Genomic DNA, 111,973 nt, shown 5'->3' with positions numbered 1-111,973 from the left:
CCTTGCCGTCGATGATCGGCGCCTGGCCCGCCCGCAGCCGCTGGATGAAGGTGTTGATGACGCTGGTGTAGTACGCCTCGATCTTCTGGCCCGGACCGTAGACGTTGAAGAAGCGCAGCGCGATCCAGGACAGGCCCTTGCTGCGCTGGTAAAAGCCGAGCAGGTCCTCGCCGGCCCGCTTCGAGATGCAGTACGGGGTGAGCGGGTTCAGCTCGTCGTCCTCGTGCATCGGCAGCTTCTTCGGGTCGCCGTAGACCGAGGCCGAGGAGGCGAAGACCAGCCGCTCGACGCCGTGGTCGGCGGCGGCCGCGAACACGTTGTTGTTGCCGACCATGTTGATGTCGATCGACTCGTACGGGTCGGCCTGGCTCTTGTTGATGGAGACCGTGGCGAAGTGGATGACGTGGGTGCAGCCCTTCATGGCGTTGTGCACCGCGCCGCCGTACCGGACGTCCTGCTCGACCAGTTCGACCTTGCCGGTCTGGATCAGCTCGTTGACCCGGGCCCGGTCACCGCGCTGCATGTTGTCGAGGATCCGGACCTCGTAGCCCTTCTCCAGCAGCAGCGGAATGACGTGCAGGCCGATGAACCCGGCACCACCGGTGATGAGGACCTTCTTGGTCATTGGAACAGTTCCCTTCTGAGGCTGGTTCAGCGTCCGGCGGCGACGGCGGTGACGACTTCACGCACGGTGGCGGCGACCCGGTCGACCTGCTCGTCGGTCAGGTTGGCGTGCATCGGGACGGCGAGATGCCGGGCGAAGACGTCGGCGGAGACCGGGCAGGGCTGGGCCGGCTCGCCGTAGAGCGGCTGCACGTGCGAGGAGTACGTGCCGAAGTTGCACTGCACGCCCCGCTCCCGCAGCCCCATCGCCACCGCCCCGCGGTCGACCTTCGGGTCCAGCGTCAGGATGTACGCCTGCCACGGGTGCTCGCGGTCGGGCAGTTCGGCCGGCACGGTGACCAGGTCCAGGTCCTTGAGCAGTTCGGCGTAACGGGCGGCGATCCGACGCTTCGTGGCGATCAGGTCGGGCAGCCGGTCGAGCTGGGCGAGCATGATCGCGGCGGCCACGTCGGAGAGCCGGTAGTTGTAGCCCAGTTCGTCGAAGGTCGGGATCGGCAGGTCCGTGGCGGCGGCCCGGGTCAGCGCGCCCTCGATGCCGTACGTGTGGAGCTTGCGGGCGTGCGCGATGAGGTCCTCCCGGTCGGAGGTGAGCGCGCCGCCCTCACCGGCGGTGATGCCCTTACGACCGTGGAAGCTGAATGCGGCGATGTCGGCGAGGCTGCCGGCCGGCCGGCCCTTGTAGGTGGCGCCGGCGGAGCAGGCGGCGTCCTCGACCAGGAACAGCCCGTGCTTGTCGGCGATGGCCCGCAACTCGTCGTAGTCGGCCGGCTGGCCGGCCACATCCACGGCGATGATGCCGACGGTCCGCGGAGTGATCGCCGCCTCCACGGCCGCGGGGTCGACGGTCCAGATGTCCGGACGCACGTCGGCGAAGACCGGCCTGGCGCCGGTCCACATCACCGCGTGGCCGGTGGCCGGGAAGGTGTAGTCGCCGACAATGACCTCGTCCCCCGGCTTGACTCCGAGGGTGAGCAGCGCCAGGTGCAGTGCCGACCCGCAGTTGTTGGTGGCGAGGGCGTGCCCGGTGCCGACGGCGACGGCGAAGCGCTCCTCGAAGCGGCGGCAGGTCGGCCCGGCGCCGGCGAGCCAGCCGGACTTGAAGACCTCCGCGATGGCGGCGAGCTCCGCATCACCGACCGTGGGTTGACCGAGCGCGATGATCTCAGACATAAGACTCCCCGAGTGGTGGACCCGGTGCAGTGTAGGCCACCCCCCGGGGGTCGACCGCAGTCCGGCCGTGCGGGTCCCGTGGTTACCATCGGTCACGGCGTCGGCCTGGGGAGAGATGATGACAAGGTTCGTGGTCGTGGGTGGCGGCATCGTCGGGCTCGCGGTGGCGCACCGGCTGATGACCGATCGTCCCGGCGACTCCCTCACCGTGCTGGAGAAGGAGTCCGGCTGGGCCGCGCACCAGACCGGGCACAACTCCGGGGTGATCCACGCGGGCGTCTACTACAAGCCGGGCAGCCTGAAGGCCACGCTCTGCAAGGCCGGCAGCGCGTCGATGAAAGAGTTCTGCGCCGAGCACGACCTGAGCTACGACGTCTGCGGCAAGCTCATCGTCGCGACCGACGAGGCCGAGCTGCCCCGGCTGCACGCCCTGCACCAGCGGTCGCTCGCCAACGGGCTGCCGGTGAAGCTGATCGGCGCCGACGAGGCCCGCGAGCACGAGCCGCACGTGGCGGCCGTGGCGGCGCTGCACGTCGCCTCGACCGGCATCGTCGACTACGGCGCGGTTTGCCGCAAGCTCGCCGAGCTGCTCGCCGCGGGCGGGGCGGACCTGCGGACCGGCACCGAGGTGACGGGGGTCGCCAACCGCGGCGGTGAGGTGGTGGTCACCACCGGCCGGGGTGAGGTGATCGCGGACGTGCTGATCAACTGCGCCGGCCTGCACGCGGACCGGATCGCCCGCATGTCCGGGGTGTCCACGCCTGCGCGTATCGTGCCGTTCCGGGGTGAATACTACGAACTCGCCCCGCAGCGTCGGGACCTCGTGCGGGGGCTGATCTACCCGGTGCCGGACCCGCAGTTCCCCTTCCTCGGGGTGCACCTGACCCGCATGATCGACGGCAGCGTGCACGCCGGCCCGAACGCCGTGCTCGCCACCGCCCGCGAGGGTTACTCGTGGGGCCGGATCAACCTGCGGGACGTGTGGGACGAGCTGAGCTACCGCGGCCTCTGGGCGCTGGGCCGCCGGCACTACCGGTACGGCCTGACCGAGGTGGCCCGCTCGCTGTCGAAGAAGAAGTTCGCCGCCAGCCTCGCCCGGCTGGTGCCGGAGCTCAGCCCGGCCGACATCGTGCCGGCCGGCGCGGGCGTGCGGGCACAGGCGATCCTGCCCGACGGCGGCCTGGTCGACGACTTCCTGATCGTCGAGGGCGACCGGCAGGTGCACGTGCTCAACGCCCCCTCCCCCGCGGCGACCAGCTCGCTGGAGATTGCCCGGCACATCGTCTCCCGGCTCCCGGTCGGCCAGGTGGGCTGACCACCGCGATCGTGAGGACGGCCGACGGTCAGACCGGACCGGGCACCGGCACGTCGCGCTGCCGAGGCACCGCCGGGGCCGCGGCCAGGCCGGTGGCCACCGCCTCCACCAGCGCGTCGAGGTAGGCGTCGGTGGGGGCCGACCGGGCGATGGCGAGCCGCCAGTAGAGCGGCCCGACGATCAGGTCGACGGCCGCGGCCAGGTCCACCCCGGCCGGCAGCTCGCCGCGGCGTACCGCCCGCTCGACCAGCCGGCCGCCGATCTCTTGCTGCTTGCTGCGCAGCACCTGCTGCAGGGCCTCGTCCAGGGTCGGGTTACGGGCGGCTTCGGCGAGCAGGTCGGGAATGATCTGTGAGGCGAGCGGGTGGCGCAGGGCGGCCGCCACCACCTGGAACAGCAGCCCCAGGTCACCGCGGAGGCTGCCGGTGTCCAGCGACGGCAGCTTGCTGCCGGCGGCCGCGACGACCGTCTCCAGCACCAGCTCCAGCTTCGAGCTCCAGCGCCGGTAGACGGCGGTCTTGCTCACGCCGGCCCGGCGGGCGATCGCCTCGATGGAGAGCCGGCCGTAGCCGACGGCGGCCAACTCCTGCATGAGGGCCTTGCGGATGGCCCTGGTGATCTCTCCGCGCAGCACGGCCGCACCAGCCGGCGCACGCCCCTTCCCGGTGGTCACGTGAGACTCTTCGCAGCTGTCACGGGAAGCAGAGTACCGTAACGACGATACGGTTGCGTCCCGACGTGTTTTGGACTACCGTCCACCCCGCGACGAGCCCCCTCCGGCAGCTGCGGGCACACCGCCAGCTGATCGTCACCCCCGTCCTGTTGGTTCGAAAGATCGGAGCGCCCAGCTCATGGCCAACACCGCCCTGGCCGGCCCCGACGCGGGCCTGACCCAGGCGCAGCTGGCCGCTCGACACGGCCTACGGGTCGCCGGTGAGCGCCCGTCGCTGGTCGAGTACAGCCGCCGACTCTGGGCCTACCGGCACTTCATCGCCGCGTACGCGAACGCCAAGCTCGTCGCCTCCTACAGCAACGCGAAGCTGGGGCAGGTCTGGCAGGTGCTGACCCCGCTGACCAACGCCGCGGTCTACTACCTGATCTTCGGCCTGGTGCTTGAGCAGAATCGCACCCCGAACTTCATCGCGTACCTCACCACCGGCCTGTTCATCTTCAACTTCACGCAGAGCGCGATCCTGGCCGGCACGCGGTCGATCAGCGGCAACCTCGGGCTGGTCCGGGCGCTGCACTTCCCCCGGGCCAGCCTGCCGCTGGCCGCCACGCTCACCCAGTTCCAGCAGTTGCTGGCCTCGATGATCGTGCTGATCGGCATCGTGCTGGTCACCGGCGAGCCGCTCACCCTCAAGTGGCTGATGCTGCCGCCGGCGCTGGTGCTCCAGGCGGTGTTCAACGCCGGCGTGGTGATGCTGGTCGCCCGGCTGGGTGCCAAGGCCAGCGACCTGAAGCAGGTCATGCCGTTCATCATGCGCACCTGGATGTACAGCTCCGGCGTGCTCTACAGTGCGCGGCTGTTCACCCGGCTGCCGGAGTGGGCCGCCACGGTGATCACGTTCAACCCGATGCTGGTCTACATCGAGCTGGCCCGGTACGCCCTACTCAAGCAGGCACCGATGCTCAACGAGTCGATCACCCAGCTCTGGCTGGTCGCGGCCGGCTGGGCCGTGGTCGCCGGCATCGGTGGCTTCATCTACTTCTGGCGCGGCGAACAGGAGTACGGCCGTGGTTGAGCACTTCCCCGGTTCCGACGAGGCCACCGTGGCGCTGCCCACGCTGCAACCGCGGATCCCCACCGTCGTGGTGGACGAGGCCCACATCGTCTATCGGGTGCACAAGGGCGCCACCGGCGGCACCACCCCGGTCGCCGCGTTGCGCCGGCTCGTCAAGCGCAGCTCCGCCCCCAACGTGCAGGAGGTGCACGCGGTCAAGGGGGTGAGCTTCACCGCGTACCGGGGCGAGGCGATCGGGCTGATCGGCACCAACGGCTCCGGCAAGTCCACCCTGCTGCGGGCGATCGCCGGCCTGCTCCCGGTCGACCGGGGGGCGATCTACACCCAGGGGCAGCCCTCCCTGCTCGGCGTCAACGCCGCGCTGCTCAACGACCTCCCCGGAGAGCGGAACGTCGTCCTCGGCTGCCTGGCCATGGGCATGTTGCCGGCCGACGTCGCCCGGGAGACCCCCGGGATCATCGAGTTCTCCGGCATCAACCAGCGCGGCGACTTCGCCTCACTGCCGATGCGCACCTACTCGTCTGGCATGGCCGCCCGGCTGCGCTTCGCCATCGCCGCCGCGAAGAAGCACGACGTGCTCCTCATCGACGAGGCGCTCGCCACCGGCGACAAGGCGTTCCGCAAGCGCAGCGAGCGGCGGGTCCGGGAGCTGCGCGAGAGCGCCGGCACGGTCTTCCTGGTCAGCCACCAGCTCTCCTCGATCCGGGACACCTGCGAGCGAACGATCTGGCTGGAATCGGGCGAGCTGCGTATGGACGGCCCCACCGACGAGGTTTTGCAGGCCTACGAGGACTTTTCGAACGGCAGGTAACGTCGGGATATCACCCGGTGACGAAGCGTACGCGGTCAGCGGTGTGAGTCGCCCGAATCAACACGTTAGGGTTCATCCGGTCGCCTGGCGGCCATCCCCCATCGTCGAGAGTGAGGATCGGCAATGACGCAGGACCACACCACCAGCCCGGACGCCGCGTTGCCGGCGGCGACACCGTGGCGGCCCTCGCGGACGGTGGCGGTGGTGCTGGCCGGCGGCACCGGGACCCGGCTCGGGCTGGGCATCCCCAAGCAGCTGCTCAAGATCGCCGGTAAGCCGATCATCGAACACACCCTGGCCGTCTTCGAGGCCGCCCCCGAGATCGACGAGATCATCGTGCTGATGGCCGCCGGTCACGTGGCCGAGGCGCAGCAGATCGTCGACAAGGCCGGCTTCCGCAAGGTCAGCAAGGTCGTCGAGGGCGGCGACACCCGCAACGCCACCACCCGCATCGCCCTCGACGCGATCGGCGGAGACGACGTCAACGTCCTCTTCCACGACGCGGTCCGCCCGCTGGTCAGCGCCCGGATCGTCCGCGAGTGCGTGAACGCGCTGTGGACGTACTCGGCCGTCGACGTGGCGATCCCGTCGGCCGACACGATCGTCCAGGTCGACGAGAACGACTGCATCACCGACATCCCGGTCCGCGCCACGCTGCGCCGGGGCCAGACCCCGCAGGCGTTCCGGTCCGGCACCATCCGGGAGGCGTACGAGCGGGCCGAGAGCGACCCCGACTTCGCCGCCACCGACGACTGCGGCGTGGTGCTGCGCTACCTGCCCGGCACGCCGATCAAGGTGATCGACGGCTCGGACGAGAACATCAAGGTCACCCACCCGGTCGACGTACACCTGGCCGACAAGCTCTTCCAGCTCGCCTCCGCCCAGGCGCCCCGGGTGGACGACGACCGCAGCTACGCCGAGGATCTCACCGGCCGGACCATCGTCGTCTTCGGCGGCAGCTACGGCATCGGCCACGAGCTGACCGAGCTGGCCCGCGGCTACGGCGCCCAGGTGTTCCCGTTCAGCCGATCCACCACCGGCACCCACGTCGAGCGGGCCGAGGACGTGGCCACCGCGCTGAAGACCGCCTTCGAGGCGACCGGCCGGATCGACCACGTGGTGGTCACCGCCGGCATCCTGGAGCGGGGCGCCCTCGCCGAGATGGACGAGGAGACGATGGACCGTCTCCTGCACGTCAACTTCGTCGGCCCGGTCACCATCGCGCGGCAGTCGCTGCCGTACCTGCGGCAGACCAAGGGCCAGCTGCTGCTCTACACCTCCAGCTCGTACACCCGGGGCCGGGCCCGGTACGCGCTCTACTCGGCCACCAAGGCCGCGCTGGTCAACCTGACCCAGGCGCTCGCCGACGAGTGGGCCGAGCTCAGCGTGCGGGTCAACTGCGTCAACCCGGAGCGCACCGCGACCCCGATGCGCACCAAGGCGTTCGGCGAGGAGCCGGAGCACACCCTGCTGTCCGCCGAGGCGGTCGCCCGGGCCTCCCTGGACGTGCTGATCTCGGAGCTGACCGGCCAGGTGATCGACGTACGCCGGGCGCCCGGCGAGCCGGTGGCGGCGGTGCCGACCCAGCCCGCCGCGGCCGACGACGAGCTCTCCAGCGGCGTCGACGCCGGCTGACGGCAGGACGGAAGCGAACCGGCGCCATGCCTGCTGATCTGGTCCGGAAACTGCTCGCCCGGGTGCTGACCACCGGGCTGGCGGTGCTGGCCGTCCTCGTGGTGGCGCTCACCGGGGCGACCGGCTGGGGGTTGGCGATCGCGGTCGCCGCCCTGGCCGCCGCCGGCTGGGAACGACGCCGGGTCCGGCCGAGCGCCGACGGCGTCGCCGATTCGGTGCTCATCGCCGCCGGGATCCTGGTCGGCTACGCTCGCCGGCTCGACGCCGGCTTCGACCCGGCCCTGGCCGCCGCCGGCCTGGTGCTGCTCAGCCTAGTCCTGCTGGCGGGGCCGCTGCGCGACGCCGGCGCCCTGGAGATCCGCGCGGCCAACCTTCCGGTCCGGTCCTGGACCCCGCTGGTCGCCGCCCGGCTCGGCGACGCGCTGCTGGTACTGCTCGCCCTGGTGGCGGTGGCCGCCGGCCTGGTCCTGCCCGCCTGGGTGGCGCTGGCCGCCGCCCTACTGGTCGGCGCGGCCTGCGGCGCGGTCGCGCTCGACCTGGCCCGGCGCCGGCTCCGGCCGAACACCGGGGGCGGTCCGGTGGGCCGGGCGCTGCGCCGGCACCAGCCCGAGTTCGTGCTCTACTTCTCCGCCCCGCCCGGCTCGGAATACCAGGTCACCATGTGGCTGCCGTACCTGGAGCGGATCGGCCGGCCGTTCCTGGTCCTGCTGCGGGAGCCGGAGTTCCTGCCCACCATCGCCGCCGCGACCCGCGCGCCGGTGGTCTTCTGCCCGACGCTCAAGGCCCTGGACGAGGCCCTGGTGCCGAGCCTGCGCGCGGCCTTCTACGTCAACCACGGCGCGAAGAACAGCCACTGCATCCGCTTCTCGCAGCTCACTCACGTGCAGTTGCACCATGGCGACAGCGACAAGGCGCCCAGCGCCAACCCGGTCTCGGCGATCTTCGACCGGATCTTCGTGGCCGGCCAGGCCGCGATCGACCGGTACGCCCGGGCCGGCGTGGAGATCTCCGCCGAGAAGTTCGTCGTGGTCGGCCGGCCCCAGGTGGAGGCGATCGAGGTACGCCGGGAGCCGACTCCCGGCCGGACGCAGCCGACCGTGCTCTACACGCCCACCTGGACGGGGCACCACGCCGACGCGAACTACTGCTCGCTGCCGGTGGCCGAGACGGTGATCCGCCGGTTGCTGGACCGGGGCGCCACGGTGATCCTGCGGGCCCACCCGTACACCGCGCAGAACCCGGCCTCGGCCCGGCACCTGGCCCGGCTGACCGAACTGCTGGCGGCGGACCGGGCGAGGACCGGCCGGGCCCACCTGTGGGGGGCGGCGGCCGGCCGCGACCTGACCCTGACCGAATGCGTCAACCGCGCCGACGCGTTGATCTCGGACGTCTCCGGGGTCATCTCCGACTGGCTCTACTCCGGCAAGCCGTACGCGGTCACCGACATGGGCACCGACGGCGAGCACTTCGTCGCGCGGTTCCCCCTCGCCGGCTCCGGCTACGTGCTGCGCCGGGACATGTCCAACGTGGACGACGTGCTGGCCGGGCTGCTTGACACCGACCCGAAGGCGGCGGCCCGCTGGGCCACCCGCACCCGCTACCTGGGTGACTTCCCCACCGAGGCGTACGCCGAGGCGTTCCTCGACGCCGCCCGCCGCGAACTCGACCCCGGCTGGACTCCGCCGGGGCCAGGGCGCGCCGACACCGTCGCCCGCGCCGGCGCGCCGCTGCACCCCACCGCCTGACGCCTACGGGAACCTCTGGCCGAGCGGACATTCCATCGGTCATTATGGATTTCTTGGCACCTCTCGATGCCATCAGTCCAGAGGAGGTTTCCCGTGCCCAGTCGCCCGACCCGACCGGCTCGTTGGTGGGCCCGCATCCTGGCCCTGCCGCTCCTCGTCACCATCCTGGCCTCTGGTGGCACCGCCGCTCACGCGACGAAGAATGCCGAGACACCGACCCTACTCAGCGCCGATCCGACCGCCAGCTGCATCGTGCGGGCCTCGTTGGACGGGGCGATCGTGTGGGTGACGGTCGGCACCATCAACCCACCGACGATCGACGGCTGGACACTGAGCTGGGCCATGCCGAACTCGCAACCGATCGTGGCGCTCTGGAACGCCACGCTGATCAGTCACACCAACGGCACCGTCGTCGTCCAGGATGCCGGCTGGAACTCAGTTATCGCACCGGGAGCCCAGCCGCTCATCGGGTACATCGCCAACGGCATCGTGCCGCCCAGCCGGTTCGCGCTGAACCGCATGCCCTGCCTGACCTAGGAGGCACGACGGACGGTTGAGCGGCCACCGATCACGCCGTCGCTGTCTACGGATCCCGGTCAGAGATACGGGTCGAGGAGGGCGAGGACGGCCTCCGGATCCTCGACGTGCGCGTTGTGGCCCAGCCCCGGCAGCGTGACCACCGGGACACCCAGCTCCTTGAGCTGCGCGTCGCTCACCATCGGGTCCTGCTCGCCCCGGGCCAACAGCACCGGCACGTCGGTCGCGGCAAGCAGGGCCGGCAGTCCCGGCTCCCCCACCGCGAACGCGGCCGGATCCATGGCCAGCCGCCAGCGGCCGTCCTCGCGGCGCAGCCCGGCGTCCACCACCGGGTCGTCGGGGACGAAGAGCCCGGCCAGCCCGGCGACCCGCAGGTAGCGGCGGGCCGCCTCGTCCCGGCTGGCGAACCAGGTCACCGGCCGCTCGGCCAGCTCACGGGCCTTGCCCAGCTCGGCCGGCGTCCAGCCGACCTTGATGCCCAGCCCGATCACCGCGTCGACCGGCAGCCGCCGCGACCGCGCGGCCAACGCCAGTGCCACCACCCCGCCGAGCGAGTGCCCGAGCAGCACCAACCGGTCCCGGGGGCCGAGTCGCTCAGCCAACGGGCCGAGCCCCGCCACCACCCGCTCCGCGAGGGCCTCGAAGGAGTACGCCGGCAGCGGCGGCGACCAGCCGTGGCCGGCCAGGTCGGGAGCGAGCCAGCGGCCCGCCCAGCGGCGCTCCAGCAGCGGCGCCCAGGGCAGCCACACCTCGCCGGTGGCGCCCAGGCCGTGCAGCAGCAGCAGCTGGCGAGTACCCGTCTCATCGGCCATACGGCGCAGTGTGCCACCGGACCGGCGCGACACGCGAGACACCCGCGTACGGAGTCGGGCACCGGCTCGCAGGAGCCGGTGCCCGACGGGGGGAGGGTGGGATCAGGCCGAGTAGCCGCGGGTGGCGGCCCAGTTCGCCAGGTTGATGGTGGTGATCCAGTACGACGGCACCGACGGGTTCGCCGAGTCGGCGATCAGCGCGGTCCGGCCGTCGTCCTTGTAGCCGACCACGGCGATGTAGTGGCCGCCGGGGAACGAGTGCCAGCCGCCGCTGGTGTCGGTGGCGGAGCCGGCGATGTTGACCACGACGCCCCGGCCGTCGCCGATCGCGTTGACCAGGTCGGCCTGGAGCTGGTCCATCTGCGCCGGGGTCGCGGCCTGGCCGGAGATCATGTGCGTCTGGTACGGGCTGCCCTTGACCATCTGGTTCAAGCCCCGGGTGGTGTCCTCGGCGGAGTCCGTGCCGTTCACGCCGGCGTGCAGCGGGACGGCCATCGCGTCCTGGGTGGTCTCGATGCCGGTCGCGCTCAGGGCGTTACGCACCGCGGCCGGGCCGCAGTTCCAGTAGGCGGTCTGCGCCTGGTAGTCGTAGTCGAGCACCTTGGTCGACGGCGGCTTCGGCTGCTCCGCGGGGGTCACATCCGGGTCCGCCTTGGCGGTGCTGGGCTTCGCCGACGGCGACGCGCTCGGCGAGTCGGACGGCGCGGCGGACGGAGAGTCGGACGGCGCGGCCGACGGCGACGGACTCGGCGAGTCGGACGGGGAGGGGGCAGCAGCGGCGGCTTGCACCTCGCCGTTGGCGGCGACCTCGACGGGCTGGGGGGCCAGCTCGGCGACGGCGGCCGTGCGCTCCTGGCGGACGGGCGCCTCGTCGCCGGTGGTCAGCGCGGCAGCGGTCCCGCCGGCCAGCACGAGGGCCGCTGCGGAGCCGGCAACGATCTGGTACGAGCGCTCGGTCGCGAGGCGTCGCAGTTGACGCTTCAGCCGCAGTTCAAGGTTCAGACGGTGCTTCACGTGTTCCTCCACGGGGTCCTGAGCGGGCACACGCCGGCCCGACGTGCGGAGGAACTCACGCACGTTTCTGGGCGGGATGCCGCGGGAAGGGGACGAGCCCGGTGGACCGGGCTACGGGGGCGGTTACCGGAATCCGACTCGCCGGTCAGGCGAGCAAGGGCACCGCGACGCCGTGGAGGATTGGGGAGGAACGGGGGGTGGTGCGCACGAGGCTGGCACTCCTTCCGTAACCGCCTACCGGGTTAGCTGACGGATTCGGGCGGGAAGTACGCCCTACCGCGGGCCGTAGCTCGCGGATTCACCCCGGTGTTGCTCTGGGTCCCCGGTTCGTGAGATCACGATTGAGCGGGTCGGCACGGCGTCGCCATCTGCGATCGGGAACCGCACCGGACGCGCCGACACTACCGGCGGGTCTGCCATCTGCCAAGCGCTCCCACCTGCTTAAACATCGGAATCGGCGGTGCCGACCGGAACAGCGAGCGACTGACGCTACTCAATGGGACGAGCAGTTATCGCGGAACCGTCGGGCGTGAATCGGACATCGGGTGGACGATCGGCCCGGAATCGCGGGATCGATCACCCGAGCCGACCCGGATGACCGTTTCTCCGCTCGGGTGAGCTGGCTCACCGGATTTGGGTAACGATTCAGCCGACCCGCGCCGGACGGAAGCGGGCGGCGCGGACGCCGGCCGGTACAGCCGCGCGAGCCGGGGCCACCGGCCCGGTGCCGCGCACCGGGACCGGGCCGGGGCGCAGCGCCGCGGCGGCGGCGTACGCCTCGGCGGCCAGGGTCCGGGCTGCGTCGACGGCCACCTCGGCGTCGCGCCACGCCCGCTGCTCCCGCTCGGCGGCGGCTCGCCAGCCGGCCCGCCGGCCGTCGCGTACTGCCCGGGCCAGGACGATCTCCTGCTCGGCCGGGTGCCGCCGCGGGTCCCACCCGTTGCGGCCGGCGAGGACGTCGGCGAGTTGCCGAGCGGTCAGATCGCCCCGCCAGTGCGCCGCCATCGCCGCGCGGTGCAGCCACCGCTCCCGGGCCGCGTACTCGGCCGGCGTGCGCGGGGTACGCGGCTCGGGCAGCACGGCGGTGCCGGCGAGGCGTCGGGCGGTCGCCTCGGCCCCGTCGTACGCCCGCCAGGCCCGCTCGGCCGCCGCCTGGACGGTCAGCCACTGCTCGCGACGCCGGCGGGCGCTCTGCGCGGCCCCGGCGGCGGCCACCGCCACCTCGTCGGCGTACCGGCGCAGGTCGGCGCGGCGGGCCGCCTCCTCGGCGGCCGGATCGGGGCCGGGATCCATCGGGCGTTCCGGCCGGGTGACCAGCACGGCCAGCACGGCCAGGGCGAGCACGAGCAGGATCGACCAGATGGCGACGGCTGCGGGGACACCGGTGAGGAAGTGGTAGAGAACGGTCTTCTGCATGGTCGGCACCTCACGGGAACGACGTGGCAAGAGGTCCGCACGAGCGCCCGGGGCGGGGCGCGACCGGGGGTGGGCGCCGCCGGGGCCGCCGTCGGGCAGGTGCGGGTGAGGGTTCGGTCGGTACGGCGAACACGGGCCGTGGCCCGCGAGGTCGTCGACGGGCCGGGCGGGCCCGGGAACCGTCAGCGGGCCGGCGGGGCCCGGGAGCCGACGGCCGCCGGGAGCAGCCCGGTCAGGACGGGCTGCCGGTCCACCGGGGCGACCTCGACCCCGCGCCGTGCCGCCGGGTCGGGCACGCCGACCGGGATGCCCACCGCGCCGAAGCCGGGCCCCTGCTGTCCAGCGCGCGCGTCGGAGCCGACCACGGCGCCGGACGCGGCCGGGCCGGCCGCCTCGGCGGCCGAATCGGACCAGCGGATCAGGACCCGGCGGGCGGAACCGGGCTCGGGGCTGCCGGGGCGCGCCGCCCGCAGGGTCGGCGGGTCGACGGCGAGGGTGTTGGCGGCCGCCTGAGCCGCCACGGCCGGGCCGAGGGGCACCGCGGCGGCGCCGAGGGAACAGGAGACGACCACGGCCAGGCTGGCCAGCATGCGGGCCGTCCAGCGCGCCACCCACCACATGGGACAGGTGAGCACGATCGGAAGCACGGGCCCCAAATTACCGCCGAAACGACCGGAACGCACCTTCGCCGGGCGTGTCGCACCGGCCGGCCCGGGGGGTGCCGAACCGGACAAACGGCGGGTGCGCGGGGCGCGGAGCGCGACGGGCCGGCCGCCCGATGAGCGGATTTCCATCGAGTTCACCCGATGGCCTAAAATCGCGGTTCCTGCATGGAACGGGGATCGCACGCTGGCCGGGCCGGTCCGGTTCCCGCCGGGCACGCGGTGCCCGGGATGGAAGGTGGACAGCTCCGGATGCATCAGCGGATTTTTCTGCGCGGCCGCAAGGGCCCGTTCGACGTCATCACCCCGGAGGATACCTTCGAACGGAACTGGATCGGCGACAACAACGGAAACCTGGTCTTCAGTCACGCCGCGTACAAGCTGCTGGCCACCTCGACGGCGGAGATCACCCCGTCGCGGTGGTTCCGGCCCGACCCGCGCACCGCGGCCGAGATCAACGAGAAGTACGACGTTTTCGTGGTCCCGCTGGCCAACGCGTTCCGGCGCAGCTACGCGCACCGGCTGGAGTCGATGACCCGGCTGATCGAGCGGTTGAAGATCCCGGTGGTGGTGCTCGGGGTCGGGGTGCAGACCAACGTCGACGGCGACCGGGAGTACCTGCGCCCGATCGACAAGCCGGTGAGCGCGTTCTGTCGGGCGGTGCTCGACCGCTCGCACAGCATCGGCGTACGCGGCGAGGTCACCGAGGACTACCTGCGCACCCTGGGGTTCTCCGCGGTGGAGCAGATCGGCTGTCCGTCGATGTTCCTGCACGGTGACAGCTTCCGGATCGACAAGCCGAAGGCGTCGCTGGGCACCGACGACCGGATCGCGCTCACCATCTCGCCGTACGTCTCCTCGATGGCCAAGATCGTCAGCCACCACCACCAGCGCTACCCGAACCTGCGCTACCTGCCGCAGGACCTGAAGACCCTCGGCACGCTGCTCTACGGCGACGCCGCCGAGCAGCGGGGCAAGCAGAGCGGCATTCCGGTGCACACCTCGCACCCGCTCTTCGTCGAGGACAAGGTGCGGATGTTCGTCGATCCGTGGACCTGGATGTCGTACCTTTCCGGGTTCGACTTCGCCTTCGGCACCCGGATCCACGGCACCATCACGGCGCTGCTCGCCGGCATTCCCGGCTACCTCTTCGCGCACGACTCGCGCACCCTGGAGCTGGCCCGCTACTTCGGCATCCCGTACCGGATCATGCGCGACGTCCCAGCGGACGTCGACGCCGCCGACCTCTACGCGGAGGCCGACTACACGAGCTTCAACGAGGGCCACAAAGCCCGCTTCACGCGGATCATCGACTTCCTCGCCCGACACGATCTCGGCAACGTCTTCGCCGACGGGGACAGCGCCGCCCGCTTCGACCAGCGGGTCCGCGAGACCACCTACCCGCCCGCGGTGCGGCCGGCCACCGCCACCGCCACCGAGGACCTGCTGACCCGGATCCAGTTGCTGCGGGACCAGAACAAGACGATGCAGGAAACCATCGACTCGCTGCAGGCCCAGCAGTTGCGCGAGCGGGTACGGCAGGCCGTCCGGGGACCGGTCCGCCGGATGCTGCGGCGCTGATCCTCGTACGCCTGTTCGATCGCCGGGTAGGATCGGCGACGTGCCCGACCTCGCGTACCAGCCCTCGATGCTCGACTTCGCCGCGCAGGGGCCGGCTCTGGGCCCGCTCGCCGGCCGGCTGCGCCGGCACCAGCTGAGCCACGGCGCCTGGGTCGACCACCTGCCGGGCTGGGTACGGGGCTCCGACCCGGTGCTCGACGTCCTGCTGCGCGACGTCCCCTGGCGGGCCGAGCGCCGCACCATGTACGACAACGAGGTCGACGTCCCCCGCCTGCTCTGCTGGTACGCCGCCGGACGGCCGCTGCCCCACCCGGTGCTCACGGCGGCGCGCGCGGCGCTCACCCGGCACTACGCGGCCGAGTTGGGTGAGCCCTTCGTCACCGCCGGGATGTGCCTCTACCGCGACGGCCGAGACAGCGTCGCCTGGCACGGCGACACCCTGGGCCGGTCGGCCCACGTCGACACCATGGTCGCCATCGTCTCCTTCGGCTCCCCGCGTCCACTCCTGTTGCGTTCCCGCGGCGGCGGGCCGAGTCTGCGCTTCCCGCTCGGCCACGGCGACCTGGTGATCATGGGCGGCTCCTGCCAGCGCACCTGGGAGCACGCCGTGCCGAAGACCGCCCGGCCGGTCGGTCCCCGGGTCAGCGTCCAGTTCCGTCCGACCGGGGTGGCCTGACACCAGCCGGCTCCGGGCCGCGCCCGGCGCCGTGATACAAACAGCTCTCAGGGTCGAGATCACGCCCCCGTCACCTCTCGACGCGAAGGGCGCAGCATGACCCAGTCCCCCACCGAGCCGCGATCCGGCTGGTCTCCCTGGCAGCTACACGGCGACGGCCGGTCCGTCCGGCCCGGCGACGTGGTGCATCCCGAGCAGCGGCTCTCCTGGCCGCGCACGGTCGGCGTCGGCGTGCAGCACGTGGTCGCGATGTTCGGCGCCACCTTCACCGTGCCTCTGATCACCGGCTTCCCCCCGGCCACCACGCTCTTCTTCTCCGGGCTCGGCACGCTGCTCTTCCTGCTGATCACCGGCAACCGGCTGCCCTCGTACCTGGGCTCGTCGTTCGCGTTCATCGCCCCGGTGCTGGCCGCCAAGGCCGGCGGCGGCATCGGCCCGGCGCTCGGCGGCATCGTGGTGGTCGGCGCGGTGCTGGCGCTGGTCGGCGTGGTGGTGCAGCTGGCCGGGGCACGCTGGATCGACGCGCTGATGCCGCCCGTGGTGACCGGTGCGATCGTCGCGCTGATCGGGCTCAACCTCGCCCCGGTCGCCTGGGACGGCGGCGGCAGCGGCGGGGTGAAGGCACAGCCACTGATCGCCGTGGTCACCCTGGCCGCGATCCTGCTCGCCACCGTGGTCTTCCGGGGCTTCCTGGCCCGGCTGTCCATCCTGCTCGGCGTGGTGGTCGGCTGGGTGCTGGCCGCGCTGCTCGGCCAGCTCGACCCGAAGGCGGTCACCGGGCTGAAGGAGGCCGCCTGGGTAGGGCTGCCCCAGTTCCACACGCCCAGCTTCAGCGTGCGGGCGGTGGTGCTGGTCATCCCGGTGATCCTGGTGCTGATCGCGGAGAACGCCGGACACGTCAAGGCGGTCGCCGCGATGACCGGCCGCAACCTCGACCGCGACATGGGCCGCGCGTTCCTCGGCGACGGCATCGCCACCGTGCTCGCCGGCTCGGGCGGCGGTTCCGGCACGACCACGTACGCGGAGAACATCGGCGTGATGGCGGCGACCCGGGTCTACTCGACCGCCGCGTACTGGGTGGCCGGTCTGGCGGCGGTGCTGCTCGGGCTGAGCCCGAAGTTCGGCGCCTTGATCCTCACCGTCCCGGCCGGGGTGCTGGGCGGGGCGACCACGGCGCTCTACGGCCTGATCGCCATCCTCGGGGCACGGATCTGGATCGAGAACCGGGTCGACTTCCACGACCCGGTCAACCTGATGGCCGCCGCCGTCGCGGTGATCGTCGGGGCGGCCAACTACACCCTCACCGCCGGTGACCTGTCGTTCAGCGGCATCGCCCTGGGCACCGCCGCAGCCCTGGTCGTCTACCACGGCATGCGCCTGATCGCCCGCCTCCGCAACACCACCCCAGCCTCCCGCCGAGGCCCCGAACCCGAACTCTGACCGTTCCCCCCATCCCCCCTGCCCCGGACCCCGCCGGTGATCATGACGTTAGCTGCACGAAATGCCCGTTTCGGGGCCGCTAACCTCATGATCGACAGCTAGTGCCACGGGCGGGGCCGGGCGGGGGGTGGGGTAGGGGGGTGGGGACGCGCCCCTGGCCGGGTGGGCTGGGGCGCGTCCGGGATGGGTCAGTCGCGTTCGATCTGGTGGCCTACTACGGTGGGGCCGAGCATGACGGCGAAGCCGGAGCCGTCGCGGCGGGGGTCGGCGGGGGGCAGGTCCACCGGGTCTCCGTTGGCGGTCGCGCCGACCGGGCGCGGGCCCACCCAGGCCACCGCCAGGTCCACCTCGCCCTTGAGGAACCGCTGCGCCCGCACCCCGCCGGTCGCCCGCCCCTTCGCCGGGTACGCCTTGAACGGCGTCACCTTGACGGTGGCACCGGTCGAGGTGACCACCATCGGCTCGCCGTGCCCCTTGGCGTCGGTGCTGACCGCGCTGAAGAACACCACGTGTGCCCCGGCCGACAGGCTGATGCCGGCCATGCCGCCACCCTTGAGGCCCTGCGGCCGCACCAACGAGGCGGCGAAGCGCAGCAGCGACGCCTCCGAGGAGATGAACGCCAGGGTTTCGGCGGTGTCGGTGAGCCAGGTCGCCCCGACCACCTCGTCGCCGTCGCGCAGCGAGATCACCTCGAACTCGTCCGAGCGCACCGGCCACTCGGGGGCGCAGACCTTGATCACACCCTGCCGGGTGCCCAGCGCCAGGCCGGGCGAGCCCTCGGCGGTCGCGCCGAGCGGCGCCAGCCCCACCACCGTCTCACCCGGCTCCAGCGGCACCAGCTCGGCCGCCGACATGCCGCCACGCAGCGACACCGTGCCGGACTGCTCGGGCAGCACCGGCAGCGGCAGCACGTCGACCTTGAACGCCCGTCCGGCGCTGGTGACCAGGAGCACCCGGCCGCGCGCCGTGGAGTGCACCACCGCGCGTACGGCGTCGTGCTTGACCCGGCCGCTGCGCCGGCGCCCCTCGGCGGCCTCCTCCGACTCGGCCGCGGTCCGGGCGACCAGCCCGGTCGCGGAGAGGATCACCTGGCACGGGTCGTCGGCGACCTCCAGCGGCCCGGCCGGCACGGAGGCCGCGAGGACCTCCTTGAGGTCGCCGTCGACCAGCGTGGTGCGACGCTCGGCGGCGAACTGCTTGACCACGGCGGCCAGCTCGTCGGAGACCAGCTTCCGCAGCACCTTGTCGTCGTCGAGGATCCGCGACAGGTCGGCGATCTCCGCGCGCAGCTTCTCCTGCTCGGCCTCCAGCTCCAGCCGGTCGTACTTGGTCAGCCGACGCAGCGGAGTGTCCAGGATGTAGGTCGCCTGGATCTCGGAGAGCTTGAACTTCTGCATCAGGCCGTCCTTGGCGGCCTGGGCGTCCTCACTGGCCCGGATCAGCCTGACCACCTTGTCGATGTCGAGCAGGGCGATCAGCAGGCCGTCGACCAGGTGCAGCCGTTCCTCGCGCTTGCGCTTGCGGTAGGCGCTGCGCCGGGTCACCACCTCGTAGCGGTGGGCGAGGAAGACCTTCAGCAGTTCCCTGAGCCCCAGGGTCTGCGGCTGGCCGTCCACCAGGACCAGGTTGTTGATCCCGAAGGACTGCTCCAGCGGGGTGAGCCGGTAGAGGTCGGCCAGCAGCGCCTGCGGATTGACCCCGACCTTGCACTCGATGACCAGCCGGGTGCCGTTCTCCCGGTCGGTGAGGTCCTTGACGTCGGCGATGCCGGTCAGGCGCTTGGTCTTGTTGACCTCGTTGGTGATCGCCGCGATCACCTTCTCCGCGCCGACGCCGTACGGCAGCTCGGTGACCGTGATGGCCTGCCGGCCCCGGCTGCCCTCCAGCGGGCCGATCTCCACCCGGCCGCGCATCCGCACCACGCCGCGCCCCGTCTCGTACGCCCGGCGCACCTCGTCGAGGCCGAGCAGCAGCCCGCCGGTGGGCAGGTCCGGGCCGGGGACGAACTCCATGAGCTTGTCCAGCGTGGCGTCCGGGTGGTTGATCAGCCAGCGGGCCGCCTGGACGACCTCGCCCAGGTTGTGCGGGATCATGTTGGTCGCCATGCCGACCGCGATCCCGGAGGCGCCGTTGACCAGCAGGTTGGGGAAGGCCGCCGGGAGCACGGTGGGCTGGGTGAGCGAACCGTCGTAGTTGGGCTCGACGTCGACGGTGTCCTCGCCCAACTCGCCGACGAGCAACATCGCCTCGCGGGACATCCGGGCCTCGGTGTAGCGCGCGGCAGCCGGGCCGTCGTCCGGGGAGCCGAAGTTGCCGTGCCCGTCGATGAGCGGGGCGTTGAGCGAGAAGCCCTGGGCGAGCCGGACCATCGCGTCGTAGATCGCGGCGTCGCCGTGCGGGTGGTACTTACCCATCACGTCGCCGACGATCCGGGCCGACTTCACGTGCCCCCGGTCGGGACGGTGGCCCTGCTCGTACATCGACCAGAGGATGCGCCGGTGCACCGGCTTCAGGCCGTCCCGGGCGTCGGGCAGGGCCCGGGAGTGGATGACCGAGAAGGCGTACTCCAGGTAGGAGTCGGAGACCTCGGTGACCAGCGGGTTGTCGAAGACCCGCGCGCCAGCCTGGTCGAACGCGGACAGGTCGGCGCGGGCGCGGTCGTCCTTACGGCGTGCCATGGTTCAGCTTTCCTTCCGAAACGAACCCGGTGATCAGGCGTCGATGGCTTCGCGGTCGACCCGGTCGGCCGACTCGATGAGCCAGTTGCGGCGGGGTTCGACCTTCTCCCCCATGAGCAGTTCGAGGATCTGCTCGGCGGCCTCGACGTCGTCGAGGGTGATCCGGCGGACCGCCCGGGTGGCCGGGTTCATGGTGGTCTCCCACAGCTCGTCGGCGTCCATCTCGCCGAGACCCTTGAAGCGCGGGATCGGGGTGACGATCTGCTTGCCGGCCTTCTCCAGCTTGCGGACCGTCGCCTCCATCTCGGCCTGGGTGTAGGTGTAGATGGTCTGCGGGTTGCGCCCCTTGGTGGTGATCTTGTGCAGGGGCGGCATCGCCGCGTAGAGCCGGCCGGCCTCGATCAGCGGCCGCATGTAGCGGGCGAAGAGCGTGATCAGCAGGGTACGGATGTGCGCGCCGTCGACGTCCGCGTCGGCCATGATCAGCACCCGCCCGTAGCGCAACGCCGACAGGTCGAAGGTACGCCCCGAGCCCGCACCGAGCACCTGCACGATCGCCGCGCACTCGGCATTGTCCAGCACCTGCTGGAGGTTCGCCTTCTGCACGTTGAGGATCTTGCCGCGAATGGGCAGCAGGGCCTGATATTCGGATGAACGGGCCATTCTGCTCGTACCGAGGGCGCTGTCTCCCTCGACGATGAACAGCTCGCTGCGGTCCACGCCGGTGGCCCGGCAGTCGACCAGCTTGGCCGGCATCGACGCGCCCTCCAGGGCGGTCTTACGCCGGGCCGCGTCCTTCTGCTGCTTCTGGGTGAGCCGGACCCGGGCCGCGTCGACGATCTTCTGGAGCACCGTCCGGGCCTCGGCCTTGGTCTTCCGGTCGTCCAGCCAGGCCTTGAGGTGCTGCTCGACGAGGCTCTGCAGCACCTTGGTGATGCCGGCGGTGGAGAGCTCGTCCTTGGTCTGCGAGGTGAACTGCGGCTCCGGGATCCGCACGTGCACCACCGCGGTCATGCCCTCCAGGACGTCGTCCAGGGTTGGCGCGTCCTCCTTGGGCTTGAGCAGGCCACGCGTGTTGCGGGCAGCCTCGGCGAGGGTACGCACCAGGGCCCGCTCAAAACCCTTGCGGTGGGTGCCGCCGTGCGCGTTGCGAATGGTGTTGGTGAAGCATTCGACGGTGCGCTCGTAGCCGGTGCCCCAGCGGAACGCGACCTCGACCTCGGCCCGGCGCTGCACGTTGGACTGCATCACGCCGTTGGCGTCGGCGGCGTTCTCCCGGTAGGTCCCCTCGCCGGTGACCAGCAGGGTGCCGGAGACCGGCCGGTCGCCGGCCGGGGCGAGATATTCCACCATGTCGGTGAGGCCGTTGGGGAAGTGGAAGCCCTCCTCGACGGCCTCCTCCCCGGTCTCGTCGCGCAGCCGGTACGCCACACCGGGCACCAGGAAGGCGGTGTTGCGCAGCTTGAGCCGGACCGCCTGGGTGTCGAGCGCGGCGCCGGTCTCGAAGTAGCGCGGGTCGTGCCACCAGCGGATCGAGGTGCCGGTGCGTTGGCCCCGCTTCATCGCGCCGACGATCTGCAAACCGGGGCCGGGGGTGAACGGCGCGTCCGGGCCGTCGCCGTCGAAGATTCCCGGTACGCCGTGCCGGAACGACATCGCGTGGATCTTGCCGCCGCGGCGGACCGTGACGTCGAACCGCCGGGAGAGCGCGTTGACCGCGGAGGCGCCGACGCCGTGCAGACCGCCGGAGGTCTTGTAGCCCGAGCCGCCGAACTTGCCGCCGGCGTGCAGGCGAGTCAGCACCAGCTCCACGCCGGAGATGCCGGACTTGGCGTGCACGTCGGTGGGAATGCCCCGGCCGTCGTCGTCGACCTGGACCGAGCCGTCGGCGCGCAGGAAAACATCGATTTTCGTGGCGTGACCCGCGACACCCTCGTCGGTGGAGTTGTCGAGGATCTCGTTGACGAGGTGACCCACGCCACGGCTGTCGGTCGAGCCGATGTACATGCCGGGCCGTTTGCGGACGGCGTCCAGCCCCTCCAGGTGCGTCAGGTCGTCGGCCCCGTACAGGGTCTCAGGCTGTGCGGTCAACTGGTCGTACTCCCAGGTCTCGGCGGTGTGGTGCCGCTCACCGGCTCGCTCGCCACCGGCGGCGCGCCGGAGCGAGCCTAGCCCGGCGCCCCGACAGCGCTGTGGCACCGGGTGCGGTGCGGCGTCCGGTTAGGCTGCGGCGCGGGGTCCGCGCTGCCGCCCGGCCCAGGACTGCCCGGAGATGAGGAGGCGTCCGTGCACGACAACGATCCAACCCACCGATTGTCTTCCCCGGGCACGGCCGAGAGCGATCCGGCCGGCTGGTTCGAGCGGCTCTACGCCGACGCCGAGCGGGGCGAGGCGGTCGTGCCGTGGGACCTCGACCGGGCGCATTCCCTGCTCAGCGAATGGACCGACGGGACCCGGCCGGACGGGTCCGGCCGACGCGCCGTGGTCATCGGATGCGGCTTCGGCCGCGACGCCGAGCATCTGGCCCGCCTCGGCTTCGCCACCGTCGCCTTCGACATCTCACCCACGGCGGTACAGGCGGCCCGGCGCCGCCACCCCGGCTCCCCGGTCCGGTACGAGACCGCCGATCTGCTCGACCCGCCCCGCGACTGGCTGGGCGGGTTCGATTTCGTGCTGGAGAGCATGAACGTGCAGGCACTGCCGGCCGAGCTGCGGCAGCGGGCGATCCCGGCGGTCGGCCGGCTGGTCGCGCCGGGCGGGACGCTGCTGGTGATCGCGGCCGGCCGGCGGGACGACGAGGTCGTCGAGGGCCCGCCCTGGCCGCTGGCCCGGGCCGAGGTCGACGCCTTCGCCGCCGGCCCGCTGGCCCCGGGACGGATCGAGGAGATCGCCGCCCCCGACGCTGGGATCCGCTGGCGCGCGGAGTTCCGCCGAGTCTGAGTTCGGCCGGGCCGGCCTGGTCCAACGCCACGACTCGGGCACCGGGCGAACACCGGGTGCGAGACCTTCATCGCCCGTCCTCTGGTGGGCGCTCCCCGGCCCCGCTCGCCAGCCCGCCGATACGCAGCAGGAGCGGGCCGGCGGGTCCGTCGACCAGGTCGTTGAGGCGTACCCCGTCGAGGACGCCGAGGAAGGCGGCCTGGGCCCGGCGCAGCTCACCACGGAGCCGGCAGCCGGCGATCAGCGGGCACCCCGACTGCTCGCAGGAGACGACCTCGTCGTCGCCTTCGAAGGCCCGGACCACCTGCCCGACGGTCAGGTCGCCGGCCTGCTCGGCGAAGGCCACGCCGCCGAAGCGGCCCCGGACGGTCACCAGTACGCCGATCCGTTGCAACCGTTGCACCACCTTGGCGACGTGGCTGCGGGACAGCGCCAGTTGCGTGGCGAGCTCGTCCACTGTCGTACGGGCCGGGGAGGCGGCGGTGAGCATGGCGATCCGCAGGGCCATGTCCGTCGACTGGTTGAGCTTCACCTTTCGACGGTAGCCAGCGACGCAATCCGGCGACAGGAGCCGATGCGCCGGGTACGGCCGCTGTGACCAGGGCTACCCCAGGCCCGGGACCTTCGACCCTAAAGAGGAATTCTGCATTCCTGTTCAGTTGGGTTCGACCCAGTCGACACCCGAAGGAGTAGTTGTGCTCTCGGAATCCTCAGCAGCAGTGGTGGCGGCCACCCTGCCCGCCGTACAGGCCCACGGCGAGGCCATCACCGGCCGGTTCTACCAGCGGATGTTCGACGCCCACCCGGAGTTGCTCAACATCTTCAACCAGGGCAACCAGGCCACCGGGCAACAGAAGGCCGCGCTCGCCGCCGCCGTCGTCGCGTACGCCGAGCACCTGACGGGTGCCGGCAATATGCCATGGGGTCCGATCCTGGACCGGATCGCGCACAAGCACGCCTCGCTCGGCATCACCGCCACCCAGTACCCGATCGTCGGGCGGCACCTGCTCGCCGCGGTCGGCGAGGTGCTCGGCGACGCCGTCACCCCCGAGGTCGCGGCCGCCTGGGACGAGGTGTACTGGCTGCTGGCGTGCGAGCTGATCGCCCGGGAGGCGCGCCTCTACACCACCGCCGGAGTGGCGGAGGACGGCTCGGTGTGGCGGGACTGGCGGGTGGCGGAGCGGACCCGGGAAACCGCCGATGTCGTGTCGTTCGACCTCGTGCCGGCCGACGGCGGGCCGGTGCCCACCTTCACCCCGGGCCAGTACGTCTCGGTCGCGGTCGACCTGGACGGTGGCCGGGGCCAGCAGATCCGGCAGTACAGCCTCTCCGCGCGACCCGGCGCCGGCCACTGGCGGATCACCGTCAAGCGGGTACGCGGCGTCGCCGGCGCGCCCGACGGCATCGTCTCCACGCACCTGCACGAGCAGGTGGCCGTCGGCGACACGCTCCGGCTCAGCCCACCGTTCGGCGAGGTCAGCGCGGTCGGCGACGGCGGGCCGCTGTTGCTGGTCAGCGCCGGCATCGGCCTCACCCCGGCGATGGCGGCCCTGGAGTACCTGGCCGCCACCGAGCCCGAACGGCCGGTGGCGCTGGTGCACGCCGACCGGACCAGCGCCGGGCACGCTCGCCGCCACGAACTGCCCCGACTTCAGCAGCGGCTGCCGAACCTGTCGGTGCACCTGTGGTACGAGGACGCCGCCGACGGCGAACTGGCCGGACTGAAGGCGGAGATCGCGGAGGGCCTGGTCGACCCGGAGCTGATCCCGCTCGTCCCCGGGGTGCGGGTGCACCTGTGCGGGCCGGTGCCGTTCATGGCCGGGGTGCGGGGCGGCCTGCTGCGCCGGGGCGTAACGGCGGAGCGGATCGCGTACGAGGTGTTCGGCCCGGGAATGCTGCGCAGCTAACCGTGCCGCGCGGGGCCGACCTCACCCCATGGCTACCCGCCGGTAGCCTGCCGCCGTACGCTGGCCCGATGAGCGGGGCGTACACACAGGAGTTCGTCGACGTCGACGGGGCACGCCTCGGCGTCCAGGTCTATCCGGAACCGGCGGGGCCGCCGGGTGCGCCGGTGGTGGTGATCTGGCCGGCGATGGGCGTACGCGCCCGCTACTACCGCCCGTTCGCGGCGGCGCTGCGCGACGCCGGTCTGGCCGTGATCGTGGCCGACCTGCGCGGCACCGGCGAGAGCACCCCGCCGCCCGCCCGCACCTGCCGGTACGGCTACGCGGAACTGACCGCCGACGTGGGCGCGGTCCTCGAGGCGCTCAAGCCCCGGCTGGACGGCCGGGTCCGGGTGCTGCTCGGGCACTCCCTGGGCGGACAGGTCGCGGTGCTGCATCAGGCCCTGCACGACGGCGACAAGGTGGACGGCCTGGCCCTGGTGGCGGTCGGCCTGCCCTGGTGGCGTAGCTACCCGGGGCTGCGCGGCTGGGGTGTGCTGCCGTACACCCAGGGGATCGCGGGGGTCGCCCGGCTGCTCGGCGTCTGGCCGGGCTGGGGGTTCGGCGGCCGGCAGGCGCGCGGGGTGATCCGGGACTGGGCGTACACCGCCCGGACCGGCCGGTTCCCGGTGCTCGACGGGGTCGACACCGAGACGGCGGTCGGGCGGGTACGCACCCCGGTCCTCGCGGTCAGCGTGGACGACGACCAGTACACCCCGCACGACACGCTGGATCACCTCTGCGCCAAGCTCGCCGCCGCACCGGTGACCCGGCACCGCTACACCGTGGCCGAGGCCGGCGCCCCGCTGGACCACTTCACCTGGGTACGCGCCGCCACCCCACTGGCCGCCCGGGTCGCCGCCTTCGCCGCCACCCTGCCGAGGGCGTAGCCGGCCCCCACGCGGGTAAGCCGCACCGCCCGAACACGGCGGAGGGGGATCAGATGTCCGAACGGCACACGGCGTTGCGCTCGATGCACGATCTGGGCCTGGCGGCCTGGTTCGGCGGGTCACTGATGGGTGCGCTCGGCGTCAACGGCGCGGCGGCGAAGATCGACGACTCCACGCAACGGTTGCCGGTCGCGGCGGCCGGCTGGGCGCGCTGGACCCCGGTCAACGCGGCGGCGATCGGCGCGCACCTCGCCGGCTCGGTCGGCGAGCTGGTGACGGAGAGCCCTCGGATGGCCGCACAGGCCGGGGTCGGCAAGATCAGCGCGCTGAAGACCGCGCTGACCCTGTCCGCGCTGGCGGTGACCGGATACAGCCGGATAGTCGGCATGAAGCTGCAGAGGGCGGGCCGTTCACCCGTCGACGGGATCACCGAACCGCATTACCAGACGCCGGCGAACATCGCCTCCTGCCAGCGGCAGATGAAGCTGCTCCAGTGGGCGATCCCGGCGCTGACCGGCGCGCTGGTGGTGGTCACCGCGTACATGGGCGAGCAGCAGAAGCCGGGCCAGGTGTTCCGGGGCATGCTCATCCGGGCGGGCGGGCTGATGTCGTCGTCGAAGATGATCGGCAAGACCATCGGCATGGGTGCGCCGAAGATCGGCAAGGTCGCCGCGATGGGCGCGCCGAAGATCGGCAAGGCAGTCGGCATGGGCATGGCGACCCGGCATCTGGTCGGGGCCGGTCGTTGACCCGTGCGGGCATGGAAACCAGCCAGGTGAGGTGGGGATGAGCAGCAAGGAACGCCCGGGCAGGGGCGAGGGACGGGGGCCGGAGGCGGTCGCCCCGTGGGGCACCACCGACGGCTACGACGCCGATCCGCCCTGGGGCGCCGGCGAGGACGCGCCGATGGACGAGGGCAGCGAGGAACCCGCCGTGCCGGAGGGCCGACGGGGCGAGCGCCGGGCGGCCGGGGCGGCGCCGGGCGGCCCGGCCGCCGGTCGCCACGGCTTCGGTCCGGTGGAGCCCACCCGCGCCCCGGCTGCGGGGCCGGGCGCGCCGCCGGATCCCGCGCCGTCCGGCCGGACCTTTCCCGACGACAGCGCCGAGGGGGACCTGCCGGACAACGCGCTGGAGGAGGCCACCGGCATGCACTCGGAGGGAGTCAGCTGGCGCGGCTGACCCCTCGCGCACGGCACCCTGAGACCCGCGCCGACGACATACGGCCTGAGAGCGATATGCCTCTGAGTCATTTTCATGACTCAGAGGCATATCGCTCTTCGCCACGTCGCCGTCCTCCGGGAAGGTCCGAAAGAGCGAGCCGGGCGGCGTAGCCGCACGGAACTGTCTGTGGCCGGCCATACGGTGTCCAACGGTCCTCAAGCGAAAGGCGGGCAGGCATGAACGTTTCCGAACAGGTTCTCACCGGCGAGCGGGCGGATCTACGCACCACGTTGTGCCGGCACCGCGGCTTCCTCCGACAGACGGTCCAGGGTTTGACCGACGAGCAGGCCGCCCGGCGCAGCACGGTCAGCGAGCTCTGCCTCGGCGGGCTGATCAAGCACGTGGCGGTCACCGAGGAACGGTGGATGTGGTTCGCCGTGGGCGGCGCCGAAGCGATGCGGAGCCAGCCGCTCGACTGGGCCGGGCAGTTCCGGATGACCGAAGGCGAGACCCTCGCGGGGCTGCTGGCCGAGTTCGACCGGGTGGCGACGGAGACCGACGCGCTGATCGCCACTCTCGACCTGGATGCCGCCCATCCGCTGCCGTCGGCACCCTGGTTCGAGCCCGGGGCCAGCTGGTCGGTGCGGCGGGTGCTGCTGCACCTGATCGCCGAGACCGCGCAGCACGCCGGCCACGCCGACATCATCCGCGAAGCGATCGACGGGGCGAAGACGATGGGCTGAGCCAGCCGCCACGATCAGCTCGCGGCAAGGGCGGCGGCTAGCTGCGGCTCAGCGCGCCCGGTGGCGTCCGTCCTTGGTCCGGTCCCGCCCGTACGCGTCGGCGTGGCCCCAGCGGCCGGGCACGTCCAGCAGTTCGACCCGGCCGTACCCTTCGGGGATCGCCGGGTCGACCAGCAGGTTGTCGCCGCACGGTCGCAGCCCGAGCATGGTGGCGAGCAGCATCAGCAGCGCCCCGGACGACCACGACTGCGGCCGACCGGCCATCGGCAGCTGAACCGGATACTTGGTCAGCCGGCGCGGGTAGCCGGCGATCACCTCGGGCATCGAGCCGCCGAGCGTCTCCACCACGTCGAACATCGCGGCCGCGACCGCGGCCGCCTCGGTGTCGTACCCGTAGCGGCGCAGGCCGACGGCGACGAGCGCGTTGTCCGACGGCCAGACGCCGCCCAGGTGCGCGCCGACCGGGTTGTACGGCCGCTGGCCGACGGCGTACGTCCGCACCCCCCAACCGGAGAAGAGTTCCGGTCCGCTCAGGTGCGCGGCGAGCGCGCCGGCCCGCTCCGGCTCGACGATCCCGCTCCACATCAGGTGCCCGAGGTTGGAGGTGAGCGCATCGACCGGCTCCCCATCGGGGGTCAACGCGAAGGCGTAGTACTCCCGCTGCGGCAGCCAGAAGTCGCGGTTGAACCGCTCCCGCAGCGCCGCCGCCTCGGCCTCCAGGCGGTCGGCGTACGCCGGGTCGCCCCAGAACTCCCGGGCCAGCCGGGCACCCCGGATCTTCGCGTCGTACGCGTACCCCTGCAGCTCGCTGGTGGCCCGGGGGAACGCCGGCTGGCGGCCGTCCCGGCCGGCGACGGCGTCCGGCGAGTTGCGCCACACCTGGTTGGCCACCCCGCTGACGGTGTTGCGCGGCTGGTACCGCAGGTAGCCGTCGTCGAGCGGGCAGCCGTACTCGTTGATCCAGTCCAGCGCCAGCCGGGCCGGGTGGCGCAGCTCCCGGACCAGGTCGGCGTCGCCGCTCCAGCGTTCGTACTCGTCGAGCAGGATGACGAAGAGCGGGGTGGTGTCGACCGCCCCGAAGTAGGCCGCGGTGGGTTGCTCCTCGAAGGCCGCCGACTCGCCGTACCGCAGCTCGGCGAGGATCTTGCCCGGCTCCTCGTCATGCAGGTCGTCGAGCTGGCTGCCCTGGGTCAGGGCCAACATCCGCAGCGTGGCGGGGGCCAGCTCGGGGGTGAACGGCAGCGTCTCCAGGCAGGTGATGAGGGCGTCCCGGCCGTACAGCGTCATCGCCCAGGGCAGCCCGCCCACCGGCACTCGCTCGCCGAACGACCACGGCAGGTAGCGCAACGCCGCCAGGTCGTCCAGCGCCTGCTCGTACGCCCTCACCAGGGCCGTCCGCTCGCCATTGAGCTGCGGCGCGCGGGCGAGGAACCCGGCGACGTCCTCGTGCATGTCGTCGTGCACCCGCTGGCGGTGGGCCGCCAGGCTGCTGCGCACGTCCTGGCCGCCGGCGCCGTGGATGATCATCTCGACATGCAGGTCGGTGTGCCACTCGCCGTCCGGGTCGATGCGGATCCGGAAGGTCATGCCGCCCTGGTCGACGTCCACCTGGGCGGTGCTCGTGACGACGGTTTCCCGCACGAACCGATCGCGCTGGTAGCACAGCCGTAACTGCCGATGCTCCGAAGCGGCGGTGACCACCGGCCGGCGCGGCCTGGGTTGGCGGATCTCGGCGGTGTCGGCGAAGTCGCTGGCGATCTCCATCCGCACGGTGAGCTCGGCGGGCTCCGCCGAATGGTTGAGCACGGTGATCCGCTCGTGGAGGCCACCGTCGATGAACCGTTGCCGGATCACCGACACGTCGGCGTCCACGTAGTGGCTGGCCGCCCCGGGGACCACCACGAACCGGGTCTCGAAGTAGGCCAGGTCGTCCCGGGACAGAGCATGCAGCCGCTCCCCGTTGAGGGTGAGTACCCAGTGGGACAGGAACCGGGTGTCGAAGGAGAACAGGCCGGCCGGCACCCGCGGGTCGACCTCCATGTCGCCCTCCGCGTCGCTGAGCGCGAACGAGTTGCCGGCGAGTACGTGCACCAGTTCCGAGCTCATCGCGCCTCCGCCCCGGGCGCGGGGGGCGTACCCGCGCTCCGCTCGGCCTCTCGGGCGTGCCGGGCCTCGGGCGGGCCTGGGAAGAGCCGGCGCAGCGTCATCAGCAGCCGCACGTCGCCCTGCACGGTGATGTCGTTGCGCAGCAGCGCCGACACCAGCCGTGGGCTGCCGGTGGCGATCCGCTCGAAGACGTCACGGTCGACGTGTACGACCATGTCGGCCTCGCCGGCGGATCGGGCCACCCGGACGTCCTGGTGGTCGATGGTCAGATACCAGTGCTCGGTGGTCCCGCCGTCGTGCAGATCGAGGCGGACGGTGCCGGCCGTGTTCTCCGGAATCTCGTTGTGTCGGCCCGCGACCTGCTCTATCAGGTGCTCCGCGATCGAACCGCCCATCCGTCCCCTCCCCGTGTCCGCTGCTCCGGAGCAGGTTCCCCGCCCGACGGGTGAGCCCAACTCACCCGATCCGGATGAGTCGGGACGGCGGTCACCCCCGCTCGATCAGCCCGCGCACGTATCCGGCCTGGCCGGCGTGCTGCAGGTCGTCCGCCAGCACGCTCATCAGCCGTACGCCGAGGGTGACCGGCGGGTCCCAGCTCGGGTCGACCACCCGGTCCAGGTCGTCAGGGCCCAGCCCGCGCAGAAACGCGAGCGTCCGATCGAGCACCGCCCGGTGGTAGTCGACGAGCACCTGGCCACTCTCCGGCCGTACCGCCGTGATCTGCTCCGGACCGTGCCCGAAGCCGGTGTCGCGCGGGTCGGGGGTCAGCCCGAAGCGGCGCGCCCAGTCGCCGGTGACCCAGAGCTGCTCCTCCCCCAGCAGGTCGGCGACGTGGTGGTCCTGGATCCGGGTCAGGTGCCAGACCAGCCAGCCGACCGGGTTCGCCCCGGCCGCCGGGGCCTGGCGCAGTTGCTGCGGGCTCAGCCCGGCCACCGCCGACTCCACCAGATGGGGCAGCCGGCCGTACGCCTCGGTCAGCAGATCGTTCACGTCCACCGGTCCACGCTCCTCCACCGTCGGGGTCACCTGGGCAGTACCGCCCACTGGGCCGGCCAAACCTCGCCTTTAGGGTGATCGGGTGGTCGCGGCGCTGGAGCTGTATCTCGACACCGACGCCACCCGGCGGATCCGGGTGCTGTGGGACGCGTTGGAGTCCGAGGGTGTGCAGAGCATGCGGTCGCTGCTGGAGCAGCGGCACCGGCCGCACGTCTCGCTCGCGGTGGCGCCGCGGTTCGACCCGGACCGGGTGGCCGAGGCTCTCGCCGGGATGGTGGTGGCGGCCCCGCTGCGGCTGGAGTTCGAGCACGCCGGGCAGTTCGTCGGTCGGGTGCTCTGGCTCGGGCCGGCGCCCACCACCGAACTGCTGGCCCACCACGCCGAGGTGCACCGCCGGCTGGCCCGGGCCGGCATCGACCTGGTCGAGCACTACCAGCCGGGGCGCTGGGTGCCGCACTGCACGCTCTCCATGCGGGTGCCGAACCGGCTGATGGCCGCGGCGGTCCGCCGCTGCCTGGAGGTGCTGCCGCTGACCGCCACCGTGGTCGGCGCGTCGGTCACCGACCACGCCCGCGGCATCTCCCACCCGCTGCCATGAGCTGGCCGCCTCGCCCGGGGTGACGAAGCCTCGGTCGCGCAGGCTCAGCGCGGCCCGAAGTCGACGATGAAAGTCGGGTAGTCGGGCTGGGGGCAGGGTTCGCCGCGCAGGCCGAGCCGTTCGTAGAAGGGTGCCGCCCGCTCCCGGTGGGCCTGCCACTCCAGGTAGCGGGCCCGTCCGGCCGCCCACTCCGACACCGCCGCGAGCAACGCGCGCCCCACGCCGTGCCGGCGCCGGTTCGGGCGTACGTAGAGGTCGTGCAGGCGGGCGGTCCGGTGGGCGTCGCCGGAGCGCAGATGTGGGCCGTGGTCCTGGGCGGCGGCGTACCCGGTCAGCCCGTCGGCGTCCGTCGCGCCGAGGAGCGCCCAGCGTGGGTCGGCAAGCAGGCGCAGGAAGCGCTCCCGGTGTGCCTCGGCGGGCTCGTCACCGACGCCCATGTCGCGCAGCATCGGCCACAGCCGCGGCCAGTCTCCTGGGGTCAGCTCCCGTACGGCGATCGTCACGACGGCCAGCATGGGGGCCGCGGGCGGCTGCCGGCAGCCGATTTCCGGGCCGCCCGAACGCCGTCCGACCTGCCGAACAGATACGCGCAGAACTCGCGTCTTTCGCCATCTGCCGACGCCTATGGCGATCCCGTCTCGGCGACGCAATCTGGGAAATACGCAGGTCAGGGCGGTCCTGGGGGCCCAGTGACGGGCGGCCCGGGGCCCAGGAGCACACCCCCGGAGGTTTCCATGGCCGCTCCCGTCATCCACGCCACCGTGCCGCTGCTGGTGGGAATGAGCGCCGCGAAGGGGGCCCCGACCCGGCAGATCGTGGCCGACTACCCCAACATCCGCTACATGCGGGACTACGGCACGGACACCAACGGAAACGGCCTGCCGGACCTGTCCCCGCTGAACGCCGGCAAGTTCGTCGACGCGCCGTCGGCCGTGATGCACGTGTCGTGGAAGGACACCGTCGAGGAGCTCGGCACCTGGCTGAACGGGTTGAACCGGCCGGTCTACCTGACCTGGTACCACGAACCGATGGGCGTAGTGGCCCCGGCGACGTACCGGGCCACGGCGGCCCGCATCACACAGATCGTCACCGCCCACCCCAACCGGAAGTGGGTGCTCGGGCACGGGCCGATCGTCACCCGGTACTGGCTGGTCGAGGGCAAGGGCAACCCCACCGACTGGGGCTACCCGGGGATGACCCACTACGGCGTGGACACCTACTCGCAGGACACCGGGAGCTACTGGCCGGCGTCGCGGATGTTCGGGACGGCCTTCGGCAAGGTGCGCGCGGCGTACCCGGGGGTCCGGCTGCTGGTGCCGGAGTACGGGCTGGTCCGGACCACAGCGGACACCACCGGTACGGGTCGGGCGCAGGCGATGACGGATCACGTCACGTGGCTGCGCCAGCAGCCGGGCGTGGATGGTGTCGCATACTGGAACAACTGGGCCCAGTACCAGTTGGCCTTCCCGTCGCCGGAGGCGACGGCCTGGCGAAACCTGCAGGCCGGTTGACCGGTCGCCAGCGCCTCGTGGTGAAGGGCCGGGCCGGGGCAGGGCCTGCGCGGCGACGACGGTAGCGTTGCGCCTCATCATGCCCTGCCGGGCGGTCAATCCGTCGGCCCGGCGCTGGCGAACCTGACGGAGGATGGCGTATGGCCAACGGCGAGGAACCGTTCGCATCCCACGACGACGCGCGGCCGCGGTTCGACCCGGCGCTGCGCGGTTACGACAAACGCCAGGTGGAACGGTACGTCGAGCAGATGGACGGCGAGCTGTCCGTGCTGGCGGCGGACCGGGACCGGGCACACAAGCAGGTGCGGGAGCTGACCGCGCAGATGCAGCGGATTCAGGCCGAGACGGTGGAGCTGCGGCAGCGGCCCACGCAGGTGGACCGGGCGTCCTTCCGGGACCTCGGGCCGATGGTCGACCAGATCCTCGACCTGGCCGAGAAGCAGGCCGGGCAGATCAGCGAGACCGCCAGCAAGCGGGCCGCCGAGCTCCAGGCCCAGGCGGAGAAGGTGCTGGCCGCGGCGCGGGACGAGGCCGCCCGGGAGCTGCGGGAGCTGGAGGAGGAGCTGTCGACGCGCCGCTCCGAGCAGGAGAAGGCGCACGATGAGCAGCGGTCCGCCGCCCAGGCGGAACTCGCCTCGATCCGGGAGCTGGCGGAGAAGCTGCTCTCCGAGGGGCAGGCCGCCCACGACCGGGCGCAGCACGAGGCGAAGCGGATCACCGAGCAGAGCACCCAGCAGGTCGAGCAGGCCCGCTCCGCGTCGGAGGCGCTGGTGAAGGCCGCCCGTACGCAGATCCAGCAGGAGGTCCAGGCCAACCGGAGCAAGGCGCAGCAGGAGCTGGCCCAGTGGCAGGCCACCATGGCCCGCGAGCTGGACGAGCGGCGGGCCGCCGCCGAGCAGGAGCTGGCGGACCGGGCCGCCGCCGCCGAACGGGACATCGCCGCGCTGGTCGCCGAGGCCCAGCAGTACGCCACGGAGGTCCGCGAGCGCGCCGACGAGGAGACGGCGGCACATCAGGAGCAGCTGTCCATTGTGCAGCAGGAGATCCAGCAGCGGCAGGAGGCCCTCGCGCAGCTCCAGGCCGAGCTGGAGACCATCGGTCAGCAGCTGGAGCAGACCCGCCAGGAGATCACCACGGTCGAGCAGGAGGGGGCCGCGCTGGAGGAGCGCCTGGTCGAGGTGCGCCGGAACCTGGCCGCCGAGACCAAGCGGCTGGACGACGCGCGCCGGGCGGCGGACCTCGCCGAGCAGCAGGCCAAGGAGACCCGCGCCCGGGTGCAGCGGGAGGCGAAGCGGGTGGCCGAGCAGGCCGCAGCGGCGGTCATGGCGGCCGCCGCGGGCGGCGGGGCGACCGCCGAGTACCCGCAGGTGACGATTCGGCCCGCCGGCGGCGGCTCGGTCGACCGGACGCCCGCGGAGCGGCCCGAGCCCGCCTCCCTGGAACGGTCCGCGGGTGCCCCCGCCGCCGACCGGGCGCCGCTGAAAGGCCCGAGCTTCGACGCGTTCGCCGTCCGCCCGCCGGCGCAGCGGTCCGCACCAGAGTCGGAGCAGGCCGCCGACGAGCCGACGGCGGGGCCTGACGCCGGCATTCCGGCCAACGTCTGACGGCCCACCACTCCTGACCGGGCGCCCGATGTGGGCGCCGGTCAGGAGTCCGGGCAGGATGGGTCGGCATGACCGAGCTTGCTCTGTACCCACCGATCGAGCCGTACGCCACCCATCGGATCACCGTCGGTGACGGCCATGAGCTGTACGTGGAGGAGGTGGGCCGGCCGGACGGCGTACCGGCGGTCTTCCTGCACGGCGGGCCCGGCGGCGGGCTGGTGCCGGCGGCACGGCGGTTTTTCGACCCGGATCGATACCGGGTCGTGCTGTTCGACCAGCGCGGCGCCGGCCGGAGCACCCCGTTCGGTGGGCTGCGCGCCAACACCACCTGGCATCTGGTCGACGACCTGGAGGTGATCCGCGCCCGGCTCGGCATCGACTCCTGGCTGGTGTTCGGCGGCTCGTGGGGGGTCACCCTCGGCTTGGCGTACGCGCAGGCCCACCCGGACCGGGTCACCGGCCTGATCCTGCGCGGCGTCCTGCTGATGCGGCGCAGTGAGCGGGACTGGTTCTACCAGGGCGGCCTGCGCCACCTCCAGCCGGACGAGTGGGACCGGTTCATCGCCCCGATCCCGCCGGCGGAGCGGGATGACGTGCTCGCCGCGTACCACCGGCGGCTGCACGGCCCCGACGAGGCCGAGGCCCGGGCGTGCGCGGCGGCGTGGGGCCGGTGGGAGGCGGTGAACTCCTCGCTGCGCCCCGACCCCGGGCTGCTCGCCCACTTCACCGACGAGCGGCAGGCGCTGCCGATCGCGCGCATCCTGTCCCACTACGGGGTACACGGCGGCTTCCTCGGCGACACACAACTCCTCGACGGGGTGGACCGGATCCGCCACCTCCCCGCCGTGATCATCAACGGCCGCTACGACCTCTGCTGCCCGCCAGCGTCCGCGTACGACCTGGCCCAGGCATGGCCGGAGGCGGAGCTGCGGATGGTGCCCGACGCCGGCCACTCCGCCGCCGAACCCGGCATCGCCCGGGAACTGCTCCGCGCCACCGACCACTTCGCCGACCTGCTCACCCGCTGACGCCGCCCCCAAGGCGTCCCCCTGGCCGTCCCACACGGATAGGGTCGCGGCGTGCATCGCGAGGAGCTTGCCCGGCTGCTGTTCTCCGGGCCGCCGGCCGCCATCATGTGTCGCCAAGCCCTGCTCGACGGGGCACGGTTCACCGTTGACGAGAGCCCCGAGGGCGCGGTGCCAGCGTCGCAGTTGGCCCGGACCTACACCAGACGGCAGGAACACACCGTCAAGATGGGCATCCCGACCCTCGGGTTCAGACAAGTGGTCGAGGTCCTACGCCGGCACGGCGACAAGGCCCTCCGGCTCGGCTTGGTCAACGTGGACGATCCGCCGTACCACTACGCGCTCTTTCTCGACGAGCAGCTGAGCAGTCTCGTCGCCGCAGTTGGCGTGGACCAACGGCTCGGGTACCGGTTGCGCCTGGGGGATGCGGTGCTGGTCTCCGCCGAGGCCGTCGGCTGGGAGGACCGCAGCTTCCCGGGCTGGATCCGGATACGGTTGGTCGACGCCTCCGGCCGGGCCTGGCAGCTGACCGAGAAGGCGCCCGTGGTCGGCGTGGACGTGACCGACGAGACGACCTTTCCCGTACCCGTAGCAGTGCGCGGTGTGGTCACCGGCCTCCGACCGAATGCTGGCGGCGGTCCGCCGCTGGTGGCGGTCTCCACCGCACCAGACGGGGTGGCGGCCGAGGATGCCACGGATGAGTTCATCCTGCCCGGCGAGGCGCTCGGTCGCGTGCCGTGCACACCACCGGGCTGATCGCCGCAGCCGCCCGTCACCCCAGGTAGCCGGGCACCATCTCGGCCAGCGGCAGCACCTCCGGCGGGTACGCCTGCTCCACCCGGCGGCTCGGGTCGAACGGGTCCCGCCGATGCGCCACCTCGGGGGGGTGAGGCTCAGCAGCGCCAACACCCGGTCCACCGCGTACGACTGGATGAACCGCGACGCGCTGAGCCGTTCCCCGCGCAGCTCGCGGTGCAGGCCGACGTAGAGATTGGTGAGCGCCTCGTTGAGGTGGAACTCGACCGTGTCATACGGGGTGGCGGGGCGGGGCGGCGGCCCGCACTCGGCCAACCCGGCCGGCGCGTCGGGCCGCTGCCACACCACCCGCACCCCGGCGGACGGCAGCCGGGCCAACTCGTCGACGGTGAAGACGGCGTACTCGACGAAGGTCCCGTCGGCGTAGAGCGCCTTGCGGCCGTTGCGCTCGTTGGCGAAGCTGTACGCCACTGGGCAGGGTGCGGCCAGCCAGTCGAGCGACTCGACGTAGCGGGGTAGCGCGCCGTCCTCGACGACCAGGAAGAAGTCCAGGTCGGAGTGGGCGTCGAGCCGGTCGTGGTCGACGCCGGCCGAGCCGAGGCCGAGCAGCGCCACGGTGTCCGGCCGGGCGGCAAGGTGGGCGGCGAGGTCGTCGAGTCGACGCAGCATCGGGTGCATGCGGTCGTCCCTTCCGTGAAGAGTCGACGTTTCAGCCCGTACGGCCCTGCTCGCCGCCGGGGTCGCGTCACCGATGCCGGTCATCCTGCCCGGCTGACCGCGGTCACTCAACCGCACGCCTATCCATCCGCGGGCGGCAATGGCAAGATCGACCGGGTGACGGGTTCGCTGTTCGCGGTCAGTGACCTCCATGTCTCGTACGCCGAGAATCGCCGGATCGTCGACGGCCTGCGGCCGGAGACGGACGACGACTGGCTGATCGTCGCCGGCGACGTGGGCGAGCTGTTCGGCGCGGTCGAGCGCACGTTGCGCCAGCTCCGCGACCAGTTCGCCATGGTGGTCTGGGTGCCCGGCAACCACGAGCTGTGGACGCACCCGTCGGACCCGGTGACACTGCGCGGCCGGGAGCGCTACGACGCGCTGGTGCGGATGTGCCGGGACATCGGCGTGCTGACCCCCGAGGACGACTATCCGGTGTGGCACGGGGAGAGCGGGCCGGTGACCGTCGCGCCGCTGTTCCAGTTGTACGACTACTCGTTCCGCGCCCCCGGTACCAGCACGAAGGAGGAGTCGCTGCGCCGGGCGTACGACGCCGGGGTGGTCTGCACCGACGAGATGCTGCTGCACCCCGACCCGTACCCGGATCGGGAGTCCTGGTGCTGGGCCCGGATCGCCGAGACCGAGCGCCGGCTGGCCGCCACCGACCCGGCGCTGCCGACCGTGCTGGTCAGCCACTGGCCGTTGATCCGCCAGCCGACGGACGTGCTCTGGTATCCGGAGTTCGCCCAGTGGTGCGGCACCGACCGCACCGCCGACTGGCACATCCGTCACCGTGCGGTCGTGGCCGTCTACGGGCACCTGCACATCCCGCGCACCACCCACCACGACGGGGTGCGCTTCGAGGAGGTGTCGCTTGGCTACCCCCGGGAGTGGGGTCGCCGGGGCGGCGAACCTCGGCCGATGCGGCGGATCCTCGGGGCGACGGCATGATCGAGACGCTGCTGCCCCCGACGGTGGTGACCGTCGAGGCGTTCTCCGACCTTCCCGGCGAGGCCCCGTACCCCGGCGAGGAGGACCTCATCGCGAAGGCGGTCGAGGGTCGCCGCCGGGAGTTCGTGACCGCCCGCCGCTGCGCCCGGGAGGCGCTCGCCCACCTCGGGTACGCCCCGGCCCCGATCCGCCCCGGGCCGAAGCGGGAGCCGCTGTGGCCGGCGGGCGTGGTCGGCAGCATCACCCACTGCGCCAGCTACCGGGCCGCCGCGGTGGCCCGGGACACCGCGCTGGCCAGCCTCGGCATCGACGCCGAGCCGCACGGCGTGCTGCCCGACGGGGTCGCCGAAGCGGTGACCGTCGCCGGCGAGCCGGAACTGCTGCGCCGTCTAGCCCACACCGACCCTTACGTGCACTGGGACCGGCTGCTGTTCAGCGCCAAGGAGTCGGTCTACAAGGCGTGGTACCCGGTCACCGGGCGTTGGCTCGGCTTCGAGGAGGCGGAACTGTCCATCGACCCCGCGTCGCGCAGCTTCACCGCCCGGCTGCTCGTCGACGGCACCCGTACGGACGGCGGCCCGCCGCTGACCGCGCTGCACGGCCGGTATCTGGTCGCCGAGGGCCTGGTGGTCACCGCCGTCGCGCTGCTGCCCTGACGGCAGCGCCGTGAGCCCAGCGGCGTCGTGAGCCCGGCAGCGCCGTGAGCCCAGCGGCGTCGTGAGCCCAGCGGCGTCGTGAGCCCAGCGGCGTCGGGTCAGCGCAGCCGGCGGGCGGTGAACCTGGCGGGCGGTTCGGCGATCGCGTCCTGGGCCGCGATCAGCTGGATCTCCCGGGTACCCGCCGCCAGGGTCGCCTCGAGGACGGTGAACACGGAGGCGATGGTGCGTTCCAGTGCCGTCGCGGGCGAGCCCGTCGTCCACAGATGCGCGAGGTACAGCGCGGCGGTGACGTCGCCGCCGCCGTTCGGGTTGATCGGCAGCAGCGGCGTGGTCACCGCCCAGGCGCCCTCGTCGGAGACGGCCACCACCTCCAGTGACCCGGCCGGCAGGTCGCCGTGGAGCACGCTGGTGACCAGGACGTGCCGCGGTCCCGTCTCGCGCACCACGTCCACCGCCGCCAGCACCTCCGGCAACGAGTTCGTCGTACGGCCGGCGAGGAAATCCAGCTCGAACTGATTCGGGGTGATGATGTCCGCGCGCGGCACGACGACGTCCCGCAGGTATTCCGGGATGCCGGGCCGGACGAACATGCCACGGCCGGCGTCGCCCATCACCGGGTCACAGCAGTACACCGCGTTCGGGTTGGCCGCCTTGACCTTGTCCACCGCGTCGAGAATCACCGCGCCCATCGCCGGGTCGCCCTGGTAGCCCGACAGCACCGCGTCAGCGGTGTTGAGGACGCCGCGGTCCGCGATGCCCGCGATCACCTCGGCCACGTCGGCCGGCGCCAGCAGCGGCCCGCGCCACGCGCCGTACCCGGTGTGGTTGGAGAAGTGCACCGTCAGTACGGGCCAGACCTCGTGCCCGAGCCGCTGGAGCGGGAAGACGGCCGCCGAGTTGCCGACGTGGCCGTAGGCGACCGAGGACTGGATGGACAGGATTTTCACCGGCTCATCATGGCGGTTCCCGCCGCCGCCACCCGTACGGCCCGCCGGTGGTGTCGGATGGCCCACTCCTGGGACCTCCGCCGATACGAACGTGCGCCGTGACCGGAGATCCGGTCACGGCGCACGCGGTCAACCGTTAGCTACTACGGGTTCTTCCGGATCGGCACCTCGGAGGTGACCACCGTGACGCCGGACACCGTCGTGGCGTTCATCTCGGTGGTGACCACACCCTTGCCGACCTCGAGAGCGGCGAGGTCCACCGTGTACGACAGCGAACCGCCCGGAGTCGGCGCGCTGCTGGTGATCCGCAGGTCCCGGGTCGGCAGGGTGCCCGCCGGGAGCTGCTGGCCGCCGGTGCCGTTTTCGTTCTCGGCACCGACGAGGAAGGGCTGCCCGTTCGGAGCGGCCGGCAGGGCACGCGTGTCGTAGGCGAAGACGATGTCCTCTTCACCGTTGAGCCCCAACCAGACCTGGAAGTGCCGGTTGGAGGTGGTGCCCCACACGTTGACGTTCCATTCGAGCACCAGCCAGCTGTCGACCCCGTCGGTCAGGCTCGCCACCCGGATGCCCTGGGCACCGACGCCGGTCAGGTCGGTCCAGAACGGCGCGAGCACGTTGTTGGGCCGGGCCGGGTCCGGGATCTGGGTCAGCTCGCAGCAGTTGTTGTCCTCGGCGGTGCCACCGCCGACGATCGCGTAGCCGTTGGAGTCGACTCCGATCCTGGTGTACGTCTTGCCACCGTAGATGAACGGCGGGACGTTGAAGTTGATGATTTCCTCATCGCCGATCGCGTTCGGGGCGATGCCGAAGCCGGCCAGCGGCAGGTAGCCCGCGATCGTGCCGTTGGACAGCGACGGCACGCCCGGCACGGCGCCGTTGAGCGTGGCGGTCTTCTTCACCTTGCGCGGGCCGGACTGGGTCGCCCCGCTGACCCCGGCCACCTTCAGCCGCTCGTTGACGGTGGTCGTGAGGTCGACGTTCGCGTCGCCGTACGAGTTGTTCGTCGCCGTGATCGTGCACGTGCCACCGCGGCCGAGCATGAACCGGTCGGGGCAGTTGCTGGCCAGCTTGACGTCACCCTGCTTGGGCACGAAGGCCACCGGCAGGCGCAGGGTCGGCAGGTCGGACGCCTCCGCGTCGAGGATGATCTGACCGAAGTACTGGTCGGTCGGAGCCGTCGACGAGATGGTGATGGTGAGCGCCTTGGACTTGCCGGCCCCCAGGGTGAAGGTGCTCGGCGTGACCGTGATCTTGCTCTGCGCCGGCGACTTGACGTGCACGTTGTACGTCTGGCTGCCGCTGGTCACGTTCTTCACGGTGCGGATCGTGGTGATCTTGCCGGCCAGGACCGGCACGTTCACCGACGGCAGGTTGAGGTGCACCGCGTTGAGCGGGTCGTTGCCGAGCGCCGCCATCCGGGTCGCGGTCTCGTCGATCGTCAGGCCGGGCTTCTGCGCCTTCCTGAGGTCGATCCGACCGGCGCCGACGTCGAACGGGTCAGCCAGGGTGACACCGTCCTCCTTGACCACGCCCTGCACGGCCGTGGTCATCATCGCCGACTTGATCTGACCCGGGCTCCAGCCCGGGTGCAGCGCCTTGAGCAGGACCGCCGACCCGGCGATGTGCGGCGCCGACATCGAGGTGCCGGCGATCGCCTGGTAGTACTCGCCGGACGGGCCGTTGTCAGCCGATTCCGGGGTCGGCGTGTGGCCGGCCAGGATCTGCACACCCGGAGCGGTGATGTCCGGCTTGATGCCGAGGCCGGCCGGGCCACGCGAGGAGAACGCGGCCAGCACGTCGCCCTGGCCAGCGTGCTTCTCACCGGCGGTGAAGGTGGCCGTCACGTTGGAGTGCGCGGCCATGAAGGTGGTGAACTGGGTGCCGTCGGCCAGGTGCACCGTGGGCAGCCAGTGGTTGTCGGTCTCCACGTCGGCCAGGGTCGGGTTGTAGAGGATCATCCCAACCGCGCCGCCCTGCTTGACGTTGTAGCCCTTGTTCACGCGCGCGTTCGAACCCCGCTGGCAAGCCACGATCTTGCCCGTGAAGGCACCCGCGGGCGCAGGCGCCGAGCACAGCGCGCTGTAGCCGGCGCGCGACTGGGCCATGACCACCGGGGTCTCCGCGGTGACGCCCGCGGTGATCGACGCACCCGTCAGGGTGATCGTGTCGGCCCCGCCCTTGAGCACCAGCGTCGAGATGAACTCGCGCTCCTGGGTCGACGCCGCGACCGTGGTGACCCACGGCGAGACGTGGTTCGCGGTCGACGCGCCCGGGCCGTCGTTGCCCGCCGAGGCGGAGACGAAGACGCCGGCCGCGTACGCGTCGAGGAACGCCAGCTCCGCCGGGTCGGTGAACGGGTTGGTGCCACCGGAGATGGAGTAGTTGATGACGTCGACGCCGTCGAGAACCGCCTGGTCGATGGCGGCGGCCAGGTCGGAGCTGTAACCGCCCAGCGCACCGAGGGCCTTGTAGACCGAGATCCAGGCGCCGGGCGCGATGCCCTGCACCGGACCGCGCTCCACGCCGAACACCTTGGCCGACTTGACCACGTCACCGGCGGTGGTGGAGGCGGTGTGCGTCCCGTGCCCGTTGCTGTCCCGCGCCGTCACGTACCGCTCGCCGGTGTTGTTGGCCAGGTACGTGTCGAGGAACGCGGCCCCACCGATGAGCTTGTTGTTGCAGCGGAAGGCGCCCGTCGCGGGGGCCAGCGGGTTGACGCCGAAGTCGCACTTGCGAGGAGTGCGGTCGCGCTTGGTCGGCGGCGTGTTCAGGTTGCCGTTGTCGGCGAACGAGGGGTGCTCGGGCCACGCGCCGGTGTCGATGATGCCGACGATGATGCCGGCGCCGGCGTTCGCCTTGCCGCCCAGCGCCGGGTAGGTGCTGTTGGCGTTGATGAACGAGGCGCTGGAGTCGGTGAGCGGCTGACGAAGCTCATCCGTCTGCACGGCCACCACACCGTCGACCTTCAGCAGGTCGCGGACCTTGTTCGCCGGCACACTGGCCGAGACGCCGCCGTACACGTTGCGCAGGTGCTGGCGGATGGTGACGCCGGGAACGGCCTTCGCCACATCGGCGACGAACTTGTCCTCACGCTGGGTCACGTGCCGGAGGTACGCGCTCTCGGCGTCGCTCTTGCCGAGCTTCTCCCCGGTCTTGCCCGGGCTGGTGGCGGCCAGGCCCGCGATGTCACCGGTGTAGGTGGCGACGGAGTCGTAGTCGAGCTTGATCAGAACCGGGATCCGCGTGGAATCCGTGCGGTTGAGCAGTGCCGGGTCGGTCTGGGCCATGCGGCTGGTGGGCGTCTTGTCGGCGACCACCCGCTCGGCGGGCGTGACCGCGGTGGCGCTGTAGTCACCTGCGGCCGACGCCGAACCGGCCCAGGTTACTGTCGCCAAGGGAAGAACGAGAGCGACTGCGAATCCGGCGTGCAGCCACCTTGGTTGTCGCATCCGATTTCCTTTCGAAGGAAGATCCACCGGCACCGCCACGACACGGATGACGCAGTCAGCGGCGAGTCGGCGATTGCGGGTGTCGGCATCGTTTCACGCGGTTGCCCCTAGCACCAGAGTGCCGCCGGGAATGGATTCCAAACGAGACGGTCTCACCCTCCCCCGACCGGCCTACTGGGGATCGCATGGACGACCGCCGACTGGTCGGCAAAAAGGGTGATCGATGTTAGCCAGTAGCAAAGCGGGTGAGCCGGCGGAAGGGCACAGTCGGCACGATTCGCGGGGATGGACGTCGGCCCGATCGGGTACGCTGCCGCAGGTCAGCGCGCTATCGCCGGTCGGCATCCGGGAGCACTTCGAACGCGATGAGTCTGTCACCGGTCGGCACTCAATCCGCATCCACTCGTAAGGCCAGAGTTACTAACTGCTAATTACTGCCCTGACCTGCGGATACGGCCCGGCAGACTGCCGTTGTGCGCATTCCAGCGCCGTTCATCGCAGCCCGCCGCACGATATCAGGCCGCGACCAGCGAGACGATCCGCGGAAAACTCCCTGGCGCCCCGTCGTCACCCCGATACGTGAGCAGAGGCGTCGAGCGGCTTGCGCCAGACCGACACGTGGCTCTCGCTGTCGGAGGTGAAGGGCGAACCGTCCCAGCCGGCAACCCGCTGCTCCAGCGTCAAGCCGGCCAGCCGGGCCATGAGGTCGCACTCGGCGGGCCAGATGTAGCGGAAGTTGTGGTCGCCGTAGCGGACGCTCCCGTCGTCGAGCCGACGATAGTGGTGAGAGGTCGCCTGTTGCGTGACCATGTCGTAGGTGTCGAAGCCGACGTGCCGATCGGTCACCTCGAACGGCACCGCCGACTGCCCCGGCGGGAGCCGCCGCAGGCTCGGCACCTCCAGTTCGATGACGAAGCGACCACCCGGTGACAGGTGCCGGGCGGCGTTGCGGAAGCACTGCACCTGCTCGTCCTGGGTACGCAGGTTGCCGATGGTGTTCCACACGACGTACACGAGCGAGAACCGGCCGGGGACGGTCGTGGTGGCCATGTCACCGACGACCACCGGCACCTGCTCCGCAGGCACCTTGCGCCGCAGCCGGTCGACCATCGGCTGGGACAGCTCGATCCCGGTCACGGGAATGCCTCGGGCGGCGAGCGGGATCGCCACCCGGCCCGTGCCGATCGCGAACTCCAACGCCGGACCGCCGTCCGCCAGCCGGGCGAGGAACTCCACAGCGGGCTCGAGCACCCCGGGCGCGAACATCTCGGCGGAGAACTCGTCGTACCGCGCCGCGGTCTCCTCGTCCCACAGATCGCTGCTCGTCATAGCTCGGCAGCCTGGTCGCCCTGCTGCGTCCACGCCACCCATTAATCGAGTGGGCGGCGCGCCAAAGTCGATGCACGCCGTCACCGCACAGGTAGACGTACATGTTGGACACCCTAGAGTGGCCGGGTGAAGCCGATCGTTGGTCGCCTCGCGGGCGGCGCCATGCCGCTCGCTGTACTGCCGGCGGCGTCGTGATGACGGTTGACTGGAGTCGACTCGGACACGCGTGGGGCCGGGCGACCGACACCCCGGCACATTTGGACGCCTTGGAGTTCGGCGACGCCGAGGCCCGAGAAGCAGCGTTGGATCACCTCGACATCGCGGTGCTGCACCAGGGTTTCCCTAGGACGGCGACCGCGCCGTCCGTCCGGGCCGTGACCGCGCTGCTCGCCGACGGGCGGGCCCACCCGGACACCGTCGAGCCGCTCCTGGAGTTCCTGGGCGACGCCGCCCTGAGCGTGACCCGCCTCGCCGGCGACCGCTACTTCGCCGAGATACTGCCGGACCTCGCCGACGCCGTGGCGCAGGCGTACCCGGTGGTGCTTCCGCTGCTCGCGGAGTCCCCGCCGGACCGGGCCCTGTTCCGCGCGGAGAACCTCGTGGCGATCGCGCAGGTGTCGTCCCTGGCGGACCGACGGGAGGAACTGGCAGTCCTCCTCCTGGAGTGGTCGGAGCGAGGAGCAGGGCCACAAGCGGAGTGGACGTACTGCCTCGGCCAGCTCGGCGTCGACCTCCGCGACCGGCTCACCGACCCGGACCAGGCGGTCCTGCTCCGGGCCGCGTTGGCCCACGAGGACGATCCGCGGAGCCGAGCGCTGATCCTGGCCGCGCTGGCGGAGCCACCGCCCCCGGGTCTGCACCAATTCGAGCTCGTCGCCGCTGCGATCCGGGTCGCCACCGACTTCAACGAGATCGCCACGGCCGCCTGCCAGGTTGCCAGCCGGGACAGTTGGGCCGGCTTCGACGACGGCTGGGGCGCGTTGGTGCGCTTCGCCTTCCCCAAGCCGTACGGGAAGCGCCGGCGGCTGACCGACGCGCAACGCGCGCTGCTTCGGGCGCTGGTGGCGAACGACCTGCTCTGGGACCCGAAGAACGGCAGCTGTGGGCTCGTCTTCAAGCAGGCCGGACTACCGCACAGCCGCAACGCGTGCCGCCGCCTCGCCGATTGACCCTGCAGCCCGGCGGGGGGGGGGGGCGTCAGCACCAGGTGCGCCAGGTTCTCCTCGGTGTACGGCAGTCAGGAGTACGTGGTCGTCACCGTCGCGGTGGCCGGGAACTCGGATCCGACCTTCAGGCGGGTTGCCATGCGGCGAAAGTCAGTTACCGGGGCCGGCGGCGGGCCGTGGTGCCGAGCGACGCCCAGTAATCGCCGGCCGGGTCGTGGGCGGTCAGCCATCGTTCCAGCGGGTCGAGCGACGACCGGTGGGACTCCGAACAGACCTCGTACCACCGGTGTAGCAGCAGCTCGTGGATCCGGACGGCGCGGCTGGCGAGGTCGAGCACCCAGGCGTCCACAGCCCGGGCTGCGGCGATCTCCTCGGCGTGTCCGCGCAGCAGTGAGGTGCAGTCGATGTCCGTGGCGATCTGGTATCCGTCGCCGACCGCGAGGATGGAGAACTCGACGGTTCGATCCCCCGCGTCGACGTCGACCGTCTGCGCGAAGCCGATGATCTCGTCCCCCGTGGGCAATGGCGTTCCGTCGCCGACCGCACTGGCCGGAACCACGTAGTGCACCCAGAACGCCATGGCCCCGGATGCTACCGACCGTCAGGCTCAACCTGTTGACGGCGGCTCCATCGGCGCCCGGTCGCGGACGCTCTCCAGTCCGCGCCGACCTGACACCGGAGACGCGAACCTATGCTCACCAAAAAAGATCGAGAGTTTGGAGTGTGTGCGCTGTGAGTCGGGTCAGCGTTGTCGGCCGTGCTGCCATGGTGACCGCGTTGGGGCTGAGCCTTGGCGGCTGTGGCCGGTTGGGCGACGCAATATCGGGGGACAGTTCCGCCCGCGACTGCCACCCGGACCCAAAGACGGTCGCCGCACTGCGTCAGGAGCCAGTGTTGACCCAGACGCCACCCGGCGCTGCCCTGGTGACGGTGACCGAGACCGTCAGCTGCGGATGGGTGGATTCGAAGCCCCTCCGACTCGGAATGCTCGAAGGCAAGGTCACCGGGGCCGGTGCCGCCGACGAGGTGGCCCGCTTCTACGCGGATCTCGCCCGCTCCAGCGGCTGGCAGGGGTTCGACCAGGACGTCAATGTCTACAACGCCTCGAAGCCGGACGGGACCGACTGCACGTGGAACCTCTATGTGCTCAGCAGCGTCGCCGAGGGCACCTACCAGGTGCAGATCACCTACACGCCTCGGGACCTCCGGCCCACTTGCCTCTGACCATGCGTGTCGCGTGCGGGCGGCGTCTCATCTCGAAGTGAGATGCCCGGGAGGCATATTTATGCCTCTGTGGCATACCACCTTTTCCCACCTTCAAAGGGCAAGCACTACCCTCCGTTGAACCGGCAGTGGCTGAGAGCGCCCCGATAGGAAAGACTGAAGCCCTGTTGTCGAACGGGGGACGCAATGACCGATTCAGGCATTCCCGACACCCTCGGCACCTCCACCGGCATCGGCGATGCCACTCTCAACGCCCTCCGCCGCACCCAGGGGACGCGGGCGCGCCGGCTTCTACTCGCGGTCACCCTGCTGCTGGGATTGCTAGCGGCCGCAGGGCTTGCCCTGGGCGGACCGCCCGGCGATCGCACCTTCGCCAAGCTCTCCGACGCGGCACAAAGCCTGATGTCCGTCATCGTGCCGGCCTTCGGCGTCCTGCTCGCTCGCGACCTGAAGCGGGCGTCCCCGACCGCCCGCCTCACCCCTACCCTGCTGGCCGCGTCGCTGCTCGCCGCCATCGTGGGCCTGTTCGGCTTCCTGGTGTGCGTCGCGGCCCTCACAGTCACCACGTCGACTGCTCCGGACCCGTGGCGGCACGTCGGAGTCATCGCGGTAGGTGGTGTTCTCATCCAGGTGGTGGCCCAGCTTGTGGGCACCGGGCTCGGCCTGCTGCTGCGGCGTCCCGCCGTCGCTTTCCTCGCCACCATCGTCCTGCCGCTCGGCCTGTGGTTCCTGCTGGGCGCCATCGACGTCCTCAAACCGGCCCAAGCCTTGACGCCGTATTCCACCGTCCGGCACCTGCTCTCCGGTCAGATGAGCGCACTGAACTGGATCCAGTGGCTCGCCGTACTGCTCATCTGGGGCGTGGGGCTGAACGCCCTTGGCGCGGCGCGGCCGTTCCGCACTGCTCAGATCACGCCGAGACCGATGGCGAGCTGAGAGATCGTCGCCGGGGCGTCCGGATCGCGCGCGACCTGAGCGACCACATCCCGTACCGCTGGCCGGTGCCGTATCTCGGCGGGTGCGATCCTGTCGGCCCGCATCAGCAACCGGGCCGCGTTGGCGCAGTCGTCGGCCTGGAGGTAGGCGCGGGCCGCGTCGACCAGGTGCGCGGCCCGATGTTCGACCGGCAGCCACCGCCACCCGTCCCGCTCGGTCACGTTCTCGTGCCGGGCGACCGCTTCCGGCCCGTCGCCCAACTCGACGGCGGCGGCTACCCGGGCCAGCTCGACGGCGGTCGGCCCGAACGCGGTTCGATGATGGTCGTATCCGTCGCCGACCCGGGCGGCCATCTCGGCGGCTTCGTCCAGCAGGTCGCCGGTTGCGCGATCGTTGCCTGACCTGGCCGCTATCAGGGCGGCCTGCACCAGCAGCGACCCGGACAGCGACAACTCCTGCGGCGTACCGGCATCAAGGTCGGGCGGAGCGATCTGGTACGCCGCGGCCAGCATCACCGATCTCGCCTTCGTCGACGCCCGGAGGACGTGCCCGAGTTGCACGGCAGCGGCGGCCACCAGCACGCGGTCACCGGTGGCTGCCGACATCGCCCGGTCGGCGGCCAGCCACGCAAGGTTCACCTCGTCCAGCTTCACCAGCAGCGCCGCCGTCACCCGATACGCCTCCACCACCGCCACCCGACCCACCTCCGGGTCCACGGCGTGGGCGCGTTGAACAGTGGTCAACAGCGCCGGCAACTGCTCGACCAGATGCGGATACCGGGCGTGCTGGTAGGTGATCCACGCGTACCCCACCTCCTGGGCAAGCCGATCGGGCGACACCACCTCGCGGCGTACCGCCGTACGACCAAGCGCCATCTCGTACGTCGACAGCGCCGCCCTGATCCGCGCGATGCCCTCGCCGCACTCGGCCAACCCGGCTGGCCGGGCGCCGTGTCCGAGCAGTGTCGCGGCATCGACCCGCAGAACAGCGGCGATGTCCCGAATGGTCGACACCCGGTCCAGCGAGCGGGCCCCGCGCTCGACCTTGTCCACCCAGCTCTTCGACTTCCCCAGCCGATCAGCGAACGACTGCTGCGACAGCTTCCGCCGAGCCCGCAGATAGGCGACCCGCCGCCCGATCGGCAGAACGTCACCGTTCACGGCGCCACCGCCGATCCGGCACCGCCCGAGTCGTCTCCTCGACCGGTATTCGCTCCGCCTCAGCCTGCGCAAGAATCCGCTGCTTCGCCGCCTCCCGCTCCGCCGCTTCCGCCTGCTCGCCCTGGCTCGCTTCTCGATCGCGCTGCGTACCGCCCACGAATAGCTCCTTCGGAAAGAGCACGGCGGTGGGCTCGGAGAACATCGCCACCGTCGCGCCGTCGTTCACCACTTGCCGCCCCCAGGCCAGTGACCACGATTGATCGGAATCCGGTGCCGGGCACGACACGGCAGCTCCGCACCGCACCGGCAGACCCGCCACCATCGCCGCCAGCACCAGACCGGCCGGTGTCGTCGGGCGAGGGTCATCGCGGTGGCGAGCAGGTACTCCTCGTACGAGACCCGCCGTCCGCCGGAAGGGGGTGGGTCGGTGTGCCGCTCGACCATGCGGGGCTCCTCAACCGGAGGTAGGAGTGGACCGGGACGAGCCGCGAGGGCGACCCGTCCCGGGCGTGACCTCAGATTCCCGTCGCCGAACGGAGAACCCCGGGGGTCACGGAACGCAGCCTAGTTGTCATTGGCACCAAACACAACAAAGAGGTTGAAGAGATGTCAACTACGTGATCAAATCGGGGTGCCGAACGGAGAACAACATGCCTATCCCGATGGGGTATCGGCGCATCGCCGATGACCTACGCACCCGCATCGCCGCTGGCGAGTACCAGCCCGGCACCCGCCTGCCCACCTACCGCGAGCTGGCCGAGATCTACTCGGCTGGCGTCTCGACCGTGCAGAAGGCCGTCCTGCTACTCCAGTCAGAGGGTGTCGTCGTCGGCGTCCAGGGTGCTGGGCTGTACGTCGCCGAGGAGTAGCCGTCAGCTTGCTTGCAAGTTGGCCAATGCCGGCCTGGTCCATAGACAGTCCGGCTCGGCTGGACAGGCGGGAGCCGATGGGCATAATCGGCCAGTGGTCACCGCGCTCATTCGCCGAGCAAATGGCCGACGCGCTCCGAGCCAAGATCGACAACGGCGAGTGGCCACCCGGGCACAAGCTCCCCGGTGAGGTGACGCTGGCGCAGACGTACGACGTGGCGCAGTGCGAGCCGCGCTCGACGCGCTACGCGAGGAAGGCCGAGTGGTGACCTTCACCGGGCACGGCACGTTCGTCACGCCCAAGGGCGACCGAAGCCATTGACACTTTGTGGCCGATCCCCAGCCGTCGTCACGATCCCTGCCGTTACCTTGATCGCCCCCAGCCGGGGGCCGATCGGTCAACCGGGAGAGTCCGGCATGCATTCCAAAGTGGACGAATCTTCGAGTGTCGCCGGACAGCCAGAGTCCGACTATGAGACCGTCCCGCCAGTCACCGAGGCAGAGGCGTTCGAGCTGAGCATCACCGAGCTGGCCGGACGCACGTCGAGGCGGTTCAAAACCGCTCGTCGAGCCGCCCCCACTCGAAGGGGTCGCGGACTCATCAGCCTGGCGGACAGCCACATAGAGGGGGAGGCACTGAGATCGAACCAGTGACCTCTTCGGTGTGAATGTTGATCTCACCCACCGTCTGGCAACCAGCCATGTCGTCTAGTGCCGTTGCTCGCGTCCCCGCCACCGCCGGAGAGCCCCTGACGACGGTTAGCCCCGGATCTCTTGCTGACTTCTCGCTGACGCAGCTCCCAGACACTTCGGCCCGGGCACCGGCGCTCGCGCCCCCAGCAGAGCCAGCCGGAAGCCAGCGGATTGAGAGGCTGGTCTTTCGGCCATCTCCAACCGTCATGGCCTCGCTGGGACCTGCTGCGTGACGTGGCCCAGGATGCTCGCCTTGGCGCCCGCTTCGCTCTGGTCCGGGCCTGGTGGCGGGCAACGCTTTGCCCGCCACCACGTCTCCCCTAGGGCTATAGCTATGGAATGGCTCCGGCCGGACGAGACTCGACAATCGCGTACAAGGCCTTAACCAAGTTGGCAGCCAGAGTCGGTCTCCGACGGGAAAGATAGATAGCGAGCCGCGAGGCCAGCGCATAGTCCCGCTTGGCAGCGACGGCATGCGTAAGCCAAGCGGTGAGACGATTGAGGTCAAGACTGTCGATGCTCGTTGCGGAACGCGAGACGTTAGGGTATCCGCCTCTGGACCATACCTTTAGAAGATACTCGCCGCGCGTTCTCAGCCACTCGTCATCCATCTCATCCATGCCATGGTTATTCAAGATTACAGCCTCTGCAAACACCTGCAGATTTCGCGCAAGGGGATGGTCTTCGCTACCGAGTTCAGGGACAATAGCAATTAGTGCGGGCGATAGATGAAACCGGAATCGGCCAAGCCGCCAGTTTTTGGTACGCGCCCACAGGCCAAAGTAGTCGGCGGAGACCCGGTCGCCATTTTCCGGAATCCGCAGGTAAAGGTTGGAATCTCCGCCCATGCGTGAGAATTCGTCCTCGAATCTGAGGAGATCTAAATTGGACATGCGATGGAACCAGTCCGAGAGATGGGCGGCTGCGCGGGGGGCAAGGCGCAGAAGCTCGAATACTTGAGAGGCGTCGAGCCCGAGATCGTACCCGCCCTCCTCAATCATCCCGTAGCCCTGCCGCTTTGAGGGAGCGAAAGGGTACTGAGCCTCTCGCCTGTGGATAACGCTGAAAATGAAAATGAGGGCTGACGCGAGAGCCACCTTATTTTGGGACGCAGGCATCGAACGACATGACTCGTAGGCCGACCGCAGCCACGAGCAAAGGCTTTCGTGCTCGCCCTTCGCCTCAGGATATGCAATACCAACTGAAGCAATCGAAAACACTGCTCCAGTTTCGGCAATTTGAGCATCGAACGGCAATTGAAGTGTTTTCCCGGAAGACTCCGTTGTCGCCACCCTGCATATATCAGTAATCGACCACGACTCTTCACGCCACCGCTCTTCAGCCGAAACCCAGTCGCCTATGTCACCCAACAGGCCTTGCCGTGCGGCTAGCGCGAGATCCTTCAGCCGGTCTGAGGATCCTTCCGACTTCACGCCTTCGGCAGCAGAATCGGACCCGTTTCCGGAGGCAGCTCCTAAACGCCGATCGACCTCAGCAATACAGGCCGCAAGGGGCCAAGGGAAAAGTCCGGCGACAGCCACAGCCTCGCTAACATTCTCGGCAGCCGCTTCGAGAGCCTGCGCCAATGATGCAGCAGACGGCGTCAAGCTGAACTCAGCGAATAACCGCATCATGGACCACGGACCCTCACTTTGAGGAATATTCCGCAGAGGAAGGTTGGGGTTTTTGGCCTCCTCTCTGCAAAGGGTAGGAACCCGCACCGAAACGCGATCCTCAAGAAGTTCTGCTAACGGCGCATCCCCATGGAACCTGTCCGCGAACTCGATGCCATGTCGCAGCAGAACAGATGTATGGATCGGAAGGGCAGAAGACGGCTCACCAAGCTTGATGGAATCTTCGATTTCGCGTTCATAGTGGGATGCTATTTCCAGAATCCTACTAGGCGGTTCGGCCGAGATATCGTCCCTCAATAGCTCAGCCAGGCTGGGAGATGCGAAAGTATAAACGTCGGCCAGCAACTCTGCCCGGAACTCAGCACTACTGTTCTCGATCAATTCGACCAAGCGGGAGCGCGCCGATTCGTCTCCTGAATCAGCCAACGGCGACAGCACAGGGATCGCCGAAAGTTGACGCGATGGCGATCCGCTAGCTGCATCCTCCAAGGCAGCCATGAGTTGCGGTTTTACGTCAAGGGAGGCCAAGTCTTCGAGGCCTAAGCTCCGCACCACTTGGGGCGGGAGACGAAGGATTTGACAAGCATGGCCAGCGAGGACCCTACTGAAAGCTGGCTGCGTGCTGGTCACACGTTCACGAAGAATATGTAGCGCAAGACGACTGCCCGGCAAAGTAGCCTCGTGCAGCGGCGTATCCAAGTTCAGGTCCGCGCACATGTTCGTAATCTCCGACCGCAAGTGCTCCTTATCCGCAACGGCAAACACCCGACCAGCGGCAAAAAGGAATACGTTGCGCCAATGGGAGGCGGTCGCAATCGCTCTCAGACCTTCGACCACTACCCTGTCAGGCCGGGCAAGGAGCGCCTCAGCGGCCATAAACTCTTGGAGGCTTCGAATCTCGAACCCAATCTCGTTATCGCGCAGGACTGCGAGAAAAACAAGACGATCCGTCGCAAGTGAGATCAGGAGGTTGGCTAACCCTTCAGCTTTCGCACGTTCATTACCCTGCGACTCAAGCCGCTCAGCGATGATTTGCGAAAACTCTGCTTTGGTTAGCGCGCCCCTCGTGTCTCCAGACCTCTCACCTCTCTGCTGCAATAGCAGTCCGATTTTGTAGTGGATCGCATGCACGTCGGATTCGTGAGTATCAAGCAGCTCTGCGAGCGCGCCACCTTTCTCTTGTTCACGTTGGTAGATTACTCGGTAATACTGGGAGAATAGCCGCCATCGGTCTCGTGGTGCATGTCCAAGCCGCTCAAGCAAAAGGGTAAGAATTGTGACCTGCAGTGGCGTAGTTAGGAGACGCGAGGTCGTGTCTTCCTTGGATGCCTTCTCGAATCGTTTCTCGATCTGTCGCCCTCGATCACTACCAGCGCCCGTTCGAACGGCGATCAGGCGCTTCGCATAGGAGAGAGCCAAGCTGGGCGGCAACGGCGAAAGGTCATAGTGACGGCATTCGTCTCGGCCGAAATCGTCGTTGTAGCCCTGGGGCCTCGATGTTGCCACAACCACAACGTCAGCACTCACACTGCGTGCATCGATGAAGAAGTCACTGATTGCCGTAAGCACCTGAGCCCGATTACTCGCTTCTGGCACCTCGTCTAGGCCATCGAAAACAACAAACCACGGATACCCACGTAGCCAAGCACGGACTTGGGAAAGGGTCACATCTGAGCCTGACCTTGCTGCCAGTTGCTGGGTTATGTAGTCGAGAACCGAGGTGCACGTATTCCCTGATAGCCTGTCGGCAAAATCGCTCAGGACAATCCTGATCGGCCAACGGCGGGCACCAGGGTGTTGTAGCCCGATTTTGGTGGCGTGCGTCAGAACTGCATTTCGTACGCTACTCACCTCGGGTAATGCCGTAATCGGACTTCCTTCCAGGAAGGCCGCACGGTACATCTGACATAGGTATTGGCCTACGGTGCTCTTTCCCTGGCCTGGCCCGCCAATGATCACAGATCTACTGGCTCTTCCCGCTGCCGCATCACTCGTAATCGTCTTTTCATCAAACTTTCGGTCGCCTATCGCGAGAATCTCCGCCACGATACCGGGAAGGGCGGGGCGACGCAGACCCTCCAGTTTCTGGAGCCCCGTCTCTGCATCGTCCCGACCCGGGGGATAGGCCGGCAAGTCGATAAATACGTCAGCGATCCCAACAGGTCCATCGCCAACGCTCCCGGCCTGAGTCAAGTTTAAGCGTCGCTCGTCTACAAGGACTTTCGCCGCATGTGCGCGGAGCGCGGCCGAAATATCCTGTGCACCCTCATTGGCGTCTCGCATCAAGCTTGCAAGAACGTCACCGGGTGTGGTCCAAGCGGCATAAGTGCTGCGGATCTCGGGCGAATCATCGAGGAGGACTCTGATCTGGTCGTAATGCCAAATGGCAAATCCCTTGAACCGAAGCCCGCACTTTCTTGCATCCTCGTTCAGAGTGCGAGTTAGCGTGTCGATTCCCCCGCCAGAAGCGGCCGAAAGGGAAGTGTTCGTGACGATTAGGTAATACTGCGGTTTCCGTTGCCGCCGCGTCCCCGCTTTCGTCCATTCGTGGAATTCATTCCGGACCTGCTGCGTAAGCCATGCCGCATTTGCTCGGGGTTCGCGGGGATTGTTCATATATTTGGCTTGCGCCACGCCGTATCCGTTCCACCCCTCTGGTAGCCGTGGATCGGACACCGGACCATGCCATGTCGCCTCCCGTCCCCCGTCAGGGCCAGCACCAAACACTTGGACATTTAGCCCGAGGTATTTAACGAGGAGAGCCTGAGCAAGGTGTTCGAATTGCTTATCGCCGAGCCGGGTCATGTCGTAGTCCATATCGACAAATATAGCTCATTGAGCGCAGCCCGAGCTGCTCCAACTACCATCCCGTCTGCCGCCGACCCACGCACAGTGGAGCGGGCCAGGGCCAGGGTGACAAGGTGGAGCGCCCTACTGGACGTACGACCTTGTCACCCTGGCCCTGGTCTGCTCGGCTTGCCTGGGTCGGTGGCTGACGGGATGGTCTCCCACCTCAACCGCCCACGGCCCGGAACCGTTCGGCAAATCCATCCTGGAGTCGTCTGGCCCCCGCCGGAGGCACAGCTCTGAGCCCGTCTTCTCCCACACCTCTCACCCCTCCCACCACCTCCACCCTTCCCTCCATGGGGCTCCAGCGGCCCCGTACGGATCGTTCGGCAACTCCGTCCGCCGGTGGCCTCCGGCTCTCATGGGTATCTGGAACGCAGAGAACGGGTGAGGGCGTGTCGGCTTGGCCTTGGTCAACTGCGGGACTCGTCACCGGGTCACCTACTGACCCAGGGGTGACGCGCGGGGCGGGGCGTGGGGTTCGGGCCGGCTGACTTTCCGCCCCGGCGCCGTAGGCGGCCGGGGCGGCGGCTCCGCAGGAGCCGGTTACCGCGCCCCGTCCCGCGCCGCGCGGAGCGCCTTGATCTGATAAAGGTCAATTCGGCAACAGCTGACGGGAAGCCCCGTGTCGTGTCACGGGAGGTGCTTGACAGTGGCGTCCCACCAGATGTTTGACAAGATCTGGAAATTGAGGGGCCAAGGGGGGTGGGTGAGGTCGACTACGCTCCCGACATGTTGGCCGCACTCTTCGCCGTCACGGTCCGCTACCGGCGGCTGATCCTCACCCTTTCGCTTGTCCTGGGCGTGGGCCTGGCCTGGGGCCGTCGGCTGTCAGACTGGCTGGAATTGATACTGATTATCGCGGCCTTCCTCGTCGGCGTGCTGGGTGCGCTTGCCCTTGGTCGATCACGTCCGGCGGCCTTACTGGTCAAGCCCGAGGTTCGGGCGTTCGCCACCGAACCGGGCGCGTCCCAGATCCTCGTGGCCGTGATGCTCACGTTCATGGCCTCGCAGTTGCTGGTGACTGGCCACCTTGGCGAAGTCGTCGGGGGCCTGTTCATGGTGTTGCCGTTCCTGCTCCTCCTCGCCGTCGGTGTACAGGTTGCCGGCGGCTGGCGCGGCGTTTCGCTCGAAGTGCGACCGGACGGTGTCTGTCAACGCGATGTCACCGGCTCCTTGATGGTGCCGTGGGAGGCCCTGGCACCCGGCCGCCCGTTCCGGCCCGCAGTCGGGGCCTCCACCCTGGCCCTGACCTACGCACGACCGGAACTGGTACGCCGCCACGGCATCCTCCCGCTGGGCCGGCGGCGGCTGCGCATCGACAACGTCCACCCGTGGTTCCTCGCCGACACGATCCGGCACTACGTCGACCACCCACAGCAGCGGGCCGCGATCGGCGAACCAGCCGAATACCAACGGCTCTGGCATGCGCTGACGTCTGCGTCCACCGGCCCCGGCCATGGGCACGCTTCCTAGGCCCACTGACAAACATGTCCTGGGACGGATTCGTCAAGCATGTGGTGGGACTAGATACTCACGGGAAGCCCCGCAAGGCGTCCGCCGCCCGGCCGCAGCCCAAGCCTTCAAGGGCGCATGTCGGAAGTAGCATGGCCAGCGTGGGCCAGCGGACGCGGCGCTGGACGCGCCACAGGCCGACTGCCGCGAGCAGCGCGCTGAGACGGCGTTGCGTCCACTTGGCGACGCCGATATTTTACCGGCGTGGAGATCGTGACTCGCACCGATCGGCCCGAGCTGCACGAGGCGGCGGCCGTCGTGTTCCGAGAACGCTGGCCAGAGTTCATTTTCCACGACGACGTGCCGAAGAGATACATGGGCCGGGTCGAGGAATATTTCGCGCGATATGACGTCATGGTGCTCGATAAGGGTTCTGTCGTCGCCGGTGGTTGGGGTGTCCCGATGGCCTGGGATGGCACCGTCAACGACCTGCCGTCCGGCTACGACGACGCGTTGATCCGCGCGGTGGATGGCCGAGAAGCAGGCACCGAGCCCACCAGCCTGAGCTTCATGGCGGTCGCCGTCGGCTCGTCGCATGACAAGCGCGGCCTGGCTGGTGTCGTGCTGGAGGAGTTGGCGCGACGAGCGCACATCGACGGCCTCGCGCATGTGGTCGCACCGCTTCGACCGACATGGAAGCACCGCTACCCGATGGTATCGATGACCGAGTACGCCGGATGGACCCGCCCGGACGGGCTCTCTATCGATCCGTGGATCCGCACCCACCAACGCATGGGCGCCCGCGTGCTCTGTCCAGCTCGGAGGTCGATGGTGATTGAAGGAACCGTCGCCGAATGGGAGAGCTGGGCGGACATGGTGTTTCCGGTTACCCGGGAATATGTGGTCCCCGATGCGCTCAACCTGGTCCTGATCGATCGGGAACGGGACCGCGGCGTTTACGTCGAGGAAAACCTGTGGGTTCAGCACCGCTGAGCGCGATCCTCCGCCGTCCCCGTTGTCCGTCGCTGAGTGTTTGCTCTAAGCGTGGTCGGCCGCGACTCGGATGCTCACCTGGGTGCCGAGTTGGCAGAACCCGAGTCGACGGGCGAGCCGTTGTGAAGGCTCGGGGCGTGCGCGCCATTGCGGTAGTAGTTCGTTCCGCTGCGCCTCGGCCACCGCTGCGGAGGCCACCGCGCCGGCCAGTCCTCGGCCCCGACAGTGCGAGCTGGTCAGCACGCTCAGGTGGGCGACCGAGCTTGGCCACCGGCGGTAGCCAGCGGCGGCAACCAGCCGCCCACCTTCCCGGATCACGAAGACCGATGACGTGACATCGTCGATGCCGCTCTCCGCGGCCTCTTCCTCGGAGACGCCGGCCAGGAGCTCACCGATATCGGGATGCCCGGGCCGCAGCCACTCGACGTCAGCCACCGCCGTCGCCGGTTTGAACTCCTTCTCGTCCAGGTATGCCAGAGCGGCGGGACCGAGCACGTCGGCGACTCCGGGCGCACCGCTCCACCGCTCCGCGTGAACGGCCGAACGCGCCGGCCGGCCAGCGAGCGCCTCCCGCAGGAACCGGGCGGTCGCCGCGTCCGGCGCGGTGGCGATACCGGCATCACCCAACACCACGATGCCCGCCCACCCCGGCGGACACAACCGCGACCCGACGGCGACGGTCACCCGCACATCGCTCGCCGGAAAGGTGGTGGCGGCACCGGCGAGGGTCACCCAAAGGTCTCGGGCGCGGTCCAACAGAGCTGAGTTGGCCATCGAAGAAATCTCCCCGCCGGGCCGGCCCACCGGCCACTGAGTATTGCGCGTTGACCATCGGCGGGTCAGCTGATTGCGATGCCTCCCGTCTCTGACGTGGACGACGTAGAACGCCGTGTCAGTGGCCGTGTCAGGGTCGCGTCAGGCGGGTGACAGGCCGGCCGCCCATGGTGATCGCATGACAAGTTCAGCGATTGAAGTTGCGGGGCTGCGCAAGGCGTACCAGGACAAGGTCGTGCTCGACGGCATCGACCTGGATGTTCCCTCGGGCACTATCTTTTCCCTGCTCGGCCCGAACGGGGCGGGCAAGACGACGACGGTGAACGTGCTGACCACGTTGGTGAAGGCCGACGGTGGGACCGTACGCGTCGCCGGGCATGATGTCGCGACCCAGGCCAAGGCGGTACGCGCGGCGATCGGGGTCACCGGTCAGTTCGCGGCGGTGGACGAGCTGCTGACCGGGCGGGAGAACCTGCAGCTGATGGTGGACCTGAGCCCGGTGCCCGCCAAGGACGGCAGACGGATCGTCGCGGGGCTGCTGGAACGCTTCGACCTGGTCGAGTCGGCGCAGAAGCCGGTGTCGACCTACTCCGGGGGTATGCGCCGGAAGCTGGATCTGGCGATGACGCTCGTCGGCAACCCACGGATCATCTTCCTCGACGAGCCGACGACGGGACTGGACCCGCGCAGCCGTCGCACGATGTGGTCGATCATCCGTGACCTGGTGGCCGACGGGGTGACCATTTTCCTCACCACCCAGTACCTCGAGGAAGCCGATCAGCTCGCCGACCGGATCGCCGTACTCGATCAGGGCCGGCTGGTCGCCCAGGGCACTCCCGACGAGCTCAAGCGCCAGATCCCCGGGACTCACGTCCGACTCCGGTTCACCACCGTCGCCGAACTCGACGCGGCCGCGCGGGTCCTCGGCGGCTCCACGCGGGACGACGAGGCACTGGCCCTGCGGGTTCCCAGCGACGGCGGCACGAAGTCACTGCGTGACCTGCTGGACCGGCTCGACGAGTACGCGATCAGCGCCGAAGGGCTCTCCGTGCAGACCCCGGACCTCGATGACGTTTTCCTCGCCCTGACGGGCCGCACCACGGAGGTGGCCGCGTAATGAGCAGGTCCCACTCGATCGTCATGTTGCGTCGCAACTTCAAGCACATCACCCGGAACCCGACCTCGGTGTTCAACGCGGTCCTGATGCCGATCGTGATCATGTTGATGTTCGTGTACATGTTCGGAAACGCCTTCGACGTCGGTGTCGACTACATCGACTACGCGACGCCGGGGCTGATGCTGCTGGCCGTCTGCTACGGGCTGGGATCCACCGCGACGGCGGTGAACTCCGACATGACGAAGGGCATCATCAACCGGTTCAAAGTCATGCACGTCTCCCGGGACGCGGTGCTGACCGGTCACGTCATCGCCACCGTGCTGACCAACCTGATCGCAATCACGGCCCTCATCGGGGTGGCCTTCCTGCTGGGATTCCGCCCGTCGGCGAGCTTCCTCGACTGGCTCGGCGCGATCGGCGTCATCGTGCTACTCGGCTTCGCGGCCAGCTGGCTCACGGTCGCGCTGGGCCTGGCGGCGAAGTCCCCGGAAACGGCGGGTCTGGCCTCCGTACCGCTGGTCATGCTGCCGTTCTTCAGCAGCGCGATCGTGCCGGCGGACAAGATGGGGCCGGGCCTGCGGCAGTTCGCGGAATATCAGCCCTTCACGCCGATCATCGAAACCCTGCGCGGTCTCCTCAACGGCGCGCCGTCCGCCGGCGACGTGATCCCCGCCCTCGCCTGGTGCGTCGGCATCGCTCTCGTCGGGTACCTGTGGGCGCGTTCCACGTTCACGAAGCGAGCGTGACCTCGACCAGCTGACTCCAACTCGTCCCAGTGCCCTCCCGAGCCGCCTCGGCGAACCGCGTTTCGCCGAGGCGGCGCCGTACTGTCTGCTCGATCCGGTCCGCATCCGGGTGGGAACGATCCGGCAGGCCGCGCACAGCGGCGCTCGCCGCGAGCAGCCGTGCGGCCTGCTCGGGCTGGTCGCGGCGCAGCGCCAGGTCCGCGACCCCGACGAGCACCTGCGCGGTCAACGGCGCGTAACCGGCCTCAAGCGCCGCCTGACACGCCGCCACCCGATGCGTACGCGCCTGGTCGACATCGTCGGCCAGATAGCCCCGCAGGTCGTGCGTGCCCGCCCGGATACCCGCCAGCTCCGCCTCGTCGCCCAGCATTCCTGTCACGACTCCGAGTTGCTTGTACGCCTCCTCGGCGTCACCGCCCCAGCGCGCGAGCTGCGCCTTCGCCAGCGCCAGGTCGGCCAGCGCACCCGGCCACGTGACCCGTTCCGCGCATCGCTGCGCCTCGGCTATGGCGGCCGCGCTGGCATCCTCATCGCCCCGCAACCAGTACAGCCGCGCCTGTCGCGACCGAATCCGGATGACGTCCTCGACGGCGCCAACCTCGGTGACGACCGCGATCGCCTCCTCGTAGCGCTCGCACGCGGCGGCGAACTCACCGCGTACGGCGATCAGCTCCGCCAGCTCGCTCAGGGCGAACGAGATCCCGAACCGTTCGCCGAGGGCCCGGAACTCGGCGAGCGCCCGCTCGAGATGCGCGTCCACCTCCTGCCCGTCCTGGCCGAGGATGATCCGCGTCTTGCCGAGATGCAGCCGGGCCAGCGCGCGTACCCACGGGTCCTCGTGGTCCAGCAGTGTTTCCCAGGCGGGCAGCAGCGCGTCCGGCTCCCGCAACATCCGTTCCAGCGGGACCACGAGCGCCATCCCCGGGTGGCTGCCCTGGCCGCGCCGGCTCAACCGGTACGCCTTGTGGATCCACTCCGCCGCCTGGTGTTCGTCACCCGGCCCGGCGCTCAGGAACAGCACGACGAGCGCGTACACCGTGGCCCGGATCTCGTCGGAGACCTCGCCGGGCACTTCGGTGGCCGCGGTGATCAGCTCCATGCCCTCGGTCCGGTGGCCGCCGAGCCACCAGTACCAGCCGGCGCCCGCGGCCAGCCGCATCGCCGCCTGCGCCTCGCCGGCCGCGAGCGCACCGCGCATCGCGGCGCCGATGTTGTCGTGCTCGACTTTGAGTACGGCGAGCCATGCCAGCTGCTCGGCGCGGCGAAGCTGCGGCTCTGCGGCCTCGGTGAGCTCGCTGAAGTAGGCGAGATGCGCGTGGCGCGCCAGGTCCGATTCCCCCGCCTCGGCGAGCCGCTGCGCGGCGTACTCCTTGATGGTGCCGAGCATGCGGTAGCGCGGTGCGCTGTCACCCTCGGCCACCAGCAGCGACTTCTCGGCCAGCGCGGTGAGCAGGTCGAGCACCTCCTCCGGCTCGACCGCGTCGCCGGCGCAGACCCGCTCGGCCGCGTCCAGGCTCGCCCCGCCGGAGAACACCGAGAGCCGACGCAGGACCGTCCGTTCGGCGTCGGTCAGCAGCTCCCAGCTCCAGTCGACCACCGCGCGCAGCGTCCGGTGCCGGGGCAACGCGGTACGGCTGCCGCCGGTCAGCAGGCGGAACCGGTCGTCGAGCCGCGCGGCGAGCTGATCGAGGGTCATGGTGCGCAACCTGGCCGCGGCCAGTTCGATCGCCAGCGGCATCCCGTCCAGCGCCCGGCTGACGCGCGCCAACGTCGACAACGTGCCGGCGTCCACCGCGAGATCCCTGCGCACCGCGCTCGCCCGGTCCCGCAGCAACCGGACGGCGGGAGAGGATTCGATCTCGCCGGGGCCGGCGTCCCGGCCCGGCAGGGCCAGCGGCACGACCGGCCACAGCGCCTCGCCGGTGATGCCCAGCGGTTCCCGGCTCGTCGCCAGGATCCGCAGCCGCCGGCACTCCCCGAGCAGGCGATGGGCGAACGCCGCCGCCGCCTCGATCACATGTTCGCAGTTGTCCAGGATCAGCAGCGCCTCCCGCTCGCGGATCGCGGCGATGAGCCGGTCGATCAGCTCCGCGTTCGGCGCCCCGCCGAGCAGCGCGTCCCGGAGGCCGAGCCCGGCGAGCGTCGCCTGCACCACGTCACCGTCGGCACCAATGGCGGCGAGTTCCACCAGCCAGGCGCCGTCCGGCAGATCGTCGAGCAGCGTACGCGCGGTTTCCGTGGCCAGCCTGGTCTTACCCGAGCCGCCCGGCCCGATCAGGGTGGTGAGCCGGTGTTCGGCGACGAGCGCGCCGACCTCGGCGACACCTTCGTCCTTGCCGACGAAGCTGCTCAGCTCGGCACGCAGATTGGTCTTCCGGTTCTCCTCCCGCAGTCCCACCTCGCCCCGCAGCAGCGCGACGTGCAATGCCGAGAGCTCCGGCGAGGGGTCGACGCCCAACGCGTCGGCCAGGGCTTCACTCGTGCGCTGGTAGACGAGCAGCGCCTCGGTGTCGCGACCGGTCGCGGCGAGGGCCCGCATCAGCGCAGCGACCAGCCGCTCCCGCACCGGGTGCGCGGCCACCAGGTCGGTCAGTTCCGTGACCAGCTCCGCGCCGTGACCGAGGCTGATCTCCGCGTCGAACCGATCCTCCGTGGCGGTCAGGCGTAGCCTCTCGAGCCGGGTGACCGCCGCGTCAAACGCCGCGCTGTCGAGCAAACCCACGTCCTGCATGGCCGCGCCGCGCCACAGGGCGAGGGCCTCGCGCAGCCACCGTAACCGCATTGGCTCCGCGTCGTCGCGGGCCCGGACGACGAGACGGTCGAACCGTACGGCGTCGACGGCATCGGGTTCCACCGTCAACCGATAGCCGTCGGGCTGCCCCTCGACCAGCCCTTCCGGCAGCACTTTCCGCAGCCGGGAAACCAGGCGTTGCAGGGCGTTCGTCGCGTCAGCGGGTGGGTGTTCACCCCAGATCCAGTCGACGAGGGTCGCCTTCGGGACTACGTGGCGTGGCCTGAGCGCGAGGGCGACCAACAGCCCGCGCAACCGCGCGCCCGGCACGTCGACCGGGACGCCACCGTCCGTGCGAACCTCGAACGGTCCAAGCATCCCGATCTGCACCTCGCCGATCTTGCCACGGGCGATGGGCGGGCCCCCACTGCCGGACGCCTCATCGCCCGCGCCGCGAAAGCGTCACTCCAAGCCGTACCGCCTGGCGAGCAGCTCGACGGCGTCCTTGGCCTCCGTCAGGCTGGTGTGGGTCGCGTCGCGGTACACCTTGATCGCCTGAAGTTTGCGGCCGGCCATCAGCTCTTCGAGGACCGTGGCGGGGGCATCGGGCTCGGGCTCGCGGATACCGAGGTGGTCCATGATGAGACCGAGCTTCCGCTCCACCGCCGCCAGCTGACGCGCCTGGCGGTCGGCTGCGCGCCGACCGCGGCCACCGACCATGAGCTGCCCCAGGACCGCCAGCAGCACCAAGAGTGAGATCCATTCCATGTCCTCATTGAACATCAGCCCCCCGATGGCACGGGCCTTCGAGGACAGTCCCTCGTGATCGTCACCCAGCAAGTCACTCAGTTGGTCGCCCGCCCTGCCGGCCACGGCGATGCTCGATAAGCCAGAGCGCCAGACCTGGTGGAACCGTAAAGGTAGCCAGCAGCAGGGAACTTGCCACAAAGTCGCCGCGCCAGAGCAATTCGGAAGAGAAGAGGATCAAACTCGTCGGTATCACCAGCATGATGACGGCCAACAGCTCCACGACCCGCTCCCAGCGCTTGCGGTCGCGCCGCCTGTGCTTCACACCTGCTCCTTCGGGGCCGTCCGAGATTCCCCAACCGCGTGGCGCTCGATCTTCACACAGCCTCCGGACCACCTCTTCGACACGGCGATCGTACGCATGTTCGATTAAGTGGTGGGGGGGTAGGCGCCGACCAAACCTGCCCCGGAGCCAGGCCGGTCTCATTCGCAGCGGTCCTCGGCGCCCCGGCCGTAGGGCTCGCAGCAGTCGGGGCGGTGCCGGTACACACGCAGGTCACGGCCGTGCCGCCAGCCGTACTCGAAGGTGATCTCGTACAGGCACGCCCGCCACACGACGGTTTCCCCGCCGCCGGGCACCACCTGCCCGTCGCCCGGCCCGCCGCGCAACAGCACGTCCACCCTCCGACGGTACGTGCGCGATGAGCCCCGGAACGCGGCGTACGAGACTCTGCCGCCCGACCGGGGGGATGGGAGCGGGTATAAAGGTCGTCCATGACTGTCGTGTGGGGGATCACGATCGACTGCGCCGACCCGGCCCGCCTGGCCGCGTTCTGGCGAGAGGCCCTCGGCTACGTGGACGCGCCGGTGCCGGAGGGCTTTGCGAGCTGGGAGGAGTGGCTCATCCGTTGGGAGGTGCCGCCCGAGGAGTGGAACGACGGCGCCTACCTGGTCGACCCACAAGGAACTCGGCCGAGCCTCACGTTCTTGAAGGTGCCGGAACCGAAGGTGGCCAAGAACCGGTTGCACATCGACCTCAAGGTGGGCGGCCGGGACCAGCCACAGGACATTCGATGGCCCCGCGTGACCGAGACAGTGCGGCGGCTGCTCGAAGCAGGGGCCTCGATCGTCCGCGAGGATGTGGTGAACGGCGTCCCGAGCCACGTCGTGATGGCCGATCCCGAAGGAAACGAATTCTGCGTCGTATAACCTTCGCCGCGCCGCTGCGCACAGCCACCGCTGTTATCGTCTTCGGCGTGATGTCCGGGTGGACCCGGGTTCTGCGTCAGTCGCACAAGACCAAGGAGAACAGCGACCCGCAGTGCCGCCGCCCCGAATCACCCCGATGATCGAAAGGGGGTGAGACTCTATGACCACCCCGATGCGAGCCGGCGACCTCGTTGCCGTGACCGTGACCAAGGTCCTGCCGTTCGGCGTGCTCGTCGAGACTCCGGCAGGCGTGCACGGGCTCGTGCGCAGCGCCAAGGCCGAGCTCGGCACGGTCGCGAACGTTCGCGTCCGCGAGTTCGACGGCCAACGGTTCAGCGCGATCCTGGCGTGAGTGATGCGGCCGGGCGCGGCTTGATGATGCCCGCCCGGCCGCGACCTACCCCGACGCGCCGGCACCTACATCCGCCGTCCTCGGCGAAGGTTCCAAACTCACGGTAGAGGTCGCCATCGCAGTGACCCTTGATGTTGATCGCACCTTCAAACCAGGTCAGCGAAACCAGACTGCCGTCGATGCAGCTGCATTCCTCCACGTAGTCAGCTCTCTTGCCATGGAGGAAACGCAGGATACCGGGCAGACGGATGCCCGCCGGAAGGTCGTCAGCAGTCCCCTCAAGCCGCACCTGCCATCCCGTTCGCCTGACACGCTGATGCCCGTCTGACAACGCTCTGCCTTGACCTCAAGTCCACTTCAACCCTGAGGGTTCATCCCATGAGGTGGTTTCGAAGGATCATCGGCAGGGCCCAGAGGTCGCGGCCGCGTCGCCGCTACCGCAGTTGGGCTTCAGGCGCGCTCACCATCGCGGCATCGGACCCCAACAGTGCTTCGGCAGCGCGTCTGCTGTTGAGCGACGCGATCCTTCGTGCTGACGAGACAACACGCCGGGGTGATCGGGATAGGAACCGGGAAGCACGGTAACGGCTCGGCCGCCCCCTCCTCGGCCACGACGGCCAACGCCATCCACACCGCCGGCAGCCGGCTGTCCGGGCTCGCGACCTGCGCGACTGATCGGTATCACGACGTGCAGTCGCACGCTATAAACCCCGTGACGTCGGTGGTCATCCCCGCGAAAATGTTCGACGTGGAAGAGGTCGAGGTCGTCGTCGCCCATAACGAGCGCGCGACCCTGCGCGTCGGCGACGTGTTCCTGAAGATCGACGCTGATCAGGCGCGCACCGACGTCGAGGTCGAGGCGATGGCTATGGCGCCGATCCCGACTCCGGAGGTCCTGTGGCGGAAGCCGCCCGTGCTCGCGCTCGCCGCCCTCCCAGGGACGGCACTCGGCCGCCTCGGCGAGCCGTCGACCGCGTCCCCAGCGGCGTGGGCCGCGGCGGGCGCCGCCGTACGGATGCTGCACGACGCGCCGCTGCCGCCATGGCCCGGTCGGAGCCTCGACGAGTTGGCATCGCGCCTCGACGGCGAATGCGAGTGGCTCGTCGCGAACGGCGTCCTTCCCACCGACCTGGTCACGCGCAACCGCCGGGTTGCCGAGGCTGCGTTCCGGCCGTGGACACCTGTGTTCACGCACGGCGACCTGCAGGTCACCCACGTGTTCGTCGACACTGACGAGATCACCGGCGTGATCGACTGGTCCGAGGCGAGCCAGGGCGATGCCCTGTTCGACCTCGCCACCTTGACGCTCGGACACGAGGAGCACCTTGGCGACGTCGTCGCCGGCTACGGCACTGACGTCGACCTCGACGTGATCCGCGCGTGGTGGTCGATGCGAAGCCTGCTGGTGATCCGCTGGCTGGTCGAGCACGGCTTCGACCCGTCCTCGCCAGGCTGCGAGGTCGACGTGCTGAGATCCCGGATGTGACGAGCCCGCCGGCCACGCTCCCCACCACCCATAGAACCTAGGGCGACTGTCGAGCATAAGTTGGGACGGCTGGTGGCGGCGCACTTGCCGGCCGGTCCGCCTATGAGCCGGGCGGCGTGTACGGCTCAGTGGCGTAGCGGGCCATTATCTGGAGGTCAGTGTTCGGGCTCACCTTGTCCGCGCCGCCACTTTCTGCCCTCAGCGCGGCCAGGTCGCGGAAGTAGCCGATGTAGAGGTCCGGAGCCACCGTGCAGGCGAAGGTCGCCCACTGGTCAGGGTCGGGGTTGGAGAAGGTGTGGGGAACGCCGATCGGCGCGGTGACCAGCCCTCCTGGGGAGACGTCGACGTGCTCGCTGCCGGAGGTGAGGCGCACCGTCCCGGATACGACGTAGAACGTCTCGGTGTGCTTGCGGTGGATGTGCTGAGGCGGTCCGTCGCTGCCCGGCGGGAGGCTGTCTACATGACCCCGATCCGGTGCCCAGTGTTCGAGCCGTCCTCCAGAATTCTGAATCCCGTCTGGCTGTCGAGCACTTGGCCGCCGCCTGCGGGGACCAGAATGATATCCATTGCATTCACCTTCGCCTTCCCCGGTTTTCTTCCCGTCCTGCCGCGCTCCGGGCGCCGCCTGCTCCCGTTCCGTGATTTAGACGTAGCGGACGGTAACCGAAGACGAGCGGGCGGGGCACGCTGTGCCGTTCTCGTTTGTTTCGCAAGGCGTGTGCGGCGGTGCCGCGCCCCGGCAGGGCCGGGATGTCAGGATGCCGGCGTGCGCCTCGATCTCCTCGTCCATGCCGACGGCGGCGACCGCCAGGGCGATATGCAGCCCGGCCAGCTCCTCCCAGTTGATATCTGCCTACTGGCGGGCAAGGCGCTTGGCCTGAGTCGCGGGCAGATCAAGCCCTACCCGAAGTCGCGGGCGGGCCGCCGTTCTGTCCCGGTGCCGGGCTTCGCGGTCGAGCTGCTGGCGGCGCATCGTGAGGCGTTCCCGGCTGGCCCGCGCGGTGAGGTGACAGCGTCGCAGTCGAGTCGATTGACACACGGTTTAGTTAGGAAGGCAGTTGCGCTTGCCGGGCAAGAGAGTCTTCTACCAGGGTCGGAGCTCGATCCCTCTCGCGCCTTTCGGTTGATCATTCCGCACATGTTCCGGATCTTGCTGGCAGAATTCGTTGCCAAGGCCGGGGAGACGGAGGCACCCAGTGCTGGCGCGCATGCCGTAGCGTCGATGGCATGACGGCAGTGCTGGTGTCTCTCGTTGTGTTCATCGTGTTGCTGGTCGCGGTGTTTGGCTTCATTGGCTGGCGAGACCGGAAGCGGCTCTCATCACCTGAAGATTCGGCTGCGGCCCGCGACGCCAGATCGGACCAGGAGCGGTACGCAGCAGAGCGCCATGGCGTGCAGGGTGAGGTATGGCGACGCGGCCAAACGCCCAACAGCATGTGAGCGAAGAAGCCTGCACGAGCAGGAAGCCCTGCCATCCCGATGCTCCTTTTGATCTCAAGCTCCGTCGGCTGCCGCCTCGGCGGAGCCTGACCTCTTCTGTGTGAACTCTCGGCAGGCCGGTCGGATCGGGTGTCATGCGAGGTCGTCCGGCCTGCTGGGGTCGCTTCGGGTCGGGTTCGGTGGGTGGGGTTGCTGTACTTCGCTGCTGTACCGCTGCTCGACGAGGAACCGCCCGAAGTGGGCTCGCATCCGTAGCCAGTGCTGGCGGTCGTCACAGGGGTGGAGTCGGCCGCACCGGCACAGGCTCAGGGCCAACTCGGAGTGCTTGGCCAGCAGGATGTCCGCATGGGCCACCTGCGCCTTGGCGTACTCGCGGAAGGCTGCCGAGGTGTAGAGGGCTCCCATCGGTCACCGCCCCGCCCTGGGGGTGTGGCGGCGATGCCAGAGGGCTTCGGCGACGGCGTCCACGGGGTCGATGTCCCCAGCGGCCAGGCGCTCGCGGGTGACGGCGATCCAGGGCGGCGAGGCGGGGGTGGCTTCGCCGCACGCGGTTCGCATCCCCTCCTGGGCGAGCTGGGCCAGCCGGCAGGGGTCGCGTTGGTTCGTGTGCCAGCAGCCAGCGACCACGCAGAAGCCGGCGCTGTCGGGCCGGTGGGCCTCCCAGAGGGCGCGGGCCAATCGCCACAGCAGGCGGTGCTGGCACTCGTCGGGTGGCTCCACGGGCGGGTTCTCGACATCGAAGGACATGCGCCGACCCTCCCGTCCGTCGACGGGCCGCTCCATGGCCAGCGGTCATGTCACGGTGACATGGGACGGCTCGACCAGCGCGAATGGTCGCTCTAGGCTGTCGACCTGAACACCTTGAGTAGTCGGAACGCGACGCTGGGAGCTGCCGTGCTGCTCGATCCGCTTCGAATACCGGAGGATGCGTGGTCGCACGGGGAGGTACTGACCGCCTTGGCTGCCCGCGACATCGGCGGCCTGTTCCGCTGGATTACCAGCCTCACCGGGGCGAGTCAGAGCCGGATCGGGGCCGCCGTCGGGCTGGAACAGGGCTACGTCAGCCGGATCATGGCCGGACGCAAGGTCACCTCGATCGACGTCCTGGAGCGGATCGCCGACGGATGCCGGATGCCCGACCACGCGCGAACCACGATGGGCCTGGCACCCCGACAGGCCGCGCCGCCGGCCGACCCCGGCCGGCTCACCCCCAGCCGGCCCAGTGAGCTGCCGGTCAATCGGACCTGGCAAGACGACGTACGCAGTGCCGCAGAGCTTTGGCGAGGTGACGTGAACCGTCGAGACGTACTCCGGCAGGTGGCCTTCAGCTCCGCCGGCTACACCCTGCCGGCGCTGCGCTGGTTTACCGCCCCCGATCCGGTCCCGGTGACCCAACCCGGTCGCAGCACGGTCGGTCAACCGGAGATTGACACCATCCGCGCGATGACCGCGACCTACCGCCGGCTGGACAACCAGTACGGCGGCGGGCACGCCCGCGACACCGTCGCCCGCTACCTCCACCAGGAGGTGACCCCGCTGCTCACCGACGGCCGGTACGACCACCCCACCGGCCAACGGCTGCTCAGCGCCGCCGCCGAACTGGCCCAACTCGCCGGATGGCAGGCGTACGACACAGCCGAACACGGCATCGCCCAGCGGTACCTCACCCTCGCCCTGGACTTCGCCCACGCCGCCGGAGACGACGGCCTCGGCGCGGAGATCCTCGCCGCGATGAGCCACCAGGCCACCTACCTCGGCCACACCAACACCGGCCTCGACCTGGCCCGCGCCGCCGGCCAGACCGCCCGCCGCGCCGGGGTCCCCGTCCTGACCGCCGAAGCCCACGTCATGCAAGCCCACGCCCTGGCCAAAGCCAACGACGAACGGGCCTGCGCCGCCGCCCTGCACCAGGCAGAACAAGCCCTCGACCGGGCCGACCGCAGCACCGACCCGCAATGGCTCAGCTACTTCGACGAGGCATACCTGTCGGCCAAGTTCGGACACTGCTTCCACGCCCTCGGCCGCAACACCCACGCCGAACGCTTCGCCGCCCGCTCCCTACGCATGGACAACCGCTACGTCCGCGGCAAAGCCTTCAACCTCGCACTGCTGGCCAGCGTCCACGCCCAACAGGGCGAACCCGATCGGGCCTGCACCATCGGCGCAGAAGCCCTGACCCTGACCACCCAACTACGCTCCGCCAGAGCCGTCCGCTACCTCCGCGACCTGCAAACCCAACTCGCCCCGCACCGGCGACTACCCGCCGTCCGGCACTTCACCGGCCGCATCGACGCCACCCTCGGCCCACGACGCTGAGCATCACAGTTTCCCCCGAGCCCTCCGCGCCACCAACTCCAGCACGGCGATCACCGTGCCAGCGCCGACGATCTCGCCCCGGGACACCAGCCCGTACGCCTCGTCCAGCGGAATCCAGGCGACCTGCTCTGCCTCGTTCACGTCCACGGGCGTACCGATGTGCTCAGCCTGCCGGGCCAGGAAGAGCAGATTCTCGGCATCGGCAGTACCGACCCACGGTTGGAAGGACAGCAACGGCTCCACCCCTTGGGGCCGCCAGCCCGTCTCCTCTTCGACCTCCCGCACCGCACACACCGCCGGATGCTCCTCGCCATCGACGTAGCCGCCGGGCAGCTCCCACACCCACCGGTCGAACACGAACCGATGCCGCCGCATCAACAGCAAACGTTCCTGATCATCGAGTACGGCAACCATGGCCGACCGGGGAGCCCGGATCACGTACTGCTCGAAACGCACCCCGTCCGGCAACTCCACCTCGGCGATGCTCAGCCGCGCCCGCCTGGTGTCGTCCACCACCCGCTCGCCGTGAACGGTCCACCGGGTCAACTCCGTCGCCTGCTTCTCCACCACCCCGCCAGTATCCGCGCCAAACCCACACCACGCCGTAGACGGCACCTCTTGGGCGCACCTCCCGATGCGAGGCCCCAGACGAACACCCGACGCCGATCCCCATCGGCCGATGGGGTCTCAAACTGTCGCCCGCTGTCAGTTGGCGGCGGCCCGCGTCCACGAGCAGGCAGCGAACCTCGTCGGTTCACGTTCGGAGTCGACCCACACCGATGCTCGTACTGCCTCCTTGCTGCCTGACGCCTCGTTTACAAGTTCTGGGCGCTTCGTCCGGGGGAATCCGTCCGGGTCCGTGACCTCGGGCGACTGTCCACGCCCGGCCTTTGCTGGCTGTCCTCGTCCCGGCCGGTTGCTGTCGCCGTTGCTGTCGGCAGCTACCCTCGCTCGTCCGGCGGGCTGGTGCGGACCGCCGGCCGCCTCACGCTATGGGCATACTCTGGCCATGACCGGTCAGCTCTCCGAGAATCAGCGAAGGTACAACTCCCTGGCGATCGTGGCCTGCTGCATGGGCCTAGTTCTACTGCTGTACGTCAGCGCGGGCCTGACTGGGCTGACGCCCCTGCAGATCGACGTTTCAATCTATGTGCTGGTGCTCGGCGGATTGCCGGTTGTCGTAGGCGTCGTGGGGCTGAAGGAGATCAAGACGACTGGGCAACGTGGTCGCGGTCTGGCGATTGCCGGGTGCGTGGCTGGCGCATCCGTACTTGCGGTCCTGGCTTGGATTTTTATCCACCTGGCTCTGTGGGTGGGGGGCTGGTCGTCTGGCAGCTGCGGCGCGCCCGCCCCCTGCTGGTAGCTGGCCCAGGTCGATCCCAGAGCTTGACCTGACCGCAGCGAGAGGGGCGTTGTGGTCGAGCGAGTTGGCCTTGACTGAGGGCTCGCGACTCCTTCGGCGTGAAAGAATGATCAACCGTCGATGAGCTGGGCGAGCAGCCGAGGTGAGCTGCCAGAACAGTCCACCATCGTCCGTGGGCGTCCAGCGCCGGCCGTCCGGGTCGTCACCCAGTTGGTCACCCAGGGCGGTCCGCCTCGTCCTGGTCGTCCGCCAGTGTGGCCGGCCGGCTCGGCCGATGCCGGCCGGAGGTCGACAGCAGGCCAGGGCCGGGCCGGCGCTGACGGTGCCTACCCTCAGCTTGGGAATCGGGTTGAGTCGCGGCCCCCCGGCCTGGTGCCCCCTGGTCGTTGAAGCATGAGCGACTCGGCCGAGCTCTGCGATGGACCTCCGCTCGCCGATGTTGACCGCTGTATCGGGCACGGATCGGGCACGGGCTCAGGTGAGGCTGAGGCTTGAACCCCTAAGCCGCGATGCGGCCCGCGCTTGCGGATCTCTGTGCTCGAAAAGCGGGAACACCTGACGGCTTTGAGGACCACACTCTCAGCAGATCGACGATAGGGTTGCCTATGGCTTCGGGTTTCCCCTCCGTCCGAATCTGGTGGTTTGGTCTGATCTCAGTGATCATGATGGCCGGGTGCGACTCCACACCCGAGACCCCATTCGAGCCCTCTCCTCAGACGTCCGTCTTTGGACAAGGGCAGGTAGCTGAGCCTGCACCGCCTACCGCCTCGGCTTGTCCGCCGACCGCCCGGTTAGCCGGGCCCGGTATGCCCCCGGACCTTGAGGGCACCGGTGACGGGGCAGAGCTGTGGGCGTTGCCGTTTGCAAAGGAGCAGGAGCCTGTGCTGGTGGCCGGCAAGGAACTCAAGGTGGTCTGGCGCATGACCGGCAGTGGCGACTTCGCGATCAGCGCCACAGGTCCCGACGGAAAAGCGGTCAAGCCCGTCTGGGTCGAGCCGCATGGCAATGGCGGCAGCAACTGGAATCGGCCGGGCGACGAGTGGGGCACCGGCTGGGTCTTTCCCACTGCTGGTTGCTGGACGATCAACGCGACGCGAACCAGCGGGACAGGATCCCTGGTACTGCGCGTCGCCGAGTAGCTCTGATGGTCTTCGGACATTTTCGGTCCACTTCGCCCAGGAAAGCAGCTCGTCAAGGCCAGGGGCACGACGGTGACTCCTTCGTCCCCAAGGAATGATCAGCCGTCGATGAGCTGGGCAAGTAGCCGGGGTGAGCAGCCGGGGTGAGCAGCCGGGGTGAGCAGCCGGGGTGAGCAGCCGGAACAGTCCACCATCGTCCGTGGGCGTCCTGCGTCGGCCGCCCCGGTCGTCACCCAGTTGGTCACCCAGCCCGAGAGTCAGACGTTGAAGCGGAACTTAGGTGCGCCCTCCCGTGACCTGCGGCAGCCTGGTCGGCACGCTGGTCACGTCCCGTCTTGGGCTCACGTCATTGGTCGCTGGTTGCCAGCGTTTCACGCTGTCTTGTGCCCCGTGTGTGCCCCGGACGGCTCCATGACCTTGAACGGCTCTCGGAGTATGGCGGGCAGGTCGGCCAAGGTAGCGATAGCCGGCCCGCCCCAGCTGGGGTCGGTGTCGTTGTGCTCCGTGGTCCGGAAGACGGTCATACCGACCGCTGCCGCCCCGGCCAGCTCACCGTCTGAGCCGTCGCCAACAAAGATGCACTCCGCCGGCCCAACGCCCAGGCCCTCAGCAGTAAGGTGATAGATCGCCGGGTCCGGCTTGGATAGCCCGACGTCGCAGGAGAAGACCGCGACGTCGAACCGGTGGGCGAGCCAGCTCTGCGGCCATGCCTCGGAAGTGTCCGAGGTGGCGTTGCTGATCAGGGCCAGCGGATGCCCGTCGTCGCGTAGCGCGTCGAGCACGTCCAGGGTTGCGGTCGAGACACTGTCCAGCACCCGGCGCCCGAGGGCTCGCCGATGTTCACCGGCCCGTGTCACCTGCTCGTTGGTTGGTGTACCGCCGAGGCGTCCGGCGAGGATTCGGATGGTCTCCTCCACGTCCCACCGGACCATCCGGTCCCGCCAGGTGGCGTGGTACGCGGCGACCAGGGCGGCCGGAGCCACCCCGACCATGACCGCCATCTCGCCGACTACCCGGTCGCGCTCCTCATCGGCACCGTGGATCAGGGTGTGGTAGAGGTCGAAGATCACTGGCCGAGGCATGCGAGCATCCTACTGAGATCGTCAGCGCTGTCACCTTGCTTGCCATCCCCTCTGATTACGACCCGCCCGTCTGGGGAGCGGGCCGCCGCCCGGCCCGCCACGTCAAGTTGACCTTGACGCACGTACGGACGCTGCCGGAACAGACTGAGTCGGCTCTCGTGTCACGGACCGTGCCCCCGGCGGACTCCGCCACAGTGGCGCAGTTGACCCCAACCTCGCCCGGCACGGACCCGGCTCCCGGGGTCGGAGCTGGCCACCGGCGGCCACCCCTCCCCCTCCCAGGCGAGGGGTTGACCTGACCCTGAGCGGCTGCGGAGCCGGCTCCTGGACGACCGGCATGCCGTCGCGCGGCCACCGCCCCCATGCTCGGGGCTTGCCGCGCGGACCCGGCGCGCCCCTTCCTGCGCCGCGCTGCTCAGGCGCGGCGCGGCCGGCTGCCGGCGACGAACCTCCACCACTGTCCCCGCTATCCCGTCTGCGGCGGCCCCGGGCTCCCCGCTCTCCGCGCCAGCCGCCGGGCATCAGGCGTGACGGCCGCAGAGCGACAGCGGCAGCGGCCGGCGCGCGCCCAGGCGGCGGCGCGTGCGGCCCGTCAAGGGCCGCCTTGATCGATGTAAGGAAAGTTCTCCCACTCGGCTGGCAGCCGGCTGGGCCTCGCACGACAACGGGGGCCGGGTCGCCCTGGCCACCCCACCGCCCCGCTACCGCCCCTGGAAGGATGACTGCATGGACCGCTTCGAGGGCCGGTGCTGGCTGGACTGGTGGGCGAACTCATCTACGCTGCTCGGCAGCGTCGAGGTGGCCGTCGTGATTGCCGCCGTCACCGGCGGCTGGGAAGCCGACGGTCGCCTGGTCAGCGACAGCGACGAGGACCGCGAGGCGTTTGCATTCCTGTGCGAACTCGACCCCGTCTTCATGCTGCGATTCGAAGACGAGAGCGCTGTCGCCGTCACCGTGCATCCCACCGACGGGCATCGCCGCTTCAGCCTCACCGAGTACACCGGCCCGGCCCTGCGATCGGTCGACAATCGCATCGCGCTGTAGGCAGCGCCGAGCCAATCCTGTGATCGATCAGCTCGACAGCAGTTTCACGGCGGGTTGACCTGTCGGTACCCGGTGCTACTCTGGCCCTCGTCGAGCACGCCAGCGCGGCCTTCCTGCCAGATCGCTGGACTCGACGTCGGAGATGCCGAGCGGCCTTCCTGCCGCTGATGCGGGCCACGTCCCGCCAGCTCTCGACCGCACCGGCCACTGCGCCGGTTCCCCGAATCTGCTGAGTGCCCAGCACGGCCTTTCCTGCCGTCCACGATGGCCCGGATTCGCACACCTCACGGGTGGGGGCCGCCTGCGGCAACCCGCCGGATGCCGACATTCCAGGCTCCTCACCCGTGCCGGCCTCACGCATCGGGCTCGACGAGCGCGAAAGGACATGCCCCATCGGCGGGAAGTGGCACGACCACGATTCCGCCCTCCGGCGTCAGCCGCCCTCTCGGCGGTGCCAGGAGACACGACGAACACCACCAGCGGACCAACGTCCACGGCTGGTGGTGCTTCGTCTCCCGTCCCTGCCACCCCATGAGGAGAGAGTCATGTCCACCCCGCTCACCCTGTACCGTCCCGGTCTCGTCGCCGGCCGTGACGCCCAAGCCCTGTATCGCGCCACCGCGCCGGAGTTCTCCGGCTGGCTGGAGCACACCCGTTCCGCCGGCGGCTGCTCCCGCCCGATCCGCCTCACCGGCACCATCGCCGCCGTCGACCGCGACACCGGCCGGATCCTGAACGAGCAGCACACTGACGAACTGCCCGACCGGGCGCTCTACAAGGCATGCGGCAACCGCCGCGAATCGCAGTGCCGAGACTGCGCCTGGGTCTACCAGGGCGACGCCTACCAGGTCGTCCGCTGCGGCCTGGCCGGCGGCAAGGGCGTCCCCGCCTCGATCGGCCGGCACCCGGTCGTCTTCGCCACGTTCACCGCCCCATCCTTCGGCGCGGTCCACCACCGCCACGTCGCACGCCACACCTGCCGCAGCCGGCAGCGCTGCGACTGCCGCCCGGCCCCCTGCCATGCACGCCGCGAGGCTGGCACCTGCCGGCACGGGCAGCCCGCGGTGTGCTTCGCCCGCCACGAGGCCGACGATCCGCGGCTCGGGCAGCCGTTGTGCCTGGACTGCTACAACCACAACCACCAGGTCGTCTGGAACTACTTCTCCGGCGAGCTGTGGCGGCGCACCAAGCAGTCCATCGAACGGCACCTCGCCGCCCTCTGCCGCAAGCGCGGCATCCCGCTCGCCCGCATCGTCACCGCTTCCGGCAAGGTCCGCTGGGTGCCGCCCGTGCGGGTGTCGCACGGCAAGGTCGCCGAGATGCAGCGCCGGGCCGCCGTGCACTTCCACTGCCTGCTGCGCCTCGACGGCGTCGATCCCGACGACCCGGACGCTCTCGTGCCGCCTCCGGCCGGCATCACCGTCGACGACCTGGAGGAAGCCGTCCACGCCGCCGCCTCGAAGATCACCGTCACCACACCCCCGCACCCCGACCGGCCGCAAGGCTGGCTGGTCGCCTGGGGCGAGCAGGTCGACGTCCGCCGCATCAACAGCGCCGGCGGCGAACTGACCGACGACAAGGTCGCCGCCTACCTCGCCAAGTACGCCACCAAGGCCACCGAAGCCACCGGCCACTGCTCCACCCGACTCACCCCCGCCACGATCGACAACTACGCCGACCCGGAAGGCAACCACCTCGCCCGCCTCATCGACGCCTGCTGGCACCTCGGACGACCCACCGGCACCGATACGACCAGCGGCGCCGCAACGGCCGGCGACCGTCAAGACAGCCTTGACACCAAACCGCGCCCCTACGCCGGACTGCGCCGCTGGGCCCACATGCTCGGCTTCGGCGGCCACTTCCTCACCAAGGCCCGCCGCTACTCCGTCACCTTCCGCCTGCTCCGCGACACCCGCGCCACCTACCGCCGCACCGAAGACGACGACACGGCCGACACCATCACCGTCGGCACCCTCACCTACGTCGGCTCCGGCTGGCTCAGCGAAGGCGACGCACTCCTCGCCAACACCGCCGCCCGACAGCGACGCGAGGGCAGACGCATCGGCCGGGAAGAACTCGCCCACGAAGCCTGGCTCACCGGAGCCGCCGCATGAGCCATGACCTCACCCCGCGCTGGTACTCCCCCGCCGAGGTCGCCGTCCTGCTCGGCTTCGGCATCTCCAAGGTCAAGATGAAGATCGCCACCGGCGAGCTGCGCTCCATCAAGGACGGCAAGTACCGCCGCGTCCTCCCCGAATGGGTCGACGACTACATCCACGAGCAGGTCGAACGCCAGGAGGCAGCCTGATGCCCGGACGCGTACGAGCCAACGGCGAAGGCTCCATCTTCCCCTACCGCAACGGCTTCGCCGCCTACGTCTGGGTCACCAAACCCGACGGCAGACGCACCCGCAAGTACGTCTACGGCAAGACCCGCGAGGCCGTCCACGACAAGTGGATCAAACTGCACCAGCAGGCCAAGCAGGGCCCGGTGGCGACCAGCGTCCCCACTGTCGGCACCTTCCTCACCTACTGGCTCACCGAGATCATCCAGCCGAACCGAGCACCCCTCACCTACGCCACCTACGAGACGTTCGTCCGCCGCTACATCTCCCCCGGCCTCGGTGCGAAACGGCTCGACCGGCTCCAGTCACGGGACGTGCAGACCTGGATCAACCAGGTCGCCCGCACCTGCCAGTGCTGCGCGCAGGGCAAGGACGCCGCCCGCCGGAAGGAGAAGCGCCGCTGCTGCGCGGTCGGCCGCTGCTGCCAGGCCGCCCCGTCAACCCGCACGGTCAGCGACATCCGAGCCGCGCTACGGGCCGCCCTCACCCACGCCCAGGCCGAAGACCTCATCACGAAGAACCCGGCCGCCCCGGTCACCCTCGCCACCGTCCGCCGCCGCCGAGGCAAATCGTGGTCGAGCGACGAGGCCCGAAAGTTCCTCGAATCCGCCCGCGCCGACGAGGACCCCCTCTACGCCGCCTACGCCCTGGTCCTCGTCACCGGACTACGCAAGGACGAAGCCCTCGGCCTCACCTGGGCAGACGTCGACCTCGACACCGGAGAGCTGACCGTCGGCCGCCAACTGCAACGCGTACGCGGGCAACTCCTCCACCGCGACACCAAGACCCAGGCGTCCGACGCCACACTCCCCCTGCCCGACATCTGCCTGACCGCCCTCAAACTCAGGCAAGAACAACGCGACGAGGCACGAGCTGCCGCCGGCAAGGCATGGCACGAAACCGACCTCGTATTCACCACCCGCTATGGCACACCGATCGAGCCGCGCAACTTCCAGCGTTCCTGGCAAACCCGGTGCGAGAAGGCCAAGGTCAAGTCGATCACCGTTCATGACGCCCGGCGTACCTGCGCCACGCTCCTGGCCGACCTCGACGTACATCCGAGAGTCGCCATGCAGGTCCTCCGGCACGCCCGCTTCGCCGTGACCATGGAGATCTACACACAGGTATCGACGAAGGCGACCAGAGATGCCCTCAAACGGCTCGGTGACTCACTCGGCCACTGACGGAACTGCTGTACAAAGCTGCTGTACGACAGCAGAAAGGCCACCTCCCGAAACCGGGAAGTGGCCTTTGACCTGCGTGGGCGATACTGGGATCGAACCAGTGACCTCTTCGGTGTGAACGAAGCGCTCTCCCGCTGAGCTAATCGCCCTCAGCGCCGATGACTCTACCTGATCGAGAACCCAGACCAAAAATCCGGGGGTCAGCGCGTCGCGAGGTGGCTCAGCAGCCATGCGACCACGTCGATGCCGAGGCTGTACTTGAGTGACAGCCACACCACCACGGCCACGAACACCAGCCCGGTCGCGCCCAGCAGGAGGCGCACCGGCAGTGATCGTCGTAACACCCAGCGCGTCCAGGCTCGGACGTTCCGTCGGGTGAAGGTGAGCAGCCGGCGGGCCCAGTGGAACTCGACTGCCCAGATGCCGAGCCCGCCGATCACGATCAGCCAGCCGGGGCCGGGCAGCGGGATGAGGGCGATACCGACGGTGACCACGATGGCGCCGGCGACGGCAATGAAGATCTTGAGGGTGACTCGGCCGGTGGGGTTGGCGCGGATCAGGTCGAGGGTGGTGTGCACCCGGCCCCGCCAGCGGCCGCGGGGGCGCGGGTCGATGGCGCCAGGGGTGTCCGGGCGATCGTCGCTGGCGCCCTGGCCGCCCTGATCCACCGGCACCTCTCACCCCGCCTTTCGGCTGCTCAGGCCGCTCCTTTCGGCGGGTCGGCCGTGGCCCTCGGTTCCACTGAGGAACCCCTGGTGACCATTTCCACCCCAGTGTCGCCCCGGCCCGTCACCCTCGCTGACGACTGGGCGTTACCGGAGTAGGTCGACGACTGAACCATCCGCTGCCGGGCGGGATCACGGAACAGGGCAAAGCAGGAAATCCTACAAGAATTTTCACGTTCTCGGAGGCGTTTCCAACCCCCTTCCCACCACTGGGTGAAGTCAGCGTATGGCGGAGCGTAGCCACGAGTAGCGGCTGAGTATGGGAAAAGCGGGACACGCGCGTTCCGCACGCGGTGCCGGGGGGAGAACGTCCATGAGTGTCATCCGACCGACGACCGTAGAGGTCGAGACGTCGCTAAGGCTCGTCGCGCCTGACGCCACCGCATTGCCGGTGCGTGCCAGTCTGCGTTACGACCCTGCTGACCCGTATGCGGTCCATGTCCTGTTCCACGCCGAATCCGCTGGCGGTGAGGCGGTGAGCTGGTCGTTCGCGCGCGAACTGCTGGTCACCGGGCTCGACGAGCCGGCCGGCATCGGCGACGTCCGGGTCTGGCCGTGGGCCACGCCGCGCGGCGACTTCGTCGCGCTCGCGCTGTCGTCCCCGGACGGCAACGCCCTCTTCGAGGTCCCGCGCAGCGTCCTCGTGCGCTTCCTGCGCCGGACCTACGTCGTCGTCCCGCGCGGCCGGGAGGCCGAACACCTGGACGTCGACACGGCGGTGAACCGGCTGCTCGCCGGCCGCTGACGACGCACACCAGGGCCGCGCGGGTCTGCCGAGTCCGCGCGGCTCCGGCTACCACCACCGGGTACGCCCCGAAGTCAGCCGTGCGTGGTGATGCCCCCGTCGACCGGGATCACCGTTCCGGTCAGGTACGCGCCAGCCCGCGACGACAGGTAGATCGCGGTGCCCGCCATGTCCTCGGGGCGGCCGATCCGGCCGAGCGGCACCTGCTGCTCGATTGCCGCCCGGGAGGTCGGGTCGTCCAGGGCGAAGGCCATCATCTTGCTCTCGAACGGGCCGGGCGCGATCGCGTTGACCGTGATCCGCTCGCCGGCGAGCTGGTGGGCGAGGCTGCGGGTGAGCATGTGCACGGCCGCCTTGGTCGCCGAGTAGGCGTACACCTCCAGCCATGGGACGCGGAGGCCGTCGATCGACCCGATGTTGATGACGCGGGCCGGGTCGTCGGCGCTGGCTGCCGCGCGCAGCGCCGGCAGCAACGCCGTGGTGAGCCGGAAGACGGCCTTGACGTTGAGCGCCCAGAGCTTGTCGAAGGCGCTCTCCGGGTACGCCTCCAGCGGGGCGCCCCAGGTGGCGCCGGCGTTGTTGACCAGCACGTCGAGCCGGTCGGTGCGCTCCCGGACGGCCGCGGCCAGCCCCAGCGCGCCCTCGTCGTGGCTCAGGTCGGCGGGGATCGCCTCGCACTGGCCCACGGCGGACAACTCCTTGGCCACCGCCTCGCAGACGTCGGCCTTGCGCGAGGAGATGATGACCTTCGCGCCGGCCTGCACGAAGCCCCGGGCGATCATCAGTCCGATCCCCCGGGAACCGCCGGTGACCAGGACCGCCTTGCCTTCGACCGAGAACAGATCCGTCATGCCCATCCCATCGCGAGTCGGCGGGCCGAGGGTCGGTCCGCCGACCCGGGCGCTACCGATCGGTAACCTAACCGGCCCGCGTCCCCGGCGACAAGACCCGCCGCCACCTGCCGGAACTGTCGAGGTGCAACCTGCGCCCCCTGCGGTTACCGTCGGGACGATGGTCACTACCGGTCAACTTTCCCCGGCCATTCGCACCGACCTGCTCACCTTCGGGTACGACACCGACGACATCGTCACCGGCGCGCTCGGTGACCTCGCGCCCGAGCCCGGCTGGCCCCGCCCGATCCTGCTCGACGCCGAGCTGCTGATCCTGGTCACCGGCGGTCACGGCAGCGCGGAGCTGGATTTCCGCGCGCTGCCCTGCCGGCCCGGCACGCTGCTACGGGCCCGTGCCGGCCAGGTGCTGCGCTGCCTCGGCCCGCGGTTCGACGCGACGGTGGTGCGCTGGGGCACCGGGACGCTGAGCGGCCTCGACGTGGACCCGAACGCGGTGCCGGCCCACCGGCAGCTCGCCGGGGAGGACGAGGACGCGGTGATCAGCGAGGTGACCCAGCTGGCCGTGGACGCGGACCGGCACGCGGGGATGCCGGCCGCCGCGGCGCTGCTGCGCCATCAGCTCGCCGTGCTGCTGCTGCGGCTGACCCTGCTCCCCGGCGCACCGCCGTGGACGCCGCGGCCGGAGACGGCGACCTTCCAGCGGCTGTGCCGGGAGGTGGAGCGCGACTATCAGCACACCCGCCGGGTGGAGGACTACGCCGTCCGGCTCGACTGCTCGGTGCGTACGCTGACCCGCGCCTGCCTGGCCGTGACCGGGCGTAGCGGGAAGCAGGTGATCGACGACCGGGTGGCGTTGCAGGCCTGCCGGCTGCTCGCCGCGACCGACGAGCCGATCGCCTGGATCGGCCGGCTGCTCGGTTTCCCCGAGCCGACCAACTTCGGCCGCTTCTTCACCCGCGAGGTCGGGGTGAGCCCCGGCGCGTTCCGGGCCGCCCGGGAGCGACCGCTGCCGGTCCGCGTGGTGCGCCCCGCCCGCCCGGACACCGGGGCACCCTTGCTGACCGAGGACGCCGTCACCGGCTCCTGACCGCCAACTCGTCGGCGCGCTCGACCAGTGACGTCCAGAGTGGATCGACCGTCGACCAGGGCGGGCGATTTCGCCGTTCCCGGCGATCCGGCCGGAATCGGGACGGAGAATCGCCGCATGGCCGACGGGACATACCGGCGGGAGCGCCGACTGGCGCTGCTGGCGTGCCTGCTGCTGGTCGCGGCGTACTTCCTCGTGCCGCTGACGTCCGACCCGAACGTGGTCCGGCTCGTCCTGCGCACGATCGGCACCGTGATCGTGGTGGTGACCGTCGCCGCGCTGATCACCCGGCAGGTACGTGAGCAGCTCGCGCCCACCGCGCCGACCGGTGAGGCGGCGGTCCGCCCGCTGATCCACCTCGCCGTCGCGCTGGTCGCCGGGCTGCTCGCCTTCGCGTTGGGCGACTACGTCCTGGCCACCAACCGGGCCGGCGAGTTCGTGGGCCTGCGGACCCGGGTGGACGCGCTCTACTTCGCGCTCAGCACGATCACCACCGTCGGGTACGGCGACGTGCACGCCCAGGGACAGGTCGCCCGGATCGTGGTGTGCGGGCAGATGCTGTTCAGCATCGGCGTGATCGCGACCGGGGCGTCCATCGTGGTCAGGCAGTTGGCCCAGCAGGCCGGTCCGCGGCGGCGCTGATCAGCACGTCCCCGCCGAGCCGGCCGTGCTCGGGATCCCGGGTGACCAAGCCGGCGGCGAGCAGCGAGGTCAGCGCCCGGTTCGCGTCGGCGGCCCGGTAGACCGTCGAGGTGACCGCGAAGCGGCGCAGTTCGGTCACCGTGCGGGGGCCGGAGCGGGCGAGTTCGGTGAGCAGTTCGCGGGCCAGCGGATCGGGGTCCGGGTCGAGGGTGATGTCCACCAGACGGCCGGTCGGGTCGGCCGGGTCGCGGTAACGCACCCCGGCGTGCTCGTCGACCGCCCAGAGCGCGTCCTTGAGCGCCTCCAGTGCTCGGTCGGAGCCGGTGGCGTAGCTGAGCAGCCGGGGCGGCGCATCGGCGGTGGGGAGTAGCTCCACCTCGGTGACCAGCGGGAAGCCGGCCGCGGTCAGCGCCGGACGCAGCGCCCGGCCGGGCGCGGTGGTCAGTAGCAGCTCGGCCGGGCGGCCGGTGGCGGCGGCGGCCAGCACGGCCGGGTCCGGGTCGCCGTCGAGCACGGTCAGCAGCGGGGCGCCGGCCGCGCCGGCGGCCTTGAGCACCATCGGCAGCCGGTCGGGGTGGCCGGGCACCATGTGCACCGCGACGTCCGCCGGCAGGGCCGCCTCCGCCGCGCCGAGCCGGGCCGGCAGCTCCGCGCCGCCGTCGGCGAGCACCAGCACGGTCAGTCGGCGCCCGCGCAGCCGGTCGGCGAACTCGGCCACCACCCGTAGCGCGGCCTCCGCGCCCGCGATGTCACTCCCGGCGTACGCGAGGGCGAGGGTGGCCCGCCGGGAACGGTGCAGCGCAGCTGGCAGCCAGTGGTCGAGCTGCCGGACGAGCAGTTCGCGCAGGATGGTGTCGGTCGACATCCTGCCGTTCTACCGCACCGCTGTTCAGGCCGGTACGGAGATCCCCACCTCGCCGCGAGGAATCCCGCACCGATGCCGCCCTGGCCGATCACCTGACCGGATCCCGACCAAACTGATCCACTGCGGGGCTTGTACTTACCGTTGTCAGGCGAGCACGATGGGGCGTGACCTCCGGATACGGCGAACTGACTGTCCGGGCGCACCACCTGGTGGCCGAGGGTGACCTCGCCGGCGCCCAGCAACTGCTCGCCGGCGCGCTGACCGACGCCGACCCCCGGCCCGCCAACGCCACCCCCGACCTGGCCGAGGCCGCCGGGCTCCAGGCCCGGCTGCTGGTCGCGCTCGGCGAGCCGCGCTCCGCGCGGGGCTGGGCCGCCTTCGCGTACGCGGCGGCCACCCGGCTGTACGGCGGCTCCGACGAGCGCACTGTCACCGCCGCTGCCACACTCGCCGCGGTGCTGCACCGGGTCGGCAGTGACGCCCGGGCCGCCCGGCTCTACTCCGACGTCATCATCGAGCTGACCGCCCGCGACGGCCCGGAGTCGCAGCGGGTGCTGGCCGCCCACGCCGACCTGGCCACCGTGGAATATGCCCGCGGCCAGTGCGACGTCGCCCGCGACCGGTTGCAGGACACCTGGGAGCTGCACCGCGAGATATACGGCGACGGCCACCCCAGTGGCATCAAGATGTTGGCCAAGCTCGGCGCGATGGAACGCGACTGCGGCCATTACGCCGAGTCCCACGAGCACCTGATGCTCGCCGAGGAGTTGTGCCGGCTGCACCTGCCCGCCGACGATCCGCTGGCCGCGCAGGTCACCGGGTTGGCCCGGGTCGCCGCCGACCCGAACCATGTCTGCGCCGCCCCGGAGCCGCCCGAGCGGGAGGCGCCGGTCGTGCCCGCCGCCCGGGTCCCCCCGCCCGCCGAGGGCCCGCCCGAGCCGCTGCTCTACCCGCCGCCCGAACCGGCCCCGCCCGAGCCGTCGCTCTACCAGCCGCCCGAACCGCCGCTCTATCAGCCGCCCGGCCGGGCCGAGGGCGGGCACTCAAGCGTGCCCACGCCGCGCACCCCGCCAGAGGCGGCCGGCGCGCCGCTCGACAACTACCCGTGGCCGCCCGACGAGCCGGCCGAGGAGCCCTGGCGCCCCGAGGCGAGCGCGCTGCCCCCCACCGTGGTCGGGCTGACCGAGAGCGAGCCGGAAGGCGTACGCCGGGTGCCGCCGGCCGCCGAACCCGAGCCGCCGTCGCGCTACCTGCCGGTGCACGTGCCCCGACCGCCGGCACCCGCACGGCGGAACACTCCGTGGCTGCCGCTGGTGGTGGCCGGGGTGGTCGTGGCGCTGCTGCTCGGCACCATCGCGGTGATCGCCGGAGTGTCCCGGGTGGACCGCCCACACGACACGTCCGGTCCCTCCCCCACCACCGGCAGCACCCCGACCAGCACCCCCTCCGGCACGCCGAACGCCGCGCCCGCCGCCTCCCCCGGCACCCCGCCCCAGGGGGTACGGCTGACCGACCGGCGGGACAGCATCCTGCTGAGCTGGACGTACCCGGCCGGGGCGGAGGGTCCGGTGGTGGTCGCCGGGGGCCGCTCGGGGCAGGAACAGCACACCTTTGTCGAGCTGTCCGCCGGCACCGACAGCTACATCGCCTACGGGCTCAGCCGCAGCACCGACTACTGCTTCACCGTCGCGCTGGTGTGGTCGACCGACACGGTGGCCCGGGCCCCCTCGGTCTGCACCCGCCGCCACTGACCGAGCAGCGGGGCCATCGCGGCGGCGGCCGATTCGCACGGCGCGGCCTAGGATCGGGCCATGTCCCTGACCGCGAACGACGTCGAGCGGTTCGAGGCGTGCCGGCCGCGCCTGGCGGCCATCGCCTACCGCCTCCTCGGCTCCGCTATGGAGGCCGAGGACGCCGTGCAGGAGACGTTCCTGCGTTGGCAGGCCGCCGATGTCGACCGCGTCGAGGTTCCCGAGGCCTGGCTGACGAAGGTCCTCACCAACCTGTGCCTCAACCAGCTCGCCTCGGCGCGGGCGCGCCGCGAGACCTACGTGGGCCAGTGGCTTCCCGAGCCGCTGCTCGCCGGGGACCCGATGCTCGGCCCGGCCGACACCGCCGAGCAGCGCGAATCGGTCTCGTACGCGGTCCTCACCCTCCTGGAACGGCTCTCCCCCAACGAGCGGGCGGTGTACGTGCTGCGGGAGGCCTTCGACTACCCGCACCGGGAGATCGCCGAGATCCTCGACATCACCGAGGCCGCCTGTCAGCAGATCTTCCACCGCGCCAAGAAGCACGTGGCGGACGGCAAGGCCCGCACCGAGGTCGACGCGGCCGCCGCCCGGCGGATCGTCGAGGAGTTCCTGGCGGCGGCCGCCAGCGGCCGGACCGAGCCGCTGGTGCGACTGCTCACCGGGGACGCCGTCGCGGTCGGCGACGGCGGCGGGAAGGTCCCGGCCCGCGCGAAGGCGTTCGAAGGCGCCGTCGCGGTCGCGAAGTTCCTGCGGGGCCTGTTCAAGCCCGGCGAGGCCAAGCGTGCCCTGCTCGGCGGCGTACCCGAGGTCTACGCCGGCACCGCCAACGGCGACCCCGCCGTCGTGGCCGTCGTGGGCGGCCGGGTTGTCGGCGTCATGTGCCTGGCGGTCACCGCCGAGGGCATCGCCGCGGTCCGCAGCCAGGTCAACCCCGACAAGCTCGACCGAGCGACCGCACGCTGGGCGGTCACCGACCACGGGGAGCCCGTGTTCAACTCGATGTGAGGTGCCTCATATCGCGTTCCTGTCAGGAAACGGCGGCCCGCTCGGTTCAAGGGGCAAGCCCGCGCACGACAGGAGCAACGACATGCAGCACCGCATCATCGTCCTCGGAGCCGGATACACCGGGGCCATCGCCGCCGGCCGCCTCGCCAAGCGGCTCCGCCGCGAGGACGTCGCCATCACCCTCGTCAACGCCGAGCCCGACTTCGTCGAACGCGTCCGCATGCATCAGCTGGCGGCCGGCCAGGACCTCAAGCCCCGGCCGTTGCGCGAGATGTTCGCGGGCACCGGCGTCGAACTGAGACTCGCGAAGGTCACCGGCGTCGACGTCGACCGCAGGACCGTCGCCGTCCTCGACGCCAACGGCGCCGAAGAGCTCGCCTACGACACGCTCGTCTACGCCCTCGGCAGCGGCTGGAACGCCCAGGGCGTCCCCGGGACCGCCGAGCACGCCTACGAGATCGCCAGCCGCCCCGGAGCACTCCGGCTGCGCGAGCGCCTGGCCCGCATCGAGGCCGGGCAGACCGTGCTCGTCGTCGGCGGCGGCCTCACCGGCGTGGAGGCCGCGACCGAGATCGCCGAGGCCCGCCCGGACCTCGACGTCGCCCTCGCCGCCCGCGACGGCCTCGGCGACTGGCTCTCGCCCAAGGGCCGCGAGCACCTGCGGAAGGTCTTCGGCAAGCTTGGCATCACCGGGTACGAGCACACCGCCGTCACCGGCGTCGAAGCCGACCGCGTCGTCACCGCCGACGGCAGGGCCATCCCGGCCGCGGTCACCGTGTGGACCACCGGCTTCGCGGTCCACCCGATCGCGGAGGCGACCACCCTGGAGGTCACCGGCACCGGCCAGATCGTGGTCGACGGGACCATGCGTTCGGTGTCGCACCCGGACGTGTACGCCGTCGGCGACGCGGCCTCGGCGATGGGCCCCGGGGACAAGCCGCTGCGGATGTCGTGCGCCTCGGGGACTCCGGCGGCGTGGCAGGCCGCCGACGCGATCGCGGCGCGTCTGACCGGCGGGAAGCTCCCGCACGTGTCGATCCGCTACTTCAACCAGTGCATCTCGCTGGGCCGTAAGGAGGGCTTGATCCAGTACGTCACCGCCGACGACCGCGCCGTGCAGGCGGTCCTGACCGGACGGCTCGCCGCCGGGTACAAGGAGCTGGTCTGCAAGGGCGCCGCCTGGGGCGTCGCCAACCCGACGCTCGGGCTGCCGACCCGGCGCCGCCACGTCACGCCGGAGCGGGCCGTGGCGGGCTCGGCCATCAAGTCGTTGGCGTAGCGCACGAAGCGAGCCTGGGGGTCAGCAGTCCGCCTCCGGATCGTCCAGCGCCGGCAGCCGTACGCTGACCAGCAGCCCCGGCCCGGTGCCCGCCGCCGGCCCGGGTGCGGCGTCGGCCAGGTCGACCGAGCCGCCGGCCCGGCGGACCAGCTCCCGCACGATGGCCAGCCCCAGCCCGGCGCCGCCGTCGTCCCGGGCCCGGGCGTCGTCGAGGCGGGTGAACCGGGCGAAGACCCGCTCCCGGTCGGCCGCCGGGATGCCCGGCCCGTCGTCGGTCACCGTCACCAGGTGGTACGCCCCGGCAGCCGGCGCCGCCCCGCGCTGCCCGGGCACCGGCGGGTCGGGGTACGGCCCGGTGACCGCCAGCACCACCTCGCCGTGGGCGTGCCGCAGCGCGTTCTCCACCAGGTTGACCAGCACCCGGCGCAGCTCCCCCTGGTCGCCCTCGGTCCACAGCGGCCCGGGCGGTGACGCGAGGCGTACCGGTGGGGACGGGTAGCGGGCGGCGACGCCGCGCAGCAGCTCACCCAGCTCCACCGGGCCCACCGCCCGCGCGGCGCTGCCGTCCGGCCGGGCGGGCTGTTCGTCGAGGCGGGCCAGCAGCAGCAGGTCGTCGACGAGCCTGCTCAGCCGGTCGGTGTCGGCGAGCAGGTTGTCCGCGACCGTCGGCCAGTCCGTCGCGTCGCCCAGCCGACGGGCCACCTCCAGCTCCGTACGCATGTTGGTCAGTGGGCTGCGCAGCTCGTGCGCGGCGTCGGCGACGAAGGCCCGTTGCCGGGCCCGGGACGCTTCCAGCCGGTCGAGCATGTCGTTGAGGGTGACCGCCAGCCGCTGGATCTCGTCCCGCGCGGCCGGTACGGGCAACCGCCCCGGACCGGCCCGTCCGGTGATCTCGGCGGCGCCGCTGCGCAGCGCCTCCACCGGCCGCAGTGTCGCGCCGACCACCCGCCAGGCGACCACGGCCAGCCCGGCGACCAGCAGCGGGAAGCCCACCAGCAGCAGGGCCCGGACCACGTACAGGCTGTGCCGCACGTCCGCCATGGACTTGGCGACCAGCACGGTGAGCGGTTCGGCCGGGGTGCCCGCCGGCACGGTCACCACCCGGACCGGGCCGGCGAGGCCGACCCGCCGCCCGTCCACCACGAGGCGCTGACGCTGACCGGCGCGGAGCTGGTCGGGGCGGAGCATGGGTACGAGCCGGTCGGCGTCGATCGACGCGGCGCGGATCCGGCCCTGGGCGTCGACCACCTGGACCCGCAGCTGGCCACCGGCCACCGGTAGCGGGTCGGGCAGGGCGTTCTCGGCGGCCAGCAGCGCGACCGCGTCGCCGGTCCGGAACGCCTCGGCGTCGACCGTGCGCTGCAACGTCCAGCCGAGCGCGCCGAGCAGCAGCGTCCCGCCGAGCGCCAGCCCGACGCTGAGGCCGGCCACCCCGATCACCAGCAGCCGGACCCGCAGGCCGAGGGTCGGCAGGCGGCCCATCCGCTGCCGGAGACCAGCGAGGAGGGCGGTCATGTGGCGAGCCGGTAGCCGGCGCCGCGGACCGTCTCCAGCCGGTCGCGGCCGATCTTGCGGCGCAGGTAGCCGACGTAGACCTCGACGGCGTTGGGGGCGGTGTCCAGGCTGGCGTCCCAGACGTGGTCCAGCAGTTCGGTCTTGGAGACGACCTCGCCGGGCCGGCGCATCAGGTAGTCGAGGAGGGCGTACTCGCGGGTGGTCAGGGCCACCTCGACGTCGGCCCGGGTCACCCGCCGTCGCGCCGGGTCCAGCCGCAGGTCGCCGACCGTGAGCACGGTGGGGCGTTCCGGCGCGCCGCGACGCAGCAGCGCCCGCAGCCGGGCCAGCAGCACCACGTACGAGAAGGGCTTGGTGAGGTAGTCGTCCGCCCCGCAGTCCAGCCCGTCGGCCTGGTCGTACTCGCCGTCCTTGGCCGAGAGCATGAGCACCGGCAGCCAGTGCTCCTCGGCCCGCAGCCGGCGCACCACCTCGTAGCCGGAGAGGCCGGGCAGCATCACGTCGAGAATCATCGCGTCGTAGCCGCCGTGCCGGGCGGCGTCCAGGCCGGCCGGCCCGGTCGACTCGACGTCCACCGCGAAACCCTCGGCCTGCAGGCCCCGCTGCAACGCGAACGCGAGTCGCGACTCGTCCTCCACCACCAGCAATCGCACCCGTCCAAGGGTGCCACCGGGTGACCATCCCTAGGGTTTCTCCTCAGCGGCCTCACAGCGACCCACGTGCACCATTACGGTCAGGAGGTGCCTAACATGCCCGTATTCAAGAATCGTGCCGTGCTGCGCTGGCTGGTCCCGGTGACCGCGGGGGTCGCCGTGATCGGCGGTGGTGCCGCGGTCGGCACGTTCGCCGCCGGGGCCGAACCGGCGCTGCCGCCGCGCACCGCGGCCGACCTGCTGAACGACCTGCGCACGTCCCGCCTGGACGGGCTCTCCGGCACGGTGGTGCAGCGCGCCGACCTCGGGCTGCCGCCGATCGCCGACCTGGCCGGCGCGGCCACCGGTAACGAACTGGCCACCCTGCTCACCGGCACGCACACCCTGCGGGTCTGGTACGCCGGACCGGACCGGCAGCGGCTCGCCCTGATCGACACGCTCGGTGAGCAGGATCTGCTGCACAACGGCCGGGACGTGTGGACGTGGAGCAGCCGGACCAACACCGCGTCGCACCGGACGTTGCCGGCGGGCGAGGCGACCCTGCCGTCCGCGCCGGCCACCCCGGCCGACGCCGCCGACCGGGCGCTCGCCGCGATCGACCCGACCACCGAGGTCACCGTCGGCCGCTCCGCACGGGTGGCCGGGCGGGACGCGTACGAGTTGGTGCTCAGCCCGCGCGACGCCGACTCGCTGGTGCACCAGGTGCGGATCGCGTTGGACGCGAAGAAGCACGTGCCGCTGCGGTTCGAGGTGCTCGCCAACGGCACCGACCGGCCGGCGTTCGAGGTGGCCTTCACCCAGGTCGACTTCCGCACCCCGGACGCCGACCAGTTCCGGTTCAACCCGCCGCCGGGGGTCACGGTCACCGAGGAGCCCGGCGTCAAGGCCGGCGAGGATCTGGCGGGGGTCGAGCGCGGGCCGGCCGCGAAGCACGACCCGGACACCGACCGGCGGCCGGACGGCCAGGACCTGCGTACGGTCGGCACCGGCTGGACCACGGTGCTGGTGGCGCGGCTCGACGCGGCCGGTCTGACGGGTGGCCCGAAGGGCGACGCGAAGTCGGCGGCGCCGGGCGCGGACGCGGTGGCCCAGGTGCTCGGCGGGCTGCCGAAGGTGAGCGGTGACTGGGGCAGCGGCCGGCTGTTGACCGGGAAGCTGTTCAGCGTGCTGCTCACCGACGACGGCCGGGTGCTGGCCGGCATGGTCACGCCGGAGCGGCTCTACCAGGTCGCGCGCGGCTGACTCGCCGGCCCGGCGCCCGCGTGAGCGTTGGTCGGACGTCCAACGGTCCGGGGTGACCGGGTGGGTCGCTTGCGGAGCGCCCATTCGGTCACCCCGAGGTTGATCACCCAGCCGGCGAGAATGAGCAGCGCCCGGGTGAGCCCACTCGGCGGGCCGGCCAGCACCATCCAGGGCAGGTGGGTCAGGACCTGGGTGCCCGCGCCGAGACCGATGGCGTAGCCGCGAGCCATCCAGGCGCGGTGGCGGGCGATGTCCCGGCGCCGGATGGCGGCGACGCCGAGGACGATGAAGGCGACCATGGCTGAGCCGAAGACGAGCCGGAAGCCGGTGACGAGCACGTCGTCGCTGGGCGGCCGGGGATAGAACAGCGCCATCCAGAGCCCGGACAGCGCGGCGGCGAGTCCGCAGGGGACCAGCAACCGCCCGGCTGCGCGGTGCCAGCCGGGCCGGCGGCGGCGGAATCCACGGGCGAACTGCGCCGCGCCCAGCAGGCAGTAGAGGCTGGCGCCGACGATGTGCACCAGCACGGGCACCGGTGCGGCGAAGAACCGGGCGTTGTCTGCTGTGACTGTCGCGCCGCCGCTCAGCTCGGCGACCCGGGCGGCACCGGCGATCACCGGCACGGCGCTGAGCATGATCAGCCCGACCGGCACCAGCCAGTCTCGTTTCACGAAGGAAGTCACCGCGGTTCCCTTCTCTCGTTCCGGTCATCAGCAGGCCGGTCACGTCGGAGGTGTACGGCGTACACCTCTTCGCCTGAAGGGTAGGGTGTACGCCGTACACCGTCAAGGGGTGTTCCTACGAGAGGCGGTCGACATGGTCCAGCAGGCAGCCGGTGCGCGTCGGGTCCCGCTCAACCGGGACCGCGTGCTCCACGCCGCTGTCGCGCTCGCCGACCGGGCCGGGATCGAATCGCTGAGCATGCGCGCCCTCGCCCAGGAACTGGGCGTCGTGCCGATGGCGCTCTACAAACACGTGGCCAACAAGGAGGAACTCCTCGACGGCATGGTCGACGTCGTCGTCAGCGAGATCGACCCCCCGGAGGCAGGCACCGCCTGGAAGAGCGCGATCCGCCAGCGCATCCTCTCGGCCCGGCGGGCGTTGCTGCGCCACCCATGGGCGTCCCGCGTCATCGAGTCCCGCCCCCACCCCACCCTGGTCGTGTTCGACTACCTGAACTCGGTCGTCGGCATGTTCCGGGCCGGCGGCTTCTCCATCGACCTCACCCACCACGTGATGCACGCCCTGGGTAGCCGGGTGTGGGGATTCACCCAGGAGGTGTTTCCCGGCCCACCGCCACCCGCCGATCCGCAACAGCAGGCAGCCGTGTTCGAGGAGTTGGCGCGCCGGTATCCGTACATCGCGGAGATCGCCCTGGGAGAAGCGCACGACAACGGATCGGTCGTGGGGCAGGGCTGCGACGACCAGTTCGAGTTCGAATTCGCGCTCGACCTGCTGCTCGACGGCTTCGAGCGGCTCCACCAGCAGGCGTGGAGGTCCACCCAGCCGTAGCGACGCGGCCGGCTTGGTCCGGCGGCTCGACGCGCGGTATCTTTCTCAGTCCAAACACAAAAAGGAATGGCAAAATCAGCCATTCCTACAGCTATCTTAGGCTCTGAGGAGACGGCTTGTCAACTGCGAGTGCGCTGGCGGGATCGGGCGACGAGATCGGCCGCGAGCAGGAGTACGTCTCGATGCTCTACGACCGGCTGGACGGCATGCGGGAGCAGGCCGCCCAGCGGCTCACCGAGGAGCTGCGGACCACCGGCGGCACGCTGCAGGCCCGCTCGCAGCGCGACTCCACCGTCGGGATGTACGCCGAGCAGGTCGAGCAGTTCTCCGCGGTGGAGACCGGCCTCTGCTTCGGCCGCCTCGACGGCGACGACGGCGCCCGCCGCTACATCGGCCGGATCGGCATCTTCGACACCAGCGGCGACTACGACCCGCTGCTGATGGACTGGCGGGCCCCGGCCGCGCGGTCGTTCTACCTCGCCACCGCCGCCAACCCGCAGGGCGTACGCCTGCGGCGGCACCTGCGTACCCGGGAGCGGAAGGTCACCGGGCTCAACGACGAGGTGCTGGACATCGCCACCGCCTCCCCCACCGCACACGAGGAGCTGACCGGCGAAGCGTCCCTGCTCGCCGCGCTCAACGCCGGCCGGACGGGCCGGATGCGCGACATCGTCGAGACCATCCAGGCCGAGCAGGACCGGATCATCCGCGCCGACCTGCCGGGCGTGCTGGTGGTGCAGGGCGGGCCGGGCACCGGCAAGACGGCGGTGGCGCTGCACCGCGCCGCGTACCTGCTCTACACCCACCGCCAGCAGCTCTCCACCCGGGGTGTGCTGCTGGTCGGCCCGAACGCCACCTTCCTGCGCTACATCTCCCAGGTGCTGCCGGCGCTGGCCGAGACCGGTGTGCTGCTGCGTACCCAGGCCGACCTTTTCCCCGGCGTGCAGGCCCGCCGGACCGAGCCGGCGCGGACCGCCGCGCTCAAGGGCCGCGCGCTGATGGCCGAGGTGCTGGCCAACGCCGTACGGGACCGGCAGTGGGTGCCCGACGAGCCGCTGGAGATCGAGCTGCCGCAGCGGGAGCTGCTCACCCTGGACCCGGACACGGTACGAGCGGCCCGGGACCGGGTCCGCCGCTCGAACCGGCCGCACAACCTGGCCCGGGCGCTGTTCGACATCGAGATCGTGCACGCGCTCGCCAACCAGGTGGCCGAGCGGATCGGTGCCGACCCGCTCGGCGGGGAGAACCTGCTCTCCGAGGCGGACGTCGCCGAGATCCGCCGGGAGCTGCACGAAGAGCCCGAGGTCCGCGCCACCCTGGACGAGCTGTGGCCGGTGCTCACCCCGCAGCGCCTGCTCGCCGAGCTGTACGCCGACCCGGAGCGGATCGCCACCGCCGCGCCGATGCTCACCGACGCCGAGCGGGCGCTGCTGCACCGCGAGCCGGGCGGCTGGACGCCGGCCGACGTGCCACTGCTGGACGAGGCGGCCGAGCTGCTGGGCGAGGACGAGCGCGCCGCCGCGGCCCGCCGGGATCGGATCCGGTCGCTGCAACGCGAGTACGCCGAGGGCGTGCTGGAGATCGCCCGGGGTTCCCGGTCGATCGACGTCGAGGACGAGGCGGACGGCGGCGAGATCCTCGGCGTCACCGACCTGCTCGACGCCGACCGGCTGTTGGAACGGCAGGAGGAGTCGGAGCGGCTGACCACCGCACAGCGCGCCGCGGCCGACCGGAGCTGGGCGTTCGGGCACGTCATCGTCGACGAGGCGCAGGAGCTGTCGCCGATGGCGTGGCGGCTGCTGATGCGCCGCTGCCCGAGCCGGTCGATGACCATCGTCGGTGACGTGGCCCAGACCGGCGCTCTCGCCGGCACGCCATCCTGGTCAGAGGCGCTCGAACCGTACGTGGCGGACCGGTGGCGGCTGGAGGAGCTGACCGTCAGCTACCGCACGCCCGCCGAGATCATGGCGGTCGCCGCCGACGTGCTCGCCGCGATCGACCCGGCGCTACGCCCGCCCCGCTCCGTACGCGCCAGCGGCGTGCCACCCTGGGACCGCACGGTCGACGCGGACCGGCTCGCCGCGGAACTGGTCGAGGCGACGGCGCAGGAGGCGGCCGGGCTGGCCGACGGCCGCCTCGGGGTGATCGTCCCAACCGGCCGAATGGCCGAGCTGGGCACGACGGTCACCGCCGCGCTACCAGAGGCGGCGGTCGGCGAGCAGCCCGAGCTGGCCAACCGCGTGGTGGTCCTCACCACCGAGCAGGCCAAGGGCCTCGAGTTCGACACCGTGCTGGTGGTCGACCCGGCCCAAATCGTCGCCGAGTCCCCACGCGGCCACAGCGACCTCTACGTCGCCCTCACCCGCGCCACCCAACGCCTCGGCATCCTCCGCACCGCTTGACCCCGACCCTTGACCTCGCCTCGTTGATCATGAGGTTGGCGGCGATGTGGATCTCCACTGATGCCGCCAACCTCATGATCGACCAAGGGCCGGGCCTCAGCCTGGGTGGGGCCTCTCGTCGGTGAAGTTGCCGACCTGGGCGCCGCTCGACGAGGCGTCGCTGGTCGAGCCGCCAGCCGGGGTGCTCAGGCCGCCGGTGGTGGCGTCGCCGGTGGTGGTCGGCGCCACCTTGCCCCGGTGCCGCTCCGGCTGCCGGGCCACCCGGCGGGCGCTGGCCGGGCCGGCGGTGCCCCCGGTCGTGGTGACCGCGCCCTGACCACGGGTGGGCCCGCCGTCGCGCAGCACGTTCGGGTCGACCGGGACGTGCGCCGGATCGTCCGGATCCTCCTCCTGAATCACCCGCAACACGTCGGTCTGTGGCACCGTGACCTCGTCGACCGCGCCCTTGGCGTACACGCCGCCGGCGATCCGCTCCTCGGCCCGCCGCGCGGCCTCCTGCCGCATGTCGTCCTCACGCACGTCAACCACCTCGCAGTGCTCTCGGGTATCCGTGTTGCGTGCCCGACGACCGGCGACCCAAACCCCGGCCGGGTCGCCTCTGCTGGGTCGCGGTCACCATAGGTAACAGCCCGTGTCGGGCCCGCCCGAGGAACTTATTCGGCCGCAGGTCGGTGTTAGCTCTCCGGAGCCCCCGGGTAGACCCGGGGTGCCCCCGCCACGAAACGCGAACCGTGCCGTGGCCGAAACGCGGTAGCGGGGCGGGTGAGCAACTCATCGCATCCGAGGAGGACAAGATGAGCACGCAGGCTGCGTCCACCAGGCCGATGAACCGGCCGACGCAGGAGGTCCCCAACCGGGCGTCCATGCAGGAAGCCCAGACTCGCCAGATGCCGGCGATGGGCGACGGGCACCGGCATGAGATGCCCGCACCGACGGGCACCGAGACCAAGCAGGCGTTCCTGACCACCGAGTTCTGGGTCTACGCCATCGCGGTCGCGGCCGTTGTGATCGCGTCGTTCGTGGGGTATTCGACCACCTACGGCCTGCACATCAGCAACCCGAACGTGGCGTGGTGGTTCCTGACCGTGCTGACGGGCTCGTACCTGTTCAGCCGCGGTCTGTCCAAGGCTGGCTCGACACGGCGTTCCATGTCTGAACGGCGCATGGCCCGACGTTGACTTAGCGCAACACCTGAGAGGCGGTGGCCCCGGGATTCATCCCGGGGCCACCGTCGTCGTTTGCCCCGGTTCGCAGTTCAACCCATGACCGGGCCACACGACTGCCACTGCCCGGGCAGCGCGCCACAAAGCGGCGGAGGTCGGCCGGCTCGCCAGGCCCAGTAGGGTGAGGTCACGGGCTGGCACCTTCGGTGCAGTGACGACGCCGGCTTTGGAGACCACGTGAGCGAAATCAGACCGTTAGGGCCTAGGCCGAGCAGGCCGCAGTCACGAATTAGCCGAGTTCGGATCCGCAACTACAAGAGCATTGCGGAGTGCGACGTAACCCTGGAACCGCTGACACTGATCGTCGGACCGAACGGCACCGGGAAGAGCAACTTCCTGGACGCCATGGCATTCGTCTCAGACGCCGTCACCAGCACTCCTCAACGGGCGATCGAAATTCGTAATGGATTGCCGGAAATCCTACGGCGGGTGCCAGAGCCAGCAACGTCGTTCAGCATTGAGATCGACTTTGTCCTAGCGCCAGACGCGGATGAGCCGGAGTGGAAACGATGGACCTACGGCTTCGAGATTGCCACGACACCCGAATCGGCCGAGCATCCGTTTCAGGTATCGTGGGAGGAATGCCGGCCGTCTCCAACGACGTCAACGTCTAGCTTTCGGGCAGAGCGGGGGGTGGTAAGCCGCCCGTGTCACCTGAACAGAGAAGTGTCCGTAGACCTTGACCGCCTCTACCTGCCAAGCGCCAGCGCGGTTGACAAGGCACTCGACCAACTTACCCGGGCTCTGCGGGGTATGCGCTTCTACAACTTCGAGACGAGCGCGCTCCGGCTTCCAAAGCCGGGCGTCAAGCAGGCCGTCCTCGGCCGCAGAGGCGAGCACCTAGGCGACGTGCTGGGCGACCTCAGCGATTCGTATCCGGAAGTCAAGAGCCGGGTCGACGACTATCTCGCGGCCGTCGCGCCCAGCATCGTCGGTATCGAGCGGCATGCGGTCGGGCGCTACGTGACCATCGAGATGCGCCAGCGAAGCGACGACGGCACGGATGCCGCGTTCGGCCCCGACGCCATGTCGGACGGCACGATCCGTACGGCCGGGGTGCTGGCCGCGCTCTTCCAGGCCCCGACGCAGCACGGACAGGTCAACCTGATTGGCATTGAGGAGCCAGAGACAGCTTTGCATCCCGCTGCCGCCGGTGCCTTGTACGACGCGCTGACCGAAGCCAGCGAACACGTCCAAGTGATTGCGACAACCCAGAGCGATGATCTCCTGGATCGGGACGACGTTGATCTGGACAGCGTTCTGGCCGTCGGTAACATGAACGGATCAACAGTCATCGGCCCGTTGGACGCGGCGAGCCAACAAATCGTTCGTGATGGACTATTTACCGTTGGTGCCCTGATGCGAGCCAATCAGCTATCACCTGAACCCGGTGCCGTGGACCAGTTTGGACCGGTGGCAGAGTGAACGGGCACGAGCCGATCACCATCGCGCCGGCGATCGAGGGACACGGTGAGGTGACCGCCCTGCCCGTTCTGCTGCGGAGGATCGCTGCGGAGCTGTCGGTCTGGAACCTTCAGGTGGCGATGCCGCTTCGGGTGCCGCAGACGCAGTTGATTGGTGCAGGGCTGGAGGCGGTGGTGGCGGCTCAGGCCAGGCGGGTGACCGGGCCCGGAGGCGTGCTTGTGCTGCTTGACGCGGACGATCACTGCCCCGCCGACCTCGGCCCACGATTGCAAAGTCGGGCCCAGGCAGCTCGACCGGACGTCAGGGTAGGCGTGGTCCTTGCAAACCGCGAGTTTGAAGCCTGGTTCCTGGCTGCCGCCAAGTCGCTCGGCGGGCTACGGGGTCTACCCGACGAGCTGGAACCACCGGCCGACCCCGAGGCCAAGCGCGATGCAAAGGGCTGGCTCAGCGAGCGGATGGTCGGTCATCCCTACAAGCCCAAGGTGGACCAGGCTCCGCTCGCCGCCAAGTTCGACCTGCACGCTGCGCGAGCCAACTCCCCGTCGTTCGACAAGCTCTGGCGCGAGGTACAGAAACTGCTCTGCTGACCGAGGGGTGGCAGCCCTGTAGGTGCCACCCCTCGACGGGCAGGTCTCGGGGTCAGGATGTGGTGAAGTCGAACTCGCCTTCCTTGACGCCACCGACGAACGCCGCCCACTCCCCGGCCGTGTAGATGATCGTCGCAGCGTCACGCGCCTTGCTGTGCCGCACAGCCACCCGCCCGGACCCGTCCAGCACCGGCCCCGCCTCGACGCAGCTCCCACCGTTGTCGTTGCTCTTGGTGCTGATATGCCAGGCGACCGCCGGCAGACTCTCGCTCATGACAACTCCTCCACAATGCTGGCGATCAACTGCGTCGACTCTTTCGTACTCAACGCGGCTTCCCTGAGCCGATCGTACGCATGAACAAACCTCATTGATCTGGGTGCCTCCACGTAGAGCCGACCAGCCAGGTTCTCCAGGTAGGCGACCGCCGGGTACGGCTTCGGCAGCGCGAACAAGGTAAAGGCACCGTCCATGCCGGCGTGCAACGCGGCCGAGGATGACAGGACCCGGATCTCCACGTTCCGTCGCAATGCCAGCTCGTGAAGGTGTTGAAGCTGCGCGCACATCGTTCGTCGGCCACCGACGAGTCGGCGCAGAACGCTCTCGTCGAGGACGGTTGCGATCTTCGCGGATCCGTCCAAGATTTTTTGCCGCTCGAGTCTTAGCTGCACCCAACGAGCGATCTTTTCCGCCGGCACTTCAGGGTTCTCGGCGTTGCGAATAACCGCCTCGGCGTAGTCGCGGGTTTGCATGAGGCCCGGCAGCAGGATGGTGTTGTATGAGGCGATCTTTTCAGCTCGGCCTTCCAGCCAGGGGTATTCGATGAATGAGGCATCGACAACATCGCCGTAGTCCTCGTCCCAGCGGTCGGTGCGCCAGACTTCCTCGGCCAGCGCCAGCAGGCGAGCCCGCTCGGCCGCGTTGTGAAAGCCGTACAGGTCCAGCAGTGCGATGACGTCGCCCTGTCGAATGGGCCAGTCCGCACGCTCGTAGCGGCCCAGGGCCGACATGTCGCGATGGAGGTGCTCCGAGACGAGCTTCAAGGTCATCCCCCGCTCCTCCCGCAACGCCCGTAGTCGCTGCCCGAGCCACTGCGCCCGCAGCGTCCGAATAAACGGCTTGTGCGGCATGATCCACCTCTCGAAAAAAGTTGGCGAGGCCCGCGAAGGAACCATTGCTCCAGTTCGAGCCCACTGGAAATGTGGCCTTCAGGTGAGGTGATCACCGGCCCCCGGGGACGCCCGGTGCAAGCGCGGTAACCGCGGCTGTGCCAACAGCCGAGAAGGTGACGAGAGACGGCCTCGCGTGTGGCAGACGCATACCGGCTCTCGTCGGGTCTCAACATGAGGCGTCAGGACGTACGAGTCCCGGCCCCGATCCGACTTGACGAAATACCTATCACGGAAAAGCGGGTCCGCGCGACCCCGTCCTGTCCGACTTTCAGCACCATCCACCGGCAGCCCGGTGGCCGTACTCGCCGATTGAGGCTGCGGTCGCCGGGCGGGCGGTCCTGCCCGGAATTCCCCCTCCGGGCAGGACCGCCCTTCCAACCCGATGAAGGAGCCGACCGATGAACCGAGGCACCGTCTACGGCAGCACACCACCCCGGCTGCACCCACGCAACGTCCGCGACCGGCAGTTCTCCAGCGTGGGGTTCGGCCGGCGCGGCCTGGACCCACAGGAGGTACGCCGGTTCCTGCACCGGGTCGCCCTGGAACTGGCCACCCTGCATCAGGACGTCGCCCGGCTGAACGAGGAGAACATGCGGATCAAGCGGGCGCTGCGCGACTGGCAGAGCGCCCAGGCCCAGCAGCGGCAGTCGTGAACCCGGGGGCGGAACCCAACTCGGATGCGGTATTCGCGCCGCTGCCCCGGGCCGCCGTCGAAGCCTTCACCGGTACGGGCGAACCCGTACCCCGCTACGTGATCCACCTGCCCGTAACGGCTGCGGACCTCGCCGAGGCGCTGCGCTTCGCGTACACGCTGACGCGGTCGCTGGCTCTGATACCGGGCATCGAGGCAGCCGGGGCGACCGTCTCCCCGGAGGACGCTCAACACGTACGGCACTGGGTGTTCTGCGACCGGATCACGCCCGACCGGAGCCGATGCACCCGCCCGGCCGATCACGACGGTCCGTGCGACGCGACGGGCGGCGGCTGACCACCTACCCCGCCGAGCCCGGTTGCTCAGTCGACGTCCACGACGACCAGTTCGCCGACCTGCTCGCCGAGCTGTCGGCGGGCTTCCGGCGGCAGCCCGCCGTCGGAGATGAGCACGTCGGCCTCGTCCAGCGGGGCGATGGTGGCGATGCCGATGGTCTCCCACTTGGTGTGGTCGGCGAGCACCACGAGCCGCCGGGCGGCGTCGATCAGCCGCCGGTTGACCGCCGCTTCCAGCAGGTTCGGAGTGGTGAAGCCCGTCCTCGGACTCATCCCATGCACACCGAGGAAGAGCAGGTCGACGTTGAGGGCGGCGATGGCCGCCTCGGCCACCGGCCCGGTCAGCGCGTCCGACGGCGTACGGAGGCCGCCGGTGAGCACGACGGTCTGATCGGCGCGGGGGTTCTGGTAGAGGGCGTCGGCGACCGGGATCGAGTTGGTGACCACGGTGAGGCCGCGGACCTCGGACAGCCGGGCGGCCAGGGCGGCGGTGGTGGTGCCGGCGGAGAGGGCGACCGCCATGCCGGGCTCGACGAGGCGGGCCGCGCGCTCGGCGATGGCCCGCTTCTCGACCTGCTGCCGGATCGACTTGGCGGCGAACCCGGGTTCCTCGGCCGATCCGGGGCGGGCGAGGGTCGCCCCACCGTGAACCTTGTCGATCAGCCCCCGTTCGGCGAGCACCTCAAGGTCCCGGCGGATGGTCATGTCCGACACCCCGAACCGGCTGACCAGGTGGCTGACCCGGACGCCGCCACGCTGGCGGATCAGCTCCAGGATGGCGCTCTGCCGTTGCTGGGCGAGCATCAAGCCCTCCTTCGGGCGGCCGGACGCGGCGGGGCGGCGGGAACCGACCCGGGCTCCTCGCGAACCACCGCCACCTCGCCGGCCGGGACCACCAGCTCGCCGTCACACCGGCCGCCGTTGAGCAGCTCGGTGCCGGTGACGGCCAGCCGGGTCGCCGCGTCGGTGTGGTTGATGACGAACAGCCAGCTCCGGTCGGCGGCGCGCCGCCGGACCACCTCCACCCCGTCGGGGGCGGGCACCGGCGGCCGGACCCCGGCCTCGGCGAGCAGCCGGGCCACCAGACGGTCGGTGGCGGCCTCGTCCAGCCGGGTGCCGACGTACCAGGCGGCGCCGGTGCCGACGGCGTGCCGGGTCAGCGCGGGCACCCCGGGGAGCGGCCCGTCGGCGTACGCGGCGAGCACCTGCGCCCCCTCGGCGTGCAGCCACTCGGTCCACACGTCGGCGCCTGAGCCGTCGTCGAGGCGTACCGGCTCGCCGGCGCGCAGCGGGAAGAACTCCTCGGTACGGACGCCGAGCAGCTCGCGGAACGCGCCCGGGTAGCCGCCGAGCCGGATGTGGTCGTGTTCGTCGACGATGCCGCTGAAGTACGTCACCAGGGCGGTGCCGCCGGCGGCCACGAACGCTCGCAGGGACTCCGCGTCGGCGTCCCGGACCAGGTAGAGGGTGGGCACCAGGACCAGCCGGTAGCGGGACAGGTCGGTCGACGGGTGCACCACGTCGGCGGTGACCCCGGCTCGCCAAAGCGCGCCGTGCAGGGCGGTCAGCCGGTCGACGTAGGTGACGTCGACGCTGGGGTGGGAGTCCAGCTCGACACCCCACCAGGCCTCGTAGTCGAAGAGGATCGCCACGTCGGCCTCGACCCGGCTGCCGCGTACCTCGGCGAGGGCGGCCAGGTCGGCGCCGAGCCGGCACACCTCGCGGAACACCTTGGTCTCCGGGCCGGCATGGGGGACCAGCGCGGAGTGGAACTTTTCCGCGCCCGCCCGGGAGGCCCGCCATTGGAAGAAGAGCACCCCGTCGGCGCCGCGCGCCACGTGGGCGAGGCTGTTGCGTCGCAGTTGGCCGGGGGTCTTGGCGACGTTGCGTGGCTGCCAGTTGACCGCGCTGGTGGAGTGCTCCATCAGCAGCCATGGCCCGCCGCCGGCGACGCCCCGGGTGTGGTCGGCGGCGAACGCCAGGTCGACGTACGGCCGTGGCTGGGCGGCGACGAGGTAGTGGTCGTTGGCGACCAGGTCCACGTCGGACGCCCAGGAGTGGTAGTCCAGGTGCTTGATGCCGGTGCCGATCATGAAATTCGTGGTGACCGGCTGGGGGGCGAGCCGGGTCAGCACTTCCCGCTCGGCGCGCAGCTGGGCACGCTGCTCGTCCGAGGAGAAGCGCAGGAAGTCCAGCTGTTGGGTGGGGTTGGCGAAGGTCGGCGCGGTACGCGGTGGGTTGATCTCCGCCCAGTCGTGGTAGCGCTGACTCCAGAATGCGGTGCCCCAGGCGGCGTTGAGCGCGTCCAGGTCGCCGTAGCGCTCGCGTAGCCAGCGGCGGAACGCCTCGGCGCTGACGTCGCAGTAGCAGTGCACGTTGTGGCAGCCGAGCTCGTTGGAGACGTGCCACATCACCACCGCCGGATGGTCGGCGTACCGGCCGGCGACGGCCTCGACCAGGGCGAGCGAGCGGTCCCGGAAGATCGGCGAGCTGGGGCAATATGCCTGCCGCCCGCCCGGCCACAGGATCGCGCCGTCGGCGCGGCGGGGCAGCGTCTCCGGGTGCCGGTGGGCCAGCCACGGCGGCGGGCTGGCGGTGGCGGTGGCGAGATCCACGTTGATCCCACCGTCGTGCAACAGGTCCAGCGCCCGGTCGAGCCAGCCGAACTCGTAGCGCCCGGGGGCCGGCTCCAGCAGGGCCCAGGAGAAGATCCCGACCGAGACCAGGTTGACCCCGGCCCGGCGCATCAGCGTGACGTCCTCGGCCCAGGTCTGCTCGGGCCACTGTTCCGGGTTGTAGTCGGCGCCGTACCAGATGCCCTCGCCGTGCCTGCTCCGCATGACAGCAGAGGCTGCCCCCGGAGAACACCCAAGTCAACACTTTCCAACATCGACGGAGCAGAGTAGCTTCAACCGCCACCGGCTGTTTGTGTTCGGACATGTGGATTCATGGTGAGCGCACCTCTTCCCCGTAGGAGGCACAATGTCTCGTCCTCGATCGCAAGCCGAGTACCTCGCCCGACTCGTACCCCCGTCCGTCGCCGGCCTCCACCGCCGCGCGCTGCTCGCCGGCGCGGCCGGCGCGGGCGCCCTGCTCGGCACCGGGCTGCTCGCCGGCTGCGGCACCGACTCCGGAGCCGACGCCAAGACCGTGTCGCTCGGCTCCAACCAGTCCGACCCGAAGCCGAAGGACGTCATCGCCAAGGTGATGGACGGCTTCAAGACGTCCTCCGGGGTCGAGGTCGCCATCAACACGGTCGACCACAACACGTTCCAGGAGAACATCAACAACTACCTGCAGGGCAAGCCGGACGACGTGTTCATGTGGTTCGCCGGCTACCGGATGCGGTTCTTCGCCGCCAAGGGCCTGACCGGCGACGTCAGCGACGTGTGGGGCAAGCTCTCCGGATATTCGGACGCGTTCAAGAAGGCGTCCACCGGCGACGACGGCAAGCAGTACTTCGTGCCGTCGTCCTACTACCCGTGGGCCGTCTTCTATCGGAAGTCGGTCTGGCAGCAGCACGGCTACCAGGTGCCGCAGACCCTCGACGAGCTGACCACCCTCGCCGGGCAGATGAAGAAGGACGGCCTGGTCCCGATCGCCTTCGCCGACAAGGACGGCTGGCCGGCGATGGGCACCTTCGACATCCTCAACCTGCGGATCAACGGCTACCAGTTCCACGTGGACCTGATGGCCGGCAAGGAGGCGTGGACCTCCGACAAGGTGAAGACGGTCTTCGACACGTGGGCCGGGCTGCTGCCGATCCACCAGCCGGACGCCCTCGGCCGCACCTGGCAGGAGGCCGCCCAGTCGGTGCAGCAGAAGAAGAGCGGCATGTATCTGCTCGGCCTCTTCGTCGCCCAGCAGTTCGGCGACGACGAGCAGGACGACCTGGACTTCTTCACCTTCCCGGAGATCGACTCGACCGTCGGCGCGAAGGCCCTCGATGCGCCGATCGACGGCTACATGATGGCCCGCAAGCCGAAGTCCCCGGCGAACGCGCGGAAGCTGCTGGAGTGGGTCGGCTCGAAGGACGCGGCGGACATCACCGTCAAGAACGACCCGAGCACCCTGGTGGCCAACACCGGCGCGGACACCAGCGGCTACACCGCCCTGCAGCGCAAGGCCGCCGAATTGGTCGGCTCCGCCACCGAGATCGCCCAGTTCCTCGACCGGGACACCCGGCCGGACTTCGCCTCCACGGTGATCATCCCGGCGTTCCAGCAGTTCATCAAGGATCCGAAGGACATCGGCGGGCTGCTGACCAGCATCGAGAACCAGAAGAAATCGATCTTTACCAGCTGACGGCGGAAGGGGGAGGACACCATGCGGCTCCTGTCCCGCACCGACCGCGTGGTGCTCACGCTGATGGTGCTGGTGCCGCTGCTGCTGGTGGTCGGCCTGGTCTGGCTGCCGGCGCTGGCCACCGTGCTGCTCTCCGGCACCGACTGGGACGGCATCGGCCCGCTCGGCGAGATCGACTGGGTCGGGTGGAAGAACTACGACGACGTGTTGAACATCTACCCGCCGTTCGTGCCGGCGATTCAACACAACCTGCTCTGGCTGGCCGCCCTGTTCGTGGTGGCCACCCCGTTCGGGATGCTCCTCGCCGTGCTGCTCGACAAGGAGCTACGCGGCGGCCGGTTCTACCAGACCGCGCTCTATCTGCCCGTGGTGCTGTCGCTGGCGCTGATCGGCTTCATCTGGCAGCTCATCTACAGCCGCGACCAGGGCCTGCTCAACGCCGTGCTGGGCAGCAACGTCGACTGGTACGGCGACTCGAACGTCAACATCTGGGCGGTGCTGGTCGCCGCCGGCTGGCGGCACGTCGGCTACATCATGCTGCTCTACCTGGCCGGCCTCAAGGGCGTCGACCCGTCGCTGCGCGAGGCCGCCGCGGTGGACGGCTCCTCGGAGACCAGCACCTTCTTCCGGGTGGTCTTTCCGGTGATGCGTCCCATCAACATCATCGTGCTGGTGGTGACGGTGATCGAGTCGCTGCGCGCCTTCGACCTGGTCTGGGTCATCAACAAGGGCCGCAACGGCCTGGAACTGCTCTCCGCGCTGGTCACCTCGAACGTGGTGGGCGAGGCGAGCCGGATCGGCTTCGGCTCCGCGCTGGCGACGATCATGCTGGTCGTCTCGCTGGTCTTCATCACCGTCTACCTGGCCACCGTCATGCGGGAGGGCCAACGATGACCGCGACGTCGACCCGCGAGCTCGCGACCGCCGCCCCGGCCGGGCACCGCCGGGCGCCGCGGCCCGCCCGGGTGGTCCTGCACCTCTTCCTGGGCACGGTGGCGATCGGCTGGCTCTTCCCGATCCTCTGGGCGGTGCTGACCTCACTGCGCTCGTACCGCTACACCGCAGCCAACGGCTACGTGTCGCTCGGCGGCTGGACCCTCGACAACTACGTCACCGCCTGGCGGACCGCCGAGTTCGGCAAGCACTTCCTCAACTCGGTCTACATCACGGTCCCGGCGGTGCTGTTGACCCTCTTCCTGGCCTCCTGCGTGGCGTTCGTGATCGCCCGGTTCAGCTGGAAGGTCAACCTGGCCCTGCTCGGGCTGTTCACCGCGGCGAACCTGCTGCCGCAGCAGGCCCTGCTGATCCCGCTGTTCCGAATGTTCACCGAAATCCCGCTGCCGGCCTGGATGAGCGACTCGGAACTGCTCTACGACAGCTACTGGGGGCTGATCCTGGTCAACGTCGCCTTCCAGTGCGGCTTCTGCGTCTTCGTGCTCAGCAACTACATGAAGGCCCTGCCGCACGAGTTGTACGAGGCGGCGATGGTCGACGGGGCCAGCATCTGGCGGCAGTATTGGCAGGTGACCATGCCGCTGTGCCGGCCGGCCCTGGCCGCCCTCGCGACCCTCGAGGTCACCTGGATCTACAACGAGTTCTTCTGGGCCACCGTGCTGATGCGCACCGGCGACAAGTTCCCGGTGACCAGTTCGCTGAACAACCTGCGCGGCGAGTTCTTCACCGACAACAACCTCGTCTCGGCCGGCTCGGTCCTGGTCGCGATCCCCACCCTGGTGATCTTCTTCTTGTTGCAGAAGCAGTTCGTCCGGGGCCTGACCCTGGGAGCCAGCAAGGGATGAGCATTGTCCACCTGCGGCGCGGCCGGACCAGCCTGGTGCTCGACGCGCGCGGCCCGGGCCTGCCCCGGGTCGTGCACTGGGGCGCCGACCTCGGCCCGCTGCCCGCCGACGACCTGCCCGCCCTGGTCGACGCCACCATCCCGCCGGTGGTGCCGAGCAGCCCCGACGCGCCGACCGTGCTGTCGCTGCTGCCCGAGGCGAGCGCCGGCTGGGGTGGCCGGCCCGGCCTGTCCGGCCACCGCGACGGCCGGGACTGGTCGACGGCCTTCCGCCTCGACGGGCTGGACGTCGCCGACGTCGCCCCGGAACCGAGCCGCGTGGCGGCGGGTGGGGAGGCGGTGCGCGTACCCGGGCAGGAGCGGGACCCCGACGGGGCCGGTGCCGCGCGGGTGACCGTGCGGGCGACGGACCCGGGCGCGAGGCTGTCCCTGATCATCGAGATCACGCTGGACCCGACCGGGCTGCTGACGCTGCGGCACCGGCTGCGCAACGACGGCGACCGGCCGTACGAGGTGCGGGAGCTGACCCCGGTGCTGCCGGTGCCGGCGGTCGCCACCGAACTGCTCGACCTCACCGGCCGCTGGTGCCGGGAACGCGCGCCGCAGCGGCACCCGTGGCCGATGGGCACCTGGGTACGCGAGGGCCGACACGGCCGGACCGGCCACGACGCCACGCTGCTGCTGGTGGCGGGCACGCCCGGCTTCGGGTTCGGGCACGGCGAGGTGTGGGCGGTGCACACCGCGTGGAGCGGCGACCACGTCACCGTCGCCGAGCGCCGCCCGACCGGCGAGGCCACCCTGGGCGGCGGTGAGCTGCTCACCCCCGGCGAGATCGTGCTCGCCCCCGGCGCGGAGTACGCCACTCCCCTGCTGCACGCGGTCCACTCGGCCGACGGGCTGGACGGGCTCAGCGACGTGCTCCACACCCACCTGCGGGCCCGCCCGCGGCACCCGCGTTCCCCCCGCCCGGTGACGTTGAACGTCTGGGAGGCGGTCTACTTCGACCATGACCTGAACCGGCTGAAGGGCCTCGCCGACCGGGCCGCCGAGGTGGGTGTGGAACGCTTCGTGCTCGACGATGGCTGGTTCCGGGGCCGCCGGCACGACCGGGCCGGGCTCGGCGACTGGTGGGTCGACCGCGACGTCTGGCCGGGCGGGCTGCAACCGCTCATCGACCACGTACGCGGGCACGGGATGCAGTTCGGGCTCTGGGTCGAACCGGAGATGGTCAACCCCGACTCGGACCTGTTCCGCGTCCGCCCCGACTGGGTGCTCCAGGCGCCCGGCCGACTGCCACCGCAGTGGCGCCACCAGCAGGTGCTCGACCTCGCCCACCCCGACGCGTACGCCCACCTGCTGGGCCGGCTGGACGCGCTGCTGACCGGGCACGACGGCATCGCCTACCTGAAGTGGGACCACAACCGGGACCTCACCGAGGCCGGACACGCCGGCCGGCCCGGGGTGCACGCGCAGACCGTGGCGGTCTACCGGCTGCTCGACGCGCTGCGCGCCTGGCATCCCGGGGTGGAGATCGAAAGCTGCTCCTCCGGCGGCGGCCGGGTCGACCTGGAGATCCTGCGCCGCACCGAACGGGTCTGGGCCAGCGACTGCAACGACGCCCTGGAGCGGCTGTCGATCCAGCGCTGGACCGGGCTGCTGCTCCCGCCCGAGCTGATCGGCACCCACATCGGACCAGAGCGCTCACACACCACCCACCGGGTGCACGACCTGGGCTTCCGGGCGGCCACCGCGCTCTTCGGCCACCACGGCATCGAGTGGGACATCAGCGCGATCTCGGCGGCGGAACGGGCCGAACTCGCCGCCTGGGTGGCGCTGCACAAACGGCTGCGTCCGCTGCTGCACGCCGGCCGGGTGGTCCGGGTCGACCACCCCGACCCGGCCGTGCAGGCCCACGGCGTGGTCGCCCACGACCGCACCCACGCGGTGTACGCGGTCTCCCGGCTGACCACCTCGGTGGCCCAGGTGCCAGGACCGGTACGCCTGCCGGGGCTGGACCCGTCCCGGCGCTATCTGGTCCGCCCACCGGCCGGGGTGCCGGGGCCGGCGCTGCTGGAACTGACCCCGCCGGCCTGGCTGGCCGCTGCCGAGGGGGTGCGCCTCGGTGGGTCGGTGCTCGGGTCGCTGGGGCTCCAGCTGCCCGCCCTGCACCCCGAGCAGGCCCTTCTGCTGGAAGTCACCGCCGTCGCCTAGGCGCTTTGCCTTCCCATCGAAGGCCTCGCCAGCGAGTCGGAAAGCGTCCGAAAGTTTCGGGTGGCAGCGGCTCCCCTCCTGGATCAGGAGTTCCCTGGCCAGGGCAGGTCCTCCAGCACATTTCCGGAAGTTGTTGACACCACAACCGGGCCGAACCAATACTGTCGCCATCGAAAGAGTTCGATAAGCCTCAACCACCCCGCCCTCGCCAGGAGGAGGCGCACCCCGGATGCGAACCACACCGAACCCCTCGAAGCGGTCCCTGCTCGCGAGCGTCGCCGTTGCCGCGCTGGTCGCGGCCGGCGGCGTCGCCGCCACCCTCGCCGTCACCGCCGCCCCGGCGCAGGCCGCCACCTGCAACGGGTACGTCGGGCTCACCTTCGACGACGGCCCGTCCAGCAGCACGCCGGCCCTGCTCAACGCGCTCAAGCAGAACGGGCTGCGGGCCACGATGTTCAACACCGGGCAGAACGCGGCCGCCAACCCGGCCCAGGTCCGGGCCCAGGTCGACGCCGGCATGTGGGTCGGCAACCACAGCTACACCCACCCGCACCTGACCCAGCAGAGCCAGGCGCAGATCGACTCGGAGCTCTCCCGTACGCAGCAGGCCATCGCCAACGCGGGCGGCGGCACGCCGAAGCTGTTCCGCCCGCCGTACGGCGAGACCAACTCGACGTTGAAGTCGGTGGAGGCCAAGTACGGCCTGACCGAGATCATCTGGGACGTCGACTCGCAGGACTGGAACGGTGCCAGCGTCGACGCGATCGTGCAGGCCAACGGCCGGCTCACCAATGGCCAGATCATCCTCATGCACGACTGGCCCGCCAACACGCTCTCGGCGATCCCGCGCATCGCGCAGGGGCTGGCCAGTCGCGGCCTGTGCGCCGGCATGATCTCCCCGCAGACCGGTCGCGCCGTGGCCCCCGACGGCGGCAGCAACGGTGGCGGCGGTAGCTGCACCGCGACGCTGTCGGCCGGCCAACAGTGGAGCGACCGCTACAACCTCAACGTCTCGGTCTCCGGCTCCAACAACTGGACCGTCACGATGACCGTCCCGTCCCCCGCGAAGATCATCGCCACCTGGAACATCAACGCCACCTGGACCAACTCCCAGACGATGGTCGCCACGCCCAACGGCAACGGCAACAACTGGGGCGTCACCATCCAGCACAACGGCAACTGGACCTGGCCGACGGTCTCCTGCCGAGCAGGCTGAACCGACCGGACCCGCGCCGGAGAATTCGCCAGAATTCTCCGGCGCGGGTGTCGAGAATCGGGGTGGCGACTTCTACCTGAGGGTGGAGCATCGAGAATCGGTGCACAGGCGTGAGGAGCCATCCGTGAAGTACATGCTGTTGATGCAGTTCAGCGCCGCTGGGGCCGACTTCCCGTCGATCGACACCTGGACGCCCGAGGAGATCCAGGCGCACATCGGCTTCATGCAGGACACCAACGCGAAGCTCACCGCCGACGGAGAACTGGTCCAGGCGGAGGGCCTGGGCGGGCCGCAGCAGGCGCGGATCGTCCGGGCGGGCGAGAACGGCGCCCCGGTGGTCACCGAGGGGCCGTTCGCGGAGACCAAGGAGTTTCTCGCCGGCTGGTGGATCGTCGACTGCGAGACCCCGCAACGGGCCGTCGAGATCGCCGCGTACATCTCCGCCGCGCCCGGCCCCGGCGGGCGACCGCTGAACATGCCGATCGAGGTGCACCCCGTCATGTCGGCACCACCCCAGGAGATCTGACCTGGGCTTGTCGGCCGTAGAGGACCTGCTGCGCGAGCTGGCGCCGCAGGTCCTCGGCGTGCTCACCCGCCGATTCGGCGACTTCGCCACCGCCGAGGACGCGGTGCAGGAGGCGCTGCTGGACGCGGCCACCCAGTGGCCGGTCGACGGGCTGCCGGACAACCCGCGCGGCTGGCTCGTCCAGGTCGCGTACCGCCGGATGATCGAACTGGTCCGGGCCGAGGCCGCCCGGCGCGACCGGGAGGACCGCGCGGCCCGGCGGGAGGGCGACCACCGGCGGACGGCGCCGGCTGCGGACGAGCCGCTGATCGCGGACCGGGACGACACCCTGGTCCTGTTCTTCCTCTGCTGCCACCCGACGCTGTCGACGGCGTCGGCGATCGCGCTGACCCTGCGGGCGGTGGGCGGCCTCAGCACCGCCGAGATCGCCCGTGCCTTCCTCGTGCCCGAGGCCACCATGGCGCAGCGGATCAGCCGCGCCAAGCAGCGCATCCGATCCTCCGGGCTGCCGTTCCGGATGCCCGACGAGGGCGAACAGGAGTCCCGGCTCGCCACGGTGCTGCACGTGCTCTACCTGATCTTCACCGAGGGGCACACGGCGAGCCGCGGTGACGCACTACGTCGGGTTGACCTGTCCGAGGAGGCGATCCGGTTGACCCGGGCGATGCACGGGCTGCTGCCGGAGGACAGCGAGGTGACCGGGCTGCTCGCCCTGATGCTGCTCACCGAGGCCCGCGCCGCCGCCCGGACCGGCCCGTCCGGGGAGCTGATCTCGCTCGCCGACCAGGACCGCACCCGGTGGGACGCCACCGCCGTCGCCGAGGGCACCACGCTGGTCACCCTGGCGATGGCCCGGGGACCGGTCGGGCCGTACCAGTTGCAGGCGGCCATCGCCGCGCTGCACGACGAGGCGCCCACCGCCGCGCAGACCGACTGGCCGCAGATCCTCGCCCTCTACCAAGTGCTGGAACGCCTGTCGGGAAACCCGGTGGTGTCGCTCAACCGCGCGGTGGCCACCGCGATGGTGCACGGCCCGGCCGCCGGGCTGGACGCCCTCGCCGCCCTGGCCGCCGACCCCAGGTTGGCCGGGCAGCACCGCCTCGACGCGGCCCGGGCGCACCTGTACGAGATGGCCGGCGACCCGAACGCCGCGGTGGTCCACTACCGGGCTGCCGCCGGGCAGACGACCAGTGTCCCCGAGCAGCGCTACCTGCTGATGCGGGCGGCGCGGCTGGCGAGCAAGGCGCCCACCACGGGTTGACCCCGCAGCCGTGGTCAGTGCACCGCGAGGTTGAGCCCGATCCCGGCGAGCAGCGCCGCCAGCATGATGCCGACGACGATCGCGACCACCCTGACGATGGAGGGGTCCCGGTAGGACCGCTGGACGAGCCGGACCGGCGCGCTGCGGTCGAGGCGCTGCCACTTCCGGCCGTTGGCGTCGGTAAAGATGATCTCGATGGCGGAGAACTCGACAACCGCTTCGACAACATGGGGATCGAGTTCCTCAGGGACGCGAAGATCGCCCTTCTCCTCGCCGATCAGGACGGGGATGTGGTGCGTCGGTCCCACCGATCCACCCGCCCACACGTGCCGGATCAGCACGTCCAGGACGGGCGCACCGCTGAAGTTCATCACCCGGTAGCTCACCTGAGCGGGGAGCGGCCTGTTCCGGAAGGGCTCCGGCTCGTCCAGGACGGCGAGGACCAACCGGGCCTGGGCGGCTTCGGCGTCCCGCCGCTCCTCACGGCGTACCCGCACCTCGTGCCGGAACAACAGTCCCGTGAACAGCACGGCGATCGTCGACATCACCAGGCCCGCGAGACTCCCCCAGGCCTGCATCCAGTCCGTGACCTTCGGCGCTTCCTCGGTCAGCACCGGGCCAGGGTAGAGGAAACGATCACGTCCGTGCGTACCCCTGAAGGGAGGTGGCCGGGTCCGCGCGGTCATGCACCCGACCCGAGTCGGGGAGATCGACCTAGACGGCATCGGCGAGGTCATGGAGTACGCCGAGCGG

The 111,973-nt window shown here is 70.4% G+C and carries 109 protein-coding genes, 1 tRNA gene and 1 riboswitch (1 of these 111 cut by a window edge); of the genes, 63 read left to right on the top strand and 47 right to left on the bottom strand.

Annotation, left to right across the window (positions count from 1 at the left end):
* Together AB0C02_RS18180 and AB0C02_RS18175 are read right to left on the bottom strand one after the other, a co-directional pair.
* Positions 1-625: the 5' portion of an NAD-dependent epimerase/dehydratase family protein gene (locus AB0C02_RS18180; RefSeq protein WP_357549327.1), read on the bottom strand. The gene continues 311 nt to the left of window position 1, outside the view; 625 of the gene's 936 nt are visible here — the first part of the coding sequence; it begins with the start codon at positions 623-625; its stop codon lies off the left edge, out of view.
* A 26-nt stretch (positions 626-651) separates the two neighbouring features.
* Positions 652-1,794 (bottom strand): DegT/DnrJ/EryC1/StrS family aminotransferase, encoded by a 1,143-nt coding sequence (locus AB0C02_RS18175; protein WP_357549324.1) that lies wholly within the window; start codon positions 1,792-1,794, stop codon positions 652-654.
* A gap of 118 nt (positions 1,795-1,912) precedes the next feature.
* Here AB0C02_RS18175 and lhgO point away from each other — a divergent pair, with 118 nt between their 5' ends.
* Positions 1,913-3,109 carry an L-2-hydroxyglutarate oxidase gene (gene lhgO / locus AB0C02_RS18170; protein ID WP_357549323.1) on the top strand — a complete coding sequence of 399 codons (1,197 nt, stop codon included), beginning with the start codon at positions 1,913-1,915 and terminating at the stop codon, positions 3,107-3,109.
* Positions 3,110-3,137: 28 nt separating this feature from the next.
* Here the strand turns inward: lhgO and AB0C02_RS18165 are convergent, their stop codons facing one another.
* On the bottom strand, positions 3,138-3,743 hold the full coding sequence (locus AB0C02_RS18165; protein ID WP_357549365.1) for a TetR/AcrR family transcriptional regulator: 606 nt from the start codon (positions 3,741-3,743) through the stop codon (positions 3,138-3,140).
* Between the two features lie 217 nt (positions 3,744-3,960).
* Between AB0C02_RS18165 and AB0C02_RS18160 the strand changes: the two genes are divergently transcribed.
* The 5 genes from AB0C02_RS18160 (at position 3,961) to AB0C02_RS18140 (ending at position 9,582) form a co-directional block, all read left to right on the top strand.
* Positions 3,961-4,854 carry an ABC transporter permease gene (locus AB0C02_RS18160; RefSeq protein ID WP_357549322.1) on the top strand — a complete coding sequence of 298 codons (894 nt, stop codon included), beginning with the start codon at positions 3,961-3,963 and terminating at the stop codon, positions 4,852-4,854.
* Positions 4,847-5,665 carry an ABC transporter ATP-binding protein gene (locus AB0C02_RS18155; protein ID WP_357549321.1) on the top strand — a complete coding sequence of 273 codons (819 nt, stop codon included), beginning with the start codon at positions 4,847-4,849 and terminating at the stop codon, positions 5,663-5,665. Before AB0C02_RS18160 ends, AB0C02_RS18155 begins: the two co-directional genes overlap by 8 nt.
* Positions 5,666-5,788: 123 nt before the next feature.
* The gene (locus tag AB0C02_RS18150) at positions 5,789-7,300 is read left to right on the top strand and encodes a bifunctional cytidylyltransferase/SDR family oxidoreductase (RefSeq protein WP_357549320.1); all 1,512 of its coding nucleotides are present in this window, start codon (positions 5,789-5,791) and stop codon (positions 7,298-7,300) included.
* Positions 7,301-7,326: 26 nt separating this feature from the next.
* The gene (locus AB0C02_RS18145; RefSeq protein WP_357549319.1) at positions 7,327-9,045 is read left to right on the top strand and encodes a CDP-glycerol glycerophosphotransferase family protein; all 1,719 of its coding nucleotides are present in this window, start codon (positions 7,327-7,329) and stop codon (positions 9,043-9,045) included.
* 93 nt (positions 9,046-9,138) lie between these two features.
* Positions 9,139-9,582: a cellulose binding domain-containing protein gene (locus tag AB0C02_RS18140; RefSeq protein WP_357549318.1), complete on the top strand. Its 444-nt coding sequence runs from the start codon at positions 9,139-9,141 to the stop codon at positions 9,580-9,582.
* Between the two features lie 59 nt (positions 9,583-9,641).
* Here the strand turns inward: AB0C02_RS18140 and AB0C02_RS18135 are convergent, their stop codons facing one another.
* The 4 genes from AB0C02_RS18135 to AB0C02_RS18120 form a co-directional block, all read right to left on the bottom strand.
* The gene (locus AB0C02_RS18135; protein WP_357549316.1) at positions 9,642-10,394 is read right to left on the bottom strand and encodes an alpha/beta fold hydrolase; all 753 of its coding nucleotides are present in this window, start codon (positions 10,392-10,394) and stop codon (positions 9,642-9,644) included.
* Positions 10,395-10,496: 102 nt separating this feature from the next.
* Positions 10,497-11,408, bottom strand: coding sequence for a C39 family peptidase (locus AB0C02_RS18130; protein ID WP_357549314.1), 912 nt, complete (start codon positions 11,406-11,408; stop codon positions 10,497-10,499).
* A 216-nt stretch (positions 11,409-11,624) separates the two neighbouring features.
* Positions 11,625-11,766: riboswitch (cyclic di-AMP (ydaO/yuaA leader) on the bottom strand.
* Positions 11,767-12,053: 287 nt separating this feature from the next.
* Positions 12,054-12,824: a hypothetical protein gene (locus AB0C02_RS18125; protein ID WP_357549312.1), complete on the bottom strand. Its 771-nt coding sequence runs from the start codon at positions 12,822-12,824 to the stop codon at positions 12,054-12,056.
* A 182-nt stretch (positions 12,825-13,006) separates the two neighbouring features.
* Positions 13,007-13,471, bottom strand: coding sequence for a hypothetical protein (locus AB0C02_RS18120; protein WP_357549311.1), 465 nt, complete (start codon positions 13,469-13,471; stop codon positions 13,007-13,009).
* Between the two features lie 267 nt (positions 13,472-13,738).
* On the opposite strand from AB0C02_RS18120, the gene AB0C02_RS18115 reads away from it, so the two are divergent.
* The 3 genes from AB0C02_RS18115 (at position 13,739) to AB0C02_RS18105 (ending at position 17,183) form a co-directional block, all read left to right on the top strand.
* Positions 13,739-15,067 carry a polysaccharide pyruvyl transferase family protein gene (locus AB0C02_RS18115; protein WP_357549310.1) on the top strand — a complete coding sequence of 443 codons (1,329 nt, stop codon included), beginning with the start codon at positions 13,739-13,741 and terminating at the stop codon, positions 15,065-15,067.
* A gap of 40 nt (positions 15,068-15,107) precedes the next feature.
* Positions 15,108-15,743: an alpha-ketoglutarate-dependent dioxygenase AlkB gene (locus AB0C02_RS18110; protein ID WP_357549308.1), complete on the top strand. Its 636-nt coding sequence runs from the start codon at positions 15,108-15,110 to the stop codon at positions 15,741-15,743.
* A gap of 96 nt (positions 15,744-15,839) precedes the next feature.
* Complete coding sequence (locus tag AB0C02_RS18105) at positions 15,840-17,183, top strand: solute carrier family 23 protein (protein WP_357549307.1); 1,344 nt, start codon at positions 15,840-15,842, stop codon at positions 17,181-17,183.
* Positions 17,184-17,371: 188 nt separating this feature from the next.
* Here the strand turns inward: AB0C02_RS18105 and AB0C02_RS18100 are convergent, their stop codons facing one another.
* Both AB0C02_RS18100 and AB0C02_RS18095 read right to left on the bottom strand, forming a co-directional pair.
* On the bottom strand, positions 17,372-19,861 hold the full coding sequence (locus tag AB0C02_RS18100; RefSeq protein ID WP_357549306.1) for a DNA topoisomerase IV subunit A: 2,490 nt from the start codon (positions 19,859-19,861) through the stop codon (positions 17,372-17,374).
* Positions 19,862-19,894: 33 nt separating this feature from the next.
* Positions 19,895-21,952 (bottom strand): DNA topoisomerase IV subunit B, encoded by a 2,058-nt coding sequence (locus AB0C02_RS18095; protein WP_357549305.1) that lies wholly within the window; start codon positions 21,950-21,952, stop codon positions 19,895-19,897.
* A gap of 195 nt (positions 21,953-22,147) precedes the next feature.
* Here AB0C02_RS18095 and AB0C02_RS18090 point away from each other — a divergent pair, with 195 nt between their 5' ends.
* On the top strand, positions 22,148-22,801 hold the full coding sequence (locus tag AB0C02_RS18090) for a class I SAM-dependent methyltransferase (RefSeq protein WP_357549303.1): 654 nt from the start codon (positions 22,148-22,150) through the stop codon (positions 22,799-22,801).
* A gap of 67 nt (positions 22,802-22,868) precedes the next feature.
* On the opposite strand, the gene AB0C02_RS18085 is transcribed toward AB0C02_RS18090, so the two are convergent.
* On the bottom strand, positions 22,869-23,333 hold the full coding sequence (locus AB0C02_RS18085; RefSeq protein WP_357549301.1) for an Rrf2 family transcriptional regulator: 465 nt from the start codon (positions 23,331-23,333) through the stop codon (positions 22,869-22,871).
* Between the two features lie 163 nt (positions 23,334-23,496).
* Here AB0C02_RS18085 and AB0C02_RS18080 point away from each other — a divergent pair, with 163 nt between their 5' ends.
* The 5 genes from AB0C02_RS18080 to AB0C02_RS18060 all read left to right on the top strand — a co-directional run bounded on the left by AB0C02_RS18080 (position 23,497) and on the right by AB0C02_RS18060 (position 27,538).
* Positions 23,497-24,708: a globin domain-containing protein gene (locus AB0C02_RS18080; protein ID WP_357549298.1), complete on the top strand. Its 1,212-nt coding sequence runs from the start codon at positions 23,497-23,499 to the stop codon at positions 24,706-24,708.
* A 68-nt stretch (positions 24,709-24,776) separates the two neighbouring features.
* Positions 24,777-25,634 carry an alpha/beta fold hydrolase gene (locus AB0C02_RS18075; protein WP_357549296.1) on the top strand — a complete coding sequence of 286 codons (858 nt, stop codon included), beginning with the start codon at positions 24,777-24,779 and terminating at the stop codon, positions 25,632-25,634.
* Between the two features lie 53 nt (positions 25,635-25,687).
* Positions 25,688-26,383 (top strand): hypothetical protein, encoded by a 696-nt coding sequence (locus tag AB0C02_RS18070; protein WP_357549294.1) that lies wholly within the window; start codon positions 25,688-25,690, stop codon positions 26,381-26,383.
* 37 nt (positions 26,384-26,420) lie between these two features.
* Positions 26,421-26,813 (top strand): hypothetical protein, encoded by a 393-nt coding sequence (locus AB0C02_RS18065; protein ID WP_357549292.1) that lies wholly within the window; start codon positions 26,421-26,423, stop codon positions 26,811-26,813.
* 218 nt (positions 26,814-27,031) lie between these two features.
* Positions 27,032-27,538 carry a DinB family protein gene (locus AB0C02_RS18060; protein WP_357549290.1) on the top strand — a complete coding sequence of 169 codons (507 nt, stop codon included), beginning with the start codon at positions 27,032-27,034 and terminating at the stop codon, positions 27,536-27,538.
* 48 nt (positions 27,539-27,586) lie between these two features.
* Here AB0C02_RS18060 and AB0C02_RS18055 read toward each other — a convergent pair whose 3' ends face one another.
* The 3 genes from AB0C02_RS18055 to AB0C02_RS18045 all read right to left on the bottom strand — a co-directional run bounded on the left by AB0C02_RS18055 (position 27,587) and on the right by AB0C02_RS18045 (position 30,640).
* Positions 27,587-29,644: a glycogen debranching N-terminal domain-containing protein gene (locus AB0C02_RS18055; protein ID WP_357549289.1), complete on the bottom strand. Its 2,058-nt coding sequence runs from the start codon at positions 29,642-29,644 to the stop codon at positions 27,587-27,589.
* Positions 29,641-30,039 (bottom strand): SCP2 sterol-binding domain-containing protein, encoded by a 399-nt coding sequence (locus AB0C02_RS18050; protein WP_357549287.1) that lies wholly within the window; start codon positions 30,037-30,039, stop codon positions 29,641-29,643. Before AB0C02_RS18050 ends, AB0C02_RS18055 begins: the two co-directional genes overlap by 4 nt.
* 91 nt (positions 30,040-30,130) lie before the next feature.
* Entirely contained in the window at positions 30,131-30,640 is a 510-nt protein-coding gene (locus AB0C02_RS18045) for a DinB family protein (protein WP_357549285.1), read from the bottom strand.
* An 82-nt stretch (positions 30,641-30,722) separates the two neighbouring features.
* Here AB0C02_RS18045 and AB0C02_RS18040 point away from each other — a divergent pair, with 82 nt between their 5' ends.
* Entirely contained in the window at positions 30,723-31,238 is a 516-nt protein-coding gene (locus AB0C02_RS18040) for a 2'-5' RNA ligase family protein (protein WP_357549284.1), read from the top strand.
* A gap of 44 nt (positions 31,239-31,282) precedes the next feature.
* On the opposite strand, the gene AB0C02_RS18035 is transcribed toward AB0C02_RS18040, so the two are convergent.
* Positions 31,283-31,741, bottom strand: a complete 459-nt coding sequence (locus tag AB0C02_RS18035; protein ID WP_357549283.1) for a GNAT family N-acetyltransferase — start codon at positions 31,739-31,741, stop codon at positions 31,283-31,285.
* Between the two features lie 231 nt (positions 31,742-31,972).
* Between AB0C02_RS18035 and AB0C02_RS18030 the strand changes: the two genes are divergently transcribed.
* From AB0C02_RS18030 to pip, 3 genes are all read left to right on the top strand, one after another.
* Positions 31,973-32,749: a hypothetical protein gene (locus AB0C02_RS18030; RefSeq protein ID WP_357549282.1), complete on the top strand. Its 777-nt coding sequence runs from the start codon at positions 31,973-31,975 to the stop codon at positions 32,747-32,749.
* Positions 32,750-32,889: 140 nt separating this feature from the next.
* The gene (locus tag AB0C02_RS18025) at positions 32,890-34,353 is read left to right on the top strand and encodes a hypothetical protein (RefSeq protein ID WP_357549281.1); all 1,464 of its coding nucleotides are present in this window, start codon (positions 32,890-32,892) and stop codon (positions 34,351-34,353) included.
* 68 nt (positions 34,354-34,421) lie between these two features.
* Entirely contained in the window at positions 34,422-35,381 is a 960-nt protein-coding gene (pip, locus tag AB0C02_RS18020) for a prolyl aminopeptidase (RefSeq protein ID WP_357549280.1), read from the top strand.
* A gap of 267 nt (positions 35,382-35,648) precedes the next feature.
* Here the strand turns inward: pip and AB0C02_RS18015 are convergent, their stop codons facing one another.
* Positions 35,649-36,812, bottom strand: coding sequence for a hypothetical protein (locus tag AB0C02_RS18015; protein WP_357549279.1), 1,164 nt, complete (start codon positions 36,810-36,812; stop codon positions 35,649-35,651).
* Positions 36,813-36,968: 156 nt separating this feature from the next.
* Between AB0C02_RS18015 and AB0C02_RS18010 the strand changes: the two genes are divergently transcribed.
* Together AB0C02_RS18010 and AB0C02_RS18005 are read left to right on the top strand one after the other, a co-directional pair.
* Positions 36,969-37,802, top strand: coding sequence for a metallophosphoesterase (locus AB0C02_RS18010; RefSeq protein WP_357549278.1), 834 nt, complete (start codon positions 36,969-36,971; stop codon positions 37,800-37,802).
* The gene (locus tag AB0C02_RS18005; protein ID WP_357549277.1) at positions 37,799-38,458 is read left to right on the top strand and encodes a 4'-phosphopantetheinyl transferase superfamily protein; all 660 of its coding nucleotides are present in this window, start codon (positions 37,799-37,801) and stop codon (positions 38,456-38,458) included. The genes AB0C02_RS18010 and AB0C02_RS18005 overlap by 4 nt, the downstream gene beginning before the upstream one ends.
* Positions 38,459-38,556: 98 nt before the next feature.
* Here AB0C02_RS18005 and pdxY read toward each other — a convergent pair whose 3' ends face one another.
* The 3 genes from pdxY to AB0C02_RS17990 all read right to left on the bottom strand — a co-directional run bounded on the left by pdxY (position 38,557) and on the right by AB0C02_RS17990 (position 44,186).
* Positions 38,557-39,408: a pyridoxal kinase PdxY gene (gene pdxY, locus AB0C02_RS18000; protein WP_357549276.1), complete on the bottom strand. Its 852-nt coding sequence runs from the start codon at positions 39,406-39,408 to the stop codon at positions 38,557-38,559.
* A 143-nt stretch (positions 39,409-39,551) separates the two neighbouring features.
* The gene (locus AB0C02_RS17995; protein WP_357549275.1) at positions 39,552-42,803 is read right to left on the bottom strand and encodes a S8 family serine peptidase; all 3,252 of its coding nucleotides are present in this window, start codon (positions 42,801-42,803) and stop codon (positions 39,552-39,554) included.
* A 621-nt stretch (positions 42,804-43,424) separates the two neighbouring features.
* Positions 43,425-44,186: a class I SAM-dependent methyltransferase gene (locus AB0C02_RS17990; RefSeq protein ID WP_357549274.1), complete on the bottom strand. Its 762-nt coding sequence runs from the start codon at positions 44,184-44,186 to the stop codon at positions 43,425-43,427.
* Between the two features lie 194 nt (positions 44,187-44,380).
* Between AB0C02_RS17990 and AB0C02_RS17985 the strand changes: the two genes are divergently transcribed.
* Positions 44,381-45,355 (top strand): hypothetical protein, encoded by a 975-nt coding sequence (locus AB0C02_RS17985; protein WP_357549273.1) that lies wholly within the window; start codon positions 44,381-44,383, stop codon positions 45,353-45,355.
* Between the two features lie 151 nt (positions 45,356-45,506).
* Here AB0C02_RS17985 and AB0C02_RS17980 read toward each other — a convergent pair whose 3' ends face one another.
* Positions 45,507-45,932 (bottom strand): hypothetical protein, encoded by a 426-nt coding sequence (locus tag AB0C02_RS17980; protein WP_357549272.1) that lies wholly within the window; start codon positions 45,930-45,932, stop codon positions 45,507-45,509.
* A gap of 314 nt (positions 45,933-46,246) precedes the next feature.
* On the opposite strand from AB0C02_RS17980, the gene AB0C02_RS17975 reads away from it, so the two are divergent.
* Positions 46,247-46,576, top strand: a complete 330-nt coding sequence (locus tag AB0C02_RS17975; protein WP_357549271.1) for a hypothetical protein — start codon at positions 46,247-46,249, stop codon at positions 46,574-46,576.
* Between the two features lie 186 nt (positions 46,577-46,762).
* Positions 46,763-47,512 carry a hypothetical protein gene (locus AB0C02_RS17970; RefSeq protein ID WP_357549270.1) on the top strand — a complete coding sequence of 250 codons (750 nt, stop codon included), beginning with the start codon at positions 46,763-46,765 and terminating at the stop codon, positions 47,510-47,512.
* Here AB0C02_RS17970 and AB0C02_RS17965 read toward each other — a convergent pair.
* From AB0C02_RS17965 to AB0C02_RS17955, 3 genes are read right to left on the bottom strand one after another with little or no spacing between them, the layout of a single operon-like run.
* Complete coding sequence (locus tag AB0C02_RS17965) at positions 47,482-48,672, bottom strand: helix-turn-helix domain-containing protein (protein WP_357549269.1); 1,191 nt, start codon at positions 48,670-48,672, stop codon at positions 47,482-47,484. The two genes, AB0C02_RS17970 and AB0C02_RS17965, sit on opposite strands and share 31 nt — an antisense overlap.
* Positions 48,662-48,898, bottom strand: coding sequence for a hypothetical protein (locus AB0C02_RS17960; protein ID WP_357549268.1), 237 nt, complete (start codon positions 48,896-48,898; stop codon positions 48,662-48,664). Before AB0C02_RS17960 ends, AB0C02_RS17965 begins: the two co-directional genes overlap by 11 nt.
* On the bottom strand, positions 48,895-49,116 hold the full coding sequence (locus AB0C02_RS17955; RefSeq protein ID WP_357549267.1) for a hypothetical protein: 222 nt from the start codon (positions 49,114-49,116) through the stop codon (positions 48,895-48,897). The genes AB0C02_RS17960 and AB0C02_RS17955 overlap by 4 nt, the downstream gene beginning before the upstream one ends.
* 206 nt (positions 49,117-49,322) lie before the next feature.
* On the opposite strand from AB0C02_RS17955, the gene AB0C02_RS17950 reads away from it, so the two are divergent.
* On the top strand, positions 49,323-49,541 hold the full coding sequence (locus tag AB0C02_RS17950; protein WP_357549266.1) for a winged helix-turn-helix domain-containing protein: 219 nt from the start codon (positions 49,323-49,325) through the stop codon (positions 49,539-49,541).
* Positions 49,542-49,618: 77 nt separating this feature from the next.
* On the top strand, positions 49,619-49,810 hold the full coding sequence (locus tag AB0C02_RS17945; protein ID WP_357549265.1) for a GntR family transcriptional regulator: 192 nt from the start codon (positions 49,619-49,621) through the stop codon (positions 49,808-49,810).
* Positions 49,811-50,566: 756 nt separating this feature from the next.
* Here AB0C02_RS17945 and AB0C02_RS17940 read toward each other — a convergent pair.
* Positions 50,567-54,685, bottom strand: a complete 4,119-nt coding sequence (locus tag AB0C02_RS17940; protein ID WP_357549264.1) for a hypothetical protein — start codon at positions 54,683-54,685, stop codon at positions 50,567-50,569.
* A gap of 762 nt (positions 54,686-55,447) precedes the next feature.
* Between AB0C02_RS17940 and AB0C02_RS17935 the strand changes: the two genes are divergently transcribed.
* Both AB0C02_RS17935 and AB0C02_RS17930 read left to right on the top strand, forming a co-directional pair.
* Entirely contained in the window at positions 55,448-56,191 is a 744-nt protein-coding gene (locus AB0C02_RS17935) for a hypothetical protein (RefSeq protein ID WP_357549263.1), read from the top strand.
* Between the two features lie 243 nt (positions 56,192-56,434).
* Positions 56,435-57,163, top strand: a complete 729-nt coding sequence (locus tag AB0C02_RS17930) for a hypothetical protein (protein WP_357549262.1) — start codon at positions 56,435-56,437, stop codon at positions 57,161-57,163.
* Between the two features lie 45 nt (positions 57,164-57,208).
* Here AB0C02_RS17930 and AB0C02_RS17925 read toward each other — a convergent pair whose 3' ends face one another.
* Positions 57,209-57,937, bottom strand: coding sequence for a GNAT family N-acetyltransferase (locus AB0C02_RS17925; RefSeq protein ID WP_357549261.1), 729 nt, complete (start codon positions 57,935-57,937; stop codon positions 57,209-57,211).
* Positions 57,938-58,115: 178 nt separating this feature from the next.
* On the opposite strand from AB0C02_RS17925, the gene AB0C02_RS17920 reads away from it, so the two are divergent.
* Positions 58,116-59,054, top strand: a complete 939-nt coding sequence (locus AB0C02_RS17920) for an ATP-binding cassette domain-containing protein (RefSeq protein ID WP_357549260.1) — start codon at positions 58,116-58,118, stop codon at positions 59,052-59,054.
* Positions 59,054-59,800: an ABC transporter permease gene (locus tag AB0C02_RS17915; RefSeq protein ID WP_357549259.1), complete on the top strand. Its 747-nt coding sequence runs from the start codon at positions 59,054-59,056 to the stop codon at positions 59,798-59,800. Before AB0C02_RS17920 ends, AB0C02_RS17915 begins: the two co-directional genes overlap by 1 nt.
* Here AB0C02_RS17915 and AB0C02_RS17910 read toward each other — a convergent pair.
* From AB0C02_RS17910 to AB0C02_RS17895, 4 genes are all read right to left on the bottom strand, one after another.
* Complete coding sequence (locus AB0C02_RS17910) at positions 59,784-62,921, bottom strand: BTAD domain-containing putative transcriptional regulator (RefSeq protein WP_357549258.1); 3,138 nt, start codon at positions 62,919-62,921, stop codon at positions 59,784-59,786. The genes AB0C02_RS17915 and AB0C02_RS17910 overlap by 17 nt on opposite strands.
* A 72-nt stretch (positions 62,922-62,993) precedes the next feature.
* Positions 62,994-63,404, bottom strand: a complete 411-nt coding sequence (locus tag AB0C02_RS17905; RefSeq protein ID WP_357549257.1) for a hypothetical protein — start codon at positions 63,402-63,404, stop codon at positions 62,994-62,996.
* Positions 63,373-63,603, bottom strand: a complete 231-nt coding sequence (locus AB0C02_RS17900; RefSeq protein ID WP_357549256.1) for a hypothetical protein — start codon at positions 63,601-63,603, stop codon at positions 63,373-63,375. Before AB0C02_RS17900 ends, AB0C02_RS17905 begins: the two co-directional genes overlap by 32 nt.
* Positions 63,604-63,761: 158 nt before the next feature.
* The gene (locus tag AB0C02_RS17895) at positions 63,762-63,959 is read right to left on the bottom strand and encodes a hypothetical protein (protein ID WP_357549255.1); all 198 of its coding nucleotides are present in this window, start codon (positions 63,957-63,959) and stop codon (positions 63,762-63,764) included.
* A gap of 93 nt (positions 63,960-64,052) precedes the next feature.
* Here AB0C02_RS17895 and AB0C02_RS17890 point away from each other — a divergent pair, with 93 nt between their 5' ends.
* Together AB0C02_RS17890 and AB0C02_RS17885 are read left to right on the top strand one after the other, a co-directional pair.
* Positions 64,053-64,487, top strand: a complete 435-nt coding sequence (locus AB0C02_RS17890) for a VOC family protein (protein ID WP_357549254.1) — start codon at positions 64,053-64,055, stop codon at positions 64,485-64,487.
* 160 nt (positions 64,488-64,647) lie between these two features.
* Positions 64,648-64,839: a hypothetical protein gene (locus tag AB0C02_RS17885; RefSeq protein WP_357549253.1), complete on the top strand. Its 192-nt coding sequence runs from the start codon at positions 64,648-64,650 to the stop codon at positions 64,837-64,839.
* Here the strand turns inward: AB0C02_RS17885 and AB0C02_RS17880 are convergent.
* Positions 64,820-65,128: a hypothetical protein gene (locus AB0C02_RS17880; RefSeq protein ID WP_357549252.1), complete on the bottom strand. Its 309-nt coding sequence runs from the start codon at positions 65,126-65,128 to the stop codon at positions 64,820-64,822. The genes AB0C02_RS17885 and AB0C02_RS17880 overlap by 20 nt on opposite strands.
* A 264-nt stretch (positions 65,129-65,392) precedes the next feature.
* Between AB0C02_RS17880 and AB0C02_RS17875 the strand changes: the two genes are divergently transcribed.
* The gene (locus AB0C02_RS17875; protein WP_357549251.1) at positions 65,393-66,325 is read left to right on the top strand and encodes a phosphotransferase; all 933 of its coding nucleotides are present in this window, start codon (positions 65,393-65,395) and stop codon (positions 66,323-66,325) included.
* Between the two features lie 100 nt (positions 66,326-66,425).
* Here AB0C02_RS17875 and AB0C02_RS17870 read toward each other — a convergent pair whose 3' ends face one another.
* Positions 66,426-66,836 (bottom strand): cupin domain-containing protein, encoded by a 411-nt coding sequence (locus AB0C02_RS17870; RefSeq protein ID WP_357549364.1) that lies wholly within the window; start codon positions 66,834-66,836, stop codon positions 66,426-66,428.
* 255 nt (positions 66,837-67,091) lie between these two features.
* On the opposite strand from AB0C02_RS17870, the gene AB0C02_RS17865 reads away from it, so the two are divergent.
* Both AB0C02_RS17865 and AB0C02_RS17860 read left to right on the top strand, forming a co-directional pair.
* Positions 67,092-67,556, top strand: coding sequence for a hypothetical protein (locus tag AB0C02_RS17865; RefSeq protein WP_357549250.1), 465 nt, complete (start codon positions 67,092-67,094; stop codon positions 67,554-67,556).
* Positions 67,553-67,765, top strand: a complete 213-nt coding sequence (locus tag AB0C02_RS17860) for a hypothetical protein (protein WP_357549249.1) — start codon at positions 67,553-67,555, stop codon at positions 67,763-67,765. Before AB0C02_RS17865 ends, AB0C02_RS17860 begins: the two co-directional genes overlap by 4 nt.
* Positions 67,766-67,897: 132 nt before the next feature.
* Here the strand turns inward: AB0C02_RS17860 and AB0C02_RS17855 are convergent, their stop codons facing one another.
* Positions 67,898-68,170, bottom strand: a complete 273-nt coding sequence (locus tag AB0C02_RS17855; RefSeq protein ID WP_357549248.1) for a hypothetical protein — start codon at positions 68,168-68,170, stop codon at positions 67,898-67,900.
* Between the two features lie 3 nt (positions 68,171-68,173).
* Complete coding sequence (locus tag AB0C02_RS17850; protein WP_357549247.1) at positions 68,174-68,512, bottom strand: hypothetical protein; 339 nt, start codon at positions 68,510-68,512, stop codon at positions 68,174-68,176.
* 147 nt (positions 68,513-68,659) lie between these two features.
* Between AB0C02_RS17850 and AB0C02_RS17845 the strand changes: the two genes are divergently transcribed.
* Positions 68,660-70,081, top strand: a complete 1,422-nt coding sequence (locus AB0C02_RS17845; RefSeq protein WP_357549246.1) for a helix-turn-helix domain-containing protein — start codon at positions 68,660-68,662, stop codon at positions 70,079-70,081.
* Positions 70,082-70,084: 3 nt separating this feature from the next.
* Here the strand turns inward: AB0C02_RS17845 and AB0C02_RS17840 are convergent, their stop codons facing one another.
* Complete coding sequence (locus AB0C02_RS17840; RefSeq protein ID WP_357549245.1) at positions 70,085-70,651, bottom strand: NUDIX hydrolase; 567 nt, start codon at positions 70,649-70,651, stop codon at positions 70,085-70,087.
* Positions 70,652-71,090: 439 nt separating this feature from the next.
* Here AB0C02_RS17840 and AB0C02_RS17835 point away from each other — a divergent pair, with 439 nt between their 5' ends.
* Positions 71,091-71,444: a hypothetical protein gene (locus tag AB0C02_RS17835; RefSeq protein ID WP_357549244.1), complete on the top strand. Its 354-nt coding sequence runs from the start codon at positions 71,091-71,093 to the stop codon at positions 71,442-71,444.
* A gap of 806 nt (positions 71,445-72,250) precedes the next feature.
* A complete protein-coding gene (locus tag AB0C02_RS17830) occupies positions 72,251-72,583 on the top strand; it encodes a hypothetical protein (RefSeq protein WP_357549243.1) in 333 nt (110 codons plus the stop codon).
* Positions 72,584-72,954: 371 nt separating this feature from the next.
* On the opposite strand, the gene AB0C02_RS17825 is transcribed toward AB0C02_RS17830, so the two are convergent.
* Positions 72,955-73,665, bottom strand: coding sequence for an HAD-IA family hydrolase (locus AB0C02_RS17825; protein WP_357549242.1), 711 nt, complete (start codon positions 73,663-73,665; stop codon positions 72,955-72,957).
* A 726-nt stretch (positions 73,666-74,391) separates the two neighbouring features.
* On the opposite strand from AB0C02_RS17825, the gene AB0C02_RS17820 reads away from it, so the two are divergent.
* From AB0C02_RS17820 to AB0C02_RS17805, 4 genes are all read left to right on the top strand, one after another.
* Positions 74,392-74,709, top strand: a complete 318-nt coding sequence (locus AB0C02_RS17820; protein ID WP_091191307.1) for a hypothetical protein — start codon at positions 74,392-74,394, stop codon at positions 74,707-74,709.
* 545 nt (positions 74,710-75,254) lie between these two features.
* A complete protein-coding gene (locus AB0C02_RS17815) occupies positions 75,255-76,823 on the top strand; it encodes a replication initiator (protein WP_357549241.1) in 1,569 nt (522 codons plus the stop codon).
* Positions 76,820-77,017 (top strand): excisionase family DNA-binding protein, encoded by a 198-nt coding sequence (locus AB0C02_RS17810; RefSeq protein WP_357549240.1) that lies wholly within the window; start codon positions 76,820-76,822, stop codon positions 77,015-77,017. The genes AB0C02_RS17815 and AB0C02_RS17810 overlap by 4 nt, the downstream gene beginning before the upstream one ends.
* A complete protein-coding gene (locus tag AB0C02_RS17805; RefSeq protein WP_357549239.1) occupies positions 77,017-78,237 on the top strand; it encodes a tyrosine-type recombinase/integrase in 1,221 nt (406 codons plus the stop codon). Before AB0C02_RS17810 ends, AB0C02_RS17805 begins: the two co-directional genes overlap by 1 nt.
* A 77-nt stretch (positions 78,238-78,314) precedes the next feature.
* Here AB0C02_RS17805 and AB0C02_RS17800 read toward each other — a convergent pair.
* A tRNA-Val gene (locus tag AB0C02_RS17800) sits at positions 78,315-78,386 on the bottom strand.
* 51 nt (positions 78,387-78,437) lie between these two features.
* A complete protein-coding gene (locus AB0C02_RS17795; protein WP_357549363.1) occupies positions 78,438-78,851 on the bottom strand; it encodes a TIGR02611 family protein in 414 nt (137 codons plus the stop codon).
* A gap of 424 nt (positions 78,852-79,275) precedes the next feature.
* Between AB0C02_RS17795 and AB0C02_RS17790 the strand changes: the two genes are divergently transcribed.
* Positions 79,276-79,707: an SsgA family sporulation/cell division regulator gene (locus AB0C02_RS17790; protein WP_007457244.1), complete on the top strand. Its 432-nt coding sequence runs from the start codon at positions 79,276-79,278 to the stop codon at positions 79,705-79,707.
* Between the two features lie 74 nt (positions 79,708-79,781).
* Here the strand turns inward: AB0C02_RS17790 and AB0C02_RS17785 are convergent, their stop codons facing one another.
* Positions 79,782-80,558, bottom strand: coding sequence for an SDR family oxidoreductase (locus tag AB0C02_RS17785; protein WP_357549238.1), 777 nt, complete (start codon positions 80,556-80,558; stop codon positions 79,782-79,784).
* 160 nt (positions 80,559-80,718) lie between these two features.
* On the opposite strand from AB0C02_RS17785, the gene AB0C02_RS17780 reads away from it, so the two are divergent.
* Complete coding sequence (locus tag AB0C02_RS17780) at positions 80,719-81,645, top strand: AraC family transcriptional regulator (RefSeq protein WP_357549237.1); 927 nt, start codon at positions 80,719-80,721, stop codon at positions 81,643-81,645.
* Positions 81,646-81,762: 117 nt separating this feature from the next.
* Complete coding sequence (locus tag AB0C02_RS17775) at positions 81,763-82,287, top strand: potassium channel family protein (protein ID WP_357549236.1); 525 nt, start codon at positions 81,763-81,765, stop codon at positions 82,285-82,287.
* On the opposite strand, the gene AB0C02_RS17770 is transcribed toward AB0C02_RS17775, so the two are convergent.
* Complete coding sequence (locus AB0C02_RS17770; protein WP_357549235.1) at positions 82,247-83,152, bottom strand: hypothetical protein; 906 nt, start codon at positions 83,150-83,152, stop codon at positions 82,247-82,249. The genes AB0C02_RS17775 and AB0C02_RS17770 overlap by 41 nt on opposite strands.
* Positions 83,153-83,316: 164 nt before the next feature.
* Between AB0C02_RS17770 and AB0C02_RS17765 the strand changes: the two genes are divergently transcribed.
* The 3 genes from AB0C02_RS17765 (at position 83,317) to AB0C02_RS17755 (ending at position 87,187) form a co-directional block, all read left to right on the top strand.
* Complete coding sequence (locus AB0C02_RS17765) at positions 83,317-84,903, top strand: tetratricopeptide repeat protein (protein WP_357549234.1); 1,587 nt, start codon at positions 83,317-83,319, stop codon at positions 84,901-84,903.
* A gap of 60 nt (positions 84,904-84,963) precedes the next feature.
* Positions 84,964-85,908: an RNA polymerase sigma-70 factor gene (locus tag AB0C02_RS17760; protein WP_357549233.1), complete on the top strand. Its 945-nt coding sequence runs from the start codon at positions 84,964-84,966 to the stop codon at positions 85,906-85,908.
* A gap of 82 nt (positions 85,909-85,990) precedes the next feature.
* A complete protein-coding gene (locus tag AB0C02_RS17755; protein WP_357549232.1) occupies positions 85,991-87,187 on the top strand; it encodes an FAD-dependent oxidoreductase in 1,197 nt (398 codons plus the stop codon).
* 21 nt (positions 87,188-87,208) lie between these two features.
* On the opposite strand, the gene AB0C02_RS17750 is transcribed toward AB0C02_RS17755, so the two are convergent.
* Together AB0C02_RS17750 and AB0C02_RS17745 are read right to left on the bottom strand one after the other, a co-directional pair.
* Positions 87,209-88,702 (bottom strand): ATP-binding protein, encoded by a 1,494-nt coding sequence (locus tag AB0C02_RS17750; RefSeq protein ID WP_357549231.1) that lies wholly within the window; start codon positions 88,700-88,702, stop codon positions 87,209-87,211.
* Positions 88,699-89,355 (bottom strand): response regulator transcription factor, encoded by a 657-nt coding sequence (locus AB0C02_RS17745; protein WP_357549230.1) that lies wholly within the window; start codon positions 89,353-89,355, stop codon positions 88,699-88,701. Before AB0C02_RS17745 ends, AB0C02_RS17750 begins: the two co-directional genes overlap by 4 nt.
* Positions 89,356-89,451: 96 nt before the next feature.
* On the opposite strand from AB0C02_RS17745, the gene AB0C02_RS17740 reads away from it, so the two are divergent.
* Complete coding sequence (locus AB0C02_RS17740) at positions 89,452-90,597, top strand: sigma-E factor regulatory protein RseB domain-containing protein (RefSeq protein ID WP_357549229.1); 1,146 nt, start codon at positions 89,452-89,454, stop codon at positions 90,595-90,597.
* On the opposite strand, the gene AB0C02_RS17735 is transcribed toward AB0C02_RS17740, so the two are convergent.
* Positions 90,576-91,250, bottom strand: a complete 675-nt coding sequence (locus AB0C02_RS17735) for a DUF2306 domain-containing protein (RefSeq protein WP_357549362.1) — start codon at positions 91,248-91,250, stop codon at positions 90,576-90,578. The two genes, AB0C02_RS17740 and AB0C02_RS17735, sit on opposite strands and share 22 nt — an antisense overlap.
* A 163-nt stretch (positions 91,251-91,413) precedes the next feature.
* Between AB0C02_RS17735 and AB0C02_RS17730 the strand changes: the two genes are divergently transcribed.
* Together AB0C02_RS17730 and AB0C02_RS17725 are read left to right on the top strand one after the other, a co-directional pair.
* Positions 91,414-92,109 carry a TetR/AcrR family transcriptional regulator C-terminal domain-containing protein gene (locus AB0C02_RS17730; RefSeq protein WP_357549361.1) on the top strand — a complete coding sequence of 232 codons (696 nt, stop codon included), beginning with the start codon at positions 91,414-91,416 and terminating at the stop codon, positions 92,107-92,109.
* Positions 92,110-92,291: 182 nt separating this feature from the next.
* Positions 92,292-94,511 (top strand): ATP-binding domain-containing protein, encoded by a 2,220-nt coding sequence (locus AB0C02_RS17725; protein ID WP_357549360.1) that lies wholly within the window; start codon positions 92,292-92,294, stop codon positions 94,509-94,511.
* Between the two features lie 96 nt (positions 94,512-94,607).
* Here AB0C02_RS17725 and AB0C02_RS17720 read toward each other — a convergent pair whose 3' ends face one another.
* The gene (locus AB0C02_RS17720; RefSeq protein ID WP_357549228.1) at positions 94,608-95,030 is read right to left on the bottom strand and encodes a hypothetical protein; all 423 of its coding nucleotides are present in this window, start codon (positions 95,028-95,030) and stop codon (positions 94,608-94,610) included.
* A 275-nt stretch (positions 95,031-95,305) separates the two neighbouring features.
* Here AB0C02_RS17720 and AB0C02_RS17715 point away from each other — a divergent pair, with 275 nt between their 5' ends.
* From AB0C02_RS17715 to AB0C02_RS17705, 3 genes are all read left to right on the top strand, one after another.
* Positions 95,306-95,689, top strand: a complete 384-nt coding sequence (locus tag AB0C02_RS17715; protein WP_357549227.1) for a hypothetical protein — start codon at positions 95,306-95,308, stop codon at positions 95,687-95,689.
* Between the two features lie 222 nt (positions 95,690-95,911).
* Positions 95,912-97,159 (top strand): AAA family ATPase, encoded by a 1,248-nt coding sequence (locus tag AB0C02_RS17710; protein WP_357549226.1) that lies wholly within the window; start codon positions 95,912-95,914, stop codon positions 97,157-97,159.
* Positions 97,156-97,746 (top strand): DUF4276 family protein, encoded by a 591-nt coding sequence (locus AB0C02_RS17705; protein WP_357549225.1) that lies wholly within the window; start codon positions 97,156-97,158, stop codon positions 97,744-97,746. The genes AB0C02_RS17710 and AB0C02_RS17705 overlap by 4 nt, the downstream gene beginning before the upstream one ends.
* A 52-nt stretch (positions 97,747-97,798) precedes the next feature.
* On the opposite strand, the gene AB0C02_RS17700 is transcribed toward AB0C02_RS17705, so the two are convergent.
* Positions 97,799-98,020, bottom strand: a complete 222-nt coding sequence (locus tag AB0C02_RS17700) for a DUF397 domain-containing protein (protein ID WP_357549224.1) — start codon at positions 98,018-98,020, stop codon at positions 97,799-97,801.
* The gene (locus tag AB0C02_RS17695; RefSeq protein WP_357549223.1) at positions 98,017-98,874 is read right to left on the bottom strand and encodes a helix-turn-helix transcriptional regulator; all 858 of its coding nucleotides are present in this window, start codon (positions 98,872-98,874) and stop codon (positions 98,017-98,019) included. Before AB0C02_RS17695 ends, AB0C02_RS17700 begins: the two co-directional genes overlap by 4 nt.
* Before the next feature lie 440 nt (positions 98,875-99,314).
* Between AB0C02_RS17695 and AB0C02_RS17690 the strand changes: the two genes are divergently transcribed.
* On the top strand, positions 99,315-99,569 hold the full coding sequence (locus AB0C02_RS17690; protein ID WP_357549222.1) for a DivIVA domain-containing protein: 255 nt from the start codon (positions 99,315-99,317) through the stop codon (positions 99,567-99,569).
* A gap of 98 nt (positions 99,570-99,667) precedes the next feature.
* The gene (locus AB0C02_RS17685; RefSeq protein WP_357549359.1) at positions 99,668-99,904 is read left to right on the top strand and encodes a hypothetical protein; all 237 of its coding nucleotides are present in this window, start codon (positions 99,668-99,670) and stop codon (positions 99,902-99,904) included.
* Positions 99,905-99,930: 26 nt separating this feature from the next.
* Here the strand turns inward: AB0C02_RS17685 and AB0C02_RS17680 are convergent, their stop codons facing one another.
* Positions 99,931-100,707, bottom strand: coding sequence for a DeoR/GlpR family DNA-binding transcription regulator (locus AB0C02_RS17680; RefSeq protein WP_357549221.1), 777 nt, complete (start codon positions 100,705-100,707; stop codon positions 99,931-99,933).
* A complete protein-coding gene (locus tag AB0C02_RS17675) occupies positions 100,707-102,743 on the bottom strand; it encodes a beta-galactosidase (protein WP_357549220.1) in 2,037 nt (678 codons plus the stop codon). The genes AB0C02_RS17680 and AB0C02_RS17675 overlap by 1 nt, the downstream gene beginning before the upstream one ends.
* A 142-nt stretch (positions 102,744-102,885) precedes the next feature.
* On the opposite strand from AB0C02_RS17675, the gene AB0C02_RS17670 reads away from it, so the two are divergent.
* From AB0C02_RS17670 to AB0C02_RS17640, 7 genes are all read left to right on the top strand, one after another.
* On the top strand, positions 102,886-104,208 hold the full coding sequence (locus AB0C02_RS17670) for an ABC transporter substrate-binding protein (RefSeq protein WP_357549219.1): 1,323 nt from the start codon (positions 102,886-102,888) through the stop codon (positions 104,206-104,208).
* Between the two features lie 21 nt (positions 104,209-104,229).
* Positions 104,230-105,102: a sugar ABC transporter permease gene (locus tag AB0C02_RS17665; protein ID WP_357549218.1), complete on the top strand. Its 873-nt coding sequence runs from the start codon at positions 104,230-104,232 to the stop codon at positions 105,100-105,102.
* Positions 105,099-106,007 (top strand): carbohydrate ABC transporter permease, encoded by a 909-nt coding sequence (locus AB0C02_RS17660; protein WP_357549217.1) that lies wholly within the window; start codon positions 105,099-105,101, stop codon positions 106,005-106,007. The genes AB0C02_RS17665 and AB0C02_RS17660 overlap by 4 nt, the downstream gene beginning before the upstream one ends.
* Complete coding sequence (locus tag AB0C02_RS17655; RefSeq protein ID WP_357549216.1) at positions 106,004-108,217, top strand: alpha-galactosidase; 2,214 nt, start codon at positions 106,004-106,006, stop codon at positions 108,215-108,217. The genes AB0C02_RS17660 and AB0C02_RS17655 overlap by 4 nt, the downstream gene beginning before the upstream one ends.
* 229 nt (positions 108,218-108,446) lie before the next feature.
* Positions 108,447-109,433, top strand: a complete 987-nt coding sequence (locus AB0C02_RS17650; protein ID WP_357549215.1) for a polysaccharide deacetylase family protein — start codon at positions 108,447-108,449, stop codon at positions 109,431-109,433.
* Between the two features lie 133 nt (positions 109,434-109,566).
* Positions 109,567-109,959 carry a YciI family protein gene (locus AB0C02_RS17645; RefSeq protein WP_357549358.1) on the top strand — a complete coding sequence of 131 codons (393 nt, stop codon included), beginning with the start codon at positions 109,567-109,569 and terminating at the stop codon, positions 109,957-109,959.
* Position 109,960: 1 nt separating this feature from the next.
* Complete coding sequence (locus AB0C02_RS17640; RefSeq protein WP_357549357.1) at positions 109,961-111,220, top strand: sigma-70 family RNA polymerase sigma factor; 1,260 nt, start codon at positions 109,961-109,963, stop codon at positions 111,218-111,220.
* 14 nt (positions 111,221-111,234) lie between these two features.
* On the opposite strand, the gene AB0C02_RS17635 is transcribed toward AB0C02_RS17640, so the two are convergent.
* A partial coding sequence (locus AB0C02_RS17635; RefSeq protein WP_357549214.1) for a hypothetical protein occupies positions 111,235-111,973 on the bottom strand: 739 nt, incomplete at its 5' end.

Origin of the sequence: Micromonospora sp. NPDC048999, from assembly GCF_040649295.1 — a bacterium.
Taxonomy (GTDB): Bacteria; Actinomycetota; Actinomycetes; order Mycobacteriales; family Micromonosporaceae; genus Micromonospora.
Note: the sequence above shows the minus strand (reverse complement) of the source record. Positions and strands in the feature narration are given on the sequence as shown.

Excerpts from the sequence above, each read along its gene's own strand:
- AB0C02_RS18175 (WP_357549324.1), bottom strand. The coding sequence starts at position 1,794 with ATGTCTGAGATCATCGCGCTCGGTCAACCCACGGTCGGTGATGCGGAG.
- lhgO (WP_357549323.1), top strand. The coding sequence starts at position 1,913 with ATGACAAGGTTCGTGGTCGTGGGTGGCGGCATCGTCGGGCTCGCGGTG.
- AB0C02_RS18160 (WP_357549322.1), top strand. The coding sequence starts at position 3,961 with ATGGCCAACACCGCCCTGGCCGGCCCCGACGCGGGCCTGACCCAGGCG.
- AB0C02_RS18150 (WP_357549320.1), top strand. The coding sequence starts at position 5,789 with ATGACGCAGGACCACACCACCAGCCCGGACGCCGCGTTGCCGGCGGCG.
- AB0C02_RS18145 (WP_357549319.1), top strand. The coding sequence starts at position 7,327 with ATGCCTGCTGATCTGGTCCGGAAACTGCTCGCCCGGGTGCTGACCACC.
- AB0C02_RS18135 (WP_357549316.1), bottom strand. The coding sequence starts at position 10,394 with ATGGCCGATGAGACGGGTACTCGCCAGCTGCTGCTGCTGCACGGCCTG.
- AB0C02_RS18125 (WP_357549312.1), bottom strand. The coding sequence starts at position 12,824 with ATGCAGAAGACCGTTCTCTACCACTTCCTCACCGGTGTCCCCGCAGCC.
- AB0C02_RS18115 (WP_357549310.1), top strand. The coding sequence starts at position 13,739 with ATGCATCAGCGGATTTTTCTGCGCGGCCGCAAGGGCCCGTTCGACGTC.
- AB0C02_RS18105 (WP_357549307.1), top strand. The coding sequence starts at position 15,840 with ATGACCCAGTCCCCCACCGAGCCGCGATCCGGCTGGTCTCCCTGGCAG.
- AB0C02_RS18100 (WP_357549306.1), bottom strand. The coding sequence starts at position 19,861 with ATGGCACGCCGTAAGGACGACCGCGCCCGCGCCGACCTGTCCGCGTTC.
- AB0C02_RS18075 (WP_357549296.1), top strand. The coding sequence starts at position 24,777 with ATGAGCGGGGCGTACACACAGGAGTTCGTCGACGTCGACGGGGCACGC.
- AB0C02_RS18070 (WP_357549294.1), top strand. The coding sequence starts at position 25,688 with ATGTCCGAACGGCACACGGCGTTGCGCTCGATGCACGATCTGGGCCTG.
- AB0C02_RS18065 (WP_357549292.1), top strand. The coding sequence starts at position 26,421 with ATGAGCAGCAAGGAACGCCCGGGCAGGGGCGAGGGACGGGGGCCGGAG.
- AB0C02_RS18060 (WP_357549290.1), top strand. The coding sequence starts at position 27,032 with ATGAACGTTTCCGAACAGGTTCTCACCGGCGAGCGGGCGGATCTACGC.
- AB0C02_RS18055 (WP_357549289.1), bottom strand. The coding sequence starts at position 29,644 with ATGAGCTCGGAACTGGTGCACGTACTCGCCGGCAACTCGTTCGCGCTC.
- AB0C02_RS18050 (WP_357549287.1), bottom strand. The coding sequence starts at position 30,039 with ATGGGCGGTTCGATCGCGGAGCACCTGATAGAGCAGGTCGCGGGCCGA.
- AB0C02_RS18030 (WP_357549282.1), top strand. The coding sequence starts at position 31,973 with ATGGCCGCTCCCGTCATCCACGCCACCGTGCCGCTGCTGGTGGGAATG.
- AB0C02_RS18025 (WP_357549281.1), top strand. The coding sequence starts at position 32,890 with ATGGCCAACGGCGAGGAACCGTTCGCATCCCACGACGACGCGCGGCCG.
- pip (WP_357549280.1), top strand. The coding sequence starts at position 34,422 with ATGACCGAGCTTGCTCTGTACCCACCGATCGAGCCGTACGCCACCCAT.
- AB0C02_RS18015 (WP_357549279.1), bottom strand. The coding sequence starts at position 36,812 with ATGCACCCGATGCTGCGTCGACTCGACGACCTCGCCGCCCACCTTGCC.
- AB0C02_RS18005 (WP_357549277.1), top strand. The coding sequence starts at position 37,799 with ATGATCGAGACGCTGCTGCCCCCGACGGTGGTGACCGTCGAGGCGTTC.
- AB0C02_RS17990 (WP_357549274.1), bottom strand. The coding sequence starts at position 44,186 with ATGACGAGCAGCGATCTGTGGGACGAGGAGACCGCGGCGCGGTACGAC.
- AB0C02_RS17985 (WP_357549273.1), top strand. The coding sequence starts at position 44,381 with ATGACGGTTGACTGGAGTCGACTCGGACACGCGTGGGGCCGGGCGACC.
- AB0C02_RS17980 (WP_357549272.1), bottom strand. The coding sequence starts at position 45,932 with ATGGCGTTCTGGGTGCACTACGTGGTTCCGGCCAGTGCGGTCGGCGAC.
- AB0C02_RS17970 (WP_357549270.1), top strand. The coding sequence starts at position 46,763 with ATGACCGATTCAGGCATTCCCGACACCCTCGGCACCTCCACCGGCATC.
- AB0C02_RS17955 (WP_357549267.1), bottom strand. The coding sequence starts at position 49,116 with ATGGTCGAGCGGCACACCGACCCACCCCCTTCCGGCGGACGGCGGGTC.
- AB0C02_RS17950 (WP_357549266.1), top strand. The coding sequence starts at position 49,323 with ATGCCTATCCCGATGGGGTATCGGCGCATCGCCGATGACCTACGCACC.
- AB0C02_RS17945 (WP_357549265.1), top strand. The coding sequence starts at position 49,619 with ATGGGCATAATCGGCCAGTGGTCACCGCGCTCATTCGCCGAGCAAATG.
- AB0C02_RS17940 (WP_357549264.1), bottom strand. The coding sequence starts at position 54,685 with ATGGACTACGACATGACCCGGCTCGGCGATAAGCAATTCGAACACCTT.
- AB0C02_RS17935 (WP_357549263.1), top strand. The coding sequence starts at position 55,448 with ATGTTGGCCGCACTCTTCGCCGTCACGGTCCGCTACCGGCGGCTGATC.
- AB0C02_RS17925 (WP_357549261.1), bottom strand. The coding sequence starts at position 57,937 with ATGGCCAACTCAGCTCTGTTGGACCGCGCCCGAGACCTTTGGGTGACC.
- AB0C02_RS17920 (WP_357549260.1), top strand. The coding sequence starts at position 58,116 with ATGACAAGTTCAGCGATTGAAGTTGCGGGGCTGCGCAAGGCGTACCAG.
- AB0C02_RS17915 (WP_357549259.1), top strand. The coding sequence starts at position 59,054 with ATGAGCAGGTCCCACTCGATCGTCATGTTGCGTCGCAACTTCAAGCAC.
- AB0C02_RS17890 (WP_357549254.1), top strand. The coding sequence starts at position 64,053 with ATGACTGTCGTGTGGGGGATCACGATCGACTGCGCCGACCCGGCCCGC.
- AB0C02_RS17885 (WP_357549253.1), top strand. The coding sequence starts at position 64,648 with ATGACCACCCCGATGCGAGCCGGCGACCTCGTTGCCGTGACCGTGACC.
- AB0C02_RS17860 (WP_357549249.1), top strand. The coding sequence starts at position 67,553 with ATGACGGCAGTGCTGGTGTCTCTCGTTGTGTTCATCGTGTTGCTGGTC.
- AB0C02_RS17855 (WP_357549248.1), bottom strand. The coding sequence starts at position 68,170 with ATGGGAGCCCTCTACACCTCGGCAGCCTTCCGCGAGTACGCCAAGGCG.
- AB0C02_RS17850 (WP_357549247.1), bottom strand. The coding sequence starts at position 68,512 with ATGTCCTTCGATGTCGAGAACCCGCCCGTGGAGCCACCCGACGAGTGC.
- AB0C02_RS17835 (WP_357549244.1), top strand. The coding sequence starts at position 71,091 with ATGACCGGTCAGCTCTCCGAGAATCAGCGAAGGTACAACTCCCTGGCG.
- AB0C02_RS17830 (WP_357549243.1), top strand. The coding sequence starts at position 72,251 with ATGCCCCCGGACCTTGAGGGCACCGGTGACGGGGCAGAGCTGTGGGCG.
- AB0C02_RS17825 (WP_357549242.1), bottom strand. The coding sequence starts at position 73,665 with ATGCCTCGGCCAGTGATCTTCGACCTCTACCACACCCTGATCCACGGT.
- AB0C02_RS17820 (WP_091191307.1), top strand. The coding sequence starts at position 74,392 with ATGGACCGCTTCGAGGGCCGGTGCTGGCTGGACTGGTGGGCGAACTCA.
- AB0C02_RS17815 (WP_357549241.1), top strand. The coding sequence starts at position 75,255 with ATGTCCACCCCGCTCACCCTGTACCGTCCCGGTCTCGTCGCCGGCCGT.
- AB0C02_RS17810 (WP_357549240.1), top strand. The coding sequence starts at position 76,820 with ATGAGCCATGACCTCACCCCGCGCTGGTACTCCCCCGCCGAGGTCGCC.
- AB0C02_RS17805 (WP_357549239.1), top strand. The coding sequence starts at position 77,017 with ATGCCCGGACGCGTACGAGCCAACGGCGAAGGCTCCATCTTCCCCTAC.
- AB0C02_RS17790 (WP_007457244.1), top strand. The coding sequence starts at position 79,276 with ATGAGTGTCATCCGACCGACGACCGTAGAGGTCGAGACGTCGCTAAGG.
- AB0C02_RS17785 (WP_357549238.1), bottom strand. The coding sequence starts at position 80,558 with ATGACGGATCTGTTCTCGGTCGAAGGCAAGGCGGTCCTGGTCACCGGC.
- AB0C02_RS17780 (WP_357549237.1), top strand. The coding sequence starts at position 80,719 with ATGGTCACTACCGGTCAACTTTCCCCGGCCATTCGCACCGACCTGCTC.
- AB0C02_RS17775 (WP_357549236.1), top strand. The coding sequence starts at position 81,763 with ATGGCCGACGGGACATACCGGCGGGAGCGCCGACTGGCGCTGCTGGCG.
- AB0C02_RS17770 (WP_357549235.1), bottom strand. The coding sequence starts at position 83,152 with ATGTCGACCGACACCATCCTGCGCGAACTGCTCGTCCGGCAGCTCGAC.
- AB0C02_RS17760 (WP_357549233.1), top strand. The coding sequence starts at position 84,964 with ATGTCCCTGACCGCGAACGACGTCGAGCGGTTCGAGGCGTGCCGGCCG.
- AB0C02_RS17755 (WP_357549232.1), top strand. The coding sequence starts at position 85,991 with ATGCAGCACCGCATCATCGTCCTCGGAGCCGGATACACCGGGGCCATC.
- AB0C02_RS17750 (WP_357549231.1), bottom strand. The coding sequence starts at position 88,702 with ATGACCGCCCTCCTCGCTGGTCTCCGGCAGCGGATGGGCCGCCTGCCG.
- AB0C02_RS17740 (WP_357549229.1), top strand. The coding sequence starts at position 89,452 with ATGCCCGTATTCAAGAATCGTGCCGTGCTGCGCTGGCTGGTCCCGGTG.
- AB0C02_RS17730 (WP_357549361.1), top strand. The coding sequence starts at position 91,414 with ATGGTCCAGCAGGCAGCCGGTGCGCGTCGGGTCCCGCTCAACCGGGAC.
- AB0C02_RS17725 (WP_357549360.1), top strand. The coding sequence starts at position 92,292 with ATGCTCTACGACCGGCTGGACGGCATGCGGGAGCAGGCCGCCCAGCGG.
- AB0C02_RS17715 (WP_357549227.1), top strand. The coding sequence starts at position 95,306 with ATGAGCACGCAGGCTGCGTCCACCAGGCCGATGAACCGGCCGACGCAG.
- AB0C02_RS17700 (WP_357549224.1), bottom strand. The coding sequence starts at position 98,020 with ATGAGCGAGAGTCTGCCGGCGGTCGCCTGGCATATCAGCACCAAGAGC.
- AB0C02_RS17695 (WP_357549223.1), bottom strand. The coding sequence starts at position 98,874 with ATGCCGCACAAGCCGTTTATTCGGACGCTGCGGGCGCAGTGGCTCGGG.
- AB0C02_RS17690 (WP_357549222.1), top strand. The coding sequence starts at position 99,315 with ATGAACCGAGGCACCGTCTACGGCAGCACACCACCCCGGCTGCACCCA.
- AB0C02_RS17680 (WP_357549221.1), bottom strand. The coding sequence starts at position 100,707 with ATGCTCGCCCAGCAACGGCAGAGCGCCATCCTGGAGCTGATCCGCCAG.
- AB0C02_RS17675 (WP_357549220.1), bottom strand. The coding sequence starts at position 102,743 with ATGCGGAGCAGGCACGGCGAGGGCATCTGGTACGGCGCCGACTACAAC.
- AB0C02_RS17670 (WP_357549219.1), top strand. The coding sequence starts at position 102,886 with ATGTCTCGTCCTCGATCGCAAGCCGAGTACCTCGCCCGACTCGTACCC.
- AB0C02_RS17665 (WP_357549218.1), top strand. The coding sequence starts at position 104,230 with ATGCGGCTCCTGTCCCGCACCGACCGCGTGGTGCTCACGCTGATGGTG.
- AB0C02_RS17660 (WP_357549217.1), top strand. The coding sequence starts at position 105,099 with ATGACCGCGACGTCGACCCGCGAGCTCGCGACCGCCGCCCCGGCCGGG.
- AB0C02_RS17655 (WP_357549216.1), top strand. The coding sequence starts at position 106,004 with ATGAGCATTGTCCACCTGCGGCGCGGCCGGACCAGCCTGGTGCTCGAC.
- AB0C02_RS17650 (WP_357549215.1), top strand. The coding sequence starts at position 108,447 with ATGCGAACCACACCGAACCCCTCGAAGCGGTCCCTGCTCGCGAGCGTC.
- AB0C02_RS17645 (WP_357549358.1), top strand. The coding sequence starts at position 109,567 with ATGCTGTTGATGCAGTTCAGCGCCGCTGGGGCCGACTTCCCGTCGATC.